The organism is Streptococcus mitis (genome assembly GCF_000722695.1).
Classification (GTDB): domain Bacteria; phylum Bacillota; class Bacilli; order Lactobacillales; family Streptococcaceae; genus Streptococcus; species Streptococcus mitis_O.
The window spans coordinates 1-114,169 of the sequence record NZ_JPFU01000008.1 but is presented as its reverse complement, the minus strand read 5'-3'; the positions used below and the strand labels follow the sequence as shown (position 1 = coordinate 114,169).

Annotated in this window: 109 protein-coding genes, 12 tRNA genes, 13 pseudogenes, 1 riboswitch and 1 other annotated feature; of the genes and pseudogenes, 42 read left to right on the top strand and 92 right to left on the bottom strand. The window is 40.2% G+C overall.

Features of this window, described 5'->3' with window-relative positions:
- Positions 1–97: 97 nt before the first annotated feature.
- A pseudogene (gene tnpA, locus SK629_RS03115) lies at positions 98–561 on the bottom strand (IS200/IS605 family transposase).
- 170 nt (positions 562–731) lie between these two features.
- Entirely contained in the window at positions 732–1,040 is a 309-nt protein-coding gene (locus SK629_RS03110; RefSeq protein ID WP_033683236.1) for a DUF5966 family protein, read from the bottom strand.
- A 54-nt stretch (positions 1,041–1,094) separates the two neighbouring features.
- On the opposite strand from SK629_RS03110, the pseudogene SK629_RS11255 reads away from it, so the two are divergent.
- A pseudogene (locus SK629_RS11255) lies at positions 1,095–1,788 on the top strand (IS630 family transposase); the annotation flags it as partial.
- A gap of 25 nt (positions 1,789–1,813) precedes the next feature.
- On the opposite strand, the gene SK629_RS03100 reads toward SK629_RS11255, so the two are convergent.
- The 19 genes and pseudogenes from SK629_RS03100 to SK629_RS03005 all read right to left on the bottom strand — a co-directional run bounded on the left by SK629_RS03100 (position 1,814) and on the right by SK629_RS03005 (position 27,083).
- Entirely contained in the window at positions 1,814–2,698 is an 885-nt protein-coding gene (locus SK629_RS03100; RefSeq protein ID WP_042900527.1) for an ROK family protein, read from the bottom strand.
- A 17-nt stretch (positions 2,699–2,715) separates the two neighbouring features.
- Positions 2,716–3,633 carry a dihydrodipicolinate synthase family protein gene (locus SK629_RS03095; RefSeq protein ID WP_042900526.1) on the bottom strand — a complete coding sequence of 306 codons (918 nt, stop codon included), beginning with the start codon at positions 3,631–3,633 and terminating at the stop codon, positions 2,716–2,718.
- Positions 3,634–3,806: 173 nt separating this feature from the next.
- Positions 3,807–4,451 carry a YesL family protein gene (locus tag SK629_RS03090; RefSeq protein WP_042900525.1) on the bottom strand — a complete coding sequence of 215 codons (645 nt, stop codon included), beginning with the start codon at positions 4,449–4,451 and terminating at the stop codon, positions 3,807–3,809.
- A 240-nt stretch (positions 4,452–4,691) separates the two neighbouring features.
- Complete coding sequence (locus tag SK629_RS03085) at positions 4,692–5,144, bottom strand: YhcH/YjgK/YiaL family protein (protein ID WP_042900524.1); 453 nt, start codon at positions 5,142–5,144, stop codon at positions 4,692–4,694.
- A 125-nt stretch (positions 5,145–5,269) separates the two neighbouring features.
- Positions 5,270–6,109 carry a carbohydrate ABC transporter permease gene (locus SK629_RS03080; RefSeq protein ID WP_042900523.1) on the bottom strand — a complete coding sequence of 280 codons (840 nt, stop codon included), beginning with the start codon at positions 6,107–6,109 and terminating at the stop codon, positions 5,270–5,272.
- Positions 6,110–6,124: 15 nt separating this feature from the next.
- Positions 6,125–6,991, bottom strand: coding sequence for a carbohydrate ABC transporter permease (locus SK629_RS03075; protein WP_161681757.1), 867 nt, complete (start codon positions 6,989–6,991; stop codon positions 6,125–6,127).
- Positions 6,992–7,146: 155 nt separating this feature from the next.
- Positions 7,147–8,475 (bottom strand): ABC transporter substrate-binding protein, encoded by a 1,329-nt coding sequence (locus SK629_RS03070; RefSeq protein WP_042900522.1) that lies wholly within the window; start codon positions 8,473–8,475, stop codon positions 7,147–7,149.
- Positions 8,476–8,588: 113 nt separating this feature from the next.
- Positions 8,589–9,287 carry an N-acetylmannosamine-6-phosphate 2-epimerase gene (locus tag SK629_RS03065; RefSeq protein ID WP_001135682.1) on the bottom strand — a complete coding sequence of 233 codons (699 nt, stop codon included), beginning with the start codon at positions 9,285–9,287 and terminating at the stop codon, positions 8,589–8,591.
- A gap of 171 nt (positions 9,288–9,458) precedes the next feature.
- Positions 9,459–9,797 (bottom strand): annotated as a pseudogene (locus SK629_RS03060) (Gfo/Idh/MocA family oxidoreductase); the annotation flags it as partial.
- A 99-nt stretch (positions 9,798–9,896) separates the two neighbouring features.
- A complete protein-coding gene (locus SK629_RS12445) occupies positions 9,897–15,869 on the bottom strand; it encodes an SIALI-17 repeat-containing surface protein (RefSeq protein ID WP_080710187.1) in 5,973 nt (1,990 codons plus the stop codon).
- A gap of 565 nt (positions 15,870–16,434) precedes the next feature.
- A complete protein-coding gene (locus SK629_RS03050) occupies positions 16,435–17,415 on the bottom strand; it encodes an acetylxylan esterase (RefSeq protein ID WP_042900519.1) in 981 nt (326 codons plus the stop codon).
- 473 nt (positions 17,416–17,888) lie between these two features.
- Positions 17,889–19,904, bottom strand: a complete 2,016-nt coding sequence (gene recG / locus SK629_RS03040) for an ATP-dependent DNA helicase RecG (RefSeq protein ID WP_042900516.1) — start codon at positions 19,902–19,904, stop codon at positions 17,889–17,891.
- An 18-nt stretch (positions 19,905–19,922) separates the two neighbouring features.
- On the bottom strand, positions 19,923–21,026 hold the full coding sequence (alr, locus tag SK629_RS03035) for an alanine racemase (protein ID WP_042900515.1): 1,104 nt from the start codon (positions 21,024–21,026) through the stop codon (positions 19,923–19,925).
- On the bottom strand, positions 21,016–21,378 hold the full coding sequence (acpS, locus tag SK629_RS03030; protein WP_042900514.1) for a holo-ACP synthase: 363 nt from the start codon (positions 21,376–21,378) through the stop codon (positions 21,016–21,018). Before acpS ends, alr begins: the two co-directional genes overlap by 11 nt.
- Before the next feature lie 44 nt (positions 21,379–21,422).
- A complete protein-coding gene (locus tag SK629_RS03025) occupies positions 21,423–22,454 on the bottom strand; it encodes a 3-deoxy-7-phosphoheptulonate synthase (protein WP_042900513.1) in 1,032 nt (343 codons plus the stop codon).
- Position 22,455: 1 nt separating this feature from the next.
- Positions 22,456–23,487: a 3-deoxy-7-phosphoheptulonate synthase gene (locus tag SK629_RS03020; RefSeq protein ID WP_042900512.1), complete on the bottom strand. Its 1,032-nt coding sequence runs from the start codon at positions 23,485–23,487 to the stop codon at positions 22,456–22,458.
- An 80-nt stretch (positions 23,488–23,567) separates the two neighbouring features.
- Complete coding sequence (gene secA / locus SK629_RS03015; protein WP_042900511.1) at positions 23,568–26,081, bottom strand: preprotein translocase subunit SecA; 2,514 nt, start codon at positions 26,079–26,081, stop codon at positions 23,568–23,570.
- A gap of 145 nt (positions 26,082–26,226) precedes the next feature.
- Positions 26,227–26,514 carry a hypothetical protein gene (locus SK629_RS03010; RefSeq protein ID WP_042900510.1) on the bottom strand — a complete coding sequence of 96 codons (288 nt, stop codon included), beginning with the start codon at positions 26,512–26,514 and terminating at the stop codon, positions 26,227–26,229.
- Entirely contained in the window at positions 26,508–27,083 is a 576-nt protein-coding gene (locus SK629_RS03005; RefSeq protein ID WP_042900509.1) for a phosphlipase A2 SlaA, read from the bottom strand. The genes SK629_RS03010 and SK629_RS03005 overlap by 7 nt, the downstream gene beginning before the upstream one ends.
- 467 nt (positions 27,084–27,550) lie before the next feature.
- Between SK629_RS03005 and rgg1518 the strand changes: the two genes are divergently transcribed.
- Positions 27,551–28,402 carry an Rgg/GadR/MutR family transcriptional regulator Rgg1518 gene (rgg1518, locus tag SK629_RS03000; RefSeq protein WP_042900508.1) on the top strand — a complete coding sequence of 284 codons (852 nt, stop codon included), beginning with the start codon at positions 27,551–27,553 and terminating at the stop codon, positions 28,400–28,402.
- Between the two features lie 221 nt (positions 28,403–28,623).
- Here rgg1518 and SK629_RS12580 read toward each other — a convergent pair whose 3' ends face one another.
- The 7 genes from SK629_RS12580 to nrdR form a co-directional block, all read right to left on the bottom strand.
- On the bottom strand, positions 28,624–28,986 hold the full coding sequence (locus SK629_RS12580; protein ID WP_042900507.1) for a hypothetical protein: 363 nt from the start codon (positions 28,984–28,986) through the stop codon (positions 28,624–28,626).
- A gap of 65 nt (positions 28,987–29,051) precedes the next feature.
- Positions 29,052–29,387, bottom strand: coding sequence for a hypothetical protein (locus tag SK629_RS02990; protein WP_042900506.1), 336 nt, complete (start codon positions 29,385–29,387; stop codon positions 29,052–29,054).
- An 84-nt stretch (positions 29,388–29,471) separates the two neighbouring features.
- Positions 29,472–30,782, bottom strand: a complete 1,311-nt coding sequence (gene der, locus SK629_RS02985; RefSeq protein WP_042900505.1) for a ribosome biogenesis GTPase Der — start codon at positions 30,780–30,782, stop codon at positions 29,472–29,474.
- A 13-nt stretch (positions 30,783–30,795) separates the two neighbouring features.
- On the bottom strand, positions 30,796–31,509 hold the full coding sequence (locus SK629_RS02980; RefSeq protein WP_042900504.1) for an NADPH-dependent oxidoreductase: 714 nt from the start codon (positions 31,507–31,509) through the stop codon (positions 30,796–30,798).
- Positions 31,506–32,402, bottom strand: coding sequence for a primosomal protein DnaI (gene dnaI, locus SK629_RS02975; protein ID WP_042900503.1), 897 nt, complete (start codon positions 32,400–32,402; stop codon positions 31,506–31,508). Before dnaI ends, SK629_RS02980 begins: the two co-directional genes overlap by 4 nt.
- A complete protein-coding gene (locus SK629_RS02970) occupies positions 32,403–33,572 on the bottom strand; it encodes a replication initiation and membrane attachment family protein (RefSeq protein WP_042900502.1) in 1,170 nt (389 codons plus the stop codon). It lies immediately after the preceding gene.
- Complete coding sequence (nrdR, locus tag SK629_RS02965) at positions 33,573–34,046, bottom strand: transcriptional regulator NrdR (protein WP_001203672.1); 474 nt, start codon at positions 34,044–34,046, stop codon at positions 33,573–33,575.
- 139 nt (positions 34,047–34,185) lie between these two features.
- Between nrdR and SK629_RS02960 the strand changes: the two genes are divergently transcribed.
- The 3 genes from SK629_RS02960 to SK629_RS02950 are packed head-to-tail and all read left to right on the top strand — an operon-like array spanning position 34,186 to position 36,035.
- Positions 34,186–34,551 (top strand): GntR family transcriptional regulator, encoded by a 366-nt coding sequence (locus tag SK629_RS02960; RefSeq protein WP_042900501.1) that lies wholly within the window; start codon positions 34,186–34,188, stop codon positions 34,549–34,551.
- Between the two features lie 4 nt (positions 34,552–34,555).
- Positions 34,556–35,251 carry an ABC transporter ATP-binding protein gene (locus SK629_RS02955; RefSeq protein ID WP_000054197.1) on the top strand — a complete coding sequence of 232 codons (696 nt, stop codon included), beginning with the start codon at positions 34,556–34,558 and terminating at the stop codon, positions 35,249–35,251.
- A 16-nt stretch (positions 35,252–35,267) separates the two neighbouring features.
- Positions 35,268–36,035 (top strand): hypothetical protein, encoded by a 768-nt coding sequence (locus SK629_RS02950; RefSeq protein WP_042900500.1) that lies wholly within the window; start codon positions 35,268–35,270, stop codon positions 36,033–36,035.
- 105 nt (positions 36,036–36,140) lie between these two features.
- On the opposite strand, the gene SK629_RS02945 is transcribed toward SK629_RS02950, so the two are convergent.
- Positions 36,141–36,995 (bottom strand): helix-turn-helix domain-containing protein, encoded by an 855-nt coding sequence (locus tag SK629_RS02945; RefSeq protein WP_042900499.1) that lies wholly within the window; start codon positions 36,993–36,995, stop codon positions 36,141–36,143.
- Positions 36,996–37,088: 93 nt separating this feature from the next.
- Between SK629_RS02945 and SK629_RS02940 the strand changes: the two genes are divergently transcribed.
- From SK629_RS02940 to SK629_RS02930, 3 genes are all read left to right on the top strand, one after another.
- On the top strand, positions 37,089–38,267 hold the full coding sequence (locus SK629_RS02940; protein WP_042900497.1) for a caspase family protein: 1,179 nt from the start codon (positions 37,089–37,091) through the stop codon (positions 38,265–38,267).
- 12 nt (positions 38,268–38,279) lie between these two features.
- Entirely contained in the window at positions 38,280–39,362 is a 1,083-nt protein-coding gene (locus SK629_RS02935) for an N-acetylmuramoyl-L-alanine amidase family protein (protein ID WP_042900496.1), read from the top strand.
- A gap of 363 nt (positions 39,363–39,725) precedes the next feature.
- The gene (locus tag SK629_RS02930) at positions 39,726–40,853 is read left to right on the top strand and encodes an aminotransferase class I/II-fold pyridoxal phosphate-dependent enzyme (RefSeq protein WP_042900495.1); all 1,128 of its coding nucleotides are present in this window, start codon (positions 39,726–39,728) and stop codon (positions 40,851–40,853) included.
- 60 nt (positions 40,854–40,913) lie between these two features.
- Here SK629_RS02930 and SK629_RS02925 read toward each other — a convergent pair whose 3' ends face one another.
- Positions 40,914–42,347, bottom strand: a complete 1,434-nt coding sequence (locus tag SK629_RS02925; RefSeq protein WP_042900494.1) for a pentapeptide repeat-containing protein — start codon at positions 42,345–42,347, stop codon at positions 40,914–40,916.
- Positions 42,348–42,436: 89 nt separating this feature from the next.
- On the opposite strand from SK629_RS02925, the gene SK629_RS02920 reads away from it, so the two are divergent.
- Positions 42,437–43,333, top strand: a complete 897-nt coding sequence (locus tag SK629_RS02920) for a tyrosine-type recombinase/integrase (RefSeq protein ID WP_042900493.1) — start codon at positions 42,437–42,439, stop codon at positions 43,331–43,333.
- Between the two features lie 179 nt (positions 43,334–43,512).
- Positions 43,513–45,060: an ATP-binding cassette domain-containing protein gene (locus SK629_RS02915; RefSeq protein WP_042900492.1), complete on the top strand. Its 1,548-nt coding sequence runs from the start codon at positions 43,513–43,515 to the stop codon at positions 45,058–45,060.
- 51 nt (positions 45,061–45,111) lie between these two features.
- Here the strand turns inward: SK629_RS02915 and SK629_RS02910 are convergent, their stop codons facing one another.
- Positions 45,112–45,807: an LrgB family protein gene (locus SK629_RS02910; RefSeq protein ID WP_042900491.1), complete on the bottom strand. Its 696-nt coding sequence runs from the start codon at positions 45,805–45,807 to the stop codon at positions 45,112–45,114.
- Entirely contained in the window at positions 45,804–46,178 is a 375-nt protein-coding gene (locus SK629_RS02905; protein WP_000781322.1) for a CidA/LrgA family protein, read from the bottom strand. The genes SK629_RS02910 and SK629_RS02905 overlap by 4 nt, the downstream gene beginning before the upstream one ends.
- A 280-nt stretch (positions 46,179–46,458) precedes the next feature.
- Between SK629_RS02905 and SK629_RS02900 the strand changes: the two genes are divergently transcribed.
- The 7 genes from SK629_RS02900 (at position 46,459) to queF (ending at position 50,008) form a co-directional block, all read left to right on the top strand.
- Positions 46,459–46,839, top strand: coding sequence for a MarR family winged helix-turn-helix transcriptional regulator (locus tag SK629_RS02900; protein ID WP_042900490.1), 381 nt, complete (start codon positions 46,459–46,461; stop codon positions 46,837–46,839).
- 100 nt (positions 46,840–46,939) lie between these two features.
- Positions 46,940–47,161 carry a DUF4649 family protein gene (locus SK629_RS02895; protein WP_000570255.1) on the top strand — a complete coding sequence of 74 codons (222 nt, stop codon included), beginning with the start codon at positions 46,940–46,942 and terminating at the stop codon, positions 47,159–47,161.
- A gap of 15 nt (positions 47,162–47,176) precedes the next feature.
- Positions 47,177–47,491, top strand: coding sequence for a thioredoxin (gene trxA, locus SK629_RS02890; protein WP_001029581.1), 315 nt, complete (start codon positions 47,177–47,179; stop codon positions 47,489–47,491).
- A 201-nt stretch (positions 47,492–47,692) separates the two neighbouring features.
- Positions 47,693–48,346 carry a 7-cyano-7-deazaguanine synthase QueC gene (gene queC / locus SK629_RS02885; RefSeq protein WP_042900489.1) on the top strand — a complete coding sequence of 218 codons (654 nt, stop codon included), beginning with the start codon at positions 47,693–47,695 and terminating at the stop codon, positions 48,344–48,346.
- On the top strand, positions 48,346–48,789 hold the full coding sequence (gene queD, locus SK629_RS02880) for a 6-carboxytetrahydropterin synthase QueD (protein WP_000464575.1): 444 nt from the start codon (positions 48,346–48,348) through the stop codon (positions 48,787–48,789). The genes queC and queD overlap by 1 nt, the downstream gene beginning before the upstream one ends.
- On the top strand, positions 48,782–49,498 hold the full coding sequence (queE, locus tag SK629_RS12435; RefSeq protein WP_042900488.1) for a 7-carboxy-7-deazaguanine synthase QueE: 717 nt from the start codon (positions 48,782–48,784) through the stop codon (positions 49,496–49,498). Before queD ends, queE begins: the two co-directional genes overlap by 8 nt.
- 18 nt (positions 49,499–49,516) lie before the next feature.
- A complete protein-coding gene (gene queF, locus SK629_RS12430; RefSeq protein ID WP_042900487.1) occupies positions 49,517–50,008 on the top strand; it encodes a preQ(1) synthase in 492 nt (163 codons plus the stop codon).
- Positions 50,009–50,225: 217 nt separating this feature from the next.
- Here the strand turns inward: queF and SK629_RS02865 are convergent, their stop codons facing one another.
- Complete coding sequence (locus SK629_RS02865) at positions 50,226–50,894, bottom strand: MIP/aquaporin family protein (protein ID WP_042900486.1); 669 nt, start codon at positions 50,892–50,894, stop codon at positions 50,226–50,228.
- Positions 50,895–51,041: 147 nt separating this feature from the next.
- Positions 51,042–51,389: a winged helix-turn-helix transcriptional regulator gene (locus SK629_RS02860; protein ID WP_042900485.1), complete on the bottom strand. Its 348-nt coding sequence runs from the start codon at positions 51,387–51,389 to the stop codon at positions 51,042–51,044.
- 150 nt (positions 51,390–51,539) lie between these two features.
- On the opposite strand from SK629_RS02860, the gene SK629_RS02855 reads away from it, so the two are divergent.
- Positions 51,540–51,929: a nuclear transport factor 2 family protein gene (locus SK629_RS02855; RefSeq protein ID WP_042900484.1), complete on the top strand. Its 390-nt coding sequence runs from the start codon at positions 51,540–51,542 to the stop codon at positions 51,927–51,929.
- 167 nt (positions 51,930–52,096) lie between these two features.
- On the opposite strand, the gene pepF is transcribed toward SK629_RS02855, so the two are convergent.
- From pepF to SK629_RS02810, 9 genes are all read right to left on the bottom strand, one after another.
- Positions 52,097–53,893, bottom strand: a complete 1,797-nt coding sequence (pepF, locus tag SK629_RS02850) for an oligoendopeptidase F (RefSeq protein ID WP_042900483.1) — start codon at positions 53,891–53,893, stop codon at positions 52,097–52,099.
- Between the two features lie 10 nt (positions 53,894–53,903).
- Positions 53,904–54,647 carry a 16S rRNA (uracil(1498)-N(3))-methyltransferase gene (locus SK629_RS02845; protein ID WP_042900482.1) on the bottom strand — a complete coding sequence of 248 codons (744 nt, stop codon included), beginning with the start codon at positions 54,645–54,647 and terminating at the stop codon, positions 53,904–53,906.
- Position 54,648: 1 nt separating this feature from the next.
- Positions 54,649–55,599: a 50S ribosomal protein L11 methyltransferase gene (gene prmA, locus SK629_RS02840; protein WP_042900481.1), complete on the bottom strand. Its 951-nt coding sequence runs from the start codon at positions 55,597–55,599 to the stop codon at positions 54,649–54,651.
- Between the two features lie 137 nt (positions 55,600–55,736).
- Entirely contained in the window at positions 55,737–56,210 is a 474-nt protein-coding gene (locus SK629_RS02835; RefSeq protein ID WP_042900480.1) for a GNAT family N-acetyltransferase, read from the bottom strand.
- Positions 56,207–56,635 (bottom strand): NUDIX hydrolase, encoded by a 429-nt coding sequence (locus SK629_RS02830; RefSeq protein ID WP_042900479.1) that lies wholly within the window; start codon positions 56,633–56,635, stop codon positions 56,207–56,209. The genes SK629_RS02835 and SK629_RS02830 overlap by 4 nt, the downstream gene beginning before the upstream one ends.
- Before the next feature lies 1 nt (position 56,636).
- Positions 56,637–57,704, bottom strand: coding sequence for a site-2 protease family protein (locus SK629_RS02825; protein ID WP_042900478.1), 1,068 nt, complete (start codon positions 57,702–57,704; stop codon positions 56,637–56,639).
- A gap of 18 nt (positions 57,705–57,722) precedes the next feature.
- Entirely contained in the window at positions 57,723–58,193 is a 471-nt protein-coding gene (locus SK629_RS02820) for a DUF3013 family protein (protein ID WP_042900477.1), read from the bottom strand.
- 291 nt (positions 58,194–58,484) lie between these two features.
- Positions 58,485–58,937, bottom strand: a complete 453-nt coding sequence (locus tag SK629_RS02815) for a type II toxin-antitoxin system HicB family antitoxin (protein WP_042900476.1) — start codon at positions 58,935–58,937, stop codon at positions 58,485–58,487.
- A 36-nt stretch (positions 58,938–58,973) separates the two neighbouring features.
- Positions 58,974–59,153, bottom strand: coding sequence for a type II toxin-antitoxin system HicA family toxin (locus SK629_RS02810; RefSeq protein WP_001132279.1), 180 nt, complete (start codon positions 59,151–59,153; stop codon positions 58,974–58,976).
- A 397-nt stretch (positions 59,154–59,550) separates the two neighbouring features.
- On the opposite strand from SK629_RS02810, the gene SK629_RS02805 reads away from it, so the two are divergent.
- The 5 genes and pseudogenes from SK629_RS02805 to SK629_RS02780 all read left to right on the top strand — a co-directional run bounded on the left by SK629_RS02805 (position 59,551) and on the right by SK629_RS02780 (position 60,829).
- Positions 59,551–59,766 (top strand): hypothetical protein, encoded by a 216-nt coding sequence (locus SK629_RS02805; RefSeq protein ID WP_042900475.1) that lies wholly within the window; start codon positions 59,551–59,553, stop codon positions 59,764–59,766.
- A gap of 15 nt (positions 59,767–59,781) precedes the next feature.
- Positions 59,782–59,973, top strand: a pseudogene (locus SK629_RS12010) (CPCC family cysteine-rich protein); the annotation flags it as partial.
- Positions 59,959–60,168, top strand: a pseudogene (locus SK629_RS12575) (CPCC family cysteine-rich protein); the annotation flags it as partial. The pseudogenes SK629_RS12010 and SK629_RS12575, both read left to right, overlap by 15 nt.
- A gap of 214 nt (positions 60,169–60,382) precedes the next feature.
- Positions 60,383–60,592, top strand: coding sequence for a CPCC family cysteine-rich protein (locus tag SK629_RS02785; RefSeq protein WP_042900474.1), 210 nt, complete (start codon positions 60,383–60,385; stop codon positions 60,590–60,592).
- A gap of 30 nt (positions 60,593–60,622) precedes the next feature.
- Positions 60,623–60,829, top strand: a complete 207-nt coding sequence (locus SK629_RS02780) for a hypothetical protein (protein ID WP_042900473.1) — start codon at positions 60,623–60,625, stop codon at positions 60,827–60,829.
- A gap of 28 nt (positions 60,830–60,857) precedes the next feature.
- Here SK629_RS02780 and SK629_RS02775 read toward each other — a convergent pair whose 3' ends face one another.
- Together SK629_RS02775 and SK629_RS02770 are read right to left on the bottom strand one after the other, a co-directional pair.
- The gene (locus SK629_RS02775; RefSeq protein WP_042900472.1) at positions 60,858–61,184 is read right to left on the bottom strand and encodes a hypothetical protein; all 327 of its coding nucleotides are present in this window, start codon (positions 61,182–61,184) and stop codon (positions 60,858–60,860) included.
- A 2-nt stretch (positions 61,185–61,186) separates the two neighbouring features.
- Complete coding sequence (locus tag SK629_RS02770; protein ID WP_001098072.1) at positions 61,187–61,384, bottom strand: hypothetical protein; 198 nt, start codon at positions 61,382–61,384, stop codon at positions 61,187–61,189.
- Between the two features lie 392 nt (positions 61,385–61,776).
- On the opposite strand from SK629_RS02770, the gene SK629_RS02765 reads away from it, so the two are divergent.
- From SK629_RS02765 to SK629_RS02750, 4 genes are all read left to right on the top strand, one after another.
- Positions 61,777–63,048 (top strand): replication-associated recombination protein A, encoded by a 1,272-nt coding sequence (locus SK629_RS02765; RefSeq protein ID WP_042900471.1) that lies wholly within the window; start codon positions 61,777–61,779, stop codon positions 63,046–63,048.
- 264 nt (positions 63,049–63,312) lie between these two features.
- Positions 63,313–63,385 (top strand) — tRNA-Lys (locus tag SK629_RS02760).
- 354 nt (positions 63,386–63,739) lie between these two features.
- Complete coding sequence (locus SK629_RS02755) at positions 63,740–64,255, top strand: DUF308 domain-containing protein (protein ID WP_000672738.1); 516 nt, start codon at positions 63,740–63,742, stop codon at positions 64,253–64,255.
- 62 nt (positions 64,256–64,317) lie between these two features.
- Positions 64,318–64,390, top strand: a tRNA-Lys gene (locus tag SK629_RS02750).
- Positions 64,391–64,527: 137 nt separating this feature from the next.
- On the opposite strand, the gene SK629_RS02745 is transcribed toward SK629_RS02750, so the two are convergent.
- The gene (locus SK629_RS02745) at positions 64,528–65,616 is read right to left on the bottom strand and encodes an AI-2E family transporter (RefSeq protein ID WP_042900470.1); all 1,089 of its coding nucleotides are present in this window, start codon (positions 65,614–65,616) and stop codon (positions 64,528–64,530) included.
- Between the two features lie 9 nt (positions 65,617–65,625).
- Positions 65,626–66,915, bottom strand: coding sequence for a membrane protein (locus tag SK629_RS02740; protein WP_001062781.1), 1,290 nt, complete (start codon positions 66,913–66,915; stop codon positions 65,626–65,628).
- Positions 66,916–67,716: 801 nt separating this feature from the next.
- Here SK629_RS02740 and SK629_RS02735 point away from each other — a divergent pair.
- Positions 67,717–68,862 carry a low temperature requirement protein A gene (locus tag SK629_RS02735; protein WP_042900469.1) on the top strand — a complete coding sequence of 382 codons (1,146 nt, stop codon included), beginning with the start codon at positions 67,717–67,719 and terminating at the stop codon, positions 68,860–68,862.
- A 48-nt stretch (positions 68,863–68,910) separates the two neighbouring features.
- On the opposite strand, the gene SK629_RS02730 is transcribed toward SK629_RS02735, so the two are convergent.
- The gene (locus SK629_RS02730; protein WP_042900534.1) at positions 68,911–69,366 is read right to left on the bottom strand and encodes a GNAT family N-acetyltransferase; all 456 of its coding nucleotides are present in this window, start codon (positions 69,364–69,366) and stop codon (positions 68,911–68,913) included.
- 69 nt (positions 69,367–69,435) lie between these two features.
- On the opposite strand from SK629_RS02730, the gene SK629_RS02725 reads away from it, so the two are divergent.
- Positions 69,436–70,095: a prepilin peptidase gene (locus SK629_RS02725; RefSeq protein ID WP_042900468.1), complete on the top strand. Its 660-nt coding sequence runs from the start codon at positions 69,436–69,438 to the stop codon at positions 70,093–70,095.
- Here the strand turns inward: SK629_RS02725 and trpA are convergent.
- The 17 genes and pseudogenes from trpA to SK629_RS02635 all read right to left on the bottom strand — a co-directional run bounded on the left by trpA (position 70,067) and on the right by SK629_RS02635 (position 87,417).
- Positions 70,067–70,843 carry a tryptophan synthase subunit alpha gene (gene trpA, locus SK629_RS02720; RefSeq protein ID WP_042900467.1) on the bottom strand — a complete coding sequence of 259 codons (777 nt, stop codon included), beginning with the start codon at positions 70,841–70,843 and terminating at the stop codon, positions 70,067–70,069. The two genes, SK629_RS02725 and trpA, sit on opposite strands and share 29 nt — an antisense overlap.
- Positions 70,836–72,059, bottom strand: a complete 1,224-nt coding sequence (trpB, locus tag SK629_RS02715) for a tryptophan synthase subunit beta (protein ID WP_042900466.1) — start codon at positions 72,057–72,059, stop codon at positions 70,836–70,838. Before trpB (SK629_RS02715) ends, trpA begins: the two co-directional genes overlap by 8 nt.
- Positions 72,037–72,636 carry a phosphoribosylanthranilate isomerase gene (locus SK629_RS02710; RefSeq protein ID WP_042900465.1) on the bottom strand — a complete coding sequence of 200 codons (600 nt, stop codon included), beginning with the start codon at positions 72,634–72,636 and terminating at the stop codon, positions 72,037–72,039. The genes trpB (SK629_RS02715) and SK629_RS02710 overlap by 23 nt, the downstream gene beginning before the upstream one ends.
- Positions 72,623–73,390, bottom strand: a complete 768-nt coding sequence (gene trpC / locus SK629_RS02705) for an indole-3-glycerol phosphate synthase TrpC (protein WP_042900464.1) — start codon at positions 73,388–73,390, stop codon at positions 72,623–72,625. The genes SK629_RS02710 and trpC overlap by 14 nt, the downstream gene beginning before the upstream one ends.
- The gene (trpD, locus tag SK629_RS02700; protein WP_042900463.1) at positions 73,387–74,391 is read right to left on the bottom strand and encodes an anthranilate phosphoribosyltransferase; all 1,005 of its coding nucleotides are present in this window, start codon (positions 74,389–74,391) and stop codon (positions 73,387–73,389) included. Before trpD ends, trpC begins: the two co-directional genes overlap by 4 nt.
- A 10-nt stretch (positions 74,392–74,401) precedes the next feature.
- Positions 74,402–74,968 carry an aminodeoxychorismate/anthranilate synthase component II gene (locus SK629_RS02695; protein ID WP_042900462.1) on the bottom strand — a complete coding sequence of 189 codons (567 nt, stop codon included), beginning with the start codon at positions 74,966–74,968 and terminating at the stop codon, positions 74,402–74,404.
- Positions 74,965–76,326 carry an anthranilate synthase component I gene (gene trpE / locus SK629_RS02690; RefSeq protein WP_042900461.1) on the bottom strand — a complete coding sequence of 454 codons (1,362 nt, stop codon included), beginning with the start codon at positions 76,324–76,326 and terminating at the stop codon, positions 74,965–74,967. The genes SK629_RS02695 and trpE overlap by 4 nt, the downstream gene beginning before the upstream one ends.
- A 374-nt stretch (positions 76,327–76,700) precedes the next feature.
- Positions 76,701–76,932 (bottom strand) — a binding site (T-box leader).
- Positions 76,923–78,101: a tryptophan synthase subunit beta gene (gene trpB / locus SK629_RS02680; RefSeq protein WP_042900459.1), complete on the bottom strand. Its 1,179-nt coding sequence runs from the start codon at positions 78,099–78,101 to the stop codon at positions 76,923–76,925. (Overlaps the previous feature by 10 nt.)
- 532 nt (positions 78,102–78,633) lie before the next feature.
- On the bottom strand, positions 78,634–79,863 hold the full coding sequence (locus tag SK629_RS02675) for a DegT/DnrJ/EryC1/StrS family aminotransferase (RefSeq protein ID WP_042900458.1): 1,230 nt from the start codon (positions 79,861–79,863) through the stop codon (positions 78,634–78,636).
- 42 nt (positions 79,864–79,905) lie between these two features.
- A complete protein-coding gene (locus SK629_RS02670; protein WP_042900457.1) occupies positions 79,906–80,598 on the bottom strand; it encodes a sugar transferase in 693 nt (230 codons plus the stop codon).
- A gap of 130 nt (positions 80,599–80,728) precedes the next feature.
- The gene (locus tag SK629_RS02665) at positions 80,729–82,471 is read right to left on the bottom strand and encodes an ABC transporter ATP-binding protein (RefSeq protein WP_042900456.1); all 1,743 of its coding nucleotides are present in this window, start codon (positions 82,469–82,471) and stop codon (positions 80,729–80,731) included.
- Positions 82,461–84,206 (bottom strand): ABC transporter ATP-binding protein, encoded by a 1,746-nt coding sequence (locus tag SK629_RS02660; protein WP_042900455.1) that lies wholly within the window; start codon positions 84,204–84,206, stop codon positions 82,461–82,463. Before SK629_RS02660 ends, SK629_RS02665 begins: the two co-directional genes overlap by 11 nt.
- 205 nt (positions 84,207–84,411) lie before the next feature.
- Positions 84,412–85,047 carry a DUF421 domain-containing protein gene (locus tag SK629_RS02655; protein ID WP_042900454.1) on the bottom strand — a complete coding sequence of 212 codons (636 nt, stop codon included), beginning with the start codon at positions 85,045–85,047 and terminating at the stop codon, positions 84,412–84,414.
- Positions 85,044–85,499 (bottom strand): DUF3290 family protein, encoded by a 456-nt coding sequence (locus SK629_RS02650; RefSeq protein ID WP_042900453.1) that lies wholly within the window; start codon positions 85,497–85,499, stop codon positions 85,044–85,046. The genes SK629_RS02655 and SK629_RS02650 overlap by 4 nt, the downstream gene beginning before the upstream one ends.
- A 126-nt stretch (positions 85,500–85,625) precedes the next feature.
- Positions 85,626–86,267, bottom strand: a complete 642-nt coding sequence (locus SK629_RS02645; RefSeq protein ID WP_080710182.1) for an SdpI family protein — start codon at positions 86,265–86,267, stop codon at positions 85,626–85,628.
- Positions 86,248–86,534 (bottom strand): annotated as a pseudogene (locus SK629_RS02640) (autorepressor SdpR family transcription factor). Before SK629_RS02640 ends, SK629_RS02645 begins: the two are co-directional and overlap by 20 nt.
- Positions 86,518–87,417, bottom strand: a complete 900-nt coding sequence (locus tag SK629_RS02635) for a CPBP family intramembrane glutamic endopeptidase (RefSeq protein ID WP_042900452.1) — start codon at positions 87,415–87,417, stop codon at positions 86,518–86,520. Before SK629_RS02635 ends, SK629_RS02640 begins: the two are co-directional and overlap by 17 nt.
- Before the next feature lie 219 nt (positions 87,418–87,636).
- Here SK629_RS02635 and SK629_RS02630 point away from each other — a divergent pair, with 219 nt between their 5' ends.
- From SK629_RS02630 to SK629_RS02615, 4 genes are all read left to right on the top strand, one after another.
- Positions 87,637–88,464 carry an exodeoxyribonuclease III gene (locus SK629_RS02630; RefSeq protein WP_042900451.1) on the top strand — a complete coding sequence of 276 codons (828 nt, stop codon included), beginning with the start codon at positions 87,637–87,639 and terminating at the stop codon, positions 88,462–88,464.
- Between the two features lie 11 nt (positions 88,465–88,475).
- Entirely contained in the window at positions 88,476–88,862 is a 387-nt protein-coding gene (locus SK629_RS02625) for a bleomycin resistance protein (protein ID WP_042900450.1), read from the top strand.
- 224 nt (positions 88,863–89,086) lie between these two features.
- Positions 89,087–89,182, top strand: a riboswitch (purine riboswitch).
- A 326-nt stretch (positions 89,183–89,508) separates the two neighbouring features.
- On the top strand, positions 89,509–90,090 hold the full coding sequence (locus SK629_RS02620) for a xanthine phosphoribosyltransferase (RefSeq protein ID WP_042900449.1): 582 nt from the start codon (positions 89,509–89,511) through the stop codon (positions 90,088–90,090).
- A complete protein-coding gene (locus SK629_RS02615) occupies positions 90,090–91,352 on the top strand; it encodes a nucleobase:cation symporter-2 family protein (protein ID WP_042900448.1) in 1,263 nt (420 codons plus the stop codon). Before SK629_RS02620 ends, SK629_RS02615 begins: the two co-directional genes overlap by 1 nt.
- A gap of 46 nt (positions 91,353–91,398) precedes the next feature.
- On the opposite strand, the pseudogene SK629_RS12570 reads toward SK629_RS02615, so the two are convergent.
- The 5 genes and pseudogenes from SK629_RS12570 to SK629_RS02590 form a co-directional block, all read right to left on the bottom strand.
- A pseudogene (locus SK629_RS12570) lies at positions 91,399–91,859 on the bottom strand (DpnD/PcfM family protein).
- The gene (locus SK629_RS02605) at positions 91,856–92,620 is read right to left on the bottom strand and encodes a DpnI domain-containing protein (RefSeq protein WP_042900447.1); all 765 of its coding nucleotides are present in this window, start codon (positions 92,618–92,620) and stop codon (positions 91,856–91,858) included. Before SK629_RS02605 ends, SK629_RS12570 begins: the two are co-directional and overlap by 4 nt.
- Before the next feature lie 179 nt (positions 92,621–92,799).
- The gene (locus tag SK629_RS02600; RefSeq protein WP_000651223.1) at positions 92,800–93,204 is read right to left on the bottom strand and encodes a PaaI family thioesterase; all 405 of its coding nucleotides are present in this window, start codon (positions 93,202–93,204) and stop codon (positions 92,800–92,802) included.
- A gap of 69 nt (positions 93,205–93,273) precedes the next feature.
- On the bottom strand, positions 93,274–94,755 hold the full coding sequence (locus tag SK629_RS02595) for a UDP-glucose--hexose-1-phosphate uridylyltransferase (RefSeq protein WP_042900446.1): 1,482 nt from the start codon (positions 94,753–94,755) through the stop codon (positions 93,274–93,276).
- Positions 94,756–94,773: 18 nt separating this feature from the next.
- Entirely contained in the window at positions 94,774–95,952 is a 1,179-nt protein-coding gene (locus SK629_RS02590) for a galactokinase (RefSeq protein WP_042900445.1), read from the bottom strand.
- A 163-nt stretch (positions 95,953–96,115) separates the two neighbouring features.
- On the opposite strand from SK629_RS02590, the gene galR reads away from it, so the two are divergent.
- Positions 96,116–97,120 carry a DNA-binding transcriptional regulator GalR gene (gene galR / locus SK629_RS02585; RefSeq protein ID WP_042900444.1) on the top strand — a complete coding sequence of 335 codons (1,005 nt, stop codon included), beginning with the start codon at positions 96,116–96,118 and terminating at the stop codon, positions 97,118–97,120.
- Between the two features lie 106 nt (positions 97,121–97,226).
- Here galR and SK629_RS02580 read toward each other — a convergent pair whose 3' ends face one another.
- Positions 97,227–98,117, bottom strand: a complete 891-nt coding sequence (locus SK629_RS02580; RefSeq protein ID WP_042900443.1) for a cation diffusion facilitator family transporter — start codon at positions 98,115–98,117, stop codon at positions 97,227–97,229.
- A gap of 132 nt (positions 98,118–98,249) precedes the next feature.
- Here SK629_RS02580 and SK629_RS02575 point away from each other — a divergent pair, with 132 nt between their 5' ends.
- Entirely contained in the window at positions 98,250–98,786 is a 537-nt protein-coding gene (locus SK629_RS02575) for a TetR/AcrR family transcriptional regulator (RefSeq protein WP_042900442.1), read from the top strand.
- Between the two features lie 164 nt (positions 98,787–98,950).
- Here SK629_RS02575 and pnuC read toward each other — a convergent pair.
- Positions 98,951–99,472: pseudogene (gene pnuC, locus SK629_RS02570) on the bottom strand (nicotinamide riboside transporter PnuC); the annotation flags it as partial.
- 39 nt (positions 99,473–99,511) lie between these two features.
- Here pnuC and SK629_RS12995 point away from each other — a divergent pair.
- The 5 genes and pseudogenes from SK629_RS12995 to SK629_RS12415 form a co-directional block, all read left to right on the top strand.
- Positions 99,512–99,859: pseudogene (locus tag SK629_RS12995) on the top strand (IS6 family transposase); the annotation flags it as partial.
- Positions 99,860–99,886: 27 nt separating this feature from the next.
- Positions 99,887–100,207 (top strand): annotated as a pseudogene (locus tag SK629_RS12990) (DNA replication protein); the annotation flags it as partial.
- Complete coding sequence (locus tag SK629_RS02560; RefSeq protein WP_042900440.1) at positions 100,200–100,436, top strand: plasmid replication protein; 237 nt, start codon at positions 100,200–100,202, stop codon at positions 100,434–100,436. The pseudogene SK629_RS12990 and the gene SK629_RS02560, both read left to right, overlap by 8 nt.
- Before the next feature lie 12 nt (positions 100,437–100,448).
- The gene (locus SK629_RS02555) at positions 100,449–100,676 is read left to right on the top strand and encodes a hypothetical protein (protein ID WP_042900439.1); all 228 of its coding nucleotides are present in this window, start codon (positions 100,449–100,451) and stop codon (positions 100,674–100,676) included.
- Positions 100,664–100,825: a hypothetical protein gene (locus SK629_RS12415; RefSeq protein WP_001062367.1), complete on the top strand. Its 162-nt coding sequence runs from the start codon at positions 100,664–100,666 to the stop codon at positions 100,823–100,825. Before SK629_RS02555 ends, SK629_RS12415 begins: the two co-directional genes overlap by 13 nt.
- A 224-nt stretch (positions 100,826–101,049) precedes the next feature.
- Here the strand turns inward: SK629_RS12415 and SK629_RS02545 are convergent, their stop codons facing one another.
- The 10 genes and pseudogenes from SK629_RS02545 to SK629_RS02505 all read right to left on the bottom strand — a co-directional run bounded on the left by SK629_RS02545 (position 101,050) and on the right by SK629_RS02505 (position 110,502).
- Positions 101,050–101,850, bottom strand: coding sequence for an energy-coupling factor ABC transporter ATP-binding protein (locus SK629_RS02545; protein WP_042900437.1), 801 nt, complete (start codon positions 101,848–101,850; stop codon positions 101,050–101,052).
- The gene (locus SK629_RS02540) at positions 101,837–102,673 is read right to left on the bottom strand and encodes an ABC transporter ATP-binding protein (RefSeq protein ID WP_042900435.1); all 837 of its coding nucleotides are present in this window, start codon (positions 102,671–102,673) and stop codon (positions 101,837–101,839) included. The genes SK629_RS02545 and SK629_RS02540 overlap by 14 nt, the downstream gene beginning before the upstream one ends.
- Complete coding sequence (locus tag SK629_RS02535) at positions 102,649–103,440, bottom strand: energy-coupling factor transporter transmembrane component T (protein ID WP_200872333.1); 792 nt, start codon at positions 103,438–103,440, stop codon at positions 102,649–102,651. The genes SK629_RS02540 and SK629_RS02535 overlap by 25 nt, the downstream gene beginning before the upstream one ends.
- Positions 103,440–104,042, bottom strand: coding sequence for a hypothetical protein (locus tag SK629_RS02530; RefSeq protein WP_000846130.1), 603 nt, complete (start codon positions 104,040–104,042; stop codon positions 103,440–103,442). Before SK629_RS02530 ends, SK629_RS02535 begins: the two co-directional genes overlap by 1 nt.
- 326 nt (positions 104,043–104,368) lie before the next feature.
- Positions 104,369–105,646 (bottom strand): annotated as a pseudogene (ltrA, locus tag SK629_RS02525) (group II intron reverse transcriptase/maturase).
- Positions 105,647–106,238: 592 nt separating this feature from the next.
- Positions 106,239–107,759: an ABC transporter permease/substrate-binding protein gene (locus tag SK629_RS02520; RefSeq protein WP_033684815.1), complete on the bottom strand. Its 1,521-nt coding sequence runs from the start codon at positions 107,757–107,759 to the stop codon at positions 106,239–106,241.
- Positions 107,752–108,480: an ABC transporter ATP-binding protein gene (locus SK629_RS02515; protein ID WP_042900432.1), complete on the bottom strand. Its 729-nt coding sequence runs from the start codon at positions 108,478–108,480 to the stop codon at positions 107,752–107,754. The genes SK629_RS02520 and SK629_RS02515 overlap by 8 nt, the downstream gene beginning before the upstream one ends.
- A gap of 14 nt (positions 108,481–108,494) precedes the next feature.
- Positions 108,495–108,686, bottom strand: a pseudogene (locus SK629_RS11210) (polyketide cyclase); the annotation flags it as partial.
- Positions 108,687–108,720: 34 nt separating this feature from the next.
- Positions 108,721–109,164 (bottom strand): MarR family winged helix-turn-helix transcriptional regulator, encoded by a 444-nt coding sequence (locus tag SK629_RS02510; protein ID WP_042900431.1) that lies wholly within the window; start codon positions 109,162–109,164, stop codon positions 108,721–108,723.
- A 144-nt stretch (positions 109,165–109,308) separates the two neighbouring features.
- Entirely contained in the window at positions 109,309–110,502 is a 1,194-nt protein-coding gene (locus SK629_RS02505; RefSeq protein WP_042900430.1) for an O-antigen ligase family protein, read from the bottom strand.
- Between the two features lie 283 nt (positions 110,503–110,785).
- Here SK629_RS02505 and birA point away from each other — a divergent pair, with 283 nt between their 5' ends.
- Entirely contained in the window at positions 110,786–111,721 is a 936-nt protein-coding gene (birA, locus tag SK629_RS02500) for a bifunctional biotin--[acetyl-CoA-carboxylase] ligase/biotin operon repressor BirA (protein ID WP_042900429.1), read from the top strand.
- Positions 111,722–111,870: 149 nt separating this feature from the next.
- Positions 111,871–113,146 (top strand): annotated as a pseudogene (locus tag SK629_RS11195) (ISL3 family transposase).
- Between the two features lie 67 nt (positions 113,147–113,213).
- Here SK629_RS11195 and SK629_RS02480 read toward each other — a convergent pair.
- The 10 genes from SK629_RS02480 to SK629_RS02435 all read right to left on the bottom strand — a co-directional run bounded on the left by SK629_RS02480 (position 113,214) and on the right by SK629_RS02435 (position 114,096).
- Positions 113,214–113,301: transfer RNA gene (locus SK629_RS02480), tRNA-Ser, on the bottom strand.
- A gap of 6 nt (positions 113,302–113,307) precedes the next feature.
- Positions 113,308–113,381, bottom strand: a tRNA-Ile gene (locus tag SK629_RS02475).
- Between the two features lie 34 nt (positions 113,382–113,415).
- Positions 113,416–113,486: transfer RNA gene (locus SK629_RS02470), tRNA-Gly, on the bottom strand.
- 20 nt (positions 113,487–113,506) lie between these two features.
- Positions 113,507–113,579: transfer RNA gene (locus tag SK629_RS02465), tRNA-Phe, on the bottom strand.
- 3 nt (positions 113,580–113,582) lie between these two features.
- Positions 113,583–113,656 (bottom strand) — tRNA-Met (locus tag SK629_RS02460).
- Positions 113,657–113,665: 9 nt separating this feature from the next.
- Positions 113,666–113,755, bottom strand: a tRNA-Ser gene (locus tag SK629_RS02455).
- A 12-nt stretch (positions 113,756–113,767) separates the two neighbouring features.
- Positions 113,768–113,841, bottom strand: a tRNA-Ile gene (locus tag SK629_RS02450).
- 13 nt (positions 113,842–113,854) lie between these two features.
- A tRNA-Met gene (locus SK629_RS02445) sits at positions 113,855–113,928 on the bottom strand.
- A 5-nt stretch (positions 113,929–113,933) separates the two neighbouring features.
- Positions 113,934–114,007, bottom strand: a tRNA-Pro gene (locus tag SK629_RS02440).
- Positions 114,008–114,022: 15 nt separating this feature from the next.
- Positions 114,023–114,096 (bottom strand) — tRNA-Arg (locus SK629_RS02435).
- Positions 114,097–114,169 lie beyond the last annotated feature (73 nt).

Sequence of the window (114,169 nt, the reverse complement as noted above, 5' to 3'; positions counted from 1 at the left end):
CCCAAATTACCAGCCAGCGCCTAAAGACGCTGGCTTTCACGTTGTTCAAGCCTTATTGCTCTTGACTCGTCACTTGCCTCTTAAAAAGGCTTTAGTATTACTTACCACTATCCCTAAAGGGATCCTCATATTCTTTTACACTCAATTTATCTAGTGCTATATCATGCTTTTCCTGCTCCTGAATATACTTCTTAATTGTGGCTTCATTGAGTCCAACCGTACTCACATAATAACCTTCCGCCCAGAAATGCTGATTCCCAAACTTGTACTTGAGGTTGGCGTGTTTGTCAAACATCATGAGTGCACTTTTACCTTTTAAATACCCCATGAAACTTGAAACACTTATCCTCGGTGGAATACTGACTAACATATGTACATGGTCTGGCATTAAGTGACCTTCGATAATCTCAACTCCTTTACAACTACACAAGCGATGAAATATTTCGCCTAAACTACTTCGATATTGATTATATATTATTTTTCGTCTATACTTAGGGGTGAACACAATGTGATAGAACAGTGCCACTTTGTGTGCGATAAACTATGAGCCTTTTGTGCCATATTTTTCTCCTTTCGCTTTACAATTGGCTTGAACACCTTTATTGTATCGCGTTCGGAGTTGTTTGGGTATAACCTTCGACGCGCACCCGCATAGCGGGTGGTTTTTTTGTCTCGCACCTAGCGGAGCGAGACGGACTAATAGTCACATAATAAAAAATGGAGAAGAACCATTAGAGTTTTCTCCATTTTTTTAATCTTATCTTCCACTTATATCCTGCCCAGCCTGCCAAGACAAGCAAAGCAAGATTAAAGATGATAAAGAAAGTCGTAAAACCAAATAATCCATTCTGTGCTAAATCTTCCGTGTAAAGTTCAGTTTCTGTAAAGAGAAGATAGAATCCATATACCTCAGTAAAGAGAGTAGCACAGGCTAGTCCAATTAAAAACAATCCACTAGCCAGAACTATGGACATCCAGAGAATCAAGGCAATCATGCCCACGACTATGAGAATAAGAGGAAGAATCAGAAAATCTGTCATAAGGCTCCTCCTAGTCTACCATGCGACGATAAAAGTCTGCGTCCTAGCAGATGTCTCAAAAACCATCTTACTGACAATCCAGACGCTTATTTGACTGAAATAGCTTCTGAATTTGACTGTCATCCAACTACTATCCACTATGCTCTCAAAGCTATGGGCTACACTCGAAAAAAAGAACCACACCTACTATGAACAAGACCCAGAAAAAGTAGCTTTATTTCTTAAAAGTTTTAATAGTTTAAAGCATCTAGCACCTGTTTATATTGATGAAACAGGATTCGATACTTATTTTTATCGAGAATATGGTCACTCTTTAAAAGGTCAGTTAATAAGAGGTAAAGTATCTGGAAGAAGATATCAGAGGATTTCTTTGGTTGCAGGGCTAACAAATGGTGAGTTAATCGCTCCAATGACTTACGAAGAGACGATGACGAGCGACTTTTTTGAAGCTTGGTTTCAGAAGTTTCTCTTACCAACCTTAAACAAACCATCAGTTATCATTATGGATAATGCAAGATTCCATAGAATGGGTAAGCTAGAACTCTTGTGTGAAGAGTTTGGGCATAAACTTTTACCTCTTCCTCCCTACTCACCTGAGTACAATCCTATTGAGAAAACATGGGCTCATATCAAAAAGCACCTCAAAAAGGCATTACCGAGTTGTAGTACTTTTTTCGAGGCTCTTTTGTCTTGTTCTTGTTTCAATTTACTATACAACACAGATGAACTATATGCCCGTCGTACCTAGAAAATCCTAGTTTGGCATTGCCAAACTAGGATTGTTTTGTTTTAAAATGATAATAAGCACCCAACATACCTGCTGTATTTTGATGATGGGCAAATTCTAATCTCGTCTTATCTGCTAGACTTGGTACCAAAGCATCTTTCAAAGCTTTTCGAATTTTAGGCTTGAGAATAGCTTCTTGTCCCATGATACCACCACCTAGAATAACTACTTCTGGATTGGCCACATAACAAATATTAGCTAGACCTTTTCCTAGATAGTCAACCATACGGTCGATACCTTTCATACAAAGCTTGTTTCCCTCAGTAGCTTCCTTAAAAATCCGACGACCATTCCACTGTTCGACTGGGTCACCATGTGCTTCTGCTACATAACGAACCAAAGCTGTGGTTGAGGCTAAGTCTTGGAAAGCTCCATCCTGCATGTGTAGATAGCCAACCTCACAGGCGGAGTTACTAAAACCATGGAAGACTTGACCGTCAATAATTAAACAACCGCCAATACCTGTTCCAATGGTTAAGCAAAGGGTCACGCTTGCTCCCTTACCAGATCCCGAAACTGCTTCTGCAAGACCTGCACAGTTGACATCATTTTCAATTTCACAAGGAATGTCAAAGCTAGTCTCGATTTCCTTCTTGAACTGTGTACCTGCATAGTTTGGAATCTGTGGGCCTGCATAGAAAATCTCACCCTTGTCAGGATCCACCATACCTGCTGAAGAAATGGCAACACCTGCTACAGAATCTTTTTCAAGATAACTAGCTACAATCTGTTTGGTTTTCTCTAAAATATGGGGACCACCTTTATGTGCCTCTGTCGGTATCTCATGAGATTCAAGAAGTTGCCCCTCTTGATCAACCAAACCATACTTGATGTTAGTTCCACCGATATCAATTGCAATGTAGTTAGTCATAAATACCTCCTTATGGATTAGAGGAAGCGCTCCTTAGTTTCACGAATCAAGGCTGCAGCTGCTTCCACAACTGGACGATCTTCTTCAGTCACTGGTGTCAAAGGTGAACGAACAGATCCAATATCAAGTCCTTCATTAATCTTCAAGACTTCTTTAATGACACCATACATATTTCCATGTGCAGAAGTGAGTTTACCAATGATAGCGTTGATAGCGTATTGTAATTCACGCGCTGTTTCTAAATCTTTATCCGCAATCAATTGGTTGAGTTTCAAGAAGAGTTCTGGCATAGCACCGTAAGTTCCACCGATACCAGCCTTAGCACCCATGAGGCGACCTCCTAGGAACTGCTCATCTGGACCGTTAAAGACGATATGGTCTTCTCCACCAAGGCTCACAAATGTTTGGATATCTTGAACTGGCATAGAAGAGTTCTTCACACCGATAACACGAGGATTCTTCAACATTTCAGTATAAAGACTTGGAGTCAAAGCAACACCTGCCAATTGAGGAATGTTGTAGATGACATAGTCTGTGTTTGGAGCTGCAGAGCTGATATCATTCCAGTATTTAGCGACTGAGTATTCTGGCAAGCGGAAGTAAATTGGTGGAATCGTTGCAATGGCATCTACACCCAAGCTTTCTGCATGGCGAGCCAGCTCCATACTATCTTTAGTATTATTGCAAGCAACATGGGCAATAATAGTTAATTTACCTTTGGCAACTGCCATGACTTCTTCCAAAATCAACTTACGATCTTCAACGCTTTGGTAGATACATTCACCAGAAGATCCATTGACATAAAGACCTTGAACACCTTTATCAATGAAGTATTGAACCAAGGCACGTGTGCGCTCTGGACTTACTTCTCCTTGTTCATCGTAACATGCGTAGAAGGCTGGAATGACACCTTCGTATTTTTTTAAATCTGACATAGATTTTCTCCTGTTATTTTTATTTTCTGCTAGAGCAGATTCTTTCTTTACTTCTTTAGTATACACTTTAGAGAAAAGGCTTTCAATATCTTTTAGGCACTTAGATTTTAGTTTCTCGCTTATAGAATAGCTTTGGGAGCGTTTGAAAGTAGTTTCAGAAATAATTGCAACCCTTACTCATACTTAGCAAATAGCTTTTCCATCACTCCTACTTGTAAAAAAGTAAGAAGTCCAAAACCAAAGAGAATAAAAGCTGATCCTCCCAATAGAAGTGTAAAGGCTGATAGATATAGAATCATCAAAATCAAAAAGATAATTACGATCATCAAGATAAACCACGGTGCATTAAAGCTAGCCAAGATCAGTCCTTTTTGAAGAATTTCTTTCCAAGATAGGTCATAACGTGCCGCAATCGGGTAACTAGCCAACATCACAATAGTAAGGAAAATCAGAATCCCTAAACAAATGGCTTTCACCAATTGGAAGGGCAGAGCTGTTTGACCCCAGAAAAGATAGAGATCTGAAAGAGCAAGAAATACAATTCCTAACTCCAACATCCCCAACTGAAAACCTAGTTTCAGATTTTGCCTAAAAACTTTTAGATAGGTTCTAAAAACTGGAACACGTCTACTTTGCTTGATTTCAAACATTGTCTGATAGAGACTAATTTTAGCTACCCCAATCGTTACGATTGGCAAACAAGTTACTACAAAGAGAAGATTGACTGTTACAATATCTAAAACCTTCTCACTAATTCGCATTAGAAAATTATCTGTATCAAATGCAGCCTTGATGAGACTTCTTCCTTTTTGTGACATCTTTTACTCCCCCTATCACTTCATTTCTACCACTATCTAAATCATTCCGATTTATCAAGTGATAAGATTCAACTCTTAAACTCAATTTTCAAAAGTGTTCAATAATACTCAATGAAAATCAAAGAGCAAACTAGGAAGCTAGCCGCAGGCTGTACTTAAGTACGGCAAGGCGAAGCTGACGCGGTTTGAAGAGATTTTCGAAGAGTATAAGATAGTCATCAGCTATCTCTACCTGTTATTCTAATCAATTAAAATTTTAAACAAATACTTGCGAACTTGATCTTCCATACCTGCATAACCATTTGGTTGATGTGGTTCTCCTGGGAAGAAAATTGCAAAATTGTGATAACCTAGTAAAAGTGGATACTGTTCATGACAATGGACAAAACCAATATCACTTGTTTCGTCAAATGCTACTGCTTCATCTTTGATACGTGAACCGTAGCTCGAATATTCATGCCCTTCTACCAATAAATGCAAGTCTGCATAGTTCTTGTGATGTTCAAACTGGTCATTTTCAGCTTTATTTAGGACATTTTCTTGAACAACTAGAAAGACCTTATCACCATCAATATCATATTTTCCTAACTCGAATGAATCTTTACGATGTTCATAAAGATAATCAATTGCCTTGTCAAGATTTGGATGAATCCCTTTATAGAAGCTAATATTTTTCAAATCGTCAAAAATCATTATTTTCTCCTTTAAAAATCGTCATTAAGCGATTAAAACTAACACCTCCAACAGTGTCATTTACTGTCGGAGGCTTTTAGATCATGCTAGCAATAGCCAATTGATACTGTAAAAGAAATCGTTTCTTATCCTTTGACCGCTCCCATAGTAATACCTTGTGTGAAGGATTTTTGGAAGACTAAGAAGACTGTTACGATTGGCACAGCAGCAAGAGCTGCCCCTGCCATGATTAAACCATAGTTGGTTGCCATTTCGGCTTGCATGGTCGCAACACCGAGTGAAATAGTCAAATTGTTACGTGAAGTCAACATAACCAACTGCATGAAGTAGTCGTTCCAAGTATTGATGAAGGTAAAGATTGCAAGAGCCGCAAACCCTGGTTTTACAATTGGGAAGGCTACACTCCAGAAAGTACGAATCTCACCACAACCATCAATTTTAGCTGATTCAAGCAATTCTGTAGGGATGTTTTCACTAAATTGTTTCATAAGGAAGACCCCAAATGGCCATCCAATCAAAGGCAAGATAACTGCCCAGAGAGTATCGTGGATTCCCATGAAGTTGACGATACGTACCAATGGTACAAGGACAACTTGTTTTGGAAGCGCCATAGCAGCGATGAAGACGGCAAAGAGGATACGTTGACCATAGAAACGTTTTTTAGCCAATACATAACCTGCTAGAGATGAAGTCGCACAGACTAAGAACATCGTTACCAATGAGATAAATACTGAGTTCCACATCCATTGCATGGCAGGGTTTTGCACCATGAGTTGTTGGAAGTTTTCCATGGTTGGCATTTTAGGGAACCATTGTGGTGGAATAACGATTGTATCAGGTTGTGATTTGAATGCCCCTGTCAAAATCCAGTAGAATGGAAAGATGAACAGCACAGTCAACAAGAGCAAAATGATTGTTGAAATAACAGTAAAGGCTGTTAATGGTTTTTTTTCTGTAGATTGCATAGCTGTCTCCTTTCTTTAGTATTCTACGTCGTTTCCGAGTACTTTAAATTGAACAAAACTTACGATAGCAATCATAACTGCCAAGAAGACACCAATTGTGTTGGCATAGCCATACTCTGTCAATTGGAAGGCTTTTTCGTATAGGTAGTACATCAAGGTACTTGTAGAGTAGTTTGGACCACCAGATGTCAAAAGCTGAATCAAGGCGAAACATTGGAATGAGTTAATTGTTGTAATAATTGCGATATAGAGAGTTGTTGGAAGAAGGCTTGGCCATTTAATCTTCCAGAAAACTTGAAACTCAGTTGCACCATCGACGCGGGCTGCTTCAACCAATGAATTATCGATATTTCCCATAGCAGCGATGTAGAGGATGATTGGTTGACCAACTGAAGTTGTCAAGAGGATAATCATAATCGCCATCAATGCCCAGTGCTTATCACCAAGCCATGAAATGTTTTGAGAAATAATATGACTTGATTTAAGCACAAAGTTCAAGATACCTGATAGTGGGTCATAAATCCATTTCCATACAACTGTTACGGCAACACTACCTGTAACAACTGGAAGGAAAAATACGAAACGATAGAAGGATCTAGCGATAGCATTTTGATGGTAGGTCTGTGACGCTACAAAGAGCGAGAAGAGAACAACCACAGGAACTGATCCAATAACCAAAATAACTGTATTAATCAGAGATTTTGTAAAGACAGGATCTTTAAACATACGGATATAGTTATCTAAGCCCACAAATTGGAAACTAGTCATAGAATAGTTAAAGAAACTTGTGATGAAGCCCATAATCATTGGTGCTAAAACGAAGACAACGAAGAAGAATAAAACTGGCGCTAGGAAAGCATAAGAAATAATAGTTTCTCTCATACGAATTTTATTAACTTTCACTGTCGGCACCTCTCTTTCCTTTTCTTTTTTATTGATAATCTCCTAAGAGAATGATGATTTACCTTTTAAATAAAAGCCCCCTTTTCTTACACAAGTGTGCAAAGGGAAAAGGGGCTACAAAATCTGTTTAGGGTTTATTGTTTAGTAGCTTTTTTGATAGTTTCGTTTGCTTTTTCAGTAAATGCTTTCAATGCATCAGCTGGTTTTTGATCGCCATTTGAAACTGATTGCAACATTGGGAACCATAGAGTTCTCATTTCTGCAAAACCATCAATTGTATTGTAGTATGGTGAGTAGTACTTAGTCCAAGCACCGATTGTTTCCATACGTTTGTCTTCATAGAGTTTACCAAATGATGTACGAACTGGGAATGCTCCTGTACGAACAACATCTTTTGGACCCCATTCTTTATCATCAGCGATGAATTGAACAAATTTCTTAGAAGCAGCAATTTTCTTGTCATCTTTGTTGTTAAATACTGCAAATCCGTTTACAAGGTATTCAAGAGCTGGTTTACCAGAATCAGATGGGAATGGTACTTCTACCACTTCTACTTTACTTGCTTCCAATAGTTTAGCTTGGATACCATTTTGAGCTGGTGCCCAAAGAGTAGTGTATGATGTTTGGCCGTTAGCAAAGTTTTGGATGTCTGCTCCACCATCAAATTGTGAACCATTGTTCAACAAACCATCTTTAATCCAGCTAGTTGCTTTTTCAAGACCTTTAACGAATTTAGGATCATCAGTTGTATACTTAGTAACATCTTTATCAGTTACAGAAGCACCATAAAGGTTTGAAATGAAGGCACGTGTTCCTTGGTCTCCCCCTTGACCTGAACTGAACAATGAACCTGGTGTATAGCCTTTAGCTTTGAGTGCTTTCAATACTTTTTCAAAGTCGTCTGTTGTCCAACCTTCTTTTACAAGGTTCGCAACTCCAGCTTCTTCCAACATTTTCTTGTTCATAGCCATGTAGAATGGTGCTGAACTGATTGGATACATGTAAGCTTTATCGCCAGCTTTACTTGCTTTTACAATATTTTCATTGTTGACATCTTTAACAAAGTCGTCTGTAAAGAGGTCGTTCAAGTCAGCCAATTTCCCATTTTTACCATATTGGATGATACGTCCTGGTGCGTCAAAGAGGACGTCCGGAGCTGTACCGGCTTCGATAGCTGTAGTGATTTTTTCTGGACCTGACTTAAAGTCGATAGTTTCCAATTTCACTTTTACATCTGGGTTTGCTTTCTCAAAGGCTGCGATGATAGATTTTTCATAAGTTCCAACACCATCACCAGTTTTTTCTTGAGTGAAGACTGGGAATGCCCACCAAGTGATTTCTGTTTTTCCGCTATCGCTACCAGATTTTGCAGCATCTTTACTTCCACCAGAATTTCCACAAGCAGCAAGACCAAGAATCGCAGCACCCGCAAGCACTGTACAAGCTAGTTTTCTAAATTTCATTTGTATTCTCCTATTTATAAGCGTATCCATATTGGATAATGAGCAAGTTTGCATCTGTATACGTTTTCATTTTATCCGACGCTTCCACCACTCTCCTCTGTTTTGAGATTGTGTTATTTAAGACCAGCAACAAAGCGTTCTGTAATCTCTTTTGGTCTAGTAATAGCGCCACCAACAACAATGCCTCTTACTCCGTATCCCAGGATTTGTTTAGCTTGTTCTGGTGTATGAATTTTCCCTTCAGCGATAACATCTACACCCGCATCACAGAGCTTTTTGATTAATTCAAAATCTGGACCGTCCACTTTTGGACTATAAGATGTGTAACCTGATAAGGTTGTTCCTACAAAGTCAATTCCTGCTTCTACAGCTGCTAACCCTTCTTCGAAGGTACTAGTATCTGCCATCAAGAGCTGGTTAGGATATTTTTCCTTGACCTGGCGGATAAACTCCTGAATTTCTAAACCGTCATAGCGTTCTCGCTTCGTACAGTCCAGAGCAATTACCTCAATGTCTAGCTCTGCTAGTTCATCAACTTCTTTCATAGTAGCAGTGATGAAGGGTTCTTGAGGTGGATAATCTCGTTTGATAATCCCGATAATCGGAAGTTTTGTAACCTCTTTGATTTCCTTGATATCACGAACACTGTTGGCTCGGATACCGACTGCTCCACCTTGCTCAGCCGCTTTGACCAGCAAGGGAATGACTCCTCCCGCTTCTGTATAAAGCGGTTCGTGAGGAAGGGCCTGACAAGAAACAATGATTCCATCTTTAATTTGATTAATCAAGGCTTCTTTAGTAATCTGTGGCATCCTTCTTCCTCCTTTTCCTTTTTTCTTATGAGACAATTATATACTATTTTTAAAGCGCTTTCAAGAGTTTGTTCTATGATAGATTGCAGTTTTAAAAAGAAAGCAAGTCAAGCACCCCTTTAAAAGTACTTTCAAAGGGGTGCTTGACTTATTATAAGAGAATACCGATATTTATTTTGCTATCTCAGATAGCTTCACTTTGCGATCTTCAAACATAGACTGGGTACAAGCATTTGCAGTAGCAATTGCTTTTAGAGCAGCTTCATCTGTCAATAGTTTTGTAAATTCTTCTGATACTGGAGCTCTTTGCATAATCTCATGCAGATAGCGCATTTCTTTATCAATGACAGATGACAACCATAATGGAGTAGGTTTACCATAAGCAATTGCACCATCCATCTCTGTACTATGATAGATACGAGTACGATCATCATCATCTTCTTGCGATTCATGAATCAAGAAATAACTTTCTTGCCCATCTAGCTTAAGAGTTCCTTTACAGTTGAATAAGAATCCTAAAAACCAGCCTAAAATCCTAGATAATTTTTAGGATTCTAGACTGGTTTATTTTATATGAACTTAAAAGTTCAACGAACAACTGTAGACAAATTAACTGTCTTTTCGCCTATAAGAAATCATTGCTCCAAGGAACACTCCTACAAAACCAAATAAGATTGTTAGTGATGAGGCAGACTCACCTGTATTTGGTAACATAGTTTGTTCATTGTTACTTATCTTATTCTCTGATTGGTTTGATTCTGAGTATTGATTTGTAGATAACAATTTAGGTGATGGTGAAATCTCCTCCTCTTTTTTAGCTTTTGTAGGATTATCAAGTGCTAGATTATTGACAGATAGTCGGAAAGTCATAGCATAAATACTAAAGTGGTTGGTTTCAAAAATGACCTTTCCATCTTTTTGCGTGAATTCAAGAGGATGGAGATTTCCTTCTGGATCTACATAGTAAACATTTTCGACAGACTGATCTGTATCAAAAGTAACAAGGACTTTTCCTTCAGGTTGAACATATCTGCCATTTGCATCCTTCAATTTGATATCAAATGCTTTATAATTTAATGAATCGAAACCGCTAACTTTTACTTCCTCTATTTGTACAGTTTTAACATTTTTCAAAACTTCATCTGAAGCTTGAACTTGAACACTTCCTGCTTCATTTTTGAAAATACGTTGTGAACGAGCAAGACCTGAGATAACTTGATTAGAGTTTCCTTCATTTTTACTTTCTCCATTCTCTACTTGCTTATCAGTGGATTTCACTACTGAATCTTCTGCTGCTAATGGTTCTATATAATCTTCTATATCATGAACTGCACTAACTACTGCATTTACTCCGCCCCTATAATCCTCTTTTTCCTCAAGAAGAGCAAGTACTGAGTTAACTCCTCCTGTAAACTCAGGGTGCTCTACTATTGGCGCTGATTCTTCACCTACTGTTGATACAAGACCCTTGTATTCTGGAAGTTCTGTAACAAGAGACTCGCCTTTTACTCCGCCTGTGAAGTCAGTGTTCTCTACTCTTGGCGCTACTTCTTCACCTGCTGTAGATACAAGACCCTTGTATTCTGGAAGTTCTGTAACAAGAGACTCGCCTTTTACTCCGCCTGTGAAGTCAGTGTTCTCTACTCTTGGCGCCACTTCTTCACCTACTGTAGATACAAGACCCTTGTATTCTGGAAGTTCTGTAACGAGAGACTCGCCTTTTACTCCGCCTGTGAAGTCAGTGTTCTCTACTCTTGGCACTACTTCTTCACCTGCTGTAGATACAAGACCCTTGTATTCTGGAAGTTCTGTAACAAGAGACTCGCCTTTTACTCCGCCTATAAAGTCAGATACTTCTACTGTCAGCGTCGCTTCTTCACCAGATGTCCCCAAGTCACCTGTATAGTCTTTGATATCATAAATAGCACTCTCTACAGCATTCACTCCACCAGGAATAAATGCTCCATCAAGGTTGACTGTCAAATTGTGCATGCTTTCAATATTACCATCAACTATACCTGTAATTTCCTGACCAGCATCTTTCTTATCTACCGCGAATAAAAGAGTTTTCGAATCATACTGAGTCATAAATACAGCTGTACTTCCATTAGCTAATTGTAAAATAGGTGCTTGGTTTACCAAAACTTCTGAATCAAACTCTAGACCAATAACACCTTTCCTCATTTCAATGATTTGGTTTACCCTTGCTTCTGTTGGAGAAATAAAATCTTTGCTTACAAAATCCCAATTAAATTTCTTATAAGAAAGTGTATAACGATTTTGACCATTCTCGCTATGTTCATATAAAATTCCGTATTCTCCGTTACCCAAGTCTTGTAATGAATTATATGCAAATTCTCCACCTTGAATTAAATGATGTTTTATCCAAGTCAACTCGCCATTCTTTTCAACACGTGCCAAATGAACTAAACCATCTTTTCGTTCGTGGCCTGGTCCAGCAGCATTGCTAAGAAGAATGTACTCTTTCCCATCATGCATCGTATGAATAGCTGACATTTGCACATAGGCATCTTTTACTTCTGGATAACGTTTGATTGTTTTCTCCCAAGTAACTCCCCCATCTTTACTAGTAGCAACCTGAAGATCTCCAGTTAAACCACGCATAAATAGTTTTACATCGCCATTATTCAATTGCAGAACTGTTGCTTCTGTATTTTGTGCACCATTATTATTCATAGTAGATGAATGGATAACTCCATTTCCAACAGGTCTATTATCGTTTGGAGCTTCTCCTGCATGCCAAGTTACACCATGATCATCTGAATAAATAAGACGAGAAGATTGAGAACCCCATAAATGTACAACACTATTTGTTGTATAAGCTGGCACTAAGATACGACCTTTGTGAACTCCAGTACGAAGTACGATTCCTGTTCCTGGACCAGTTCCAAGGAATTTCATCCAGTCTTGACGAATTGCAGGAGTAATATCTTTTGGTGCAGACCATGTTTTACCGTCATCATCACTATAAGACATCCATAAATAACTTGTGTTAGCAACTCTAAATGGATTTTTAGTACTTTGTGCAAAGTAAACATTACCTATTAAAGTCTGCCCTTTATACAAATCACCTTTATCACTATATCCTGGATTTTTAGGATCTACCACAACGTGGTATTCTGTTTTTTGATTTTGTGAATTGTAAACCTCACCATTTTCTCGAATTGTGTAATGACCTTTTTCACCAGATTTATATAAAATTTGATAAGATTTATCTCCTACCTTCTCATACGCTTTTTCTGGTTTATCAGGCATAGCAAACACTGCTTTTCCTTCTGGGAACATATCGTAAACCGAAAAGATTCTCTTAGTTTCTGGATCTTGAACTAATACCATATCAATATTTAAGGGTGACGGAGCAGTTTTATCTCTGGCCTCTGGATTATCACGAAGGTTAGAAATTGTTATTCTATCTCCCCATGTCACTCCTCCATCCTGACTTCGACGAACTACCATACCAATATCTCCCCAGTCAGAGAATTGTAAACGTCTTTCATCAGCTCCGCCAATTAATGTTCCTTTATCCGTTTTCAGCAAGGCTGGGATTCGGTAAGTATTAATCCCATCCTTGTTCAATCCACCATTTACACCACTTACAAAAACTTCCTTCTTCTCTGTGATTTTTGCACTTTCTGGCAATTTCACTTCTAAATCTGCTACTTTAAATAATTGACTGCGTTTTCCTACTTCTTCAGGCGTCAAGGCACGATCATATACGGTTAGATTACGGACCTGAAGATTTGATCCCCACATTGTTTGGTTCGCTCTTCTAGTAGCACCAATCTGAATCTTATTAACATCTGGCATATCTTTAATAAAACGACCAGATTTCGTATTCGTTCTAGATAATACACCATTTACATATAGACGAACTTGTCCATTTGCTTGATCTGCTTTCGGTCTTTCCACCGTGAAAGTAACTGAATTCCATTGTCCAGGTTTTACTTTAAGTGGTGCATCTGAGTAACTTCCGTAAAAATGACTTCCATCAGCTCCTCGTGCTTCGACCATTGCAGTACCTTTATTAACAGACATACTGAAATATTCGTCTCTATTTTTATCACTTGATACAGAGAAAAGATTATAGAATTGCGGAGCATTAGCATCTGGTTTAAACTCCATATGAATAGTCGCATTTTGAAGATGTTTCAACTTATCTAAGGCTTCTGCTAAATCAACTCTTTGCCCATTTTCAGCATTCGTAGCAAGGTCTTCTTTTTCAAATACAGTTTTAACATTCTTCAAATCTCTAGCAAAATAATCACGTGGAGGCATAACATTGCTCTCTTCTGATTCTGCTTCATCAGAAGTATTTGTTTCTTCTGGAGTATCTGTTTCCTTTGGAAGTTTTTCACCTTCTACCTCAGTAGCTGTTCCCTCTTTTGGTTTCTTATCATTAGAACCTGCTACATTACCTGGTGTTGTATCTAATTTCCCAGTTGTATTCTTATCTGCATCATCTTTTGGTGCTTCCGTATCTTTGTCTTTCACATAAACTGGCTCTTTGGGTTGACCTTCAATATAGGAACGAACCCAATCTAATTGTTCTTTTGATAAAACTAAACCACCACTACGATTATCAATAACTCCATTTTGATGAACGCCGATTAAGACACCTTTATCATTGTATAGTCCACCACCAGATGCCCCAGGTTTCGTACCTCCGTAACTAATACCTTCTATTCCAGAACCAAAGTCAGTAGTTCCTACTACTTTACTGTCTAAAACTGGACTTAACTTGTTATCTGGGAAACCATAAACCGAAACTGTATTGCCTTCTGCAACTTTTGCAGATTGCTTCACAACTTCTACAGGAGTTACTCCTTGTACTGCTTCTTTTAATCGAACGAGAGCTAAATCATTTTTAAAGCCAAAAACAGACTCTGCTTTGTTCCAATAAGCAATCTCTTCATCAGAAAAATTGATAGAAGTTCCATTTGGTAACGTAGCCTTATAAACTGTATTCTCTTTCCCTGACTTTGTAACAACCTTAGAGCCATTAACTGTTAAAAAGTTGTGTGCCACAGTTAATAACAAATTAGGAGCAATTAGGGTTGCTGAACCTGTTCCATCAGGTGTTAAGATATGCGTAGTTGCTTGGAAATTTTGTTCACCATTTGGTGCATTTTTTACTATTTCACTTGGTTTTGGTAAGTTTGCAGTTCCACTTAAATCAACTTTCCCAACCTCCGTACGAGCAAAATCAGTTTTTGGAGCTACTGAGTCTAACACAGCTTTAATAACCGTATTTCCTAGAGCTACTTTACTTACATAATCACCAGACCAACTAGTATCCGTAACTAACTTGTTGATAGGAAGATTATTATAAGACACTATCTTAGCATTCGGAGAATCACCTACTAATCGATTAAAGTCTGAATCTTGTCGTAAATTAAATACGATTGGTGAGTCAACTTCTCCTGTTTGCACTACCTTGTCTGCAATCAAGCGATTGCCCTTCACATCTTCCAGACGAAGAAGAACTCGACCTTTTTCAACTCCACTTAATAAGGTTGCTTGGCCTCTATCATTGAAACGGTAGCGCGCACCATCAATTTCTTTTTCAATACTCTTTAGAGCTTTATGATTTTCGTCATAATAGTAACGAGTCGTTCCATCTAGGTACCAGCCTGTGATCGCATATCTATCCACCATCGAACGAATCCACTCTTTATGCTTTTCCGTAAAGATAGTACCACCACCGATACGATTAGCTTCTACTTCACTAGCAGTATTTGTTCCGTGTTGATGGATACCAATCACTTCTCCTTTATCATTAAATAAAGGAGCACCTGAAAAACCACCTAAAGCAGACGTATGGTAAGTAACAGCACCATTTTCTTTATTAAGAGTACTTACTTTCCCTTCCACTTCATAAGGTTTTCCATCTTTTAGTCGATTTCTGTTTTCTTCACTTAGATTAGAGGTTGAAAAATCGTTGGGATAACCAACCATTCGAATCGAATCACCTGTAGCTACCTCAGTCTTACTTAGCTCTCTTGGTGAATCCTCTCCATTGGTCATAGCTTCGACAGTTTTCTTAGTTACAACAACTGCCAGGTCATTACTATAAGACCTTCCAAAATCCTTTTCATTATAAGCATGAATAGCACCTTTATCTACAGCTTCAGTACTACCTGATGTAGGAACTTTATTTACTTTCTCCGTATCTGAATTCATCACGACATAACTTTTAGCAGAATCGCCGCCACGTAAAACCGCAGAGCCATCTTCAGTTTTTTTATCGTAGTAGTTATGAGCAACAGTCACCATCACATTTGGTGCAACAAATACTCCACTGCCTGATGCTGTTTGTTGACCACTATTTCCACTGTCATAGGTGGTATAAGTCATCGCTACACCATTAGTAGCCTCACTATGAACTCCCACATCCTTTATATCGTTACCACCCTGAATAACATCAGCATAAGCAATTCCACCGCCAACAACTGGTAACTCTGGTGCAGCTAAGCCAAGCACTGCTGATAATGTCAAGCAACCAACCAAACCATAAGCTTTGGATTTACGGAATTTTCCTAAACCTTTTAAACGTATAAACATATATTACCTCACTTTAACTTTCAAAGTTGATTTGTGCATTTGAACTCCAAGCAACTTAATGAGTCCTGCAGCTTCATCCTCCTTCCTACTACACGACTCTCAATATATAATCTATTTTTAATATATATTATTTCTTTAAGTTTTAGACTTACTCTTACAGTATAACACAAGCTGGAATTGCTTTCAATTATAGGATATAATCTTCATTCATCAAATTATTTTAAAACATAAAAAGAATAGCATTTTAAAATACAGAAATATATAACTTGATATATATTCTGACTTGTAGCGAAATTAAAATTGAATAACTATTAGTAACCTCACATACAATTCTAGCCATAAAATAAACAATAATTTGTAAATAATACTCTTCGAAAATCAAATTCAAACCATGTCAGCTTCACCTTGCCGTACTCAAGTACAGCCTACGGCTAGCTTCCTAGTTTGCTCTTTGATTTTCATTGAGTATAAGTGAAAACCCCTCCTATAGTTTCTAGTGAATTTTTATTTTTCACTATCTGCTAGAAAGGGAATATATCAGAAAGCTACTGGACTCTCGCATTCATCACTTCACATATTTAAAAGTAATCTCACTACCACAGAGCCAGTTGTAGACTTGGTCGTTGACAAAAACATTCATGGCTTCGTGAGCATACTCAGGCATGATGCGATAGGCCTTATCACAGGTCAGACGATTGTAAATCGCAAACTGGGTAATAGGGTAGCAAACATCGTCGTCCAAGCCCGTAATCATCTTGACCTCACCCTTGATACGATGAGCAAGATTTTTCACATCGATATAGGCAAGGGTCGCCATGATATCTTCCTCAGTTTCATGGAAAGGATCGTGAAACTTGAAATATCGGAAAAGTTCGTCGTAGGCCTCACTGGTATTGCCAATCTCAAGCACTCGTCTGAAGTCTGACAGGAAGGGATAGATGGCAACTGTTTTCTGAATCCGTGGATTGAGCGCTGCCGCTACCAAGGCTAGAGCGCCACCTTGTGAGGCACCATAGCTAGAAAGTCGCTTCTCATCAACCTCAGGTAGACTAGCAACAATTTCAACCAACTGGTAAATATCCAGATAAACATCCTTATAAAAGAGATGATCCCGACCTTCCACAGCACCACGGATAATATGCCCCTTAACTGTATTTCCTAGAGGAGAACGCATTCCGTCTTGCGAGTAGCCCGACTGGCCCCGCACATCCATGGAAACAACACCGTAACCAGCCACAGTATAGGCCAGCATGTCAGTCCAGTCCCAGCCACGTCCCATATAACCATGGAAATGGAAGATTAGAGGAACCTTCTCCTCACTCTTTGGAAGAACGACGCGTGCATATACCTTGCCTGCATTAGTTCCTTCAAAAGTGAGCTCAAAGCACTTGACTTGGGGAATATGGAAATCTCTTTCCTCCAACTGGTAGGCTGGAAGATTGGAAACTTTTTTCACTTCCTCATCCCAGAAAACATCAAAGTCTTCTGGGACCTCATCTCTTCCTTTATAAGTCTTGATTTCTTCTAACAAAGCTGGATTTTTCATAACATGCTCCTTTTGTTTTTTGTAATCGCTATCACAACTGTAGCACATATAAGAAATCAACGCAAGAAAGAAAAGCAAATAGAAAGTGGTTTTAGATTCTTTATTTTTGGGATGATGAACTGAAAGTAGTTTCAAAAACAAAAAAGAGCAGTTACGCTCTTTTTATCCTATTCAATCTTATTTTGTTGCTTCTTTCTTTTGGAAAGTGGTTTGGTAATTTACTTTAATCGTTACTGTCATGTGAGAGTCCTCGTTTCTTTTTGATGACTCTAGTATAAAGGGCAAACCTGAAAGCTAGCTTAATACTCTTCGAAAATCTCTTCAAACCACGTCAGCGTCGCCTTACCGTAGGTATGGTTACTGACTTCGTCAGTTCTATCCACAACCTCAAAACACTGTTTTGAGCAGCCTGTGGCTAGCTTCCTAATTTGCTCTTTGATTTTCATTGAGTATAAGATTTCCTTAGAGAAAGCTTAATCTAGATGTTCTTTCTTTTCCAAATGAAGGGCAATCATGCGCCATTCTGGATCCTCTTGCCAAGCTTCTATCGAACTAATGTAGCTAGCAACCTTTCTGGCTTCTTCTAAAATCGGAAAATCTTCGATAATATCAGCTACTTGGAATTCTGGAAGACCTGACTGTCTGGTTCCAAAAATTTCACCTGAACCACGCATTTTCAAATCTTCCTCCGCAAGGACAAATCCATTGGTCGTTTCTGTCATGATATGCATGCGGTCTTTCCCAGAATCCGTCTTGGGATTAGCAACGAGCACTGCATAAGACTGCTTATCTCCCCGACCCACACGACCTCTAAGCTGGTGAAGCTGGCTGAGACCGAACCGATCGGCATCCATGATAATCATAACGGTCGCATTGGGAACATTGACCCCGACCTCGATAACCGTTGTCGAAACTAGAATATCCGTTTTTCGCTCTTTGAACTCCTGCATAATCTGGTCTTTTTCGTCACTCTTCATCTTACCATGTAGGAGAGCCACTTCTGCCTTGCCTCCAAAATGAGCTGTCAACTCCTCTGATAAGGCAATAGCATTTTTCAGATCCAGAGCTTCTGATTCTTCAATCAAGGGAGAGATAACATAGGCTTGGGAACCTTTTTGGATTTCCCCCTCTAACCAAGTCAAGACCTGTGGTAGTTGCTCATGCTTGATCCAGCGCGTCACAATAGGCTTCCGCCCTGCTGGCATCTGGTCGATAATAGAAACATCCATGTCTCCAAAGGCTGTGATAGCCAAGGTTCGTGGGATGGGAGTAGCTGTCATCATGAGGACATCTGGATTGTCGCCTTTTTCTCTCAAAACACGCCTTTGCCCTACACCAAATCGGTGCTGCTCATCGATGATAATCAAGCCCAGACGAGCATAATCTACCCCATCCTGAATCAGAGCGTGGGTTCCGATAATCAAATCAGCCTCACCCTTGGCAATAGTCTCCAAGACTTCTCTCTTTTCTGCAGCTTTCAAGGAACCTGTCAAAAGAGCCAGTTTCAAGTCTGGAAAGAGGTTCTGTAAACTCTCAAAGTGTTGCTCTGCAAGAATTTCTGTTGGTACCATGAGGGCAGACTGATAGCCAGCTGTCACTGCCGCAAACATGGCCAAGCCAGCGACTACCGTTTTTCCGCTCCCCACATCCCCTTGTAAGAGACGATTCATGTGGTGATCAGATTTCATATCAGTTAAAATTTCCTGCAAACTCTTTTCCTGAGCTTGGATCAGGGAAAAAGGAAGGCTTTCCTTGACTGCTGTCACTTTTTCCTGAGACCAATTCAGGACCAGACCACTTCCCTGAACTCTATTTTCAGACTTGAGCGTCTGCAATTGCATTTGGAAATAAAAGAGTTCCTCAAATTTAATACGGCGAAGGGCTTGCTTGTATTCTGCCAAATCCTTGGGGAAATGCATAGCACGAACTGCCTGACAACGGGACATGAGTTTGTATTTATCGAGCAAAGACTGGGGAAGATTTTCCTCGATCAAGAGGTCCAGTCCCTGATCAAAGGCTGTCTTGATGACCTTGACCAGACTGGCCTGACTGATTCCTTGAGCCAAACGATAGACAGGTTGGAGGTCATCTTCCACCTGAGCTAAGACCTTCATCCCAGTCAAACTAGCCTTGGCACGGTCCCATTTTCCAAAGACAGCCAGGGTTGCTCCCAACTCTATCTTATCAGCTAGATAGGGCTGGTTAAAGAAATTCACCGCAAAAACAACTTCTCCCTGCTTAAGACTAAAGCGCAGGCGATTGCGCTTGAAACCATAATACTGGACACTGGCAGGAGTCACGACTTGACCAGAAAGAACCGCCTTTTCACCGTCTTCTAGTTCCAATACTTGCTTGGTCTTGAAATCTTCATAACGGAAAGGAAAGTAGAGCAAGAGGTCTTGCAAATTTTCAATTCCTAGTTTGGCGTATTTTTCTGCTGACTTTGGTCCCACACCAGGTAAGACATGCAAGGGTTGATGTAGATTCATGCTCTACTCCTTTCTTTTTTAATAATATTCTCTCGGAATGCGGTCACTGAGGAGACAAACCACCTCGTAGTTAATAGTTCCACGGTAGGTCGCTACCTGAGTAGCTGTGATTTCCTTGCCCCCGTTAGAACCAATCAAGGTTACTTTGGTTCCCAGCGGATAAAGCTTAGGTAGACGAATGGTGATTTGGTCCATAGAAACTCGTCCAACAATTGGGCAAGCTTGCCCATCTACCAAGACGGAGAAATTCTGCATGTCTCGTGTCCATCCATCCGCATAGCCGATTGGCACCGTCGCTATGACTTGCTCGCTAGCCGCCTGATAGGTCGCTCCGTAGCCCATGCAAGCTCCAGCTGAAACTGTCTTGACATGGACCAGAGCAGACTCCAAGGTCAAGGCTGGTGTCAAGTCATAAGGCAAGTCCAAGACCTCTCCACTAGGGTTAAGACCATACATAGCATCTCCCATACGGACGGCATTGAAAATAGTCTCTGCATGCCAAAGAGTCGTTGCCGAATTGCTGGCATGAACCAAGTCTGGAAGAGCTTTCATACTTTCCAAAATAGCTTTAAATTGTTCTAACTGAGTATTAAAATAGGAATCTGATTCTTCGTCCGCAGTAGCAAAGTGGGTAAAAATCCCTTCAACACGAGCACCATGTTGTTGGAGCAAGTCTTGAGCCTGCTCAGCCTCACCGGCCTCTCTAAAACCAATTCGTCCCATTCCTGAATCAATCTTAAGGTGGACTGTCAATCCAGTTAGGTCCTCTTCCTTATCTAAGAGTGCTTGAATCCACTCCAATCCAGCCACAGTCAAGGTGATGTCGTATTCTTTAGCAAGAGAAACAGCTTCGATTTCAGAAACTCCTAAAATGAGGATTCGCTTGCTGAGTCCAGCCTGTCTGAGTTCAATGGCTTCATCAATATTGGAAACGCAAAAACCATCAACTTCATCCTGAATCGCCGTTGCAACAGCAACAGCCCCATGCCCATAGGCATTGGCCTTGACTACTGCAAATTTGAGCGTTCCTTGAGGGATATGAGCCCCCATTTGCTGAATATTGTGTCGAATAGCTCCCAGATGAATTAGAGCCTTGGTTGGTCTATGTGGACTAGCTTTCATGATTTTCCTCCAAAATGACACTGGCTGTCACAAACTGATCGGTATGGCTGATAGACAGCCAAATCTTTCCTGAAAATGGTGACTGACTAAAATAAGGCGCCCCGCGTTCATTGTTCACGACTTCTAAATCCTGAAAACCAAGCTTGCCAATACCAGTTCCCATAGCCTTGGAAAAGGCCTCCTTAGCCGACCAGCGACCAGCTAAATATTCTATTTGCCTGCGCCCTTTAAGACTGGTAAACCGTTCCATTTCCTTAGCGGTCAACACGCGCTTGGCAAAGCCTTCATGTCGTGTAACTGCGCTTTCTATCGAAGCCAATTCTTCAATGTCAATTCCGTGTCCAACTATCATTCTCATCAAAAGGAGTTGAGATTCCCCAACTCCATCCTTTTCACTTATTTTGTCAAGGTAGCATAAATCTCTTCTACCAAAGCTTCTGTATTTTCCCAACCTAGGCAAGGATCGGTAATAGAGCAACCAAAGACCTCTGGTTGGTTTTGACGACCATCTGCTAGGTAAGATTCAATCATAAAGCCTCGAACTATCTTTTTAATCTTCTCATTCCAATCACGATTTTGCAAAGTCTTACGAACCACTCGAATCTGCTCCATATATTGCTTGCCTGAGTTATCATGGTTGGTATCAATGAGGATAAAGGGATTTTCAAGTCCCATGGCTTCATAGCGCTCAATGGCATTTAGCAAAGTTTCATAGTAAAAGTTAGGCTCATTTTTCCCATATTCATTAACTGCGCCACGAAGGATGACGTGGGCCAAGGGATTTCCTGAAGTCTCAACTTCTTGACCATGGAAGAGGAAGGTCTGTTTGTTCTGAGCGGCATAGATACCGTTAAACATGACACCAAGATTCCCAGAGGTTGGGTTTTTCATCCCCACTGGTGCATCAATTCCTGAAGCCACAAAGCGGTGCTCTTGGTCTTCCACAGAACGAGCCCCAACAGCATGGTAGCTGACCAAATCATCTACCAAGACCAAATTTGACGGATAAAGCATCTCGTCTGCCGTTGTCAAACCAGTCTCTGTAATCACGCGGTAGTGCAACTGGCGCACAGCCTGCAAACCATTAATCAGACTCGGAGCCTTAGAAGTATCTGGCTGGTGAACCAAGCCTTTATAGCCGTCTCCGTTGGTGCGAGGTTTAGCTGTATAAACACGCATAACCATGAAAATCTTGTCCGCCACCTTCTTTTGCAAAGCTGATAAACGGCGGGCATATTCCAAGACAGCCTCTTCATTGTCAGACGAGCAAGGACCAATCACCAAAAGAATTCTATCATCTTCTCCTGAAATAATGTCTGCCAATTCTCTATCACGACGCTCCTTTAGTCGCAGGGCTTCCGCAGACAATTGGGTTTCTGCCTTGATTGCTTCAATATCAATTTCTTGACCTTTTTCAATAAATGCCATACTATTCTCCTAGCGTTTGGTAGATTTCTCTGACAAGGGCTTCTGTATTTTCCCAGCCCAGGCAAGGGTCTGTGATCGACTTGCCAAATACTTCTGGTTCGTTTTGACGGCCGTCTTCTAGATAAGACTCAATCATAAAGCCACGAACGTACTGCTTGATTTTTTCATTCCAATCACGGTTAATCAAGGTCTGGCGGACAATTCGAATCTGGTCCATGTATTGCTTACCAGAGTTGTCATGATTGGTATCCACGATGATAAAAGGATTTTCCAAGCCCATTTTCTCATACTGGGAAATGGTATCCATCAAATTATCATAGTAGTAGTTGGGAATATTCTTACCATACTCATTGGTCGCTCCACGAAGAATGGCATGCGAAAGCGGATTCCCAGTTGTTTCCACTTCTTTTCCTAGGAAAAGGAAGCTTTGTTTGTTTTGAGCAGCATAAATCCCATTAAACATGACATTGAGATTTCCTGAGGTTGGATTTTTAAAGCCAGTCGCGAAATCTGCCCCACTTGCCACAAAACGGTGTTGCTGGTCTTCAACTGAACGGGCACCAACCGCCATGTAAGAAATCAAATCATCTACAAGCGGGAGATTTTCAGGATAGAGCATCTCATCAGCTGTCGTCATACCTGTTTCTGTGATAACACGATAGTGAAGATGGCGAACAGCTTTGATTCCGTTGATGAGGCTAGGGGCTTCTGCCACATTAGGCTGGTGAATCAAACCCTTATAGCCATCTCCGTTGGTACGGGGTTTGGCAGTATAAACACGCATAACCATAAAGATACGGTCTGCTACTTTTTCTTGTAGAGCTGCCAAACGCTTAGCGTATTCAAGAACAGCTTCTTCATTGTCAGATGAGCATGGACCGATTACCAAGAGAATCCGTTGGTCTTCTCCACGTATAATGGCTTCTAGCTCTTGATCACGCTGTGATTTTCTCTCCAAAGCTTGGCCTTCTAATTTTGATAAGGCACGAACTTCTTCAATATTAATTTTAGGACTTTTTGCTGTAAATACCATAACTCATCTCCTTATAAAGCAAACGGATACCAAGTAAAAATTTACTTTTCACAAGGTATCCGCCTCTAAACTATCTCATTTTATTTTCTTTTACCGTGACAGTTTTTAAACTTCTTACCAGAACCACATGGGCAAAGTTCATTCCGTCCAATCTGGCTCAAATCCAAATCTTCAGGCATATTTGCTTGGTGGGCAGCGATATTGCGAGTCGCTGTTGTACTGATATGGTGTTCTGCTTGTGGTCTTTCTTGTTCATGAATTTGTGCTTTCATCATCAAACGTGTCACATCAAACTCAATCGAACCAATCATATCATTAAACATACGGAAACCTTCTGCCTGATACTCAACAACAGGGTTGTTCTGAGCATAGCCACGAAGTCCAACTGCGTTACGCAATTGATCAAGAGCATCGATATGATCTGTCCACTTGTTATCTACCACTCGTAGAATCAAAACTTTTTGGAATTCTTTGACTGCTTCTTCATCACGTAGTTTTGAAACCTGACTATCGTAAACTTGCAAGGCACGTTGGAAGAGCTCTTCCTTAATAGCCTTATCAGACAAACCTAACAAGTCTTCCATCGTAATAGAATCTTCAGGAAGCAAGTTGTACTTAGCAAAGTTCAAAATTGCTTCTAATTTTTCATCTTGTTTTGAACGCGCATGACCATCAACGACACGACCAATCGTGCGTTTGATCATAGAGTGAATTTCAGGTGCCAAGTCACGATCTGCAGTGATAACGTCGTAACGTTGAGCATAGATAATCTCACGTTGTTCACGCATGACATCGTCGTATTGAAGGACTTGTTTACGGGTATCGTAGTTATTTCCTTCGACACGTTTTTGTGCTGCTTCAACCTGACGTGTCAACATACGAGACTCAATAGCCTCTTCAGACATGTTCAAACGTTCAAAGATTCCTTTCAAGCGTTCAGAACCAAAACGTTTCATCAAATCATCTTCAAGAGATAGGTAGAATTGTGACTCACCTGGGTCTCCTTGACGACCTGAACGTCCACGAAGCTGGTTATCGATACGACGGCTTTCATGGCGTTCTGTACCAATAACACAAAGTCCACCTAATTCGCGAACCCCTTCACCAAGCTTGATGTCGGTACCACGACCGGCCATGTTAGTCGCAATGGTAACAGCACCACGTTGACCAGCATTCATGATGATTTGAGCTTCTTTATAGTGGTTTTTAGCATTCAAGACTTCGTGAGGAACGCCAGCTGCGACCAATTTCTTAGAAATGTAATCACTGGTTTCAACCGCTACTGTACCAACCAAGACAGGCTGACCTTTTTGGTAACGAGCCTTAACGTCTTCGACAACCGCCTTAAACTTAGCCTCGATACTTGCATAAAGAAGGTCTGAGTGGTCAATACGTTGAACAGGACGGTTTGTTGGGATTGGAATAACACGAATGTTGTAAATTTCACGGAATTCTTCTTCCTCAGTCTTACCTGTACCCGTCATACCAGACAATTTCTTATACATACGGAAGAGGTTTTGGTAAGTGATTGAGGCAGATGTCTTAGTTTCATCCTGAATGGGTACACCTTCTTTAGCTTCAATGGCTTGGTGCAATCCATCAGAATAACGACGACCTTCCATGGTACGACCTGTAAATTGGTCAACGATCAAGATTTCTTGCTCTTCGCTCACCACATAGTCAATATCGAGAAGCATGATATAGTTGGCACGAAGGGCATTATCGATAAAGTGAGTCAAAGCCACGTTTTCGATGTCATAGAGATTTTCAAGCTTGAAGTAGCTTTCAGCCTTGTCAATCCCTGAATCTGACAAACCAATAGTTTTAGACTGCACATCGATAATGTAGTCGTCTTTGTCCAAAGATTTCACATAGTGGTCTGCCATGTGGTAGAGCTGACTGGTTTCAACTGCATTAGCACCTGATACGATCAAAGGTGTACGGGCTTCGTCAATCAAGATTGAGTCAACCTCATCGACCAAAGCATAGTTAAGCGGACGTTGTACCATGTTTTCAGCACGAACGACCATGTTATCACGAAGGTAGTCAAACCCGATTTCTGAGTTGGTTGAGTAAGTAATATCACACTCATAGGCTTCTTTTTTCTCCATTGGAGATTTGGCAGCCAAGTTAATTCCTACTGACAAACCAAGCCATGAGTACAATTCACCCATCTCAGTCGCGTCACGCTCTGATAGGTATTCATTGACCGTAACTACGTGAACCCCTTTACCTGAAAGGGCGTTGAGGTATACGGGCATGGTCGCAGTCAAGGTTTTCCCTTCCCCTGTACGCATCTCTGGCACGTCACCATGGTGAAGAACGATTCCCCCCATGACCTGAACCTTATATGGGAAGAGACCTAGGACACGTTTGGCACCCTCACGGACAACCGCAAATGCTTCATAAAGCAATGAATCCAGTGATTCTCCATTTTGATAACGTTCTTTAAATTCAACTGTTTTTGCTTTTAGTTGGTCATCTGTCAAAGCAGCCATTTGGTCTTCGTATTTGAAAACCTTGTCAGCCATCTTTTCCAGACGACGGATTTCTCCTTTATCATTTTCGATAATTGTTTTTAAAATATTAGCCATGTTTTTCCTTACTTTAAATTCCGAATATTTTAGAATGTTCTTTTAATTTTAGCACAATTACTGATTATTTTCAAGGAAGAATCCCCATTTTGAAAAGGAAAAAGAGGCTAGTTTCCAAGCTAACCTCTCTGACTTTTATGATACTTTAATTGCCAAAAATCGGCAAAATAGCAAATAGGATAAATAGATTAATCCAAAGAGAAAAACAGCAGATCAATCCAAAAACAAAGAGACTGACTTTCTTGGACAGCAAGGCCATCAAAATCGACAGAATACCAAAAACTAGCAAGACTTTCTGTATGCTGAAGAGGTCAATCTTTCCCCCCAGAATCGGACTGCCCCAAGGAAGAAAGAAGAAAGCAATCCAGATCAACAGAACTAAACCAATATAGACCTTAGAATAGCGTGTAATAAATGATTTTAGATTCAACATCCTATAGCTCCAATCGTTTCAAAATAAACTCTGATAGCATCCGCAACCCATAAGGTACTTTCTGGTATCCAACGTCTGTTAACTTTTATAAAATCGACTAACTGACGATTACACTCACAATTAGCTCCAATACCAGCTCCCCACTTGTAACATCTATCATGATTTTGGCAACCTTGATCCAAAACGTCTACCACAGGTAAAGTAAATCCTTCCCCGTCGTAACCAGGACCACAGTAATTCCCGTGAACAGGCAATCCTGCCTTAAAATATTTAGCAGGTGTAAACGTATTTGAACTATAGTCTTCGCTTATTGTCTCTACCAATAAACCCATGTCAATTACATCTTTCGCTTGTTTATCTTGAACCGCTTTATCATAATCAAAATAAATCCTATCTTTATCTTTTACAAGATAACTCTTCAACAATTCTCCGTTACGAAAACTTCTATCGCTAACTTCCAAAGAGTTTAAGTTACCATGTGAATTAGAGTCTGCAAAAACATTTTTTCCAGCAAATAGAAGTAAAAAGGCGGATAAAGAAGCTAAACAAATTTTAACGATAGTTTTCATGACTACTCCTCCTAATAAACATAAGTTATAAGCCAAATACACAAACAATATTTTTACCAAAAGAAAGTTGATTTTTGGTAAATATACTAAATACACATAAACTTAAAGCTTGTCAAATCAGTTTAAGAAATACATGTTTTATATTATTCTAACAGATGATATTTCATATATTCTCCTCCTTATCTATAAGCTATAAAATATTTTAGTTTCGCTATAATAAAAATACAAAAAACAAGTATGTCAAAACTCAACTAAATAATACAAATAACATATCAATCAGTCACTCACTCCCAAAACCATATATCAAACCATGGGATTAGAGGTTCCCAGTCATTACAATATATAACAAAATTAAGTGAATCTTCTATTTCCATGACTTTTTCCCTCCTTTTTGATATAATAATACCACATTTTTCTACGTTTTTTATAAATGTAGAAAATATTCACATTTTTCTAGGAGGAACAATATGAGATGGGATTATGGACAAATTTTTAAAGAAATTCGAAAGTCAAAAGGATTGACCCAACAAGATGTATGTGGACAAGTCATACATAGGACAACTCTAACAAATATTGAACACGGTAAAGTTATTCCCAGTTTTGAAAACATGGTATTTCTTCTTGAACAAATTGATATGAGCTTAGCAGAATTCAAGTATATATGCAACGAATACCACCCTAGTGAAAGACGAGATATTATTATAGAGAGCCAAAATCCATCTATTCTTCAGGATACTAGAAAAATGGTTAAACTTACTGAGAAATGTCAAAAATATCTTAAGACACATCACGATGTTCCTATTCAAAACATCTATCGTCATACAAAAATTGTCACAGAGTTACAAACCAAAGGATTCAAAAACAACCACGTCTTGAAAGATTTGTCTGAAGAAGTTTGGGACTATCTTGAACCTATGGATACATGGTACATTAGTGATTTGAAATTGCTAGGAACCATTCTCTTTTTCTTTCCTTCAGAAAATCTTCCCCGTCTTATTGATAGAATTATGAAAACCATCGAGAAATATAAATACTTCCGAGAAACAAAAGTATTTTTATCATCTTTTTTAGCTAATCTCTCCACTGTATATTTTCAACATCATTTATTCAAAGAATGTGAAACAATCACCCTACAACTTTTGGTATTAGCAGAAGAATTAAAAATATACGATATTCTTGGATTTTCTCAAGTACGCTTGGGAATACTACAACATAACTCCGATTTGATTCATAAAGGAATAACTTTATTACAATTAACTAAAGAAGAGGCATTAGTTAAATTACTCGAAAAAGAAATTAATGATTTTTCAAACCTATAATTTGTAATAACTCTCATCATTTTATTATAGTATATTGGAATAGAATGCAAACAAATTGATTAGGGAATTTAAAGCAATTTATACCAGTGATTTAGCACTTGTATTGTATTATTCCAGATTCAATCTACTATACAAGACGAACACTTCTCTCAAGTTTCACGATTAAAATAAAAACGACTGTATCTATAGCTCCATAAACAAATCATAGATACAGTCATTTTTTAGTTCCTACCCCTTTCTTTATTCACACCTTTAGACTTCCCTAACTCCCGTCTCAAGCGAAACATGTTTTTGAAAAAGATATAGGTTAACCAGTCACTGCCTAGAGATAAGACTATCAGAAGCAACCAAACACCCCAAGTACTAGCATCTGATACATAATCTAGAACAAAAGGGAAAAATAAGAATGAAAAAATTGTCATATCCAAGCTAAACAGAGCTAAAAGGGAAATATAAATCCAGTAAAAATAGTATAAGATGGGGAAAATTTTACTGTTTCTGTCAGCATTGTCTATCCAATAGAAAAAATATAAACAAGGAAATAAGAGTATTAAATGAAACCAATTAAAGGACAATCTCGTCATCGACACCTCCTCTTTGAAATTGTTTTCTTTAGTTTCATTCTATTAAATGTTACTACCAATATAAATCAATGTCTCCCCGCTTTAGACTTCCCTAGCTCCCGTCTCAAGCGAAACATTTTTTTGAAACAGATATAGTCTAACCAGTCACTAGCAAAAGCAATAAATAGTAATAATAGCCAAATGCCCCAAAGCTTGATATCTGCCACATTTCTCAAGACGATATTGAAAAACAGAACTGAAATAACTGTCCAAGCAAGGCTAAAAAGAGCATAGAGGGGGATGTAAAACCAGTAAAAATAGTAAAAAATTGGGAAAAATTTACTATTTCTGTTGGCCTTTTCAATCCAGTTATCAAAATAAAAGTAAGGTGCTAAAAATAAGAATTTAAACAAATGTTTCATCACCAGCCCCCTCTATTTGATAGCGTTTTCTTCACCTTTATTCTATCAAAAAAATCTGGAAATGTCATTCCAGATTCTACTTTTTTATTTGCGTTTTCTTGCGATGAGATGGATTGGTGTTCCTTCAAAGACAAAGGCCTTGCGGATTTGATTTTCCAAGAAACGCAAGTAAGAAAAGTGCATGAGTTCTTCTTCGTTGACAAAGATAACAAAGGTCGGTGGTTTAGTTGCCACTTGGGTCGCATAGAAAATCTTAAGACGTTTCCCTTTGTCTGTCGGTGTTGGGTTAATGGCAATAGCATCCATAATCACATCGTTCAAGACAGCTGATGGAATACGTGTGTTTTGACTTTCACTGATTTGCTTAATCATCTCAGGAAGTTTGTGGAGGCGTTGCTTGGTCAAAGCTGATACAAAGATAATCGGTGCGTAAGGCAGGTATTGGAACTGATCACGGATATCTTCTTCCCAGTTTTTCATAGTGTGGTTGTCTTTTTCAAGCGTATCCCACTTGTTGACCACGATAATCATTCCTTTACCAGCTTCATGGGCAAATCCTGCAATACGCTTGTCGTATTCACGGATACCTTCTTCTGCATTGATGACCATCAAGACCACATCTGAACGGTCAATAGCTCGCATGGCACGCATAACAGAGTATTTCTCAGTATTTTCATAGACCTTACCAGACTTACGCATACCAGCCGTATCAATCATGGTAAACTCTTGACCATCTGTATCTGTAAAGTGGGTATCAATGGCGTCACGCGTTGTTCCAGCAACTGGACTGGCAATGACACGGTCTTCTCCCAAGATAGCATTAATCAAGCTTGATTTTCCGACATTAGGACGACCAATCAAGCTAAACTTAATCACATCTGGGTTTTCTTCTTCATATTCATTTGGAAGATTTTCTACGATTGCATCTAGCACATCCCCTGTACCAATACCATGGACAGATGAGATAGGCAATGGTTCACCCAAACCGAGGGCATAAAAATCATAGATATCATTTCGCATCTCAGGGTTGTCCACCTTGTTAACTGCAAGGATAACTGGTTTGTGGGTCTTATAAAGCTTACGGGCTACGTACTCGTCTGCATCGGTAATCCCTTCCTTACCAGACACGACAAAGACGATAACATCGGCTTCTTCCATGGCAATTTCTGCCTGGTGCTTGATTTGTTCCATGAACGGAGCATCGACATCATCGATTCCTCCTGTATCAATCATGCTAAAAGAACGATTGAGCCACTCACCCGTCGCATAGATACGGTCACGTGTCACCCCTTCGACATCTTCTACAATGGAGATTCGCTCACCAGCGATCCGATTAAATAGGGTTGATTTCCCAACATTGGGACGTCCTACAATGGCAATAGTTGGTAGGGCCATAATTTCTCACTTTCTACAATAACTTCTTCAGTTCAAGATTTTTTCTAGTTGAACTTGGTTCTGCTTGACCAAACTGTTCGGCTAGGCGCTGACTCCAGCTTGTGGTCGCACGCGCTCCAGCATAGTCAGCCTGTACACGGTCGTAAGCCTCAATCACATCAACCGTTTGTTCCTGATATTCTTCCTCAAATACCACCTGATTCAATGGCAAGCGAGGTTTGACTTCATGTTCCTCATTTGGCACACCTAGTGCCATCCCAAAGATAGGATAGGTGTAGTCAGGCAGGTTAAAAAGCTCTACCACTTCTTCTGACTTGTATCGAACCAAACCGATAATCACACCACCATAGCCCAAGCTTTCAGCTGCCAGCAGGGCATTTTGACCAGCAAGAGCCGCATCGACTGAACTAATCAAGAGACCTTCTACACCTTGAGGTTGGAAGTTGTCAGTATGAAGCTGGGCTCCCTTTTCCGCTCTGTTCAAATCTCCGACAAAGAGAAGGAAAACAGCAGACTGGCGAATAGCTTCTTGAGGTACCAATTCATACAGAGCATCTTTCTTCTCTTGACTTCGTACCACAATCACAGAGTAGGATTGGAAATTTTTCCAAGACGAGGCCATCTGGGCTGCTGTCAAAATTTCAGTCAAGTCTTCCTGAGGAAGGGCTTGCTCTTTAAACCTGCGTACTGAAGTGTGAGCCTTCATCAATTTGATTGTTTCTGTCATCGACGGTTTACTCCTTCTAAACGAGTCTCCTCAGCCAAATAACGGATGCGTTCCATGACCCGTCTGGCTTCCCAGGTTTCGTCATTTCCATGCTTCCCTTTAGCGAAATGCTGCTCCAATTCTTCAAAGTTGAAGTTGGAGGTGAAAAAGGTCGGTAAATTTTCCTGCATCCGATATTGGAGAATGACTTGCAGGATTTCATCCCGCACCCAAGCTGTTGATTGCTCGGCACCAATATCATCTAAAATCAGGACTTCAGAAAGCTTAATCTCATCTACCAAGGTCTTGACATTGCCATCACCGATAGCATTTTTGACATCAATGACAAAGCTCGGATAGTGGAGGAGAGTTGATGAAACACCACGTTTTTCTGACAAATCATGGGCTAGGGCAGCCACCATGAAACTTTTGCCCACACCAAAATCTCCATATAGGTAAAGACCTTTTCGAATAGCTGGATACTGCTCCACAAAGGCTAGTAGCTTTTCAAAAACTGGCAAGCGCCCCAAATCATCCAAGTCTACTTGAGCTAAACTAGCTTTCTTAAGACTGGCTGGTAGATTGATTAACTTAAGACGGTTCTTAATAGCCGCTTCTTTTTCCGCTGCGATTAGTTCAGGAGTTTCTTCATAAGAAACGTCCGCATAACCATGATTCATAACCAAAATCGGCTTGTAGCCTTTGGCAATATAATCCGTATCACCACGAAGAAACTTGTCTCTCTCGGTGATGTACTGATTAAACTTGGAGATACTGCGATTCAATTCCTCTGGAGTAAGAGATTCTTGCTGGATAAAGGCCGCAACATCAGGGTCCTTCATGATCTTCTGTACCAAATCTTGATAATGAAAACGGCTGGGTTGACGCTTGAGTACGTCTCCGACACTTTCCATCTAATCTCCTCCTTTTTCTAATCGAGCTAATAGTTCTTGTTTCTTACGTTCTAGTTCCAGACGAGTTTCCTCGCTAGTTTCATTCTTATAATCTGGATTGCTCCACTTGGGTACATTGGACTTGGCAGGACTCTGTTTACTGCTTTTTTGAGCCTGATTCTTCTGCCCACGTTCACGAATGCGCAAGACTGCCTCTTCTGCTGAATGAATCTTTTGATAGGCATAGTCATTAGCTACCTTCATGGCATATTTCTCATTGATATTTGCCGAATCCACCTTATTAAAGGTCAACAAGAGAATGATATTGATGACTTCGTCCAGCAAGCCCAAGCCAGCCATCTGTTGCAAGAGTTCTCTTTCTGTTTGGGTAATGGTTCCCTTGCGTGTTTGCTTGATTTCTGCCAAGAACTGCAGGGCAGTCTTGCTTTTAGCCTCTTTGATAATGGTTGCTTCCTTAGAACTAAAGTCAGAGGAAACAGGTTTTTGAGCAATTTTTTCCCGCATACGTTTGGTTGAAATGACTTGGGAAACAGCTGTTGACTTGGCCAATTGATAGGTCTCAAACCAAGTCCACTTCTTATCCTCAGCAATGGCAAACAGGTTCAAGACATCTGACTGCTCATCCGCAAAACGAAGCCCGTCTCGAGCCATGAGCTGACGAAAATGGTCCAAGTCAAAATCATTGGCTACTTTCTTCTTAATACCAAGGTCTTCTTGACTACCTAGTTCTGCCAAGTCTGGAAAGACTTGATTGAGTGAGACAGGTATTTCTTCTCCCTCAGCACTTTCAACTTTCAAATCCTCCACCGCTGCATCGCCAATCTTTTTCTCCAAAAGCCTGCGATAAACAGGATGTTCTAAGAAATCTTGACTTGAAAGAGGAGCATGGAGGGCTAGCTGATAAACGTCCCCCTTTTGATAGAGGGTCAAAAGATTGAAAGCAGATAAGATTTTCAATGATTTTATCAGTCTATCCATCCCAAAGTTGAGATGGTTGAGAATACTTGAAAAGAGGTATTCCTTTCTACCATTATCCCAAAAACTGATGGTATAAAGATAAAGGCTCAGTGCCTCCTGACCGATAATCGGGAGGTAGCACTGTACCAGAGATGAGGTATCTTGCGACACCCGATTATTCTTTAGATAAGAAAAACGGTCAATTGGCTTCATTTATCTTTCCTTTTTCTTTTTAGAAGACTGGGTGATTTGTTGGAGCAAGCTCTCTAACTCACTGACATCCTTAAAACTACGATAGACACTGGCAAAACGCACATAGGTAATCTCATCCAACTCAGCCAACTCCTCCATGACGAGTGAACCAATGTCCTCACTTTGAATTTCATTTTCATTTCGACCACGGAGTTTCTGTTCGATACGATTGACTACCATGTTGATTTCATCACTTGAAACAGGACGTTTCTGGGCTGAGCGGATAATCCCATTAAAGATTTTATCTCTGGAGAATTGTTCCCGTGTGCCATCTTTTTTAACAACCACTAAGGTTCTTTCTTCTACTCGTTCGTAGGTTGTAAAACGGTGCTGGCATTCGTCGCACTCACGTCTTCTACGAATGGTGTTCCCTTCTTCTGCTTGGCGACTATCGATAACACTTGACTTGGTAGCCCCACATTTTGGACAACGCATCCTTTCCCTCCTTATCGTTTTCTTTTCATTATACCATTTTTTAAGCGATTCCCAAAACAATTCTTCTTTTTGCTTGACAAGTTTTTTGTTTTGTTGTATTATTCAATTAAGACAAAAGGATAGGAGAAAGGAGACCGAGATGTCCTGGACATTTGACAACAAAAAACCCATCTATTTACAGATTATGGAGAAAATCAAGCTTCAGATTGTTTCCCATACACTGGAACCCAATCAACAACTTCCAACCGTGAGAGAGCTAGCTAGCGAGGCAGGTGTCAATCCCAACACCATCCAAAGAGCCTTATCAGACCTCGAACGAGAAGGATTTGTCTACAGCAAGCGAACAACTGGACGATTTGTGACTGAAGATAAGGAGCTGATCTCCCAATCGCGCAAACAATTATCAGAAGAAGAATTGGAACACTTCGTTTCCTCCATGACCCATTTTGGCTATGAAAAAGAAGAACTACCAGGCGTAGTCAGTGATTATATTAAAGGAGTTTAAGCCTATGTCATTACTAGCATTTGAAAATGTATCCAAATCTTATGGAGCAACCCCAGCCCTCGAAAATGTTTCCCTTGACATCCCAGCTGGAAAAATTGTTGGTCTCCTTGGGCCAAATGGCTCAGGAAAAACAACCCTGATTAAACTAATCAATGGCCTCTTACAACCAGATCAAGGACGTGTCCTTATCAACGACATGGATCCAAGCCCAGCAACTAAGGCTATCGTAGCTTATTTACCTGATACCACCTATCTCAATGAACAAATGAAGGTCAAAGAAGCCCTAACCTACTTCAAAACCTTCTATAAAGATTTCAATCTTGAACGCGCCCATCATCTACTTGCTGACCTTGGCATTGATGAAAATAGTCGTCTCAAGAAACTATCAAAAGGTAACAAAGAAAAGGTACAATTAATTTTGGTTATGAGCCGTGATGCTCGTCTTTACGTTCTGGACGAACCCATTGGTGGAGTGGATCCAGCAGCCCGTGAGTATATCCTCAATACCATTATCAACAACTACTCCCCAACTTCTACCGTTTTGATTTCTACCCACTTGATTTCTGATATCGAGCCAATCTTGGATGAAATTGTCTTCCTAAAAGACGGAAAAGTCGTCCGTCAAGGAAATGTAGATGATATTCGCTATGAATCAGGTGAATCCATTGACCAGCTCTTCCGTCAGGAATTTAAGGCCTAAGCAAAGGAGATTATTTATGTTTTGGAATTTAGTTCGCTACGAATTTAAAAATGTTAACAAGTGGTATTTAGCTCTCTACGCAGCCGTGCTCATCCTTTCCGTCCCCCTGGGAATGCAAGGACACTACTATAATTACATATCTTTCAAAGATAGCCAACCTTTCCTATTTATCTTTCTGGCTCTCGTCTTTGGCGGCTTGATAATTACACTTTGGATTTCAACCATTTTCTTGATTATCAAACGCTTCAAAGGTAGTGTCTATGACCGCCAAGGCTATCTGACTTTGACCTTGCCAGTTTCTGAGCACTATATCATCACAGCTAAATTAGTCGGAGCCTCTATCTGGTCTATACTTAGCTCGGCTGTACTGGCTCTAAGTGCTTTTCTTATTGTGACTATAACGGTTCCAGATTGGATGTCACATTATGACTGGTTCCCACTTGTAGAAACATACCTTCCTAAACTCTCTCTTGTGGGGTTATCCTTCCTGCTTAGTACAATTTCAGGGATCCTCTGCATTTACTTGGCCATTTCCATTGGACAACTGTTCAATGAATACCGTACAGCACTCGCTGTTGCAGCCTACATTGGTATCCAAATCGTCATAGGATTTATTGGAGTTTTCTTCAATACCAGTACTAACTTCTATGTCAATTCACTTGCAGGATTTAATGATAATTTCTATATGGGAGCAGGTATATCCATTGTGGAAGAACTCATTTTCATAGCTATCTTTTATCTCGGAACCTACTACATCTTGAGAAACAAGGTTAATTTGCAATAGTTTCAGAACTCAAAAAGGATAACATCTCATCGCGGAGAAGCTATCCTTTTTCTTTTATCTCATTGTCTATCTAACTTTATCTTACAGACAAATCCTTCTAACCAATTAAATAACAAAATCTAATTTGAAGGTCTTGTCTAATTTCTCTATTGTGTCACTATCATTATATTCCTTACATATTCTCATAGCTTTAGAACATTCTTTTTTACCTATCTCTACTCGATTAGTTTTAATATGATAAATACCTCTTAAAAAAAGCAAATAATTCTTTTCAAAATAATATCCTTGTCTGGTCAGTAAATTTTCTAAATCATCTATAAAAAATTGAGCGCTATCTAACAAATTATTTTTTAATAATAATTCTAAATTAAATAAATATAAAGGAATTACTCTATGTGTGCCCATATCTGTTTTTAAAAAATGTCGTGTTTTCTTGATTACCACTCTATATAGTAAGCTTATGGTTTTAGTGTTCATAAAAAACACCGAATTATAGAAAATTTTCAGTTCATACTCCATCCAATTATCTACAGAAAGCAAATACTTTATTAGTTCATTACATTTAGATGCATTGTAAGGAAGGTTTGCAAGGCGATTAATCTGTTGTTCAGCAATCAATTTTATGTGACAATTGCATAGACTTTTTTCCTGCTTTTGTTTTAGTTCTATTTTCTTTATTAGTTCTTGTAACAAAATGATATCTGAAGAGTTTACAGCATGTTCTAGTTCTTCAAAAAAACATTCTTTTTTAGAATAATAGCAATGAACTAATTCTTCAAATTCCGAAAATGATGTCCCCAGGCGATTTAACAACATGTAAAAATGATCAATAGATAATTTGGTAATCCCATTTTCGAAACGAGAAATAGTTGATTCACTAATCTTATCACAAGCCAAATCTTTAAGACGAAAATTTTTTGAAATACGAATATCCTTTAAAACTGCTCCAAAATTTTCCATAATATTCCTCTTCCATTTCTGCAAAAAATAAAACCTGGTTTTTTTATTTGTGATATGATTATACAAAAATAAAATAGAAAGGACAATAATATCATGAAAAAAATTTTATTGTCATCAGTTGCTTTATTAAGCCTAGTGTCAACACTAGCAGTAAATAATCCAGTTTCTGCTCAAGAATCATCCTCTCAAACAACTTATAGTAAGTCAAGTGGAAGTTGGATAAAGTCTGGTAGCCGTTGGTGGTATAAACATTCTGATGGTTCTTATACTACAAATGGATGGGAAAAAATAGGTGACACCTGGTACTATTTTGATAGTGAAGGTTGGATGAAGACAGGTTGGATTAAAGAATCTGGGAACTGGTATTATTTAAATACTAGCGGTGTCATGCAAACTGGCCTACAGACTATCGAAGGAAAACAATATTATTTAGCTGATAGCGGTGCTATGCAGACAGGTTGGCACAATATTGGAGATGATACTTATTTCTTTGCCACTAGTGGGGCAAGACAAACGATTAATCGCCGTGCTTTAGTTCTTGGTGAAACATCAACGAGAGCAGTACCTATTGAAGACGTTAATGCTATGGAAAAGGCTTTTAGTAACCAAAACTTTAGCGAAGTTGTTCGTTTCCCTGATAAAACAAAAGCTGAGATTATTGCAAAAATGGAAGAACTTTTCAAATCTTCTAGCGAAAGCGATGTGAACTATCTTTACTTTACTTGCCATGGAGGAAAAGACGGGACGATAGCCATTGGTAGCGATAAAACATCCTTTTCAGGCTGGGAATTGGCATCTATACTGAAACAATATAAAGGTAAGTTTGTGATTATGCTAGATTGTTGCTATTCAGGAACAATTATAGATGTAGGTAAATCAGATGAAAAGGCCGTCTCCAATTCTGAAGAAAGATTTGATGAACAAGCATTTTTGGCAGGATTCTCAACAGGAAATCTAGCAAGTAAGAATGGTGAAATGCTTGACTCTAAATTCCTCGTACTATGTGCCTCTTGGAAAGGTGAAAAATCGTATAGTGCAGTCGGAGTAGGTAGTCTTGCCACCAGATACTGGGCAATGGGTACAGGTTGGGATTCACTTCAAAATAGAATGATTTCGCCTATGGCAGACACCAATACTAACGGAAAAATCACTTTAGAGGAACTGTACCAATACTCTTATCCTCTAGTCCTTGAAGCTGCATCAAGAAGTAATAAGGAGCAACATGTATCAGTTTATCCAGAAAACAGTCAATTTGTTTTATTCCAAAAATAAGGAGTTAAGAAAATGAAAGTATCAAAAAAAATCACATTATTTGGTTTGTCTTTAGCTGGTCTAGCCTTACTGGCTTTCCCTCATTCAGGGCAGGCATTTGAGCTTAAAGAAGAATGGGTTATTAAGGGTGATGTTTGGTATCAAGATGGCAAAATTCTCCGATTTAATAATGGCAATGAAGTAGATATCAAAGTATTGGATTTGCCAAAAACTGAGAAAATCGAGTGGACGGTTAGTCTCAATGGTCAAGATCAGACAGTCAATTTCCTAGGTAAAGAAAAGGACAAATCTATGGTCGGTACAGAGGGGCGTTACCTGAATTTCTACGTTCCTTATGGCTATAGAGGAGATATCAAGGTAGAAGCCAAGAGCGGAAATGAAGTAAAGACCTGGTCCACTAAAGTGGTTGATGATGTATATAATGACAGTGGAAAGAGTGGTTACTACCGTATTGACGAATCAAATGATCAACACACCTACCTTGATGCAAAATGGGATTATAAAACCAAGACTTACACTGCTACCTTACCAGAGACTTTCAATGGTCAAAAAGTATTTGCTTGGGCAGATGACTATGAAGAGTTGAAACTTGAAAAACCAGGAGTTATCAGTCATTCCTACAGGGGGGCAGGAGCCTTCAAAATACTTTATCCGATTGTAAAAGCAGAAAGTTGGCTAAAAAAGAATTACAGTGAAAGCTGGTACTATCAAAAACAAGGTCAATTAGTTAAAAATGCTTGGGTTAAGGACAAGGGAAACTGGTACTTTATGAATGATAAAGGGGTTATGTTTAATCAAACTTGGCTCTATCAAGGTGGCAACTGGTATGCCTTTAAATCATCAGGAGCCATGATTTCAGCTGATTGGTTATATGATAACGGCTCTTGGTATTACCTAAAAGACTCAGGTTCAATGGCAACAGGTTGGATCAAAGATAGTGGCTCTTGGTATTATCTAAACAACTCAGGTGCTATGACGACTGGTTGGGTCAAAGATGGCGGTCAGTGGTACTATCTTGATTCAACTGGTAAGATGCTTCACAATACCTACACACCAGATGGCTACTATGTAGATGCCAGTGGCGCTTGGAAATAATCTAAAGTACACATTTTATTCCATCGGTTATTAGTGTACCTGCTCAGACTAAATGTTATCAGAGGTGCAAGAAAAATCTAGATAATAATTCAAAAAGCGAATCGAAACAACAAATTCTGTTTTGTTCGCTTTTTGTGTTCTATTCGAGAAATTATGGAAAAGAACCTCTCCTACTTATTAGACTTTTATTCAATCTAGATTTATAAAAGATAATCTAGATTGAATATTCTATAGAAAGTTAAATGCGTTATACCAAACAATGTTTCTTTGTTTTTTATCTCTTTATCATCCACTATAAAATTAGTGAAATACTAATTTTTATGATATACTAGCGATAATAAATAGTTATCGGTAGGAGATCTCGTGTTCAGTAAACAAGAAAAAATTAATGATATTTCATATTTAGAAAAGCATATTAATCAAGAAACACTTCTTGTTTCTAGTTGGAATATTGAAGTTTTTGATGTAAAGTATGAAAAAGTAATCGATGAGATTCAAGATTCATTAAAAGTAACAGATTATATTAACTATAGATATCCTGATGAATTATTTGACTTTAAAAAAACTATAAAACAACTGTTAAATAATAGTGTTGACGTGAGTATTTTCCCTAGTGCAACTGTTGGAAGTTTTTTATTAAGTTATGTTTTAAAAAAATTAGGGTTACAAAATGTCCTACTCATTGCACCGTGCTACTATTCATATTTAAATATTTACTTGGAGAATGGATATACTGTTTTTTCTGAACAATTTCTAAATATAAACCAGATAAAGCAAGATTGTAAAAATAAAAGTATTGATATAGTTATTTTTACAGATCCATTATTCTGCGAATCAATCTCAATTGCAGATACTGATTTTTTAGAGTGGTGCAAAATAGAAAAAATTATTGTGATTATTGACAGTGTTTATGGTAATTTAACCTGGAATAATGATTTTATTTCTCCATTTAAGAAACATCAAAAATATAGATCTTTTAGTAATCTAATTATTATTGAATCTATATCAAAAAAAGCATATTTAAATGGTGTCAAATCTGCAATTTTTTTGACAAAAAGAAAAGAGTTGCTGAATGAAATGGAACGAATTTTTAATTATTCTGCAAGTCCGTTTTCCATAGGGTCATTGAATATGCTTAAAGGCTATCTAGATAATAGTGAAGCAATTGATGCACTCGTAAAAACTCATTTACAAACTGCTAGAAGTAATTTTCAAATGTTATCATCTTACTTACAAGGAACGTGTATTCAAATGGAGCCTTGCAATCAAGGATACTGGGGAATTGCACATATAGACATTAAAAATAAAAATTGTTTAGTCGACTCATCAGCCCTTGCTTTAGATATCTTAAAAAACTGTAATGTTTTTACAATTCCAATGAATTCTTATTTCAAAAATTACGAACATAGTTATAGTTTTAGAGTTAATCTATTAAATGATGTTAGCATTCTACATTTGGCTTTTAATAAATTGATAAACTATTATCAATAACTACTTTCTAGGTAAGATAAAATCATAAAGTTCACTCCCTTACTTTATGATTTTATTGTGTTAAGCATTTAATTTAGATATGTCAATATTGGTAATTTTGTCAATCATATCTTCTTTGGTTTCTATTGGAGTTAAGTTAGTATTAAGTATTAGATGTGTCAAACTTTCCAAGTCATGATTTAACGGAACTAATTCTGATGAATTTAGATCAATTGAAAGATTGTGTTCCAACCTCTGAATATAGTCATTTACTACGGATTCAGTGAATCGAATTTGCAAATGATTTTTATAAATTATTTGAGCATTAACAATCATCTGTTGTATTTGTTTTAAAGTATAAACTAGAAAAACAGATGAAGTCATAAATGTAAAAATCCAAGAGCCTTTCTCTTTTTTTATAAGTTTATAAGAAAAATCCAGAGTTGTTTGGGTAGACAATAAAATAGAATGTAATAAGTTTTCAATGTATTCCTCAGCCTCGTTTTCAGAATCAATGGCACATCTAAATTTCATAATAAAATCCTGAGTATTATTATCTTTTAGTTTTATCTTGTCGAACGGGATAGTGACTAGAAGTTGCTCTAAACTATAAATTTTTTCATTAATTGATAAATTGTTAATATCAATATTCCGATTAGAGGTTTTTAAAAGATTTAATAAGGAGCTAGCAGTTTCAAAACTTAACATCCCTTTTTTAAAATAGAAAATAATACACTCTATACATCGAAGTAACTGATATCCCATGGTATCCTTTTTGGAGATAGTAGTAAGCAAAATATTGTATAAATTAGTTTCATTATTTAGAAGTATGCACATATTAAATAACTCAGAATATCTTTGCTCTTCAAGTAAGTTATTAAAATAATTATCTGAAACTTCTTCAGTTAGATATGTTTTACTTCCTCGATACTCAAATACTATATCTCTTAAATTTGTTTTAGAATCAATAAAATATGAAAAGAAGTAATTGATACTCATTGAGACATTTGAAAAAGATGTCGCTTCAAATATTAAATCTTCAGCCGCTAATGTTGAAAAATCTACATTTAAAAAGTTACATTCTAAAAATTTTGAATTATCCACTGTAGATCTTTCAAAATTTAGATTTCCAAACTCTGTTTTATTAAAAGAACACTCGGTAAAGTTGGAATAGATACTTTCCTCATCAAATTTACAATTTAAGAAAGAACATTTGATAAAAACTGTAGCATTATAGCGATTGTTTCTAAATACCACATTTTCAAAAATACAATTTTTAAATTGAGGAGCGCCAAAACTTGTATCAATAAAATTAACACTTTGAAAGCTACATCCCATAAAATCCGCTCTGTCAAAATTTGCACTGATATTTAATTTATAAAATTTTGAACCTCTAAAATCACTACGGTAAAAATCAATTTGCCCATCAATTTCAGGTAAGTCTGTAAATAAAGTATTTTTATAGCTTTGTCTGTCATATTTTCTATGCTCTTTGAAGATAAATTTATTCTGCATAACTTCTCCTACCGATAACTATTTATTATCGCTATACAAAGCATCAAAATAAGTTTATAATAGCATGATTATTGACGAAGGAGATTTTCATGGATTATAAACTTATTTCTGCTTACTTAGATTATTGCAAAACTCATAAGCGTTTGAGTTCACACACGATTCGAGCTTATAAAAATGATCTTATGCAATTTTATAACTCAGACTATGATAATGTCGAATCCTATATAGAACACTTGACACAATCTAACATAAAAACGAATACACTAAGAAGAAAAATTGCTTGTATGAAGGTGTTTTATAACTATCTAAAATACCAGAACATAATTGAAGAGAACCCCTTCAATCAATTGCGTTTTCAATTTAGAACTGAAAAAATATTGCCTAAAACGATTCCGTATGACATTCTGAAAAGTATTTTTTTATATTTAGAGCAGAGAGTAGCTCTATCTAAAACTGATTATCAAAAACAACACGCTGAAAGAAATCTACTAATTATTTCACTTTTACTTTCAACAGGCATCAGAATTTCTGAACTTTGCCACATTCATCTCAAAGATATTAATCTTTCCAATAAGACACTCCATATTATAGGAAAGGGTAAGAAAGAGCGTATCCTATTTTTAGGAGATCAAACAACCTTCAATTTATTAGAAACATATATAAATAAAATAGGGGAGGAATCCAATGATTTTCTATTTCCAGGAAAACATTCGCCAAAACCATTGTCAGAGCAAAGTGTACGTTTAATTTTAAAGAGAATCGTTGAACAAAATAACTTATCTAGGACTATTACACCACATATGTTTAGACATAGTTTTGCAACAATGCTTCTGGATAATGATGTAGATATCCGATACATTCAACAAATTCTTGGACACAGTTCTATATCAATCACACAAATCTATACTCACGTATCTCATTCTAAACAAAAAGAAATACTTAGTTCTTTCAATCCTATGTCAGCGATTCATTCTGATAAAAAATGAACACTCATTAAACACACTTATTTCACATATTTATAATTTTTTTGCTATATCCTAATAAACATTGATAGTATATATCCTCCCCCAAAAAAAATTACATTTTTATATGAAGCATTTAATAAAAAGGAGTATAATAACTTTAAAACTGATTGCATGTATATCGATAAGGAGGTCAACTCTTTATGCTGAAAAGCTTTGTTACTAAAAAGCACCTCGTACTTTACTTCTTTTCTATTGCCATTACTTGGCTGGAAGCAATTATCACGCCAGCCCTTGTTCAGAATATTGTTGCTAGTTTTACCAATCAAGAACTAGGCCTTCTTTGGAAAGTTTTGATTTTAGGAATCCTTGGTAATCTCATCCTCTTACTAGGTTTGGCTGGGAAACGCTATTACTACGCCCGTTTGATTACTGACTTCAAATATGGAATCAAGAGTGCTATTTTCAAGCGATTTTTAAACAGTTATGAGATTGATGAAAAGGATATTTTGTCCGACCTAGAAAACGACGTCAAGCAACTAGAAGAAAGCTATATCGAACCAACGGTCATCATCATTTCTTCTCTTGGCTTCACAACTGTGTCCATCCTCTATGCCCTATGGACCAATTTTTACCTGGGCTTGATTTTCATCCTCTTCTACTCCTTTCCTGTACTCTGCAGTGCTATCGGATCAAAGCGTTTGGATTCACTTTCTGAAAAGCGGTCCACTGTTAACCAGAGCTACTTAGCAAGCTTGACAAATTTTATTGGTGGTAGCCAACAAATTCGCCATTATCAGGGGCAAGACTACTTTTTTGCTCGCTATCAAAAGCAATTACAAACCAGTCTAGATACCGAAATCAACTATGAAAAGCAACGAACTTTAAACAGTCTCTTGATCAATAGCATCGATGCCTTTTGTTCTGTCACACCAATCGTCATCGGTGGCTTTATGACCTATTATAATTATTTAGATGCGGCGAGTTTTGTGGCCATCTATCTAGTTTCCCATAATATCGGCTATCAATTCCAAGAGTTGGCTTACTTTACCAACACCCGAAAAGCTACTCGAACTCTTCTCAACAAATACCAAAAACTTTTGGACCAGTCTGACTCCATCTCGCCTAGAAGCATAGAAAACATTTTCCCTATCCAGCTTAACACCATCTCCCTAGAAAAAGATGGAAATAGCCTCCTGTCTCCGATTTCCATGCACATCAAGCAAGGAGAAAAAATCGCCATTATCGGAGAAAGTGGCTCTGGAAAGACAACCCTGCTCAATATCATTCATGGAGAAGAGACACCAACAAGTGGTCAGATTAGCTTTGCTGGTCAAAACCTGTCACGTCAAGAAATCACAAGTATTAGTTCCTATATTCTCCAAGATAGCCATTACTTTGACACGCTATCTCTGGACGACAATATCCTTCTAGGACTGGATAAAAAGGAGGAACGTTTAACTTACATCCTCAAAAAAACGGGATTAGATCATTTGAAAAATAGAACGCTCAGCAATGATAGTCTGTCTGGTGGCGAGAAACAACGCCTAGAAATCGCTCGCGCCCTCTACCATGATAGTCAACTCATCTTAGCAGATGAGATTAAGGCCAATCTTGACTCGGAAAATAGCAGAAAAATTAGCGACTTGCTCTTCTCCCTACCTCAAACAGTCATTGAAGTCATTCACCACTACACAGAAGAAGACTTAAAACACTATGACCAAGTCATCCACTTAAGCAGAGAAAAGTAATAGTCTATAACATACGATTTTAAAAAGCAAGGAACTCAAATTCCTTGCTTTTTAACTCAATATCAAACTGGCTACGATGGGGCTGACAAAGACATAGAGAATCCCCGTGACACCGATAGCCAAGCCACCCATAGCTCCTGCTACAGAACCGTATCGAAAGGCTGTTCCTGTTCCGACAGCATGGCCTGTTCCTCCAAGGGAAAGTCCGACTGCTACCGGATCATCTATTTTCAACCACTTCAAAAGGGTTGGACCAATCACACTGGTTAAAATCCCAGTCGCCACTACGACGACCAAGGTCACAGTCGTCAAACCTTGCAATTTTTCTGTAATTCCTACTGCCATGGCAGTTGTCACTGACTTGGGAAAGAGAGAAATGGCTAGGAAAAAGTCCATACCAAATATTTTCGCTACTATGGCAGTGAAGCTAGTATTGACAACTACTGCTAACAGACTACCAAAGAGAATACTGCGAGCATGGTGCTTCATCAAATGAAAACTCTTATAAAGCGGAATCCCTAGAGCAACAGTCGATGGGACAATCAAGTTGTTCAAATAAACCCCACCTTGGTAGTAATCTTGGTAAGAAATACCTGTCACTTTTAGAAAAATGATAATGAAAATAGCTGACAAAAGCAAGGGCGTTGTCAATGGATGAGGAAACCGTCTGTAAATCAGCATTCCCACTAGATAAGCTAGGATTGATAGGGCCAGCCCAAATAGGGGATTGGAAACAAATTCACTCATTTGGCATCTCCTTTCTCATAATCTCCCTCAAACCGTCGTTTGATAAACTGAACTACCAAGGCTATGAGGATAATATTGATGACTGCTGCAAAAAAGATAATCAAAACAATGGGCAAAAGATAGGGAGCAATCACATCAAACTTCTCCATGATTCCCACTGCTGGCGGCAAAAAGAGAATGGTCATATTGGCCAGCAAGAAATTCCCCACCATGTTGACATGCCTGGTTCTCAGCCACTTGAATTGTAGGGCGAGAAAGAGAATAATCAAACCGATAATACTGCCTGGGATAGGCAGATGAAAGAAACTGGAAATTCCCTCTCCGATTAGAGAAATCACAAAGAGAATCATTAATTGAACATATAATTTCATCCTAAACTCCACGAAATAGACTTCTTGCATACCAGTTTACTCTTTTTTCAGAAAATTTCAAGGAAATACGCAAAAGTTAATAAAAATAGGGAGAAAAGGGAATACAGACAATTAAAAACTTGTGAAAACAGGCATGATTTAGGATAAAAGATTCAGTGTCTTTCTTGCCAGCTTTCTTGAAAAGTAGTATAATTATTGCATGCGCAATCATCTTGTGATACAAAGACTGTCCGTGAATGGACTTTCTTCTATTTATAACTCTAAAAAGAAAGGAGATACTATGACCTATTTGGAAAAATGGTTTGACTTCAATCGTCGTCAGAAAGAAATTGAAAGTCTCTTGGAAGAGACTGTTGCTAATCAGAGTGAACAAAGGCTGACCTTGAAAGAGTTTTACCTGCTCTACTACCTGGACTTGGCTCAAGAAAAATCTCTACGCCAGATTGACCTGCCAGATAAACTTCATCTGAGCCCGAGCGCTGTTTCTCGAATGGTGGCTCGCTTGGAAGCTAAAAATTGCGGTCTGCTTAGTCGCATGTGTTGTGATCAAGATAGACGCTCTAGCTTTATCTGCCTGACAAGTGATGGGCAAAAAACACTAGCCACACTACAAAAGGCTGTCGAAGAAAGCTTGGAAACTGGTTTGGATTTCTTGATTTAAGATGATTTTTTAAAAAAAGTTGCGTGCGCAATCATTTTTCTTGACATTCTCTTTTACAAGGAGTAAAATAAAGTCATCATTAAACAAAGGAGTTTTTAAAATGATTGAAATTACCTATCTAGATGCCAGCAAGAACGAAAGAACTGTAACGTTCGAATCTTATGAAGACTTTGATCGTTCACAACAAGCTTGCCTTATCGGCGTCGCAGACTACTACCCTGTTCAAAAATTAACTTATAACGGTCATGATTTGGACTACCATGGAACTTACGGAGATATCTTCTTCTATCTCAAGAAACAAGATTTAAGCCAATATAACTAAAAAAGGAGAAATACAATGGCAAAAGCAATTACAGATGCAACATTCGAACAAGAAACAAAAGACGGTTTGGTCTTGGTAGACTTCTGGGCAACTTGGTGTGGTCCATGTCGTATGCAAGGTCCAATCTTGGATAAATTGTCTGAAGAACTTTCAGAAGATGTTTTGAAAATCGTTAAAATGGACGTTGATGAAAATCCAAACACAGCTCGTGCTTTTGGAATCATGTCTATCCCAACCCTTCTCTTCAAAAAAGACGGCCAAGTGGTGAAACAAGTTGCTGGTGTTCACACAGCAGAACAAATCAAGGCCATCGTTGCTGAATTGAGCTAATCATATTAGAGACCAAGTCCTTTCTTTGGTCTCTTTTTTCTTGCCCTTTGCCATTTTTCAAAAAATATGCTAGACTATAGGTAGAATATTACGATGTTTGGGACATGCCATCGCTAAAAAAAACCTTGACTTGGTATTTTTTAGCTCCCTCAAGGGAGCTTTTTGCGTGCTCTGAACATTCCCCACTTTGGAAGGAGTACTATGAAACGTCAATCAGCCTTGGTCGTCTTTAGTGGCGGTCAAGATTCTACAACCTGCCTCTTTTGGGCTAAAGAACACTATGAAACGGTCGAAGCCGTCACCTTTGCCTACGGCCAACGCCATCATCTCGAAATTCAAGTCGCTAGAGAAATCGCCAAGGAACAGGGGATTCGTCATCATATCCTAGATATGTCTCTGCTGGGGCAAATCACTGAAAATGCCTTGACTTCTGATCTGGAGATTGAGCAAAAAGAGGGAGAGGTTCCCAATACCTTTGTTGACGGTCGCAACCACCTCTTTCTATCCTTTGCGGCAGTTCTTGCCAAACAACGGGGCATGAAAGATATCGTGACAGGTGTCTGCGAAACAGACTTCTCAGGCTACCCTGATTGTCGGGATGTCTTTGTCAAATCTCTTAATGTTACCCTCAACCTTGCTATGGATTACGACTTTGTTATCCAAACACCTCTCATGTGGCTAGACAAGGCTGAAACTTGGGAATTAGCCGACCAACTCGGTGCCTTTGACTATGTTCGTGAAAAGACCTTAACCTGCTACAACGGGATTATCGGAAGTGGCTGTGGAGATTGCCCAGCCTGCCATCTACGTCAACATGGTCTAGATGTTTATCTCTCACAGAAAGGAGAGGCCTAATGTTTTTTGCACCCAAAGAAATCAAACAGGAAACTGGGGAGTCTCTTGTCTACAATCCTCACAGAACCTTGGTATCAAAAGAGTTTACCTTCGATGCTGCCCACCACCTCTTTCACTATGAGGGAAAATGTAAATCCCTGCACGGTCACACCTATCATCTGCAGATTGCTGTCAGTGGATTTTTAGATGAACGTGGCATGACCTACGATTTCGGAGACATCAAAGCAATCTACAAGAACTACTTAGAACCCCACTTGGATCATCGCTATCTCAATGAAACTCTTCCCTATATGAACACGACTGCTGAAAATATGGTTTACTGGATTTTCCAAACTATGAGTCAAGAGTTGCCAGACGAACGTGGTCTCCGTTTGGAATACGTTCGCCTCTATGAGACTCCGACTGCCTTTGCGGAGTTTAGACGGGAGTGGTTAGATGACTAGGGAACGTGTCCTCAAACTACCAGTTCTAGAAATTTTTGGGCCAACCTTTCAAGGCGAAGGCCGTGCAATCGGGCAGAAAACCATGTTTGTCCGCACTGCTGGTTGCGACTACCACTGCGACTGGTGCGATTCTGCCTTTACTTGGGACGGCTCTGAAAAACCAACTCGTATGACATCTGACGAGGTCATTGCTGCCTTGGATAAATTGGGGAGCTACGACTATGTCACCCTATCTGGGGGAAATCCTGCTATCCTAGCAGCCAACATGGCCGAATTGGTCACTAAACTCAAGGAACGTGGTGTCACTCTGGCTGTTGAAACTCAAGGCTCTCGCTGGCAAAATTGGTTAAAAGACATCGACCAGGTTACTCTGAGTCCAAAACCTCCTTCATCCAAGATGGAAGTCAACTTTGAAACTTTGGACTTTATCGTTTCCCAATTGGATCCAGACAAGGTCACCTTTAAAATTCCTGTCTTTGACGATGCCGATTTGGCCTTTGCCAGAGGCATACAAGAGCGCTATAAACCAGATGTCCTCTTCTTATCGGCTGGAAATCCTGAGCCCAAGGCCACAGGCAATATTGTCCAAGACCAACTGGACCGCCTCAAAGAACTCTGGGAACGTGTCGCTGCCGACGATAGCTGGGGCAATGTCCGCGTTCTTCCTCAACTGCATACCCTCCTCTACGATAACCAACGTGGTGTTTAAAATTAGAAAGAAAAAATCATGTCACAACAAGAAGAAATGAAAAACCTAAGCCTACTAGGCAACAAAGAAACCAACTACATTTTTGACTATCAACCAGAAGTCCTCGAATCCTTTGACAATCGTCATGTGGAAAATGACTATTTCATCAAATTTAACTGTCCTGAATTTACCTCGCTTTGCCCTATTACCGCTCAGCCAGACTTTGCGACGATTTATATTTCCTACATTCCTGACAAGTTCTGTGTCGAGTCAAAATCCCTCAAACTCTACCTCTTTAGTTACCGAAATCATGGAGATTTCCACGAAAACTGTATCAACACCATCGGGAAAGACTTGGTTAACTTGCTAAACCCTCGCTATTTAGAGGTTTGGGGAAAATTTACACCTCGCGGTGGCATCTCAATTGACCCCTACTACAACTACGGTAAGCCTGGAACTAAGTATGAAGGCTTGGCAGAACAACGCCTCTTCCAACACGACCTTTATCCAGAGAAAATTGACAACCGTTAAACTCATACTCAATGAAAATCAAAGAGCAAACTAGGAAATTAGCCGCAAGTTGCTCAAAACACTGCTTTGAGGTTGTGGATAGAACTGACGAAGTCAGCTCAAAATACTGTTTTGAGGTTGCAGATGGAGGCTGACATGGTTTGAAGAGATTTTCGAAGAGTATAATACGAAAAAGCCCTGTTCCTCAAGATGAGGAGCAAGGCTTTTTGAGTTTCAATTATTCTTCTGTTCCAAGGAAGTTTTTAGCAACGAGGGCTGCAAGAACTCCACCAGCGATTGGGGCAAGGATGAAAATCCATACTTGTTGAAGGGCTGCGCCACCTACCAAGACAGCTGGTGCCAAGCTACGAGCTGGGTTTACTGAAAGTCCAGTAATGTTCAATCCCACAAGAATCATCGCCATCAAGGACAAACCGATTACCAAACCAGCAATCGCGCCATTGCCCTTGCTTGCTGAAGTCACAGTCATGATAACCAAAACAAACAAGAAAGTTGCGATAACCTCAAACAAGAAACCACCAAAGACAGTGACACCGTTTGCCAAGGCATTTTCACCAAGACTAGCAGTTGACATACCTGAATTAGCCAAGAGGAAGAATACCGCAGCTGACGCAAGGAAAGCTCCAACAACTTGTCCAAGGATGTAATTGACAAGGTCTTTTGATGACAAACGTTTGTTTACAAACATAGCAATCGAAACCGCTGGGTTCAAGTGAGCACCTGAAATAGTTCCGATTGAGTAAGCAGCAACCACGATTGCTAAACCAAAGGCAAAGGCGATTCCAAGGTGTCCAAGGCCATCAAGACCATTTCCAAAAACAACAGCTCCTGTCCCAACGAACACAAGCATGAAAGTACCGATTAACTCAGCAACAAATTTTTTCATTTTCTTTCTCCTTTTTTCAAAAACTAGATACTAGTCTATCAAAAGAGGGAAAGGGTTTCAAGAAAATTGATTGGAAAAATACTGGTTTGCCTCACTATCTTTTAATTAAGGAATTAAACAGAAAATACATTTCCTCTATAGAACTTATCAGTTGCTTATCTCACTAGCATTTAGCAACTTGATATAATCTAGACCCCATTTCTCGACAGCATCTAAAACAACTCTGAATTCCTGCCCCATTTCGGTTAAGCTGTACTCAACTCGTGGTGGAACTTCGGCATAGACCTTTCGTTGAACAATCTTATCCTTTTCTAATTGACGGAGATGACGGGTCAAAATAGTTTGAGTAATCCCAGGCAATAATCTCTGCAATTCTTTAAATCGTTTGGTACCCGTACTCAACTGATAAATGATTACCAGTGCCCATTTCCCCGTTAAAACCCTCTGCGTTGTCGCAAATGGACAAATACCATACTCACTCACTTTATTTGTCATAAAATATCTTCTTTCTATTTTTTTTAAAAAAATTATCTTTTAGTATCAATAAAAGTACTACTTTTGATACTAGCTATCAAAAAAGTGTCTACTTGTTTTTTTGTTTGTAACTGTTACAATTATATCATAAAAAAGAAATGGAGAATAGATATGTCAACAAACTTAGAAATTTTCAATGCTTATAACCAAGCTTTAATTGCTGGTGACTTTCCTGGTGTCTTTGAAACGATGGCAGACGATATTGTCTGGCATCAACCTGGTACTCATAGTATATCTGGTACAGTTGTTGGTAAGGACCAGCTAGGACCTCACCTAGCTACATTTGCTGAGAAAACTAATGGAACCTTTAAGGTGATAACAAATTGGGTTTCTGACAATAAGGATTTAATCGCAGCCAATGTTACTTTTCTTGGAACACGTGCTGATGGTACTGAACTCAATATGAATGGGATTGACCTCTTCCGTATTGAAGACGGAAAAATCAAAGAAGTTTGGCTCTTCTCTTCAGATCAAGCTGAAGAAGATAGCTTTTGGGGATAATTTAAGAAGCCAAGACAAAAAATTTTGATTTTAGAATTCTATATTATAAATTTTTAAAATCGATAGATTAGAAAAAAAGCGAACAAGACAGAATTCTGAGTGTCAGATAACTCGTTTTGTTCGCTTTTTATATTTAAGGTTAGACTTTTGTCCCAGACTCTTTTAATTTACTCTCCCAACTGGGCGCTGTAGGCGATGATCTGATCAACTGTATCCGATAAGAACTGGATGGTATCACGGAGTGGTTTATCTGTTGAAATATCCGCACCGATAATCATGGCTGACTCAAGTGGTGTCTTGCTACCACCTGATTTGAGGAGATTGAGCCAGTCTTCAGCTCCAGTTTCTGAATGTTTCAGATGGAGGTAACCTGCAGTCGAGATGACTAGTCCAGCAGAGTAAGTGTAGCTATACAAGCCCATGTAATAGTGAGCTTGACGCATCCAAGTCAAAGCTGCATCATCATCGATTTCAATGGCATCTCCCCAGAAATCGGTCAAAACTTCCTTCATAATGCTGTTGAGTTTGCTTGCTCCGAAAGTTTCTCCTTCTTCAATCAATGTATACACTTTACGCTGGAAGGCTGCTTCCAAAAGGTGAGTGATAAAGTTATGGAAGTAGGTGTCTGTCAAGCGGTGAGCCAGAGCGAAGCGTTTTTGTCGTGGGTCGTCAGATTGGTGCTCCAAGTAATCACTGAGAAGCAATTCATTGAAGGTTGACGGTGCTTCAACATAGTAGGTCGACATGTGGGCATTGAAGTAACTCTGATGATTGTCTGAAAAGATGAATTGACCAGAATGCCCGATTTCATGAATCAAGGTATAAACATCGCTCAAACGGCCTGTCCAGCTCATGAGAACATAAGGATGCACACGATATGGGTCCGCCGCATAACCACCAGAATCCTTGCCACTATTGGCAGCGAAGTCCACCCAGCGCTCTTCTTGATAGCGAGCAACTTCCTGACAATATTCTTGTCCCAAAGGTTCTACGGACTTCATGACCAAATCATAGGCGTCGTCAATAGTCACTTGAGGATTGAGGGCGCTGTCCAAGTCCAATTTCCAGTCTGCAAAGGTCATCTTTTCAAGACCATTCACCTTGGCAACATGCTTGAGGTATCTCTGAGCAACGGGCGCAAAATCCTTCATGATAAGGTCAATCTGACGATCAAACATAGCACGATCTACTTCTTGTTCAGCTAGAAGATAATCAAAAACTGATTCGTAGCCCTTCATATCTGCCAATAGTTTTTCAGACTTGACTTGGGCTAAATAAGCTGCGGCAGCCGTATTTTGGTGCTTACGAAGACCTTCTGAGAAGGAACGGAAGGATTTCTCACGAACCTCAGCATCCTCATGGTTTTGGTAGAAATTTTCATAGGTCACAAAGCTGTTTTTGTAGGTCTTGCCATGGGCTTCAAAGTCAGCCATTTCGAAATCCCCAGCTCGCATCTTAGTGTAAATATCCTGCGGACTGTAGAAAACTTCACCGAGATTGGTCAAGACCTTCTCCACATCAGCCCCTAGATAGTGGGCTTTTTTGATTTTTGCCTGACGAATAGCTGCCGTCAAGTGAGGCAATGCCCCCAAACGGTCCAAAACTTCCTCATCTGCTGCCACCAGGGCGTCGTCAAAAAAGGTCAAGGCTACACTGGCATCTGTTTCAAATTCCATCCCAGCTTGGGCGATATTAGCAAATTCGTCATTGCTATAGTCTGTCGTCTGCGGCATAAAACCATAGTTTCCAATATGGCTCATCTGAATGTAGATTTGTTCCAATTCCGCAAAGGCCTTCTCGAAATCCTCAAAAGTGTGAAGATTGCCCTTGTAATCACGGCTAAACTGATTGATGTCTTCGCGAGTCTTCTCGATCGCACGTAAGAAATCCTCACGGTCTTGGTATAGGGCTGTTAAATCCCAAAGTTCCTTTTCAGGAAATTCTGAACGGTGTTTTTGTTCCATTTTCTTCCTCTTATTTCTCTAATTCTAATAAAACACTAAGGGCTGATAAAGCGTAAAGTGGTGCTGTTTCTGCTCGTAGGATACGAGGGCCAAGTCCTGCCAAGACGGCTCCTTTAGATTCAAAACTTTCGATTTCTGCTGGTGAAAGGCCACCTTCCGGACCAAAGATAAAGAGCAATTTGGCTCCCTTTTCAAGACCAGAGACCGCTTGTAAAAGCACAGCGCTTTCTCCTTCTTTGGCCGACTCTTCATAAGCCACTACGACGCGGTCAAATTGGTCCAATTGAGCTAGAAAGTCTGATTTTTTCTCGAAAAGCTTGATACTTGGAACAACATTACGCTTGCTTTGTTCTGCTGCTCCAAGGGCAATTTTTTCTAGTTTTTCAACCTTTTTACCCAATTTCTTTCCATCCCACTTGGCAACCGACCAGTCGGCAGGAAAGGCCCAGATTTGGCTGGCTCCGAGCTCGGTTACTTTTTGAGTGATAAACTCCAGCTTGTCTCCCTTGGGAAAGCCTGATGCGATGGTCATTTGGACTGGCAGTTCCACATTGTCAGTTAATTCTTGAATCAATTCAAACTGACGATTTTCCACATCCAGCACACGCGCCAAGCGCTTAATGCCATCATCAAAGACCAAAGTAACCTCATCATCTTCTTTCAGGCGCATAACCTGAAACATATGCTTGCTGGTTTCCTTGTCCTCGATGGTGACAGGAGAGATTGCACTGCCTTTGACAAAATACTGCTGCATGCTAGCCTCCAATCACACCTGAAATATCCTTGGTTTTCTTAAAGACACAGGCATTCCATTCCCCTTGAATCATGTGGGTTTCAAGGAAAAATCCAGCTGACTCAGCCGACTGGCGCACCATGTCCCACTTGTCCTTGATAATGCCACTCATGATGAGGTAGCCTTCATCCTTGACCAAGCGATAAGCATCCTCTGTCAGATGGATGAGGATATCCGCCAAGATATTAGCCACGATGACATCTGCCTCAATATCTACACCCTTAAGCAAATCTCCTGCTGCTACATGGATGTTTTCCATGCCAGGGTTGAGTTCAATATTTTCCTGAGCAACTCGAACTGCCACATCATCTAGGTCGTAGGCAAAAATTTCTTTGGCACCAAGCAGCGAGCTAGCAATGGAAAGAACCCCTGATCCAGTCCCCACATCTAGCACCGTTTCCCCACCACGAAGAACCTGCTCCAAGGCAAAGAGACTCATCTTGGTTGTTGGATGTGTTCCAGTCCCAAAAGCCATACCTGGATCCAGCTTGATAATTTTTTCTCCCGCAGTCGCCTCATAGTCTGTCCAAGACGGCACGATAGTCAAATCATGAGTGATACGAGCTGGCTCATAGTATTTCTTCCAGTTGTCTGCCCAGTCTTCCTCAGCCAAGGCAGTTGTCCCCATCTTGACCTCCCCCAAATCCATAAAATCTGTCAATTCTGCTAAGCGAGTCTGCAAGTCCGCCTCAACCACTGCTACATCAACCGTTTCAGGGTAGTAGGCTGTCACTACGATTTCTTCTTGCTGCTCAACCTCTGGGAAAATCTCGCCGAAGCGGTCCACATTTCCCACATAGTCCATACTGTCTTCGATTGCAACACCTTGCGCTCCCAGCTCAATCAAGAGATTGGAAACTAACTCCTCCCCCTCACGCTTGACTGTAACTTTTAACTCTTGCCATGTTTCCATATTTAAGATACCAAGCCCGTAAAACACAAAGCCAAAATAGAAACTTCTCTGAAGACACTTGTGTCTAAGAAAAGTTTATCTTTTTGGCACAGTGTTTAGGGCGGGTTCAGTTTAGAAATGTAACCGAACCATCCTTTCTATTTCTCTATGCATTTTTTCATGTATACCATATCCATGCCTTCTTTTTCAGGTTCAATATGGGTTTGATGGTAGTCGTTCTTCTCATAGAAAGCAACCATACCTTCATCCTGTAATACTGTACACAAATCCCATTGTGTGATGGTTGGAAATTCTTTTTCCAGTAAGCTTAAACCTTTAGATCCATAACCTTTTCCTTGATACTGAGACAAAATCGCTGCCGTTCCCAACCAAGCTTTCGTTAACTCGGCATTGGTCTGAACTCGTAAAAATCCGATTTTATCTTCGTTTTCTTTCACAAAGTAGTAATAGCTATTGGGACGCTCGACTAGTTTCCACTTGATTCGTTCACTGTCCTCCAGATAAGGATCGTATTCATCTTGATATTTGTCATAAACAGCCTTAAAGCTAGCTCTTTGAATCGCAATGATGGTCTCCAAATCCTCTGCTCCTGCTCGTTCAAGTCTTATCATAACCTTTCCTCCAAATAATCCCTCAATCTCCCCTGTAGCTGAGGCACTGCCTGTTTAGACTTCAAAAACTCCTCAATAGGCATCAGTTTATAGGCCTGTCCTTCATCTCCAAAGGTAATATTGTCAAATTGTTCTTGTCTTAGCTGACCAACCATAAAGACCGATTGCTTGCCTTCAAAGATTACGCTAGGATAAATTTTGCCCCAAAGCAAACAATCTTCATTTAAATGAATTCCCAGTTCTTCATAAACTTCACGCGCCGCGCACTCAAAAGGTTTTTCATCGCCTTCACGTCCACCACCGGGAAGTTCCCACATATTGGGCCAGGGAATGTTTGCCTTATCATCGCGTAAGATAGTCAAGAGTTTATCCCCACAAAACAAAGCAATCTTGCAACCTGTGAAATCAGAAATTTCTATTCCCATATTAGACTCCTTCGGCTAATGCCTTTTCCAGCTCTGCTAACCAGTTTTCATAATAGCGTTTCTCGTCCCGTAGCATTCGGCTGCTATTCATTTTCTGTCTAGCAATCTTCATAGCCTTGCGAGTTTGATCTACATCTTTCTTGACCTTAAATTGATACCAAGCTTGAATCACCTGCACATCTGTCATTTTTAGAGATAAGAAGGACTTGAGTCCGCGATTACTTGCATATTTCTCTGCTTTCTCATTATCATCTTCTAGCAAGGCGATTTGAAGAAGGCATAGCTGGCAAGAAGTTTCAGATAGCGAGTGTTCTGTTCTCTCTAGTAAAGATTGAAATAGCTTTTTAGCTGCCTCTAACTGACCATCCAATATGAGAACCACTCCCTCAAGAGTCTGAACACTTTCTGCAAGGCTCCCACTTGCATCCTCAGGAACAGGCATGGTAAAGTCTTTCAAATCATATTCTTGAGGAGCCAGCAAAGTTTGAGCAGAATGCCTCAACACCAAGTAAGCGTATTTGGTATTTTCAGGGTGTTGTAACAATTCCCAGATTTTCGCTCCATCGGTAATGTCGACTGGCAAAGCGTTGTTTAGGAAGAAAGACAAATTAAGAAAAATCAAAGTACCAGCAAAATACCAGCTTCTTGTCAAAAATCCAAACAATATCGCCAATAATATCAAGCTAAGATGAACCAGCAAACCTCCTGAAAGCATCAAGATGATTCTTTGATCGCTTTCATCTTCTTTCAATCCGATGTACTGAGCACCAACATTTTTCAGAATGGCTGTTCGACTAAGATGAAACCTGCCTGACTTTTTTGTCAAAAGAAAATGTCCTAATCCAAAAGCCACCAGCCGATAGCCTGTCAAGTAGCCACAAAAAGCATGACCCAACTCATGAAGAATAAAGATTACATACATGCTTAGAAGAGCGAAGGTATAACCAAAAGTAAAGGCTAAAACTGCGGAATACCCCAACTCTGCAAATGCGATTGTTGCACAAGCAAAAGCCAGCATAATAAAGATAACAGCTAGCACATAAACCAAATAAATCCCAATTTTCTTCATAACACCTCCAACCAAATCCTAGTATCTTGGATAAGGATAAAACTCTCCCTCTTCCAATCCAACTTTTCCTTCTTCAAAGACTTCTTGGTTCCATTCCATGACAAATTCTTCTGCTTCTGGGTCTTCCAAAAAGTCCATGAGGGCATCCAGCCCAACCTCGGCAGTATCTTTAAGGAATAGCGCAAAATAAGCTAAAAATTCACGAGAAAAACCTTTTTTAGGCAGGTAAGGGATAACCGTCAAATAGTCTTCCTCATTGACTGTTGACTTGGCAGGATTGTAAAAAAGCACTGCTTCTTCAAAGAGGATATCTTCTGATGAAACCTCTCCATCTTCATCCACCATCTCCACGCCTGCAGAGTTTTGCGCTTCTAACAAAAAACTCACTTCAACCGCGTGGTTGCGCTTGTCCCAACTAATCTCAAAGTCAAAGGGAAAATTCTTCTCCAACTCTTCCTCTAAAACATCTAAAAATCCGTATGTTGCCATTTTGTCCTCTTTCTATGCGACTCTTTAATCGCCCCGATTGCTCGGAAATATGCTAAAATAGATACTACCATCTTACCACAAAATTATTTTATGTCCTAATTATACCATATCGCCTCATTTAAACCCTTGGTATTAGTGATTTTCTTAACAGTCTGATTTCTTCATTTCTCCTAAAAGTCAACATAAAAAGCCCTCGAAAGGGCTAGAAAATCTATAGAATCAATAGACAAGTAACCAGCACAATTAGGAGTGCTTTTTTTATTGACTATTCCCACGATGTCACACTTAATCTTATGCTTGAATTTTCTTATCTGCAATAGCGTCTGTCAAAGTCTGAGAAAAGTTAAGTCCCATTTCTCGTCCCAACTTATCTGCCCATCTTGGTATGGTCAAGGTCTTTTTAATTGGTTCCTGACTTCCTAGGTATTCTGATACATCAACAGATACCATAGAAATAAAAGATTTATCAAGGTCATAGGTTGACACGAAATCTTCATCATCTTTAAAAGGATCATTATCAATTAAAGACAAGCTATTGATATCTGATGGCTGAGGTAATTCTCCATCACTCTCTATTAAATCTGCGACAGTAATTCCTAACCACTCCGAACCCATAGCCAAAGCCTCAGAAATCCCCTCGCCTTGTGTAGCTGAGTATTCAAAATCTGGGAAATGGACAAAATAAGTCGCTTTTACCCCATCTGTATCATCATAATAAAACAAAGCTGGATATGTCACTAACATTTCACTACCTCCATATCAAAAAGCAGGGGCTGAATTTTACAACCCAGCTTGCTTTCTTATCCCTCTTTCAGTGTACTTATTCAGCTCACCATGAGGGATTGTGATAGGTCTTTCCCCTTGCTTCTCCATTTTAATATGGGAACCTTTACCGCCTTTGGTCTTTATCCAACCATGAGCCGTAAGGAGTTTGACCATCTCTTTTTGTGTCATAGGCATAGCGCTTTTACCTCCTGACAGCACCATTATAACACGTGTTACACGTATTGTAAAGAAGTAATACTTATTATTCTCTTATACATAAAAGCCCCTAGATGTGGTTCTAAGGGAAGCCTTATATAAACGGATAGGCAGAACTATCAGAGTTCCTGCTTCTATCGACCCACTAGAAGTGGCGCGATTGAATCTTAACATTACTTCTCCTCTCTTCATTAAAAAATGATTATCACCCAAAATTATATTAAAAATTTTCTAAACGACTACCAAAAACTAGTAAATCAATACGTTCGGCAGACGAAAACTAGCACTGTCAAATAAACTGTTTTATCATTTACCATACTTTATTCATTAGCAATATCACTTGATTTGAAGTATAATATTGGAAAGGAAATCAGTAATGAATTTAGAACAATATTTAGGAAAAGAAATTAGAGTTGTTTTTGTTGACGGGCAAATTTTAGAGGGTCATTGTAATAGCTTTACAGGGAAACTTGATACGGAAGATGAACTCTATGATGAAATTACAATAAGAACAGATAAATATCCATATATTGGATTTAATGAATCTGAAATCGCATCAATAGAGTTAACTCAAGACGGTATTACAAAATAACAGGAGTTACTTATCATGAATAAAACTAAAAAAGAGAATTTAATTTTCATTGATGGTTGGGAGCATGTGCATTGCCCTGTATGTGGAACTTTAGTAGAAACTTACGATATTTGCGATGTTTGTCATTGGCAAAATACGGGAGCATTTAATATCGATGGCGGTCCTAATAAAATGACGCTTGCAGAAGCGAAAATGGCTTATAAAAGGAAAAACGACATAAATGAATCACAAAAGACTTGGGTAATTAATGGGGAGACCTGGCTACATTGTCCTGTTTGTGGGAATGACGTAATAGACTATGATATCTGTGACGTTTGTCGTTGGCAAAATACGGGTATTATAAATATTGACGGCGGCCCTAACAGGATTACTCTCGCCGAAGCTAAAGAAGCTTACGCAAGGAGAAAAATCGTAAAAATTAGAGAATTTGATACAGTGTTGTTAAAAAACGGTCAAACGGCGACAATTGTCGAAAAGTTAAGTGAAGATACTTTTATTGCCGACATAGGAGATTCCCCGAAAGACTGGGATACCATAACAATTACAATCAATGATATTGAAAAAGTAGTGTATAGAAATAGCTAATATATTTGTATAGTGTTGGGAGTAACCTTAAATGAATAAGACTGGAAAAGAGAATTTAATCATTATTAACGGTAGCGAATATGTCCATTGTCCAGTATGTGGTACTGTTACAGCAGTGTATGATATTTGCGATGTTTGTCATTGGCAAAATACGGGAGCATTTAATATCGATGGCGGTCCTAATGAAATGACACTTGCAGAAGCCAAAGAAGCTTATGTTAAAGGAATTCCAATAATATAACAGACTATAATAGCACGAAAGGAGAGACTGATGGAACTTATAGAATTTAATAACAAGGTTGTCAGAATCACCGATATTGATGGCCGAATATTTGAAGGTGTAGCTCTTTACGAAGACAAAGATGTCCACGATGAAGAATTTGATGGGTTATCCGTTAATTCTGGAACCAGGTGGACTAAACTCTTTGAAAATGAAATCAAGGAAATTGAAATTATTAACCAAGATCAAATGGAGTAAAAACTCCTTCGAATAGATATCCACTATTTCACTTTTCAACCATGTTTATAATTTCTTTTAAGCTTGGTTTTGTTTTTCTAATTCTATCCCATGCCCTCATTTTTAAAAAAGTCCCTAAATAGATACCATTTATCTTTGGTAATTCGTTAGATAGATTGTATTTCTCTCTAATCTCATCTTTATGACTTTCTACAAATTTGCTACGAGGTAAACAATAAAAAATACCTTCCCCAAAATAACTTAAATCTTCATCAGATAGTTCAATAAGCTCTTCAGATTTTACAAAAATCGCTCTATTAACTCTATCTTTGCCACTGGTAAAGGCTTTCTCCACAAATCTTTTATCTAGTCCCATCTTTATTTAACTCTCTCAAATTGTTTTAGTTCCAGAACAGTCAGTTCTTTAAATTCTTTTCCTGTTTCGTTTAAATATTTGTTAATTTTTCCAAGATTGTATTTCATAGGTGCTGGTTTCACTCCATTTGGTAAACCAACTAGTCCGTCAAGTTCCATAAATGACTTATTTTCAAGTAGCTTTGAATTTGAAGTATTCATCTAGTTCCATTTTCCCCTTTTCAAATATTGCTATCTAAATTTATATCTACTATGTACTTTATCAAGAAAACTTCCTAACTTGGTAATTCCATTATTTCCATTCCTTATCACCTCTCTTTTCATTATAGTTCACGCAATAACATTTAGCAATGTTATTTCTCAAATCAGTAATTCCACTTCTTTAGACTCAACTATCCTATTTTGAGCTTTAAGGAAAATCAATTCTCTCATGCTGATACCTCTCCTCATTAAATTAAATAGTCAAAAAGATTCTATCTCACACCCTGAATATTACAAAACCATTGAAATATCACAACCAATAGGCTAGAATGGACATAGTAAGATATATTAGATGAGTCATTCTACTCAAATCCACGTTAGAAAGGACTGCTATGCCAGACAATCTCGCGCTTCGCATGCGCCCTAAAACCATCGATCAGGTCATCGGTCAGGAACATCTGGTCGGACCTGGAAAAATCATCCGCCGCATGGTGGAAGCCAACCGCCTGTCCTCCATGATTCTCTATGGTCCTCCGGGAATCGGCAAGACCAGTATTGCCTCTGCCATCGCAGGAACGACCAAGTATGCCTTTCGAACTTTCAATGCGACAGTTGATAGTAAAAAACGACTGCAAGAAATCGCCGAAGAGGCTAAATTTTCTGGTGGTCTCGTCCTATTACTAGACGAGATTCATAGACTAGATAAAACCAAGCAAGATTTCCTCTTACCTCTCTTGGAAAGTGGTCTGGTCATCATGATTGGCGCTACGACTGAAAATCCTTTCTTTTCTGTCACTCCTGCCATTCGTAGCCGTGTTCAGATTTTTGAGTTGGAACCTCTGTCTAACCAAGACGTCAAAGAGGCCCTTCAGATAGCTCTAAGTAATCCTGAGCGTGGTTTTGATTTCCCAGTAGAACTAGATGAGGATGCGCTGGATTTCATCGCAACCTCTACAAACGGAGACCTGCGTTCTGCCTTTAACTCGCTGGACTTGGCTATTCTCTCTACCTCTGAGAATGATGAGGGTATCCGCCATATCACTCTAGACATCATGGAAAATAGCCTGCAGAGGAGCTACATTACCATGGATAAGGATGGAGATGGTCACTATGATGTTCTCTCAGCCCTGCAAAAGTCTATCCGTGGCTCAGATGTGGATGCCAGTCTCCACTATGCTGCCCGATTGATTGATGCTGGTGATTTGCCAAGTCTCGCTCGTCGCTTGACTGTTATCGCCTATGAAGATATCGGCTTAGCCAATCCTGAAGCCCAGATTCACACCGTGACTGCTCTGGATGCTGCCCAGAAGATTGGGTTCCCAGAAGCCCGCATTCTCATTGCCAATGTCGTGATTGATTTGGCCCTTTCTCCAAAATCCAACTCAGCCTATGTAGCTATGGATAAGGCGCTTGCCTATCTCAAAACATCAGGGCACTTGCCCATTCCGCGACACTTGCGTGATGGCCACTACAGCGGAAGCAAGAAACTGGGGAATGCCCAAGACTATCTCTATCCACACAACTATCCTGGAAATTGGATTAAACAAGACTATCTGCCAGAAAAAATCCGCAATCATCACTATTTCCAAGCAGAAGATACTGGTAAATATGAACGGGCTTTGGCTCAAAGAAAGGAAGCTATCGACCGTTTGCGAAAAATCTGAAATCCTTTTCAAAAAATTGCACTTTCCTCTTGATTTTTTTTGAAAAAGTGGTATTATATAAACATAGAAACGCTGTGGTGTACGACTTCACACTTAAGTGTTGACCGACTATTTTTTGTATTATTAGGGAAACAAAAGTCTTCTAACAGCATGTAGGCCGTCTCACACGGAAACAGCTTCAGTTAGAGCGAGTTGCCCACCTGCTTAATTGCGCGGGTTCAATACAAACCGTGAAGTTTCGGCACCAATACAGCTTTTTTCTTTGCCTCCTTAGCTCAGCTGGCAGAGCAGCGGACTCTTAATCCGTGGGTCACAGGTTCGATCCCTGTAGGGGGCATCTAAATACAACAGGAAAAAGCCTTGTAAATCAAGGCTTTTTTTGCTTGTCTATAACTGATTTACCCCATCATTTGTCCCACATTTTAAATCTATCTTTTCTTTTTGAATCAAATTACATCTTTACAAATAGTGTAAAGCCAGTTACTTTTGCTTTGATTCCATACAATATTTTCATGTAGAGAAGACAAATTTTATCTTCTCTTTTTATTTTCAAAATAATAAAAACTGATTTTCTTTTCATAAATCAGACTGAAACTTCCAAATTTTCCATTTTGTTTATTGATATTTCCTCTAAAAAGGTGTATAATATTTTTATTATCAAACTATACTATACTATATAGGGGGTATTGAAATGAAATTTTCTAATCGTTTACTGCTATTCCTTGCAGGAGTTGTTTTTGTCCTTTTAGGACTTTTCCTATTTACACACCCAGTAGCTAATCTTGTTGCTTACAGCTGGTGGATTGCATTTGATTTACTGGTTTCTTCTATAGCAGCTCTTTTAGGCTATTTCTCTGCACCAAAAGAGCTTCGCTCACCTGTTTATCTTTTCCAAGGGTTTGTTAGTCTTCTCTTAGCTCTTTACCTCGTTGCTTATGGCTTTGTGACCCTGCCGGTCGTCATTCCAACTATTTTAGGAATTTGGTTAATTGTAGAAGCCATTATAGTTTTCTTTAAAGGCAATCGTCTGGGATTGATTTTCCCTATTATTGGCAACCATATCATGTGGGTAGCCTTGCTTGTATTTTTACTAGGTCTAGTGATTCTGTTCAATCCAGTGGCTACAGGTGTCTTTGTCGTTTATGTCATTGCCTTTTCATTTTTAGTTACTGGCTTCACCTACATTATTGAGGCCTTTCGTAAATAATCTAGTTGCCATTTTGGGCATATTAAAATAGCTGGGAAGTTACATTCTCAGCTTTTTCTGTTGCCTCCTTAGCTCAGTTGGTAGAGCAGTAGACTCTTAATCTATGGGGCGCAGGTTCGAGCCCTGCAGGGGGCATCTAAATCAACAGGAATAAGCCTTGAAACCAAGACTTTTTTGACGTCCAATAGCTTTTTGTAGAAAAGTATTTAAAAATAAAAGAGAAGAGAATCTCTCACTCTCTTCTCAGTATATCTTATTAAATTTAGTTTTTCTTAATCTACCTGATTTTCCTTTGCAACGACAAATTCTTTAACCAGTCGATAGATAACAGCAAATACGGGGGTAAAGAATATCATTCCAAGTAGTCCGAAAAGATTCCCTCCGATACTAGCAGCCGCAAGCGTGAAAAGGGCTGGTAAGCCAATAGACTGACCTACAACTCTAGGATAAATAAGGTTTCCTTCAATCAGCTGTATAACTTGATATAGAAGAAGAGAAAGTAAGGCTTGAGTAGGACTCACTGTGAAGATAAAAATCGCTCCCACAACACAAGCAATCATAGGCCCTACATAAGGAATGAACGATAGCACTCCTGCAAAGATACCTGTCATTACTCCATAGGGTATCCCAAACACGCTGTAACCAACCGCTATCATAACTCCTATGATAACTGCTTCAATCAGCTGACTCATCAAAAATTGGTCATAAGTCTCTAGTGCTACTTGTCCAATGTAAGTCAACTTTATCACCACCTTCTCTGGAAGAAAAACTTTTAGAAGTCGACTCGTCATCGCTGCCAGATGTTCCTTACTGGATAAAAATAAAAAGGTAAATACTATAATCAGAAAGGCATTCATTATACTTGAAAAAATATTGCCGATATTACTAGTCAGACCTGATAAAAAACCTATCAAAGCTTGGCTAATAGAACTAGATTGTCCCTGTATGCCTGATACGATAGTTGACAACATGTCTTTGGTTACAAATTCCGAGCTGCCTAGCAATTTCCCAAGTTGAGTAAGGACTGTTGAAAGGACTGTTCCCAGCTGACTAATAGTCTGGGCTAGGGTTGGCAGCACCAAAACCAAAAGAGCAATCACGATTAAGATAAGAGCTAGGAAAACAAGTACCATGGCAATCGGACGACGCAACTCTGCCTTTACCTTCAATTTAACTAAGTACTGTTCAATTTTTTTCATAGGAACATTAAGCACAAAAGCAATAACAGCACCATAAATCAAGGTTGATATTACATCAAAGAGAGATACTGCCCCTGATATAAAGCTTGATGCATTCAGAATTACAAGAGTAACCAGCCCTATAAAAAGTATTAATGGGGTGTATTTTTTTACTAAATTCATAAATTCTCCTTAATAAACATGTTTAGATACGACTATACTATTTGGTTTTTCAAACTCTCGGTCAAGGTAAGCTTGGTAAGTTCCTGGTGCGATAAATCCTTTGGGTGAGAGGATATCGGTGCCAGCCTGACCGACTATGGTATCAGCCAAGAGCACACAGTTTGTAGATAAGACAAAGTAGGATTTAAACTTAGATTTGATAAATTTATAAAGTTCCCCATCTGTCTCATGTCTGATTTTATAAGCGTAGGTGTAGTCTTCCTTACCATCACCTGTCATGATTTTATCTGCACTTGGCTCCCATGGAATCGTCAGTTGTTTCAATTCAGCCAACTTTTTCTGAACTGCTTTTTCCATTTCAGGCGTCAAATCTATCCCATAACCAAAAAGCGTTTTTTGACTCTCACGTTTACATAGGTCAATGTACTTGTCACGATCACAGAAATATAAGACACCATCTCCTACCATGCCAAATAAGGTCTCAGAAGACGGATCATAGTTGCCATAAGAAATAACACGGCCTTGATAGCAGATATCCACATGACCAATTGCCGAAAACAGAGAGGTCTCAGCTGTATGAACAAAAATTTCAAGCTCCGCTGTCTTACCAGACTTCACCATTCCAAGATGGATATCCTCTCTCTCATCAGCATTTTCCTGCATGAATTTGTTGATTTTTGCTAAAGTTCTTGCAGGGATGAGAGCGGCTAGGACAATAGGTAAGCTAATTCTAATACGACGTTTGAGATGGTTTTTCCCAATTTCCCCTTCAAATAAGAAACCGTCACGGATATTGGACAGACCATAAAGGAAAAAATAAGCCCCTAATACAAAGAGTTGAAAGACAGAATTTCCTGTAGAGGACAAAAGACTAGTCCCACCAAGAAAAACTAGTACGAGTCCATCTAGTAAGAGACGAAAACGAGGTCGAATTTTGTTTTTGCGGTAGAGAACATAGGTGACAAGGTTAATACTAGCATGAAAAATCTGATAAACTCCAATCACAAGAGCCAAAATATAAATCGGCACATCCGTCGCAAGATTGGAGCCAAGCAAATATCCCAGCACTAACAATTTAACCAGTGCAACTCCCAAGGTGTCCGTTGACTGACTTTTTTTGAAAATACGTAATACTAAATCTAAGACCGTTGCTATCCAAGCTAAAAACAGAACCAGTCGAATAACCTTTACTGGCAACCAAGTCCCCGTGACCATCAAGATGAGACCTAGCAGAACAAACAAGAACCCCTGAGCAAGTAATTTCTTACCTGTCAGACCTAAAGATAGAATTTTCGCCATATAAAAACCTTTCAACAATAAAAATTAAACACTCCGATTAAACTGACTAGTAAATAGCCAACACTACAAACAGCCTGTGCCAGCAACATATGGTGACTAGAAATGACTGTAGTAATGTCACCATCTTGTCTTATGCACTTCTAAAATTTGTTATATTGATTAGAAGCCAGAGCTTATAAAAACTAGCTAAACTCGAGAGATAGACACAATTGCGACGAAAAAATGTATAACCAATTCAACTTGTTAAGGTAAGAAAGCATTATTTCCAATCTATTAATTATTCATCTATTACCTATTATGACACAATATTCCCTATAGTTCAACTTTTTACTTGTTTTTATATTACACGGACTAAAAAGTTTTCAACAGTTGATTGCATTTGTTTTAATAAGTTTTAACCTTTCTTGGTTAGATAAAAAAAGAACCATACAGTTTAGAATCTGTATGGTTTTTGCCCCACTTTTGTCCCATTTTTAAATCATGACATTGAAAATACCTAAAATCACTTATATTTCAATATTTTTAATTGCTCTCAATATGAAAGTCCTTTCCAAATCCCTGTAGGGGGCATCTAAATCAACAGGAAAAACCTTGAAATTCAAGGCTTTTTTGTGTAGTCTTAGCACTAAAAACGATAGAAAAAGCGGCCCTTCTGTACTGACCTCAAAAGTTGGACAGAAAAAACCTAACTTTTGTGGCGCAGTTCATTAGCGCCACATAAAGTTATTTAAGCATATCCTTTTCTCTCATTACCATTTTCTGTTATAATAAATTGTACTTCTAAAATAGAAAGGTCTTAAGATGACAACTCTTATTAAACATAAACGTGTAGAATTTTCAGAACTTTTTTATGACTTAGTTTTTGTTTTTGCAATTTCAAAAGTAACTACTTTAATTGACCATCTTCATAACGGTATTTTGACTTGGAATTCTTTCCTTGATTTTTTCATTGCTACTTTGTTTCTCATCGATTCCTGGATGATTCAAACCGATTATACCAATCGCTATGGAAAGAACTCTTTATTTAACATAGTAATCATGTTTATCAAAATGGGAATTTTACTCTTTATAGCCAATATGATTGGACCTGATTGGCAACAATATTTTCATTATCTCTGTTGGGCTATTGGTACATTAACCCTTACCTTATTTTTTCAATATTTGGTTGAATTTTTTAGAAAATCAACCGATGATGTTAATCGGGAAAGTATCAAAGGTTTTCTATGGATAACCAGTCTAGGAAGTTTAGGAGTCTACCTAGCAGCTCTTCTTCCTATTTACGTTGGAGTCTCTGTCTTATTTGCTAGTATTCTGCTAACATTTATTATGCCAATTATCTTGCTTAGTAAAGATAAGCATTACCAGGTAAATCTCCCCCATTTAATCGAGCGCATCTCCCTTCTTGTCATTATTACGTTTGGAGAGATGATTATGGAGCTAGCTAACTTCTTTACAATCGAGAATTTCTCGATTTATTCGGTTCTTTATTTCATTATTATGCTTTCTCTGTTCTTGTTTTATTTTGGTCAATTCGACCATGCTATTGATGAAAAATCTAATCAAAAGGGACTATTTCTAATTTACAGTCACTATCCTATTTTCATTGGACTTATGATGATGACCGTTTCGATGAGTTTTCTTCTGAATCCTGAAGCTAATCTTCTCTTTGCAACCAGCTTCTCTTATATCGGATTTGGCTTCTTTCAAGCTGCTGTCCTAGTAAATGGGCCCTATAACAAACATTATCTTCGCTATTCGAAAAGTTACTACTGTGTCCAAGCGACACTCTATCTGACTGCCTTGATTCTCTCTTTAATCTTTGCTTCTAATCCTATAATAGTAGTGAGTATAACAACCATTTTAGCTCTAGCTATAGCCATTCATTTTATTTATTTTTATGTGACACAGAATAAAAAATATTCCAAATCTAACTGGGGGTTCTTTTAATGAGTTTATAACATAAAAAAGCTTTGGGAACCAAGGCTTTTTTGCTTTCTACCTAAACTTTTTCATAAGGTATTTTCGTACAGGTGCTTCAATGGTTTGAACAATTTCAAATCCTTCTTTTTGATAGAGGTGCTTGGCTACTTGATTTGCCTCATAGACATTTAGAGAGACACTATCTATGTCTCCATTTTCAAAGGCCAAACTAACAAATTTCCTGAAAGCCTGACTACCTAAGCCTTGCCCCTGTTTCTGGGGGTTGATAAAAAATCTCCCGATATGAAGATTGCTGTTTTCTTGCCTGATTTTCTGGATAAGCCCCACAAACTCTTGTCCTTCAAAGATTGAAAAGATCCCTTCCAACTCTTGCAAAACTTGAATGGTCAAGGGAAAAGGAATCATTGTTCCCATCCATTGTTCTTGAAAGGATTTGCCAAGGGAGTTGGACCATTGGCATACGAGCTGAGCGTTTTCTGTGCTCACCTTTTCTTCAAAACGAATTATCATCTTGCCCTCACTATCTTGTCTATGTTTCTCCATTATACTACTTCTCCAATTTTTTCCGAATAGATAAGTATGATTGATATTTATTTTTTTCTAGTCGGGAGCATTCTCGCTTCCTTTCTTGGTTTGGTTATTGACCGTTTCCCAGAGCAATCCATTATCCGCCCGGCTAGTCACTGCGATTCCTGTCAGACTCCCTTGCGTCCCTTAGATTTGATTCCGATTCTCTCGCAGGTGCTCAATCGCTTTCGCTGTCGCTACTGCAAGGCTCCTTATCCTGTCTGGTATGCCCTCTTTGAACTAGGCTTAGGACTCCTCTTTCTGGCTTGGTCTTGGGAATTGCTTTCCTTGGGGCAAGTCATCCTAATCACTGCTGGTTTGACCTTGAGCATCTACGACTTTCGCCATCAGGAATATCCCCTACTGGTCTGGATGACTTTCCACCTAATCCTAATGGCCGGCTCTAGCTGGAATCTGGTCATGGTCTTTTTCCTTGCTCTTGGCTTTTTGGCTCATTTTATCGATATCCGCATGGGCGCAGGGGATTTTCTCTTTTTAGCTTCTTGTGCTCTCATCTTTAGCGCAACAGAATTACTCATCTTGATTCAGTTTGCTTCTGCGATGGGAATTCTAGCCTTTCTCCTGCAAAAGAAAAAGGAAAGACTTCCTTTCGTGCCTTTCCTCTTACTTGCTGCTTGCATGATTATTTTTGGTAATCTACTGCTTGTTTGATAAAGTCCTGAATCGGCTCTCCTTGGTGGAGAGCTTTTACGATTTTTGAACCGACGATAACGCCATCTGACACTGCATTGAAGCGTTCTACATCGGCTTGACTAGATACGCCAAAACCTGTCAAGACTGGGATATCGGCCACTTGATGCAATTGTGCCAAGTGCTTGTCCAAGTCTGCGCGGTAATTGCCAGATTTCCCTGTCACCCCATTGATGGCAACCGCATAGACAAATCCTTCTGCCCCTTTAATTAATTCTTTCTGGCGCTCAATCCCTGTCGTCAAACTAACTAGGGGAATCAAGGCGATATCTGTATCTGCCAAAAATGGTTCTACAAAGTTGGCATGCTCATGAGGCAAGTCTGGAATAATCAAGCCCTTAACCGCTGTATCTGCCAAATCTTTGACAAAGTTCTCAACACCGTACTGAAAGAGGGGGTTGAAGTAGGTCATGATGACCAGCGGAATCTCTGTTTCAATGGTTTTCAAGGTTTCAACCAAAGCCTGTGTAGAGGTCCCGTGGGCTAAACTGCGCAAGCCAGCTTCTTCGATAACAGGTCCATCTGCAACAGGGTCTGAAAAGGGAATGCCCACTTCAATTGCAGAGGCACCCAAATCTTCTAAAAAGTGGATTGTTTCCCCAAGTCCATCCAAACCTTTTTCGTGGTCACCAGCCATGATATAAGGAACGAAAATTCCTTTTCCAGCTGCTTTAATAGCGTTCAATTTTTCTGTTAGTGTCTTAGGCATGTGCTTCTCCCTTCTTTGCTGCATCTGCTTCCAAGCGGTCCTTGACTTGAACCACATCCTTGTCCCCACGACCTGATAGGCAGACAATCATGGACTTGTTTGGACCGAGTTCTTTGGCCAATTTCACCGCAAAGGCGATAGCATGGCTAGATTCCAAGGCTGGGATAATCCCTTCCACGCGAGACAAGAGTTGGAATCCCTCCAAGGCTTCTTCGTCTGTCACAGGGACATAGCTGGCACGTTTAATATCGTGGTAGTGAGAATGTTCTGGACCGATACCAGGATAGTCCAAGCCTGCTGAAATAGAGAAGGCTTCAAGAATTTGACCATGGGCATCTTGGAGCACATCCATGAGAGAACCGTGAAGAACACCAGGACGACCCTTAGTCAAGGTAGCTGCATGGTGCTCCGTATCCACACCAAGTCCTGCTGCTTCAGCTCCATACATAGCTACTGATTCATCTTCTACAAATGGATGGAAGAGACCGATGGCATTAGAACCACCACCAACACAGGCTACTAAGGCATCTGGTAGATTTTTACCTGTCAAGTCACGGTACTGTTGTTTAGCTTCTCGACCAATAACACTTTGGAAGTCACGAACGATTTCTGGGAATGGATGAGGCCCCAAGGCAGAACCAAGGATATAGTGGGTATCATCAATATTAGCTACCCATGAACGAAGGGCTGCATTGACCGCATCCTTGAGCACGCGCGAACCGTCTGTCACTGCCTCAACCTTAGCTCCCAAAAGCTCCATACGGAACACATTGAGGGCTTGGCGTTTGACATCTTCCTCACCCATGTAGATAGTACATTCCATGTTAAAGAGGGCTGCAGCAGTTGCAGTTGCCACACCGTGCTGACCAGCACCTGTTTCAGCGATAATTTTCTTTTTACCCATGCGTTTGGCAAGCAAAACTTGTCCTAAGGCATTGTTAATCTTGTGAGCCCCTGTATGGTTGAGGTCTTCACGTTTAAGATAAATCTTGGCTCCGCCGATATGCTGGGTCAAGTTTTTTGCGTAGTAAAGGGGAGTTTCGCGTCCCACGTACTGACGCAAGAGTTGGTTTAATTCCTCTTGGAAACTTGGGTCTGCCTGACTTTCACGATAGGCCTTCTCCAACTCCAAAACTGCTGTCATTAATGTTTCTGGGACAAAACGTCCGCCGAATTTTCCGTAAAATCCATCTTTATTTGGTTCTTGATATGCCATGCTTTACCCTCTCTATAAATCTTCTAATCTTTTCATGATCTTTTTGTCCATCTGTCTCCACTCCGCTCGATACATCTACTGCATAGGGAGTAAAGTGTTGAATTGCTTTTACTACATTGTCTTCATTAAGCCCACCTGCGATAAAGAAAGGCTGAGTTAATCCTGTCGTATCCAGTTGACCCCAGTCAAAGGTCTGGCCACTCCCAGCCACAGGGGCATCAAAGAGTAGATAGTCTGCCTGAGAATTGGGCACATGACCCTCTCCATCCACCTGCACCGCCTGAATGCTGGCACAAGGCAAATTCTCAAATAAATCATCTGCCATCTGACCGTGAACTTGAACCAAGTCCAAGCCAACCTTGTCAATCGCTTCTAGCAGTTCTGCCCGACTCGGTGAAACAAATACACCAACCTTTTTGACATCTGCAGGAATAAGCTTTGCCAGCTCAGCAGCCTGATCCAAGCTCACCTGTCTTTTACTAGGTGCGAAGACAAAACCGATGTAGTCTGCTCCTGCTGATACGACTGTTTCCACCGCTTCTTTGGTCGATAGTCCACAAATCTTAACCTTTGTCAATCTGCAACTCCTTGATTCTCTGGGCCACATCTTCTGCCTGCATAAGAGCTGTCCCTACCAAAATTCCGTTAAAGTATGGGGCTACTCGTTCCGCATCCTGTCCTGTAAAAATAGCAGATTCAGAAATGTACAAGCAATCATCTTTGAAATGTTTAGCCAAATCTACACTGGTCTGCAAGTCAACTTCAAAGGTGGTCAAGTTGCGATTATTGACCCCAATAATCTGGGCACCAAGTCTGTGAGCCACTTCTAGTTCAGCTAGATTGTGAGTCTCCACTAAAACTTCCAGACCAAGCTCTGTCGCGTAGTCATACAGTTCCTTGAGACGTTCTTCTGACAAGGCGACCACAATGAGTAGGATGACCGTTGCACCAGCATTACGAGCTCGGATGATTTGCTTTTCATCAATGATAAAGTCCTTATTGAGCGTCGGAATGTTTACCTGACTGGAAATCTCCCGCAGATAATCCAAATGCCCTTTAAAGAAAACTTCATCTGTCAAAACAGAAATCATCATTGCGCCGTTCGCTTCATAAGTCTGGGCCTGTTGCACAATATCCACATCGAGATTGATATCTCCCAGACTAGGGCTAGCTTTCTTGACTTCAGCGATTACCTGTAAACGGTCTTGGTGATTCTTCAAAAATTCAGCCAAGCGATAGGTCTGGCGTAGGGGCTGGATCTCCTCCAGCTCCATCTGCTCTACCTCACGCGCCTTCTGCTCCAAAATTCGTGCTAAAAATTCCTGACTCATTTTTGGTACTCCTGTAACAGTCTGAGTTTTTCAAGGGCCTTGCCACTAACAATCACTTGACGAGCCAAGGCAATTCCTTCCTTGATACTAGCTACCTTACCATTAGCATAGAAACCAAGACCAGCATTTAAAACTGTCGTTTCCAAGAATGGACTTGGTTCGTTTTGAAGAACACTAAGCAAAATTTCTGCATTTTCCTGAGCATTTCCTCCACGAATATCTTCGATAGCGTAGCGCTCCATTCCCAAATCCTCTGGAGTAAAGCTCGACAAGGTAATTTCACCATTTTCAAGAAGAGCAATCGTGGTTGTTCCATTCAAACCAGCTTCATCCAAACCTTCTGGTCCAGCAACCACGATGGCACGTTTGCGACCCATATTTTTCAAAACCTGAGCTGTACTTTCTAGAAGTTCTGGACGGCTAATTCCAAGAAGCTGTGTTTCTAAAGCCATTGGATGAATCAGGGGACCAGTCAAGTTCATAATCGTTGGAATTCCCAATTCCAAACGAGCTGGCATGATATATTTCATAGCTGGGTGCATATTTTTAGCAAAGAGAAAGACGATTCCAGTTTTATCAAAGACCTTACCTAGTTCAGCTGGTTTAAGGTCTAGGTTGATGCCCAAGGCTTCAAGGACATCTGCAGATCCAGATTTAGAAGAAATCGAGCGGTTACCGTGTTTTGCCATATGAACACCGCCACCAGCCAAGACAAAGGCTGCAGTTGTGGAAATATTAAAGCTGAAAGACTTGTCGCCTCCTGTACCACAGTTGTCCATAGCATCATGGATTTCAGTTGGAATATGTTGAGCATGCCCTCTCATGACTTGAGCAATGGCTGTGCGTTCTTCAGGTGTTTCCCCCTTCATCTTAAGAGCCAAAAGGAGAGAAGCAATCTGCGCCTCCGTTACACGCCCAGTTACGATACGCTCAATGACATCCGTCATTTCCACACCTGATAAATTTTCAAATTTTGCTAGTTTTTCAATAATCTCTTTCATCCTAGTTTCCTCACTTTACAACCTTCTCGATAAAATTCCGAATAGAAGACAAGCCATCTGGCGTTCCAATGCTCTCTGGATGGTACTGGAAGCCATAAATCGGTAGGTTTTTGTGTTGAATCCCCATGATGGCTTGGTCATCAGTCGAACGAGCTGTCACTTCAAATTCTTCTGGCATTTCTTCAATTAAAATACTGTGGTAACGCATGACCGCACGGCCATCCTCGATACCTTGATACAAAACAGATGGCGCTTCAAAGCTGATATTGCTCTGTTTCCCATGCATGACTTTTGGAGCCAAACCTAACTTGCCACCAAAGACTTCTGCGATGGCTTGGTGACCCAAACAAATCCCAAGAATCGGCTTCTTGCCAGCAAAATCACGAATCATGTCTTCCATCTTTCCAGCATCAACTGGCCAACCAGGACCAGGAGAAAAGACCAGACCATCTGCTTTTTCAGCCTCTTCATACAGCTTAGGATCATCATTTCTCAAGACCTGTACTTCTGCAAAATTCCCAATGTATTGGGCCAAGTTATAGGTAAAAGAATCATAGTTGTCAATCAATAAAATCATGGTCTTAGTTCTCCAATTCTAGTCATAGATTTAGCCTTATTAATGGTTTCTTGGTATTCGTTTTGGGCGATAGAATCGTAGACAATCCCTGCCCCAGCCTGCACATAGGCTGTTTGATTTTTGAGAATCATAGTTCGGATGGCAATGGCAAAATCCATATCACCCGTCGCAGACAAGTAGCCGATTGCTCCTGCGTATACGCCCCGTTTTTCTGTTTCCAGTTCATAGATGCGTCTCATCGCTCGAATCTTAGGTGCTCCTGACACTGTTCCAGCTGGAAGTGTTGCTTTCAAGGCATCCATGGCAGTGAGTTCTGGAAGCAAACGCCCCTTGACCACACTGGTCAAATGCATGACATAACGGAAGAGCTCCACTTCCATATACTTAGTGACTTGGACACTGGCCGTTTCAGAAATGCGGCCAATATCGTTACGTCCCAAGTCTACCAACATCCTATGTTCTGCTGTTTCCTTCTCATCCGAAAGTAGGTCTGTCGCCAAAGCCTTGTCTTCTTCATCCGTAGCTCCTCTTGGTCGTGTCCCTGCAATCGGATTGGTTGTCACGATGCCATTTTTGACAGAAACCAAACTTTCTGGACTGGCACCGATGATTTGATAATCCCCAAAGTCATAGAAATAAAGGTAATTAGAAGGATTAGTCACGCGGAGATTTCTGTAGAAGTCAAATGGATTTCCAGTAACTTCTGCTGAGAAGCGCTGACTGAGCACGCATTGGAACATATCGCCATTACGAATCAAGTCACGAGCTGTTTCCACCATTTCCTCAAACTTCTGAGGAGCGATATGGGGTTTGAAGTCTAACGGAGATAGATCCAAGTCTTCAAATTCATTTGGAGCAGGAATGCGTAATTCCTCAAGCACTTGGTTCAAGGCTTTTTCCAAGTCTTCTTGACTTCGCTCACTATAGAGAGTATCCTCGATGACATGGATTTTCTCCTTCTTGTGGTCAAAGACCATGTAACTCTCATAAACGAAGAAATGCATGTCTGGCGTTCCAATTGTATCCTCAGGGATTTGACCAATTTCTTCATAAAGCGAAATCATATCGTAACCAACAAAACCAATTGCCCCACCACCAAAAGGTAGATCTGAATGGTGCTGGCTCTTATGAGTCACTTCATAAAGGAAATCTAAGGGATCCTGATCAATCACTTGACCATTTTGATAAAGAACTCCATTTTCAAACTTAATCTCAAAAACTGGATTATAGGCTAAGATAGAAAAACGAGCTGTTTCCTTGTCTCTCGGAATACTTTCTAAAATAACCTTGTGTTGCCCCTGTAGGCGCATATAAGCCAAGATTGGTGATAAGACATCTCCATGAATGATTCGTTCCATTGTATTTCCCTTTCAGTTCCTTATTTTTAATTTTTTATCTTTTTTCTATTTCCCTTAAACAGTGCGGACGGGAGGTAAAATTATCCAGTGGATGATTTTAGAAATCCATGAAATGAAAGACCTAATTTTTGAGCTCCTCGCTCATTCATTTCTAGGCTCAGGCTAAAATAGTTCCCCGAACTATTTTACTCTCAAAAATTCCATCCTATAGAAGTATATTTGCTTCTATTAGGATACCACTATGGCGGGAAACATCTTTTAGAAACTCACTTCGTTCGTAAATATTCTATAACGACCTATTTATTGAAAATATTTAAAAAATTAATCGCAATATCTGCGGTAAATATATAAAAATCCCCACGCAAAATAACTTGCGTGAGGACGAAATTCGCGGTGCCACCTCAATTATAGGATTTCTCCTATCTCTCATTCCTGTCTCAGATACCTCCTGTAACAGGCTGTGCGATAAAGGGCACTCCCTTGAGAATTATGTTTTCTTCTCTTATTTCAGATGGACCCAACCTTACAGTTTTCTCTGCTTGTTTCCAGCAACCACAAGCTCTCTGTGAGAGAAAGGACTGTAATTTTTCCATCTATTATTTTTTAGCTTCTAGGTAGTCTGCAATCGCAGCTACGTCCTTGTCTCCACGACCAGAGACATTGATGATGATAATGTCGTCTTTACTTAGTTTCGGTGCGCGTTTAACTGCTTCTGCTATAGCGTGTGAGCTTTCAATGGCTGGGATAATCCCTTCAGTCTTGCTTAGAAGGAGCAGGGCTTGAACAGCTTCTTCATCTGTCGCAGCGACATATTCCACGCGACCTGAATCTTTGAAGTAGGCGTGTTCTGGGCCAACCCCTGGATAGTCCAATCCAGCTGAGATAGAGTAAACTGGAGCTAGCTCTCCGTCTTCCTTAAAGACTGCATAGGTCTTCATACCGTCAACAATTCCGATACTACCTTTTGTCATAGTTGATGCGTGTTTGTCTGTGTCAAGTCCGTGACCAGCAGCTTCAACCCCAACCAATTTAACTTCTTCATCAGCCACATACTGAGAAAATGCACCAATAGCATTAGAACCACCACCTACACAGGCAATAACGTAGTCTGGTAAACGACCTTCTTTTTCTAAGATTTGACGACGAGATTCTTCACTGATGACCTTTTGGAACTCATGAACAATGGTAGGATATGGGTGAGGTCCCACAGCAGATCCCAGAACATAAAAGGCTTCCAAATCATTCATCCATGCTCCAAAGGCTGCATCAACAGCATCTTTGAGGGTACGAGTCCCTGTTTCAACTGCGTGAACAGTTGCTCCCATCATCTCCATTCGGAAGACATTGAGACGTTGACGTTCCACATCCTCTGCCCCCATGTAGACATCACAGGCCATACCAAACTTAGCTGCAGCCGCTGCTGTCGCAACACCGTGCTGACCAGCTCCTGTTTCTGCGATTACTCGTTTTTTGCCCATACGTTTGGCAAGAAGGATTTGCCCTAAAACGTTGTTAAGCTTGTGAGAACCAAGGTGGTTAAGGTCTTCGCGCTTGAGATAAATCTTAGCTCCACCTAGGTGCTCTGTCAAACTTTCTGCAAAATAGAGCGGTGTTTCGCGACCTGAATAGTCCTTTAAGTAATGGCGAAATTCTGCCAAAAATTCTGGATCATCCTTGTACTTGTCAAATGTCACTTCCAACTCATCCAACAAAGCCTGAATCGGCTCCGGTACAAAACTACCACCAAATTGTCCAAAATAACCTTTAGTTGTCATAAAATTTTTCCTCTTTCTGTATGAATCCGGCCTTTTTGTTTGCTTTTAGTAGTAGGCAAGGAGCTGCAGATAGAACTCAATACTCTTCGAAAATCAAATTCAAACCACGTCAACGTCGCCTTGCCGTACTCAAGTACAGCCTGCGGCTAGTTTCCTAGTTTGCTCTTTGATTTTCATTGAGTATAAGTTCATCAAAGCGACTTAACGCCCTAATAAAAAATAAACAAAACGACGGATAGAAAAAAGCCCACACACAGAATATGCTTCCATGTGAGGGCGTTGGTAACGCGGTGCCACCTCAATTATAAAGGGACTATTCCTTTACATCTCTGCCTTGTCTAACAACAAGTTGCACTGTAAGGTGTGCGCACCGAATTTTCATTGTTTCAAATTCATTTTTAAAATCAGCCCACTTTCACTAATTCCAACCACCTGTTCACAATCACCACAGGCTCCCTGAAGATCAAAAATAGTTACTTTTCTGATTTGTTGAACTTATTTTAATACTTTGTTTTTCTTTGTCAAGACTTTTTTACGATTTTTTTGATAAAGTTAGCACTTTTTCAGAAACTGTTTTGAAAGTCTCAATGATATAGTCTACTTCTTCATCGCTTAGTTTAGTATGAAGTGGAAGCGTAATTTCATTTTCAAAGAAGGCATAGGCCTTGGGATAGTTGGCCATATCAAAGCCAAGATTCTTATAGGCTGTCAAGAGCGGAAGTGGTTTGTAGTGGACGTTACTTGCAATTCCTGCTTTGGCCAATTCTTGGATGATGAGATTGCGTTCTTCTAGGCTAGCACCTTCTACATGGGTGATGTAGAGGTGGCGTGAAGATTCGACACTATCAGTCTTGTGTGCCAATGGACGGATACGAGAACCTGCAAAACCACGATCATAGCGGTCCACGATGTCCTTACGACGTTGTAGCAAACTTGGGTAACGGTCCAATTGTACCAAACCAAGCGAAGCCATGATATCGGTCATGTTGCACTTGTAGGCTGGTGTGACGATATCGTATTCCCATGAACCCAGCTGCATCTTAGCAAGAGCATCTTTAGTTTGACCGTGAAGGGAAAGAATTTGGAATTCTTTGTACATATCCTCATCATCAATCGCTGGATTGGATTTCCAAGTGGCACTTCCACCCTCTGCCGTTGTAAAGTTCTTAACGGCATGGAAAGAGAAAGAGGTAAAGTCAGCGATAGAACCAGCTGGTTGTCCTTTATAAGTTGATCCCAAAGCATGGGCACTATCAGAAACAATCACAATACGGTTAAAGGCCTTTTGCCACTTGCTTGAAGCGGTAAAGAGATCCCGTTTCTTCTCCACAACTTGGAACAAACGGTCATAGTCGCAAACAATCCCCGCAAGCTCAACCGGAATAATCACTTTAGTCTTTTCAGTAATGACTTGCTCAAGCAAGTCATAGTCCATCTCAAAAGTATCTGCTTGGATATCCACCATGACAGGGGTTGCTCCCACGTGAGTGATGACACTACATGAAGCTGTATAGGTCATGGCTGGAACAATGACTTCATCACCAGGTCCCACTTCCAAGACACGCAAAATCAACTCAAGAGCGGCAGTCGCAGAGTTGAGACAGACAGTCTTAGGCGTCTGTGTGTATTGAGACAAGCGACGCTCTAGTTCTTTTGTCTTAGGACCTGTTGTGATCCAACCAGAACGCAGGGTATCCGCTACTTCAGCAATTTCTGCTTCCGTAATATCGGGTGGTGAAAATGGAATATTGTAATTTGGCATTGATTTGCTCCTTTTATCTGTACTCATTTTCTCATGACTACTTTATTTTAGCACTTCAAACACGGTTTGAAACATGATTTTGATGTCTCCAAGGAAACTAAATTCTCGGAGATAGTCGAGGTTATAGCGCATCTTTTCAGGAAGGACGTGTTCGACATAGACTTGGTCAACCGACAGACCTTTCTCCGTCATTTGACTGATGATGGTGTCCTCATCCTTGTAGTTGATGCTAGCTGGAGAAGTAATCCCTGCTGGCAAGAGCAAGGTCGCCATCATTTCAGGGCTGTACTGTTCCGTGTAGCGTGGCACTTCAGGACGCGTCCCTACAAAGGACATCTCGCCTTTAAGAACATTGACCAGTTGAGGCAGTTCGTCCAAACGCACACGGCGGATAAAATTGCCAACCTTGGTAATGCGGCTATCGTTAGCAGAAGTCACCAGACTGCCTTTTTTATCCGCATCCGTTACCATAGTACGAAACTTCCAAATCTTGAAAGATCGATTGTACTGGGTCACGCGCTCTTGTTTGTAAATCACTGGCCCCTTGCTATCCAACTTGATCCAAATGCTCAAGATGAGAAAGATGGGTGAGGCCAGAACCAGTAAGACCAAGGCTAGAACCCAGTCCAAACAACGCTTGAAAATCAGCGAACCCTTCCTTTTAGAGACAAGCTGGTAGTAAGACTCAACCTCGCTTGATTGCATTTCCACGGGCAAGTCTTCCCATTTCAGCATGCTGTTTCTCCTTTGTTTTTATTATACTATTTGTCAACATTTTTCATTATACCACAAAATGGAAAAGGCGGTGAAAGAAATCTGTAATTTGAATGATTTCCTTCTTACACTTAATGAAAATCAAAGAGTATTAGGACATGGCTCCTGCTTGCAAACTATACATCTTGTGATAGGTTCCTCCCAGAGCCAAGAGTTCCTCATGAGTGCCACTCTCGATAATGCGCCCCTTGTCCAAGACATAGATGCAGTTGGCATCTTGGATAGTAGAAAGGCGGTGAGCGATGGCAATGGTTGTCCGCCCCTGTCTCATCTTAGCCAGAGAAGCTTGAACTAAGCTTTCTGTTTCAGAGTCAATATTGGCTGTCGCTTCATCCAAAATCAAGATTTTAGGCTGACTAGCTACTGTTCTGGCAAAGGCAAGAAGCTGGCGTTGACCAGTTGAAAAACTCGAACCACGCTCAGACACAGGGGAGTCGTAACCCTGCGGAAGTTCTTGGATAAAGGAATCTGCATCGACAAAGGCAGCTGCAGCCTGAACCTGATCATCACTAATGTCTTGGTACATGGCGATATTGGACTTGATAGTCCCGTGATAGAGGAAGGGATCTTGCAAGACCAGCCCAATGTTCTTTCTCAACTCTTCCTGACTGTAGTCTCTAATATCCACACCATCCAAGAGAACTCGCCCTGACTGGAATTCATAAAAGCGCATAAGGACATTGATAATAGACGATTTCCCAGAACCTGTATGACCTACAAAGGCAATGGTTTCTCCCCTGTTAACTGAAAAGGAAATATCATCCAGAATCGGATGTTTCCCGTCATATGAAAAACACACATGTTCAAAACGAATATTGCCTTCTTGGACTTTGGCTTGCCCATCTTTTTGAAGGGGCTCATAGGTCCTCTCATCAATCAAGGCAAAGACACGGCCTGCAGACACCATGGACGTTTGCAAGGTTGAAAAGTTTTGCGTTACTTCAATCAAGGGGTCAAAAAGGCGGTTGATGTACTGGATAAAGGCATACATGGTTCCTGCTGTTATTCCCAGATAAAGTCCACGATAGCCAAAGTAGGCCATCAAGACAGCATAGCCTAGGAGTTTCAGCAAACTCATGGCAGGACGTAAAAAGAGGGCATCCAAGGCCACAGAACGGTTGGCATAGACCAAGTGTTCTTGGTTAATTTCATCAAATTCTGCCTGCAGGCGCTTCTCTTGATTAAAGGCCTGGATTATTCTGATTCCCTCGATGTTTTCAGCCAGCTTGCTATTGATATCTGACAAGAGACTTCTGGTTTTCTCAATGATTTTCACTGATTTTTTCCGATAGAGATTGACCAAAAGGAAAATCAAGGGGAGAAAGAGCAATACTAATGCTGTCAAACGAAAATCCAGCACCAACATGGTATAAAGGGTTGTCAGAAAGATGAAAACTGCTGAGATAAAACTGGATAAAATCCCTGAAAACATATCACTGATAGTCTCGGTGTCATTTGTCAAACGAGAGACGATAGAGCCTGCTGGCGTCTTGTCAAAATAAGACATGCCCAGCTTCTCCATATTGGCAAAGGCATCTCGACGAATATCCCTAACAATACTGTAAGACACCCGCGCAAAGAGAAGATTGCCGACATACTGGACCAGCGTTTGTAGGATATAAAGGCCATAGTAGGCCAGCAAAACGGTAACGGCAAGTTGATTGAGATTGCTGAGATACTGGTCGATAAAGTGGGAAGCCACAAGGGGAATGACACTTTTAATGACCGTCGTCGCTAGGAGAAAACCGAGTGCCAAAAAGGTCAGGAGGCCGTAAGGCTTGAGATAGGACATCAAGCGCTTCAATACAGTCCATTGTTCTTTCTTATTCTGCATCTTCTTCTCCCTTCATTTCCAGCTGCTGAGACTGGTAGGTTTGGGCATACCAGCCATCCAAGGCTAGCAGGTCATCGTGCCTGCCTCGTTCGATAATCTGTCCATTTTGCAGGACTAAAATCAAATCTGCATGGACAACTGCACTGAGGCGATGAGCTGTAATAATGGTTGTCTTGTCCTTACGCGTCTCCTTGAGATTGTCGATAATCGCATACTCTGTCTTGGCATCCACGGCGGACAAGGAATCATCTAAAATCAAGATATCAGGGTCTAAAATCATAGCCCGACTCATAGCCAGACGTTGCTTTTGACCACCAGAAAGACTAACTCCCTTTTCACCAATCAACGTATCAAATCCCTGAGGCATGGCTACAATATCTTGGTAAACTTGAGCTAGCTTGGTCGCTTCCTCGACCGCTGAAAGGGACAAGTTAGGATTGCCAAAGCGGATATTGTCTAAAATCGAAGTCGCAAAGAGAAACTGGTCCTGAGGAACATAGCCCATAAGACTACGAAGATCTGTCAGACGATAGTCCCGAATATCGTGGTCATTCAGATAAATAGCTCCCTTATCCACATCGTATTCACGCAAGAGGAGTTTGATCAAGGACGTTTTCCCAGAGCCTGTTTGCCCGACCAAGCCCAGTGTTTGCCCTTTTTCCAAACTAAAGTGAACATTTGTCAGCGTTTCCTCATTTTCAAAGGCAAAGCTATCAATGGCATACTGCAAGCGCCCATTTTCAATACCATCTAAAAGAAACTCAGGGTCTTGTACAGGTGATTCCTGAGACAAGAGTTCCTCAATCCGCTGGTAAGAAACCTTCCCTCGCTGGGTAATATTAAAGAGGAAGCCGATGGCCATGAGAGGCCAAACCAGCATATCCAAGTAGCTTATAAAGGTAACTAGATTCCCAACCGTAATCTGCCCTTTCTGAACCATCAAAGAGCCTACCAAGAGCGTTAAAACATAGGAGGAACCAACAAATAAGAGAACCATGGGGTCAAAGAGACTATCGTATTTCATGGTTTGTAGGTTCTTTTGGAAGGTCAATTCATTGACTGCCTGAAAGGACTTTAGCTCGTTCGCCTGGTAACCGAAAGACTTGGTCACTTTGATACCTGATACGGACTCCTGTACCTTGTTATTAAGTTCGGAAAAGGCAGCTTGGGATTCGCCAAAGGCCTTGTGGGTCTTTCTCCCTAAACGACTGGTCGCATAAGCCATGAAAGGCAGGGGAAGAATGGCAACCAAGGTCATCTGCCATGAAATGCTAAAGAGCATGGTCAACAAGGTCACCAAAGCTGTGATAGAGGCATCCACCGCTGACATGACCCCTCCCCCTGCCAAACGAGTTAAGGCATTGATATCATTGGTGGCATGCGCCATCAGGTCCCCCGTCCGATAGGTTTGATAAAAGGTTGGAGACATTTTTGTGAAATGCTCAAATAAGCGAGAGCGCATAATCTGCCCCAGACGATAGGAAGTCCCAAGGATATACATGCGCCAAACATAGCGTAGATAGTACATACCCAAAGCTGCAAGAAGCAGATAAAGGAGGTTCAAAAGCAAGTCCTGCTGGCTTAATTGCCCCGAAGTGATGGCATCAATGACCCGCCCCATAACCATTGGGGGAATTAGATTGAGGACGGAAACCAAGACCAGGGCCACAATCCCGACTAGATAACGGCGTTTTTCTAACTTGAAAAACCACCAAAGTTTTTGAATAATGGACATAAAATCCCTCTCTGATTGCAAATGGAAACCTGAGGCCAATACTCAATGAAAATCAAAGAGCAAACTAGGAAACTAGCCGCAGGTTGCTCAAAGCACTGCTTTGAGGTTGTAGATAGAACTGACGAAGTCAGTAACCTACATACGGCAAGGCGACGTTGACGCAGTTTGAAGAGATTTTTGAAGAGTACAAGACCCCAGGTTTTTCTTATTCATAGGTTACGACTGTAACAGCACCCTTGTCATACTCAGCGATAAAGATATTGGCTACATTGTCATGCCCTTGCTTGCTAAGATTATCAAGCAGCCACTCTTCGCTACGACCAATCGACTCCAAAACATCAACTTGAATCACACCGTCAGTCACAACTGGATACTTAGGATTTTCATCTCCCATTTGGACCACGATAAGTTGGCCATTTTGCTCCTGCACAGCTCGTTTGACTTGTTTCATCTGGAAAATCCCTTGACTACGAAGTTTGAGGGCTACATCCGATGCAGACAAACCAACTGAACGGCAGGCTTCTGGGTCAATCTTCCCATTTTTGATGAGGAGAGTTGGCTTGCCATCAATCAAGCGTTTGACAAAACGAACATTGTTATTGAGCCATTTGAGGGTCAAGACCAAAATCGTCCACATCATCAAAATCACTGCATACTGGAGAATGCTGATTGAACTATTGTAAATTACCCCACCGATGATTCCACCGAGAACATAGTTCTGAATTTGGTCTGTCGCAGAGTTAGGCGCCAGGTTCCCCTTTCCTGTCACATTAATAACAAAAACAAGCGAAAAGAGACCCAATGCTAGTTTGATTAAAATTTCCATATAGTTGAGCGTCATTTGTTTACCTCCACCAATTCAATAGCGTCTGTTTGATGCAATTCTAATTTCTCTAAAAGATACTTGTCTGGTTCGCTCCCGTTCATAGCACGGTAGACATTTGTACCTACCTTGACAAGCGCTCCATCAGTGGCAGCTGAAGTATTGACATAAACTTCTGATTTATCCACTCCCAAGTCTTTGGAAACAACCTCTATGAAATGAAGGGAAGTTTGAAATTGATTGTTAGAGGCTTGATTGGTCTGATATTTTGAAATCGTCACCAAAAGCATGGCTACCAAAGTCAAAGCCAAAATCATGACCAATTCCCGAAATTTAGTTCCCTTTTTATCACGATAAGCCTTAAAAGCAAAAAATCCTGTGATAGCTAGGAGCACAATCCCAAAGCCAATCATAATTCCATTTTGCTGACTGATTTGACTAAGCACATAGTCATATGAGTAAAATTTCATTTATTTTCACACCTTTTCATAAAATCATTCTTCATTATAAATGAAAGAGGGTGATTTTTCAAACCATACGTTGGGGAAATAGACATATCAGACCAACTTCTCAAACTAATGACTCCAGTAGCTATTTCAAGATTCTGATTTTGATAATTGATAAGAATAGACACTAGGAATTATCACTACAAAGAAAAGTGTCAAGAAGAATACCCAGTAAACATATAGTTGCACAAAGGAATTTAGAAACAATAACAATCCTCCTAATACCCAAATTTTTCCAGCTAGGCGATTCGTTTTTCTCCAGTTTTCATCATTCTCCAAGGTCCACGGTAGTCGAATACCGATTATATAATTTCGGTGTGTTTTTGGTAGATAATTTCCAATTACGATCATCACGACTCCCATAAAAATCTGAGCTAGTAGCCCACTCATCATGGAATAACCCAAAGATTCTCCGAAGATAGAAATCATTAATAGACAAGATACAAAAGGAATAATCCAGTAAATCAAAAGTTGTATTTTTGAACTGATATTGCTAGATTTAGGATCCTTAATCATTATAAATAGAAGCAACCAATGCATCAAAAGCATGAGAGTAGGTAATCCAAAGATAGCAAACATTTTATGATTGTAGCCATCTGCTTGACCCAGTAGATTAAAATGAGTGGGTATCTCCTCTGGTAATTGATTCCAGAAAACACAACCTACAAGGGAAGGTAGTAGGATGAGAATGCTCGTAAATAATACCAATTTCTTATTGATTTTTATCTTCATCAAAATGATCTCCTTTCAGATCTGCTAACCAAACCATTATATCCTCTAAAACCGATGTATTTAACTCATAATAAATAAAATTTTTTCTTTCATTTCATGAATTAAATCCGCTGCTTTCAAAATCGTGAGATGGTGTGAAATCGTTGCACCTGTCAACTCGAAATAACTGGCAATTTCTCCTGCAGATAATCTACCTGTTTTGAGTAAATTCAAAATCTCTCTCCTAACTGGATGAGATAAGGCTTTAAAACTATTTGCAAAACTCATAATGACTCCTTTCCCTTTGTAATATTAGTAGGGCTAGGACTAAGCAAGGTAGAACTGATAGCATCCCTGTCGGTGATGGGCCTAAAATCAAGAGGCTTGAAATTTTTTCTCCTGGTAATTGGAAGAGTAAACCAAGACCTGCAGTTGCATTGATTGCCCCATGAAATAGGGCAGAAGCCCAGATAGAACCTGTCTTTTCCAACAACCAGCTTAACAATATTCCTAGGCTAAAACAAAATAGAAACATGGCGACAACTCCCAAAACAGGATAAGCAAAATAAGATAGTCCATAATTATAGCCTTGCAAATTGATTGGTAAATGCCAAAGACTCCAAATGAGACCAAGCAAGACATGAGTCTGGACTCTTGAAAAGCGTCCTCTTAGAGCTGGGTAAAGATAGCCACGCCAACCAATTTCCTCTCCCAATGCAAAGAAACTATTAAGAAAAGGAGCGTAGGTCAAACTAGATAGGATTTGAATCAAGGCCAAGAAAGATAAGGGAATGGTTGATTGAGAGACACCTTTTTCTTGTAAAATAGCTTGAATAGATTCAAAACCAAGGCTGAAATTGCTAGAAAATACAAGAAAATAAAGTCCCGCTCCTAAAAAACTGATGACTGCTGGTAACCAGATAGCTAGTAAGTAAAAGCGCCAGTTGCTCTTGAGATTCACAACTAATTTAGATTTGATTCCACTAGGTTGATTCGTGATTTTCCCTAAAATAAAGACTGCAAGTGCAGGCATCCACATGGCTACAATACTAGCAAGTTGACTCCATGGAGAATTTAGACCAACACCACTTAGCCATAGTGCCAACCATATTATCCAAGCAAGGGCATAAGCCAAGACCACAAAAAGAAGGATTGTTCTCTTATTTGACATATATGTAACTTCACTTTCTATTTAGATGTTTTTCTAAATAACATTATACTCCTTTCTATTCTAAACACAAGAGCTATTTAGAGTTTTTTCTAAATAGTTTAGGGAATTTTTATTTTCTCAGGATAAAGTCTAAAGAGTAATTTTTCAAACCATACGTTGGGGAAATAAACCTTTTTTTGGTATAATAAAATCTATAATCTGAATGAAAAAGGTAACTTTATGAAACTTATCTCATGGAATATTGATTCCCTCAATGCTGCCCTAACAAGTGACTCAGCTCGTGCCAAATTGTCCCAAGAAGTCCTACAAACCTTGGTCGCTGAAAATGCTGATATCATTGCTATCCAAGAAACCAAGCTTTCTGCTAAGGGTCCTACAAAGAAACACTTGGAAATTTTAGAAGAACTCTTCCCAGGCTACGAAAATACGTGGCGCTCTTCCCAAGAACCTGCCCGCAAAGGCTATGCTGGAACCATGTTCCTCTATAAGAAAGAACTTACACCAACTATCAGCTTCCCAGAAATCGGTGCCCCTTCTACCATGGACTTGGAAGGTCGCATCATCACCTTGGAATTTGATGAATTTTTCGTGACCCAAGTTTACACTCCAAACGCTGGCGATGGTCTCAAACGCTTGGAAGAACGCCAAGTCTGGGATGTCAAATATGCTGAGTACTTGGCTGAACTAGACAAAGAAAAACCAGTCCTTGCGACTGGTGACTATAACGTAGCCCATAATGAAATCGACCTTGCAAATCCTGCTAGCAACCGCCGTTCACCTGGATTTACCGACGAAGAACGTGCTGGATTTACCAACCTTTTGGCAACTGGATTTACCGACACCTTCCGTCATGTTCATGGCGATGTACCAGAACGCTACACTTGGTGGGCACAACGTAGCAAAACTTCTAAAATCAACAATACAGGCTGGAGAATCGACTACTGGCTGACAAGCAACCGCGTGGCTGACAAGGTGACCAAGTCTGATATGATTGACTCAGGTGCTCGCCAAGACCACACACCCATTGTCATGGAGATTGAGCTCTAAGGAGAAAGCTAATGGACTATCAAGCTGTCATTCCTGAATTTGTAGTATCTGACCTCGAAAAATCAAGCCACTTCTACTGCGACTTGCTGGGATTTTCTGTCGAATACGAGCGTCCAGAGGAGAAATTTCTCTTCCTCTCGCTTGAAGACTGCCAACTTATGCTAGAAGAAGGAAGCGCAGAAGAATTAGCTCAGCTGACCTATCCTTTCGGGCGCGGTGTCAATATTTCCTTTGGCATTGCAGATGTTCCTCAGCTCCACCAAAAACTGCTGGAAGCTGACTATCCTATCCATCGTCCCCTGACAAAAAGAGAATTTCGAGTGGGAGAGAGCTTTATTTACCCTCATGAATTTGCAGTCTTGGATCCAGATGGCTATTTTTTAAGATTTAGTGAGTAGAGACTAGAAGAAATCTTTCAAATCAGAAAAAGGCATATTGTCAGATCTTGAAAAATCTTGATAATATGCCTTTTATGATGGAAAAACCTTCTAAATGTTAGCTAATAAGTTATTTTTTGCCCATTTTTATTATATTTGTTCGTTTTTTAAACCAAAACACTCACAAAACATTTGATTTCTAAAGTTATTTAGTGTAAAATAGAAACATTAGCTCAAGCCTATTTAAAATTGAATATCGTTTTACTTGTTTATGTCGTGAATTGGCACGACGTTTCTACAAGGTGCCGGAACACCTAACAATAAGTAAGTCAGAAGTGAGGTATGGTCGTTTTTGCCATGCCTATTTTGGGGACTTACTTAGAGATTAAGTAGGTCCTTTTTGAATATTTTTAATATTTCCCTTAATTAGTGCGGACGGGAGCAACTTCCTTCGGAATTTCATCCCTAATTTTTGAGCCAAAAGTCTCAAAAATCCCGTCATAGACAATAACAAGATTATTGTCTATGATACCACTACAACGGGAAATATTTGATAAGACTCGCTTCGCTCGTACTAGTTTTATCAAATATATAGTACTAGCAAACTGGATCACTATAGAAATATTTAACCAACAAGTAAACTGGCTTTTAGACTTTAGGAGGTCTTATGAAATTATTAGAAGAGCGCATCCTCAAGGATGGGCATATCTTGGGTGATAACATCCTCAAGGTAGATTCCTTTTTAACCCACCAAGTTGACTTTAGCTTGATGCGAGAGATTGGTAAGGTTTTTGCGGAAAAATTTACTGCTGCTGGCATTACCAAGGTCGTAACCATTGAAGCGTCGGGTATTGCCCCAGCCGTTTTTACAGCGGAAGCCTTAAACGTTCCCATGATTTTCGCTAAAAAAGCTAAAAACATCACTATGAACGAAGGAATCTTAACTGCCGAAGTTTACTCCTTTACCAAGCAGGTAACCAGCACCGTTTCTATCGCTGGAAAATTCCTCTCACCAGAGGACAAGGTCTTGATTATCGACGACTTCCTTGCTAATGGCCAAGCTGCCAAAGGCTTGATTCAAATCATCGAACAAGCTGGTGCCACAGTCGAAGCTATCGGTATTGTGATTGAAAAATCTTTCCAAGATGGCCGTGATTTGCTTGAAAAAGCAGGCTATCCTGTCCTATCACTCGCTCGTTTGGATTGTTTTGAAAATGGTCAAGTTATTTTTAAGGAGGCAGATCTCTAATGCAAACTCAAGAAAAACATTCGCAAGCAGCCGTTCTTGGCTTGCAACACTTACTAGCTATGTACTCAGGATCTATCCTGGTTCCCATCATGATTGCGACAGCTCTTGGCTATTCAACTGAGCAATTGACCTACCTGATTTCTACAGATATCTTCATGTGTGGGGTGGCAACCTTCCTCCAACTCCAACTCAACAAATACTTTGGGATTGGACTCCCAGTCGTTCTCGGCGTTGCCTTCCAATCCGTCGCTCCCTTGATTATGATTGGACAAAGCCATGGTAGTGGCGCTATGTTTGGTGCCCTTATCGCATCTGGGATTTACGTGGTTCTTGTTTCAGGCATCTTCTCAAAAGTGGCCAATCTCTTCCCATCTATCGTAACAGGTTCTGTAATTACCACGATTGGTTTAACCTTGATCCCTGTCGCTATTGGAAATATGGGAAATAACGTTCCAGAGCCAACTGGTCAAAGTCTCTTGCTTGCAGCTATTACCGTTGTGATTATCCTCTTGATTAACATCTTTACCAAAGGATTTATCAAGTCTATCTCTATTTTGATTGGTCTGGTTGTTGGAACTGCCATTGCTGCTAGCATGGGTTTGGTGGACTTCTCTCCTGTTGCGGCAGCGCCGCTCGTCCATGTCCCAACTCCCCTCTACTTTGGGATGCCAACCTTTGAAATCTCATCTATTGTCATGATGTGTATCATCGCAACGGTGTCTATGGTTGAGTCAACTGGTGTTTACCTAGCCTTGTCTGATATCACGAAAGACCCAATCGACAGCACGCGCCTTCGCAACGGTTACCGCGCAGAAGGCTTGGCAGTACTTCTCGGAGGAATCTTTAACACCTTCCCTTACACAGGATTTTCACAAAACGTTGGTTTGGTTAAATTGTCAGGTATCAAGAAACGCCTGCCAATCTACTACGCAGCTGGGTTCCTTATTCTCCTTGGACTCCTTCCTAAGTTTGGCGCCCTTGCCCAAATCATTCCGAGCCCTGTCCTCGGTGGTGCCATGCTGGTGATGTTTGGTTTTGTATCAATTCAAGGGATGCAAATCCTCGCCCGTGTTGACTTTGCTAACAATGAACACAACTTCCTTATCGCAGCAGTCTCCATCGCTGCAGGTGTCGGACTTAACAACAGTAATCTCTTTGTCAGCATGCCGACAGCATTCCAAATGTTCTTCTCAAACGGAATCGTCGTAGCCAGCCTACTTGCTATTGTCCTCAATGCCGTATTAAATCATAAAAAGAAATAAGAAAAAGAGGTGTAAGCCTCTTTTTTGTGTGACAAAATAAAAACATCTACTCATATATACTAGTCTCATAGTCCTGAAAATCATCTGCATCAAGAACAATTTCACAACTCTTATACTTTTCTCTTACAAGTCGTTCGGCTTCATCTGGATTTTCAGCCTCTATGCTTACTAAACGGGTTAGAGTTTCTGTAATTTCTACTGTATACTGTTTCATCTTAAGTTTCTCTCCAATAACTCACTTATTAGCAATAATCTATGTTTTGGGCTTTCCAACCACTCTGGTAATTCATCTCCATATTCCCAGCTATATTTTTTATTCAATAAAGAAAGTTGTTTCTCATCACCAAACTCCATATTTTCAGATAACCACCTCACACAATCAGGGTCTGATAAAGTATAAACCATTACACATAAGTTTTCATAATTACTCTCTGTTTCATAATCAGGCCAGATGACTTTTAAGAAATCATACACCTCTTCTGATGCAACAAATTGTTTCGTTTTCATAATTTCCGATACTTTCCTCTACCTTTAAATTCTATTATTTCTTTGTCCCTTAATATTTGAAGCTGTTGCCTAATCTTTTCTTTGATATGATTGTTCTTAACAAAGATATTTTTTAGGTCACTTTCAAAACGATACATATCTTCAAGGGTAAATTCTGAACCCTCTATCTTATCAATACAATTTAGAATTTCTATTGTCCAACCTCTTACTGAAAGAGAGTTCTTCCTTAAAAATAAACTTTGCTTAAATTCTTTTGTAACTTTTTCTGGATCCCTAACTTGCCCATTTTGCACGAGAAATATTCTTCCTTTGGAAGGTACTTGCGATAAATCTATGTTACAACCAATCCAACCAGCACGTCTTGCAGTCGGTGCAAGTGGTTTTCTTTGAATAATCGATTTCGGTGTGACAAATTGCTTCGGAAGGACAAGAAAGTTATTTACCTCAAAATTTTTTATGTAAGTTAAAAAAAAGAAATTAGGATTATTATCTGCCTGCACACGCTCCATCATCGTTGCATAAGCACCATCATTGATTGTTGATGAAAAATTTCCTTTTTTACTCTTTAGTTCAAACTCCTCACTACAATGATTACAGTAAAAATCTGCTACAGGCCGATTATTTTCAAAATGATTTAAGGGATTTTTCCCACAATTAGGGCAATAAGAGTGACGATAAACCCAATTCTCCGTTAAGATACGGGCCTTTTGGCTATTACTTTTATAAGTTTCTACTAATTCTAAATTAAAGTGTAATTCCATTTAAAAATTCCTCACTAATATGAGAATTCACTCGATATAAGCAATTAAAATCTACTATAACTAGTATACCACAATATGTACCTATTATATTTGTATTTCATCACTCTCTTTTATATTTCCTTCTAACATATCTCATAAATTAAAAATAAGTGAGATAAATTTATCCCACTCACCTTTCTTTATATCCTTACCTGTCTATCTTCTGACCGCTGGCCTGTGACAAACATGGTAAAGGTTGCTTTGCAGACATTTCTGCCTTCTTGATTGGTAATATCCACATCCACTACACAAGTGGTGCGACCTTGATGGACACATTCTCCTTTAATGGTCAGCACGTCGTCGAGTTTTCCTGCTTTGAGGTAGTTGATAGAGGATTGGAGTGTCACTCCGTCTAGTCCTAGCGAGATAACCACCAAACCACTGATCTGGTCGCAAAGGGTAAAGAGATAGCCACCATGAGCATTGCCATAGTAGTTGAGCGACGAGTCCACTACTTTGGTCGTCACCACAACGTGACCATCTCTCATTTGTTCAATTTCGTAATTTTCAAAGGCAGATATAGCGTCAAAATGAAAATCTTTCATCGTTTCCTCCTGATATTTCAAACGACACTATGATACTACTTTTTATAGGACTGTGCAAGGAGAAAGCTCCTAGTCTGGCAAAATTCCGACCTGCTCCACAAAACGCATAAAGGCTGCCTGTCCTTGTTCTGTCTGCTTGTAGACTCCTGCATATTCAAGTACACGCGCAAAGATTGCACCCACAGAGTCCTTGACGATTTCAAGGGCTTTTTCTTTATCTGCTAGGTCTGGATATTGGGCTCTAAGTTGGTCTGCCCATTCCTGATGATAATCGACAACTGTATCAGCTTCTCCTACAAGATAGCTAGCGACTTGCTCCACTTCTTCTTTCAGACGTGGTGGCAAGATTGCCAAGCCCATGACCTCAATCAAGCCGATATTTTCCTTCTTGATATGTTGGACATCCTTGTGAGGATGATAGAGACCATCAGGATGTTCTGCAGAAGTCTGATTGTCCCGCAAGACCAAGTCCAACTCAAACTGTCCATCACGCTTACGTGCAATCGGAGTGATGGTGTGATGTGGTGTCCCATCAGTCTCTGCCAAAACCTGCACTGCAGGGTCTGAATACTGGCGCCATTTCTGCAAAATCTTATCAGCTAAATTGATCAAATCTTCTTTGGAATCCGAGGTCAATCGAATCACTGACATAGGCCACTTGACAATTCCAGCCTTGACCTGCTCAAAACCAGCAAATCGGAAGGTCTTTTGCAAGGGAGCCAATTCCATAGGAAATATGTGACGGCCTCCCTGATAGTGGTCATGAGTTAGAATAGAGCCTCCCACAATCGGCAGGTCGGCATTAGAGCCAGCAAAATAGCCTGGAAACTGCTCTACAATAGCCAGTAGACGCTCAAAACTCTGACGGCTAATCGTCATGGGACGATGCTGCCCATCTAAGAAAATACAGTGCTCATTAAAGTAAGCATAGGGCGAATACTGGAAGCCCCACTCCTGACCAGCCATTTCAAAGCGGATAATACGGTGATTGCTGCGAGCTGGGTGGTTGACCCGACCATGGTAACCTTCATTCTCTAGACAAAGCTGACACTGAGGATAATTACTAGCTTGCACCAACTTGGCTGCCGCAATCTCTTTGGGATCCTTTTCAGGCTTAGAGAGATTGATGGTAATTTCAATCTCTCCGTAGTCAGATGGAACACGATAAGCAATATTTTTAGCAATGGCCTTGAGTTTGATGTAGTCATTTTTCTGGCTAAGTTGGTAAAAGTCCGCAATCGCTTGCTCAGGAGATTGGCCATAGGTTGTCCAGAAGTCACGATTGACCTGACTCGGACAAGGAGTCACCAAGTCCATCAGTTCAGCACCAAGGATTTCACGCGCAGTCTGACTATCTTCAATTGTCTCTAATCGAACGGCTTCCTCAACCAGCTGGTCCTTGAGGTCAATCAACTCATCCAGATCCGTCTCAACTTCCAAAACACCGTCTCCCACTCGTGCCAAGACATGATTGGTCAGGTAGATTCGATCCATTTCCTCATATGAACTTTCAGAAATGACATGTGTTACAAATTTATCTACTAAGGTCACTATAGAGCCTCCTTTTGACTAGCCAAGGACGCGAGTGCCACCTGCAACTTCAGCGATATAGAAGCTTGGAGCGTAGCCAACTACTTCCTCGTAGTGTTTGCCTACAGCTTCCTTAAAGGGCTCAACAGCATCTTTTTGCACCAAGGCAATGGCACAGCCACCAAAACCTGCCCCTGTCATACGAGCACCGAGAACACCTTCTTGTGCCCAAGCTGTGTGAACAAGAGTATCCAATTCCAAACCAGTTACTTCATAATCATGCTCAAGAGAAACGTGTGACGCATTCATCAAACGACCAAAGGTTTCCAAATCTCCTGCTTGAAGGGCTACTTGAGCTTTGAGGGTACGTTGGTTTTCAAGCACAGCATGACGAGCACGTTTCAAACGATTTTCATCTTTGATTAGGTAGCTATATTGGTCAAAGGCCCACTCGTCCAATTCACCCAAGGTCTGAATATCCAAGGCAACTTGCAACTCTTCCACGGCTTTTTCACACTCAGCACGGCGTTCATTGTATTTAGAGTCAGCTAGTTCACGACGCTTGTTGGTGTTCATGATAACAACGACATTGTCCTTCAAATCAAGCGGCACCAAATCATACTCTAAGGTGTTGGTATCAAGGTAAATAGCACGTTGGTCTGCACCCATACCGATAGCAAACTGGTCCATGATACCAGAGTTGACTCCGATAAAGTTGTTTTCTGTTTGTTTTCCGATTTTAACCAAATCCAAACGCTCTAGTTTTAAATCAAAGAGATACTCTGCCACGACCCCTGTCAAGAGTTCCAAGGATGCTGAAGAAGACAAGCCAGCACCATTTGGGATATTCCCATAAACATAAAAATCAAAACCTTTATCAATCACATGCCCAGCTTCTTGCAAGAAATGAAGAACCCCTTTTGGATAGTTGGTCCAGTTGTGCTCTTTTTCAAACTTGAGGTTAGTAAGAGGCACTTCGATGATACCCTTGTCTTCAAAGTTAGCTGAGTAGAAACGCAAGACTTGATCGTCACGCTTGCGAGCTGCACCATAAGTTCCCAAGGAAATAGCAGCTGGAAAAACGTGCCCACCGTTGTAGTCCGTGTGTTCACCAATCAAATTGATACGACCTGGTGAAAAGAAAGTTTGGTCTGCTTCTTGACCAAAAACAGCAAGAAAGTCTTTACGAAGAGCTTCAGCAGTAAGATGTTGTGTCATATGATTTCTCCTTTTACTGTCCGTTAAGTTACCTTAACGTGTAATCGTTTTCTTCTATTGTATCCAAGGGATTTCCCAAGGTCAATCCTTTTTACTAAAATTTTACTAAACTATCAGTAAAATACAGAAAAATATGATATACTAATCTAATCAAGGAGGATTTATGGCTACCTTAAAAGACATTGCACAGCTAGCCTCTGTCTCTATCGCGACCGTATCCCGTGTCCTCAACCGCGACCAGAGCCTATCTGTTACAGAAGAAACCAGACACCGTATTTTAACCGTGGCTGAAGAGCTGGGCTACACCAAGCACCTCAAGACAGGCGAGTCCCACAAGCCCAAGCAAAAGATTGCCATTATCCAATGGGTCAGCGAACAAGGGGAGCTGGACGACCTCTACTACTACCAGATTCGCCTAGGCATAGAAAAAAGAGCCCAAGAGTTGGACTATGATATCTTGCGCTATTTTAATGACCATCCTTTTACGTTAAGCGAGGAAGTGATTGGGATTCTCTGCATCGGAAAGTTTAGCCGTGCACAGATTTCTACCTTTGAAGAATACCAAAAGCCTCTTGTATTTTTAGACAGCGATACCCTCTCGCTGGGACATACCTGCATTATCACGGACTTTTACACTGCCATGAAACAGGTTGTCGATTATTTCCTCAGCCAAGGACTGGATCGTATCGGGATTCTAACAGGGCTTGAGGAAACAACTGACCAAGAAGAAATCATTGAGGATAAGCGGCTGGAAAACTTCAGAAACTACAGTCAAGCGAAGGGAATCTATCATGATGAACTAGTCTTTCAAGGAAGTTTTACTGCCCAGTCTGGCTATGACTTGATGAAGGAGGCCATTCAAAGCTTAGGAGACCAACTCCCACCAGCCTTTTTCGCTGCCAGTGATAGTTTAGCCATCGGTGCCCTCCGTGCGCTCCAAGAAGCTGGAATCAGCCTGCCAGACCGTGTCAGCCTCATTTCCTTTAACGACACTAGTCTGACCAAGCAAGTCTATCCTCCCCTATCCAGCATCACCGTCTATACCGAAGAAATGGGGCGAGCAGGTATGGATATTCTTAACAAGGAAGTCCTCCACGGTCGCAAAATTCCTAGCCTGACCATGCTGGGAACCAGACTGACTCTGAGAGAAAGTACAAGGAATGACTAAAAGGAGACTGGGAAAAAAATCTTTAAAATCAAAAAACGCATAATGTCAAGGCTGTTCTGCTCGTTTTTGTGATAGTTAGAAATCAGTTTTTGCCCAGCCTCTTTTTCTAATGTTGATGCTCATGGTGCTGCTCTAAAGCTGTTACCTTTCGCTTATGTTGCGCATGATTGCTTTGACTGGTGTCCACTTCGATAGTAATATTCTGCACACCTCTTTCTTCTAAGAGCTGACGTACTTGATTCTTTGTTTCCGTCATCTGCTCCCAATCTTCTAAACAGAGATGGACAATGGCATTTTTTTCCAAACCATCCATAGTCCAGAGATTAAGCTGATTAAGACTGGCCACATTGTCCAATCGCTCCAGGCCATTCTTTACTTGCTCAATATCAAGACCTTCTGGCACAGCATCCAAGAAAATCTTGAGCGTAGACCAAAAACGTGGAAGGGCTTTTGAAAGAATAAAGAAAGAAATGACAAGGGACAAAAGTGGGTCTAGGATATACCAGTTCGTGAACCGAAGAACAATCGCCATCAGAATCACAGCCAGCCACCCTAGGGTATCTTCCAGAAAATGCAGACTCAGAATAGACTCATTCTTTGTCTTTCCCTTACCAACCACTAGACTCGCTAACACATTAATAGTAATCGCAATAATTCCTAACCAGAGAATCCCCTCATCATTGACTGGTTGCGGATTTAAAATCTTCGTGACATTTTCCAAAATGACTAGAACTGATCCTGTCATGAGTATTATCGCTGTTACCAAGGCTCCTAGCAGACTAAACCGCTTATAGCCCAAGGTGTACTGATTATCTTCTTCACGATTAGAGATGGTTTCTAGAAAAGCTGATATTCCAATTGCAATCGCATCTCCCAAGTCATGCACAGAGTCAGCAAGAACAGCGCTAGAACCAAATATTCCACCTGCAATAAACTCGACAATGGCATAAGTCAAATTTAAGAAAAAGGCCACCCAAACAGCATATTTTGTCTTCATATTTCTCATTCCTTTGTTATAATAGATTCATGAACATCTTGTTCATTATCATTATCCACTAAAACTCAAAGAAAGGATAGAAGCAAAGCGTCAGCTTTATTCAGTTCTGAACAATTTGCCTCAAGTGTCCATATGACTAAGATTGACCGCCGTATCAGTAAAACAAAAAAAGCTATCTATCAAGCTTTTCTACAACTTTTGAATGCTAAGGGCTACGAGGCCACTACTGTTCAGGATATCATTGATCTCGCAGATGTGGGACGTTCCACCTTTTACTGTCACTATGAAAGCAAAGAGCTACTTCTAGATGAGCTCTGTCGTTACCTCTTCCATCATCTCTTTGAAAGAGAGCAAGCCATTTCAACCGAAGATTACCTTGCCCACCTCTTTCTACATTTTCAGAAAAATCAAGACCATATCACTAGTTTACTATTCTCCAAAAATGACTACTTCCTCCGTCAACTCCAGAGAGAGCTGGAGCACCACGTCTATCCCATGCTGGCTGAGGATTTGAAAAAAGCTCACCCAAGTCTGCCTGCTTCTTATCTCCAACACTTAGTTGTAACCAACTTTATCGAGACATTAACCTGGTGGCTCAAAAAAGGGCAAGACTTCACAGAACAGGAAGTTGTCCAGTTTTATCTAGACCTTCTCATTCCTAAAAATTGAATATAGAGTAGAGCTCAGTTGCCTGATGCACAGGCTACTGAGTTTTTATCTTTTCAACAACAAAAGAGGACCAACTGATCCTCTTTCCATCATATCAAATCCTTGATTTTCAACTCTATCTGTTTTAACCGAAAACTTAAAACAGCATTTTCAAACATCTCTTCTTAGTTAGGTAAGTCAGTATTCTGCTTAGCTGCCTTGCTCCATTGATACCAACCAACTAGACTGTTGATGAGATAAATCAGATATTTCCCTTGAATTTGCAGGCTTTCTCCCCACCAGAGATAGATTGAAAAGACATTGGTAGCTGCCCAGAATATCCATTGTTCACGGTAAACAGCTGTCATGAGGATTTGCCCTACCCCATTGGTCGCATCTGTGATGGAATCGCGATAGGGACGATTGGCACCAATAGACTGATAAATGAATCCAAAGGCCAACCACCAAAGAACACTGATGGAAAGATACTTGGTCCAACCCTTACCATCTAGTTTACGCGCGACAAACTCCTGCTTTTCTTTCTTGAACTGAGCTTGATAAATCCAAACTAGGAGCCCAATCGATTGCATAATTGTAAAATAGAGAGTTGTTAAAACCTCACCATAGAAGCCTTTTTGAAGGGCAAGCACCAGATAAATGATGGAATTAATCAAACCAAATAGGTAGTTACTAGCACGACCTTCAGCTTCTCAAAGAGCAGAAAAAAGGTTAGTAAGGCTTGAGGGATGAATCATTTTAAAGGCAAACAATTCCAACAAGACGTCATCATTGTCGCTGTTGGTTATTACCTACGTTACAATCTGAGCTATCGTGAAGTTCAGGAATTGCTTTATGACCGTGGAATAAATGTTTGTCACACTACGATTTATCGGTGGGTTCAAGAATACAGTAAAATCCTCTATCATCTCTGGAAAAAGAAAAATAAACAGTCCTTCTATTCGTGGAAAATGGATGAAACCTATATCAAAATTAAGGGACGTTGGCATTATCTCTATCGAGCGATTGATGCGGACGGTTTAACATTGGATATCTGGTTACGAAAAAAACGTCTAGCAGACGATAACAGCTATAAGTTAGAAGATACCGCCTATCAAGAAGATAAAGCACGCAAAGCAGAAACCGAAGATAAGCTAGCTATTGAAGCAATGAAAAGCAAGTACACCACGCTATTGCTAGAAAATATGTTGCTAAGTCCGTTTGAAATGCAAGATACAAAAATCATGGCAGGATTGCAAGTCCATGTTTACCCCCTCTATGACGAACTGAAAGAATTAAGAGGGCTAAATAGTGTTAAAGATCACTTGTCTTATGTTGCCAGCAGACGTTAAGAATATTCTAAGCATAATATTGCACGCTACCTCAAAAAAGCCATTGAACAATATCTACCAACGGTTAAAAGGCAGGACTTAAACCATGAGTGAAGACTTAAAAACGATCAAAGAGCTGGCGGATGAGTTGAGTGTTACAAAACAAAATATTCAATATCACTACCAAAGGTTACCAAAAGAATTACAGCTTAAAAGTTCCAATGGGTCTAATCTAGTAAATTCTAAAGCAGAAAAAATAATTTTAGGTAAAGTAGAAGGTAGTAGCAAATCAAATACCAAAGACCAACAAATGGAAAAACTAACTAATTTGTTAGACCAGTAACAACGATTAGCCTTGCAAGATAAAAAGTTGCTAGAAGAATACAAGGCGGAAAATGATAACTTAAAAGCCCTCAAAATGCCCTCAAAGGAAACAGAATTCAAACACTTAGACAATCAATATAAAGATGAAGTGAACGCTCTTAAAGAGAAGTTGGAAAATTTGCAGGAACAAATCAAAGATCAAAAAAGGATAGAAGAACAAGAAAAACCAATAAAATGGTGGGGACTATGGCGAAAATAGATGATTCAGTTAAAAAGAAAGTTCCAGAATTGCGATTTAAAGGATTCACAGATGAATGGGAACAGCGTAAGTTGGGAGACGAAGTTCGAATAGTGATGGGACAGTCTCCTAATTCAGAAAATTATACTGATGATCCTAATGGGCGCTAAAAATGCGAAGACCTATGAAGACCTATTTTGTATTAGTCAAACAAAAAATCCAAAAGAAATGGTATATGATTATGACCATGAAACAAAGTAAAATCAAACCGAGTGATCTGAGGAAGTACCCGATGATCATGAAACGTTATTAAACACAAAAGTCACCCATGTGAGTTCTTGCCAGAAGCTGAAGTTAATCCTTCAACCTGGAAAACCCGCAGAGGTGATTTTTTCTATACATCTCGATTTTTCTGGCAATAATCATTAACCGATAAATATGTCTGTGAATCACCCAGCGACTCCGCTATGTCCATAATCCGCGGTGGTAGTAATCCCACTCGCTGGACAAGTTCGTGATTGCTGAACAATTCCCGTGGACTGCCGGCGAAGCCAAACTTCCCGTGTTCCATAACATACACCGACTCAAACTCGGCGGCGACCCAATCCATGTCATGGGTGATGGTCACAACTTGGTGGCCCGAATCAGCCAACTGATGGAAAATTGCGGTCAACTTGCGCCGGCTTTCCCAATCAAGCGACATCATCGGCTCATCAAATAAATAAATCGCCGGATCCACTGCCAAAACTGTGGCAACGCTCAACAGCTTGCGTTCCGACAATGACAGGTCATATGGACTTTCAGCTGTTTTATCATCCAAGCCAACTCTTTTTAGAGCCGCTAAAGCCCGCCTCGTAATCGTGTCGTGGTCATCCATGACCTGCGCGACATTCCACTCCACCTCTCGTTGAACGGTCGGGTTGAAAAGCTGATCGTCAGGATTCTGAAAAGTAATCCCAACCTTCAGTAACCTTTCGACTGGTTTAAGATCATTAAAATTTTCTCCATCGATCTTAATCACACCGGTTTGTGGTGTCAGCAAACCCGTCAACAATTTGAAGAGCGTTGATTTGCCGGCACCATTTTGGCCGACAATCGCCACCATCGGATCGGCGAAGTGTTGGTATTCAACATCCAAGCTAAAGGACCGTTCCGGATAAGTGAACGTCAGGTGGCTCAGTTCAATTGTGGACATAACGAACCTCCTTCAGATCAGCGTAATTCACCGGATACCGGCCATCAGCCAAGTGCCAATCCATTTTTTGAGCAAGTTGCTGGATTGTCGAGGCTGGAATCTGCCATTCCGCTGCCAAATGATTAAACACCTCACCCGGCCTGCCCTGGGCTACCATTTGACCCTCGTGCAGCACCCACACAACGTCGGCGACTTCGCACAAATCGTCAATTTCACTGGTGACAATGAAGACAGTCGTCTCTTTGACTTGGGCCAGCCATTGGAAAAATTGCCGGCGGCCAAGGGGATCCATCTCACTGGTCGGATCATCCATAATCAAAACAGCCGGATTAGCCACAATCGCCGTGGCAATTGCCAACCGCTGGATCTGACCACCGGAAAGGCTCTCGGGACGCAAATTCAGCTGTTCAATCAGCCCCATTTGCGTGGCAACTTCTTCAACCCGTTTTTGAATCAGTCCTTCAGCCATTCCCTGATTAATCAAGTCAAAGGCGATTTCATCGGCAACCGTCTCTGCCAACCCGCTTAGTTGGCCAGCTGGATTTTGCAGTACAACTCCATTCATGGCATTATAAACGGGCCAATTGTCGGACACTCGCTGGCCAAACATGTGCCAATCGCCCTCAATCTCAGCAGACACAATTTTGGGAATGACCCCTGCCAGCACACGGCACAAAGTCGATTTGCCGGAGTGGCTATTCCCGATAATCCCAACCACCTGGCCAGTATGAACCTCCGCGTTAATCTGACGCAGTTGTGGTTGCTCAGTACCCGGATAACGGGTGGTCAAATTTTCAATTACAATCCGTTTATCTTCGTCCATATCTTCCACCCAATCAATAAAATTGCCAATCCAGTCAGACCAATGTGCAGCGTCCGCGACAGGCGATACACGCGCTGGGAGGTTCTGACAGTCCGGTTGAGATTATCAAAACCTCTCAGTTGGAGAGAAATCGACCGCGTCATCGATTGATCCAAGGTCTTAATCACCAATGGAATTAGCACCGGCAGGACTGACTTTAATTTCTGAATCAACGTTTTTTGCGGATTGGTTCCGCGAACTTTTTGTGCCTGCTGGATTTTCCGCATATTGCGCATCATTTCCGGCAAAATATAACACACCGATATCAGAACGTAGACGGTTTTATAAGACAATCCAGACAGTTCCAAATAGGCCGCGTTTTCTGAAATACTCGTGGTCACCATAAAAAAGCCACTGGTCAAAATAATCACCAATACTCGACAACCCAGAGTGGTGGCGTAAATCAGGCCTTCTTTGTAGAACGACACCCCAAGCACAGAAAACAGCACAGTTTGATTCCGACTGTAAAATAACCCTTGGATGATCAGCATGGTGCAAATCAGAAACAGGCTGAATCCCAGTGCCTTAAAGGTGGTAGAACTCAATTTGGAAAATAACAATAGCAGTGTTGCGACAAGAATTAATCCGGCCTGAAGCAATAAATTCATACTGGCAAAGCTCAACAACGTCATGTCCAAGATGAACAAGAGCTTAGTAATCGGATCGATCACCTGGTACCACTTGAGCTTGACCCGTGGCGCTTCAGAAATCAATGTTTTATCAGTCATCATTTATCATCGCTAAAGAAGTGCACCATCCGCTTCGGCAGCTGACGATAGATGAAGAATGCCAGGTAGGCCACGCAGACTTTATCCAAAATATCCAAGACAAACTCATCGGTAAATGAGGCCAGCCACACTGGTGCATGATTGGCGACCATTACCGCAAACAATGAGTCACCCCAAGCGATACCGGTCTGACCACCCCAAAAGATGACGTTGAGTGGCGTTGAAATGACAGCTGAAACGATGGCAATAATAATAGCAGAAACAAATACTCGTCGCGCTGACGAGAACCACCCATTGGCGTGCAAAACTCCGACAGCAATCCCAATTCCGATGCTGGTAATCGCATACACGGTTGAAATTGGCGATAAGGTCAGCCCATAGATCACGTTGTTGATGAAACCACTAATGGCACCGGCAACCGGCCCAGCCAACATGCTGGTAAGAAAGGTTCCCAAAGACCCCAGCCAAACGGGCAACTTTAATCCCTCCGCCAAGGCTTTGGCAACATAGTTAATCCCCACGGCAGCGGGAATCAAAGTCATGGTGGCAGCACTTAACTTAAATTTCCACATACTGGTACGATGAATCGGTTCTGTTTTCATAATCTTCTCCTTTTGTTTTTAAAGAGCCGTGTCTGGATAGACTTTCGGACGCAACGCTCTATTATATATCTACTGAACTGTCTATACACAAGATTTCCATCCTTAGTCGACATGAGCTGGAAATCTTTATTTGTTAAGTAGTTCACAACACATTATACACCTATTTTGTGAATAGTCAAGTGTATTTACAGTAAAATTTTAGAAAATCCTAAAAATTTCCTCTTATTTTCCATTTAAAAATGAAAATCATTAGTTCTGACAATCGAGTAGGGGATAATCTCTAGCCCCTCTCACACCACCGTACGTGCCGTTCGGCATACGGCGGTTCAACTAACTTTTAACACATGTCGTTCAAGGTAATAATCCAAACACGAAACCAGTCCACGTTTCTCAAGGACTGGTTTTGATATAGCACGTTTAAGTACCGACTTCTGAGCTACTAATTGATAATGGTCGCCCCAGCCAGATACCTTATCTGCTATCCATTTAGGAACTCCTAACTTAAGCAATCCCCATAATCGTCTAGATTTCTTCTTCCATTGCTTTCAGATAATCACTCGTAGGCGAGTGCGCAAGCGCTCATCTATGCTGGTGACTATACTTTTCATATTTCCCAATGAGAAATAGTTTATCCATCCTCGAATAGACAAATTCAGTTGCTCAATACGTCCTGTTAAGTCTATACTCCATTTCCTCTGTGTTAGTTTCTTCAATTTAAGCTTAAATCTCCGAACACTATCTTGATGGGGGCGACTTTTCCAACCAGCTGATGATTTCCAGAACCCGAAACCTAAATATTTCAACTCTCTTGGTCTAGTAATCTTAGTCTTGGTTATGTTTACTTTCAAACCTAGCCGTTTCTCAATAAAACGACTGACTGAATACATCACACGCTTAGCGGCAGCCTCGCTTCCGACCGTAATCACACAATCATCTGCGTAGCGCACAAATCGAAGTCCCCTCTTTTCTAATTCCTTATCCAATTCATTAAGCATGATATTGGATAAGAGAGGAGATAAATTTCCTCCCTGTGGTGTGCCAACTAGCGTTTTATGACGCTGACCGTTAATGATAACACCTGAATGAAGATATTTACGAATCAAGGATTCCGTATCTCCGTCTTCGATAATGTTATGTACTAAGGACATCAATCTATCTTGAGGAACTGTATCGAAGAATTTCTCTAGGTCTATATCCACTATCCACTCATAGCCGTCATTTAAGTACTCTAAGAGCTTCATGATGGCTTTTTCACATGACCGATTTGGTCTGAATCCATAGCTCGTATCTGAGAAATGGGGTTCACAAATGGGGGTAAGGACTTGAATAATGGCCTGTTGAATCATTCTATCCATAACTGTTGGAATTCCTAGTTGACGGATGCCTCCGTTTGGTTTGGGAATCTCAACTCTGAGAACTGGTTGAGGCTTATATTTTCTTTGTTTTATCCGTTCCTTAGTCAGGCGCCAGTTTTGTCTGAGATAATTATCCATCTCTTCGATAGTAATTCCATCAATCCCAGCTGAGCCCTTATTGGATTTTACTTGATTGTAGGCTTCCAGCATATTTTCGCGTGATAATATCTTATCTAGCAATTTTGACATGTGCGTATTCCTTTCTTGTTTTGGTGCCTGAGGGACATCTTATATTGGTGAACCTTCATCTAGTCAATACGTGATAGAGTCCAGTTCTATCAGACCGTTCGTTTTACAGACACAAGTGAAGTAGGATTACTTCAATTAGTTGTTCACCCCTTCGCTCCACTTCCATTACAGAAGTTTCCTCACTACTATGGGCTCGGCTGACTTCTCATGATTCGTTGTTACTACGCTTTCAGCGCTCATGAGACCTCACGGGATAAGTTGTACATCTTTCCTCGTTTACTCTCGTGATTTACGCATATAGGTTACGACTACCTTTTTGGACTTTAGAGTTTTAGGCCCCCTTATCCGCTATATACGCCTTACTATCACGTTCCTGTTCGTAGAGCCACGATTTCGCTATCCCTTCCTCTCCCCGCTACCTCACGATAGTCAGGCTTGGGAATCGCTATTGGGTTCACCGGTAGCGGGTGCCCACGGAGGACTTACACCTCAGATGTACGACATGCCCGTCGTACCCAAAAAAGCCCAGACAACATTGTCTGAGCAGTTTTCTATATGGTCGTTTAACAAAGTTGAGTTTGACATTTTCAAACTATTTCTTCAACAAACCTTGTTCTTGTAGAAACTCTTTGGCTACTTGTTCTGCTGACTTGCCTTCAACACCGACTTGATAGTTAAGCTGGCTCATCTGGCTTTCAGTAATTTTACCAGCCAATTTATTGAGAACTGTTTCCAACTCTGGATGTTTCTTGAGAAGAGCTTCTTTCATCAGTGGAGCCCCTTGATAAGGTGGAAAGAGTTGCTTGTCATCTTCCAAGACCTGCAAATCATAACGCGCCAATTCCGCATCAGTCGAATAGGCGTCCGTGATTTGAATGTCACCTGACTGAATTGCCTGATAGCGAAGAGCTGGTTCCATGGTCGCCACATTGAGATTGAGACCATACATTGACTGCAAGCCCTTATTGCCATCTTCACGGTCATTAAATTCGAGTGTAAAACCTGCCTTCAGCTGCCCTTCCACTTTTTTCAAGTCCGAAATGGTCTTCAAGCCATATTCTTGAGCAATTTTTTTCGGAACAGCTACAGCGTAGGTATTTTGATAAGACATGGGTTTGAGATAGGCTAGATGATCCTGTTTGGCAATACCATCACGCGCCACCTGATAAACCTGCTCTGGCTCATGACTCACTTTAGGTGATGGTTGTAGCAAACTTTCAGTCACCGTACCAGTAAATTCAGGATAAATGTCAATATCGCCTTTTTTCAGAGCTTCATAGAGAAAGCTTGTTTTCCCAAAATTTGGTTTAACAGTCGCAGTCATGCTGGTATTTTCTTCAATCAGCAACTTATACATATTGGCCAAAATTTCTGGTTCTGGACCCAATTTACCAGCAATAACCAAGTTTTCCTTCTCTTTTTGAGCTAAGAGGGCTGGGCTATAAGACAGACCGAGCAATATGGTCACCAAGGCAAAACCAGAAAAAATCGTCCGCAATTTTGCCTTTTCCATCACTTTTAATAGGAAGTTAAAGGCAATAGCAAGCACTGCAGAAGAAAGTGCCCCAATCAAAATCAGACTGGCATTATTACGGTCAATTCCCAAAAGGATAAAGGAACCTAGCCCCCCTGCACCAATCAAAGCAGCCAAGGTTGCCGTACCGATAATCAAGACCGCTGCCGTCCGAATCCCAGACATCATAACCGGCATAGCAAGTGGAATTTCGAATTTCTTGAGACGTTCCCATCTGGTCATCCCAAAGGCAATCCCAGCCTCTTGCAGACTCGGATCAATTCCCTTTAGCCCAGTGATGGTATTTTGCAAAATCGGAAAAATCGCATAAATCACTAGAGCTGTCAATGCTGGTAAAGTCCCAATTCCCATCAAAGGAATAAAGAGCCCCAGCAAGGCCAGAGACGGGATGGTCTGGAAAATCCCTGCAATCTGCAAAACCCAATCCGCCAACTTCTCATGATAGCGAAGATAAACAGCCAAGGGAATCGCGATAAAAATAGCTAGTAACAAGGTTAAAAGTGACAACTGCAAATGTTGAGATAGAGCTGTCAACCAATCACTAAAACGATCCTGAAAAGTTGCAATTAAATTAGTCATGAACACTACCTCCAAACAAGTCTGCTACAAAGTCTGTTGCAGGCGCTTTTAAAATCGTCTCAGGGTTCGCCACCTGACGAATCTCTCCATCCTGCAAAACAGCAATACGGTCCGCCAATTTCAAAGCTTCATCCGTATCATGGGTCACAAAAATCGTTGTCATCCCAAACTCTTTATGCAATTCTTTAGTCAGAACCTGCAACTGTTTGCGAGAAATAGCATCCAAGGCTGAAAAAGGTTCATCCATGAGGAGAATCTTAGGCTGACCAATCATAGCACGAACAATACCGACCCGTTGCTGTTCTCCACCAGATAATTCACTAGGCAAACGATGCCCATACTCAGCTACTGGCAAGCCAACCTTAGCCAAAAGCTCTTCAGTTTTCTTAGCAATTTCTTCCTTAGTCCAGCCCTTCATTTCAGGAATCAGGGCAATATTTTCCGAAACCGTTAGATTGGGAAAGAGAGCAATGGCCTGTAAAACATAACCAGTAGAAAGACGAAGTTCACGCTCATCATAGTCTTTGATGCGCTTGCCATCCATAAAAATATTTCCATCAGTCGGTTCCAAAAGACGGTTAACCATCTTTATCATGGTCGTCTTACCGGACCCTGAAGGTCCAACTAAAACCATAAATTCCCCATTCTCAATCCGTAAATTGACATCTCTCAAAACATCTTTTTCTGTGTAATGTAAAGCTACATTTTTGTATTCAATCATTCTGTATCCTCAATTTAAAACTTGCCTCGATTGGTCAAGTCTTCTACCTTAGGCATAATTTCCTTATTATCCCAATGCTCCACAATTTTACCGTTTTCTAGTCGGAAGATATCATACTGAGCATAAGCAAGGCCATCAATCTGAGTTTGACCATAGCTAACCACTTAGTTTCCTTGTCCTAAGAGTTGGAAAACAAAGTCGAAAGTGCCCTTTACTTAAAAGTAGCTAATTTGCTCCATTTTAATCCTCATTTTCCTCCTCTTTTAGATTAGCCAAAATTCTTTCTTGAAAGGCTTCAAACTGCCGAATTTCTTCCTCTGAAAATCCTTTGTAAAAAATCGTATCCAATTTCTGACTGACACGATGTCCCACTTCTTTCTGAGATTGCCCCAACTCTGTTAAAACTAAATACTTCTTACGCTTATCTTCTCCACATGGACTAACGGTTACAAGCTTTTGTTCCTCTAGCTTTTTTATCATAGTCGTTAGCGTATTATTAGCAAGCCCAGTCGACAGAGCAATATCTGTTGCAGTTGCGCAGCCAGTTTCACTATTCCATAAAACCGCTAAAATCTTCCCCTGTTCACTCCGATAAAGAGCTTCAGGATCTTGGCTCAGTAACTTTTGAAAAATCCGCCCATTCAACAAACGAATATGATGGGCTACCAAATGACTATCTTTCATAACACCTCCTATTTACTTCGATATCGAAATGAATAAAACTATTGTAACACTTGTTATTCCAACTGTCAACTATTTCGATTTAGAAATAATTTTTCCTAGTAAAAAAATCTCCTACACAAGATAGAAGATTTTACTCTTATAAACTTAATCAGTCATGTCCGATACCAAAGTTCTATGCTCCAATGGAATACTGCACATAACTAGCAAGAAAATAAATCCTGACTGAATCCAGAAGAGGGCCAAGTCAAAAATTCCGTGCACAGCAACCACTGTAAGGAAAGATAGGTAAAGACCGATAATCGGACGTTTCCCCGACTCCTGACTCATATCCATCATCAAGCGAACAGGAGCAATAGAAGACAAAACTAATAAAATAGTTCCCACAACTCCGTAACTCAGAATCGTATCAATATAAAGACTATGAGCATGTTCATGATAAGGAGCATGTATTCTAGGATAAGAGTGCATATAAGTCAATGGCCCTTCACCCCAGAAAGGATTTTGCTTAAATAAGGCCATCCCAGCATCCCAGATAGAAATGCGTTCTTCCATAGAAGAGTCTAAAGTCCCCATCCGAACTCCTAAATCACTGGAAAATAGGAAACTCAAGCCAATCGCAAAGACTCCAGTACTAAGCCAAAAGGCCTTCCAGTTTTTAATGGTCGTAAAGAGATAAATAATGGCTCCAGCGATAATAGCAGGAAAGGCAGTTCGATTTTGCGTAAAGTTCAAACCAAAGAGATTCACAAAGCCTGCAATCACACAGAATACTTTCAACCAATTCAACTTGGTCGTTGTAAACAGATAGAAGGCAATCATGATACAGAAACAACAAATAATTCCATAATAATTAGGATTAAAGAAGGTCACTTCTGCCCGATTCTGATGCCACACCTGCATATTGGGTGAAAGAAAAGCATAGTTAAATTTCTTCACAATTTGGAAATGTTCTAAACTCGCAAAAGCAGCTGACAAGACGCTACCAAACAAGACGAGCTGCAAAATCAATCGAAAGAATTTATGTGATAAAATCGACTGATAGTGCAAAAAGAAAACAGTAAATAGAAACATTCCTACTGAAGCCACAAGACCCATCCAATTTTGTGCAAAAATGGATATTACAGTACTATAGCCAAGAAAAAGAAGCAGCATCGGATGCTCCCCCATTTTCTGAAGAATACTTTTCATGTCTCCTGTAAAAATCAAACTGATAATATATAAACAGAATACAACTACAAAAAGATAAAAGGGTAAAAAGATACTCAGGATAATTCCCAATAAAATAAGTTCTTTACTAGACAACCCTTTCAGCTTTTCAATAAAGCCTATTGATTTCAAAATGAATCCTTTCTCTCCAAATCAGCTGATTCAGATAATAGTAAGCTACCCTTTATTGTACCACTTTTTTAGCAATTTGAAAACAAAGGAAACGATTCCTAGGTAAAAAAGGGAGCAAAAATACTGAGATTTCAAAACTCAATATTAATGATTGCATTTTCTCTAAGAAAATCATGCCGTAAATAGTAGGCATATGTTAAAATAGTAGTAATAAAATATAGATTAGGCGCAACTATCCAAACTAGATTCAAATCATATACTACTCTTAAAGAAAGGCAACACTATGAAATCCTACCAAGCTGTCTACCAAATCCTATCTAAAGAAACCGACTATATCAGCGGAGAAAAAATTGCAGAAGAACTATCCCTAAGCCGAACATCAATTTGGAAAGCCATCAAGCGACTAGAACAAGAAGGCATTGAAATTGATAGCATCAAAAACAAAGGATATAAACTAATGAATGGTGACCTTATTCTTCCAGAGATTCTAGAAGAAAATCTTCCAATTAAAGTCAGTTTTAAACCCGAAACAAAATCAACACAACTGGATGCAAAAGAAGCAATTGATTTAGGAAATGAAGCAAACACCCTCTATATAGCTTCCTATCAAACAGCAGGGCGAGGCCGTTTTCAACGTTCCTTCTACTCACCACAAGGTGGTATTTATATGACACTCCATCTTAAACCAAATCTCGCCTATGACAAGTTACCATCCTACACACTACTTGTAGCTGGAGCTGTCTACAAAGCCATTAAGAACCTAACTTTAATAGATGTCGACATAAAATGGGTCAATGATATCTACCTAAACAATCATAAAATCGGAGGAATCCTTACTGAGGCAATGACGTCTGTAGAAACAGGCCTAGTCACAGATATCATTATTGGAGTAGGAATCAACTTTACTATCAAAGACTTCCCCCAGGAATTAAAAGAAAAAGCTGCTAGTCTATTTAAAGCACCAGCACCTATAACCAGAAATGAATTAATCATAGAAATCTGGCGTGTTTTCTTCGAAACACCAGCAGAAGAGCTATTATACCTATATAAAAAACAGTCATTCGTCCTAGGAAAAGAAGTTACTTTTATACTAGATCAAAAAGACTACAAGGGACTTGCTAAAGATATCTCTGAAAGTGGTAAACTTTTAGTTCAATGTGATAACGGAAAAGAAATCTGGCTAAATAGCGGAGAAATTTCACTAAAAACTTGGAAGTAATAGTAAGTTTATACAACAAAAAATAAGGCTCTATAATATTTGTAGTGGGTAAATCCCCTATGGATATTATGGAGCCTATTTTGTTGTAGAAAAAAAGTCCCATAAGATCTATAATGAAAAGCAACCAAACCATCATTAGAAAGAATCCTATGGAACAATTACATTTTATCACAAAACTACTCGATATCAAAGACCCTAATATCCAAATTATGGATATCGTTAATAGGGATAACCACAAAGAAATTATCTCTAAACTGGATTATGAGGCTCCACCTTGTCCTAATTGCAGAAGTCAAATGAAGAAATATGACTTTCAAAAACCGTCTAAGATTCCTTACCTTGAAACAACTGGTATGGCTACTAGAATTCTCCTTAGAAAGCGTCGTTTTAAGTGCTATCACTGCTTAAAAATGGCGGTCGCTGAGACTCCTCTAGTAAAGAAAAATCACCAAATCCCTCGTATCATCAACCAAAAGATTGCCCAGAAGCTAATTGAAAAGACTTCTATGACTGACATTGCCCATCAGCTGTCTATTTCAACTTCAACTGTCATTCGCAAACTCAATGACTTCCGTTTTAAGCATGATTTTTCTCGTCTGCCTGAGATTATGTCCTGGGACGTTGAAACAGTCAGGGGAGTGACTGTTTCAATCGGGAGTTGAAGATGAGTTTCATTGCGCAAGATTTTGAAAAGCTCAATATCATCACTGTTCTTGAGGGCAGAACACAAGCTATCATAAGAAATCATTTTTTGCGCTACAATCGAGCTGTTCGTTGTCAGGTAAAAATCATTACTTTGGATATGTTTAGTCCCTACTATGACTTAGCTAGACAACTTTTCCAAACGCTAAAATCGTTCTAGATCGCTTCCACATTGTACAACATCTAAGCCGTGCTATGAGTCGTGTGCGTGTCCAAATCATGAATCAGTATCATCGAAAATCCCATGAATACAAGGCTATCAAGCGTTACTGGAAACTTATCCAACAAGATAGTCGGAAACTCAGTGATAAGGGTTTTTATCGCCCTACTTTTCGTATGCACTTAACCAATAAAGAAATCCTAGACAAGCTTTTGAGCTATTCAGAAGACTTGAAACACCACTATCAGCTCTATCAGCTCTTGCTTTTTCACTTTTAGAATAAGGAATCAGAGAAATTTTTCGGTCTCATTGAAGACAATATAAAGAAGGTTCATCCTCTTTTTCAGACTGTCTTTAAAACCTTTCTAAAGAACAAAGAGAAAATCGTCAACGCCTTTCAGTTACCTTATTCCAACGCAAAATTAGAAGCGACCAATAATCTTATCAAACTTGTCAAGCGCAATGCATTTGGATTTCGAAACTTTGAAAACTTCAAAAAACGGATTTTTATCGCTCTGAATATCAAAAAAGAAAGGACGAAATTTGTCCTTTCTCGTTCTTAACTTTTCTTCAACCCAGTACAGTTGACAAAGAAGCAAGAAAAAAGAGAGTTATAAACTCTCAATAAAACGGAGAATAAGGGATTCGAACCCTTGCGCCAGTTACCCGACCTAACGATTTAGCAAACCGTCCTCTTCAGCCTCTTGAGTAATTCTCCAATTAATGGGCACGAGTGGACTCGAACCACCGACCTCACGCTTATCAGGCGTGCGCTCTAACCACCTGAGCTACGCGCCCAAGTTAAAAACTTGGTAATTTGAACAAAGTTCAAAGCGGGTGACGAGAATCGAACTCGCGACAACAGCTTGGAAGGCTGTAGTTTTACCACTAAACTACACCCGCATACATACTATAAGTAAAAATGGCGCGAGACGGAATCGAACCGCCGACACATGGAGCTTCAATCCATTGCTCTACCAACTGAGCTACCGAGCCTTATTGCGGGAGCAGGATTTGAACCTACGACCTTCGGGTTATGAGCCCGACGAGCTACCGAGCTGCTCCATCCCGCGTTAATGAAAAGGAGGATGTGGGATTCGAACCCACGCACGCTTTTACACGCCTGACGGTTTTCAAGACCGTTCCCTTCAGCCGGACTTGGGTAATCCTCCATACTATTCAAATGGACCTTGTAGGACTTGAACCTACGACCACTCGGTTATGAGCCGAGAGCTCTAACCAGCTGAGCTAAAGGTCCAACAAGATCTTTATAGCGGCGAAGGGGATCGAACCCCCGACCTCCCGGGTATGAACCGGACGCTCTAGCCAGCTGAGCTACACCGCCATATATCGGGAAGACAGGATTCGAACCTGCGACACCTTGGTCCCAAACCAAGTACTCTACCAAGCTGAGCTACTTCCCGAGTTAAAAAGAAAAATGCACCCTAGAGGAGTCGAACCTCTAACCGCCTGATTCGTAGTCAGGTACTCTATCCAGTTGAGCTAAGGGTGCTCATTAGTTTATGCCGAGGACCGGAATCGAACCGGTACGATCGTTACCAATCGCAGGATTTTAAGTCCTGTGC

Excerpts from the sequence above, each read along its gene's own strand:
- SK629_RS02590 (WP_042900445.1), bottom strand. The coding sequence starts at position 95,952 with ATGACACAACATCTTACTGCTGAAGCTCTTCGTAAAGACTTTCTTGCT.
- SK629_RS02895 (WP_000570255.1), top strand. The coding sequence starts at position 46,940 with ATGATTGAAATTACCTATCTAGATGCCAGCAAGAACGAAAGAACTGTA.
- SK629_RS02670 (WP_042900457.1), bottom strand. The coding sequence starts at position 80,598 with ATGCTGAAATGGGAAGACTTGCCCGTGGAAATGCAATCAAGCGAGGTT.
- SK629_RS03080 (WP_042900523.1), bottom strand. The coding sequence starts at position 6,109 with ATGCAATCTACAGAAAAAAAACCATTAACAGCCTTTACTGTTATTTCA.
- SK629_RS02520 (WP_033684815.1), bottom strand. The coding sequence starts at position 107,759 with ATGACTAATTTAATTGCAACTTTTCAGGATCGTTTTAGTGATTGGTTG.
- SK629_RS02605 (WP_042900447.1), bottom strand. The coding sequence starts at position 92,620 with ATGGAATTACACTTTAATTTAGAATTAGTAGAAACTTATAAAAGTAAT.
- queC (WP_042900489.1), top strand. The coding sequence starts at position 47,693 with ATGAAACGTCAATCAGCCTTGGTCGTCTTTAGTGGCGGTCAAGATTCT.
- prmA (WP_042900481.1), bottom strand. The coding sequence starts at position 55,599 with ATGGAAACATGGCAAGAGTTAAAAGTTACAGTCAAGCGTGAGGGGGAG.
- SK629_RS02900 (WP_042900490.1), top strand. The coding sequence starts at position 46,459 with ATGACCTATTTGGAAAAATGGTTTGACTTCAATCGTCGTCAGAAAGAA.
- galR (WP_042900444.1), top strand. The coding sequence starts at position 96,116 with ATGGCTACCTTAAAAGACATTGCACAGCTAGCCTCTGTCTCTATCGCG.
- SK629_RS03050 (WP_042900519.1), bottom strand. The coding sequence starts at position 17,415 with ATGAAAAATCCAGCTTTGTTAGAAGAAATCAAGACTTATAAAGGAAGA.
- pepF (WP_042900483.1), bottom strand. The coding sequence starts at position 53,893 with ATGGAACAAAAACACCGTTCAGAATTTCCTGAAAAGGAACTTTGGGAT.
- SK629_RS12445 (WP_080710187.1), bottom strand. The coding sequence starts at position 15,869 with ATGTTTATACGTTTAAAAGGTTTAGGAAAATTCCGTAAATCCAAAGCT.
- trpD (WP_042900463.1), bottom strand. The coding sequence starts at position 74,391 with ATGAAAGAGATTATTGAAAAACTAGCAAAATTTGAAAATTTATCAGGT.
- SK629_RS02615 (WP_042900448.1), top strand. The coding sequence starts at position 90,090 with ATGCAAACTCAAGAAAAACATTCGCAAGCAGCCGTTCTTGGCTTGCAA.
- SK629_RS02665 (WP_042900456.1), bottom strand. The coding sequence starts at position 82,471 with ATGCAGAATAAGAAAGAACAATGGACTGTATTGAAGCGCTTGATGTCC.
- SK629_RS03005 (WP_042900509.1), bottom strand. The coding sequence starts at position 27,083 with ATGAAAACTATCGTTAAAATTTGTTTAGCTTCTTTATCCGCCTTTTTA.
- birA (WP_042900429.1), top strand. The coding sequence starts at position 110,786 with ATGAAATCCTACCAAGCTGTCTACCAAATCCTATCTAAAGAAACCGAC.
- SK629_RS02815 (WP_042900476.1), bottom strand. The coding sequence starts at position 58,937 with ATGTTAGTGACATATCCAGCTTTGTTTTATTATGATGATACAGATGGG.
- SK629_RS02575 (WP_042900442.1), top strand. The coding sequence starts at position 98,250 with ATGACTAAGATTGACCGCCGTATCAGTAAAACAAAAAAAGCTATCTAT.
- SK629_RS02955 (WP_000054197.1), top strand. The coding sequence starts at position 34,556 with ATGTCATTACTAGCATTTGAAAATGTATCCAAATCTTATGGAGCAACC.
- SK629_RS02630 (WP_042900451.1), top strand. The coding sequence starts at position 87,637 with ATGAAACTTATCTCATGGAATATTGATTCCCTCAATGCTGCCCTAACA.
- secA (WP_042900511.1), bottom strand. The coding sequence starts at position 26,081 with ATGGCTAATATTTTAAAAACAATTATCGAAAATGATAAAGGAGAAATC.
- SK629_RS02545 (WP_042900437.1), bottom strand. The coding sequence starts at position 101,850 with ATGTCCACAATTGAACTGAGCCACCTGACGTTCACTTATCCGGAACGG.
- SK629_RS02775 (WP_042900472.1), bottom strand. The coding sequence starts at position 61,184 with ATGGGACTAGATAAAAGATTTGTGGAGAAAGCCTTTACCAGTGGCAAA.
- recG (WP_042900516.1), bottom strand. The coding sequence starts at position 19,904 with ATGAATCTACATCAACCCTTGCATGTCTTACCTGGTGTGGGACCAAAG.
- SK629_RS02825 (WP_042900478.1), bottom strand. The coding sequence starts at position 57,704 with ATGAAGAAAATTGGGATTTATTTGGTTTATGTGCTAGCTGTTATCTTT.
- rgg1518 (WP_042900508.1), top strand. The coding sequence starts at position 27,551 with ATGAGATGGGATTATGGACAAATTTTTAAAGAAATTCGAAAGTCAAAA.
- SK629_RS02860 (WP_042900485.1), bottom strand. The coding sequence starts at position 51,389 with ATGACAAATAAAGTGAGTGAGTATGGTATTTGTCCATTTGCGACAACG.
- SK629_RS02785 (WP_042900474.1), top strand. The coding sequence starts at position 60,383 with ATGAATAAGACTGGAAAAGAGAATTTAATCATTATTAACGGTAGCGAA.
- SK629_RS02730 (WP_042900534.1), bottom strand. The coding sequence starts at position 69,366 with ATGATAATTCGTTTTGAAGAAAAGGTGAGCACAGAAAACGCTCAGCTC.
- SK629_RS02755 (WP_000672738.1), top strand. The coding sequence starts at position 63,740 with ATGAAATTTTCTAATCGTTTACTGCTATTCCTTGCAGGAGTTGTTTTT.
- SK629_RS02620 (WP_042900449.1), top strand. The coding sequence starts at position 89,509 with ATGAAATTATTAGAAGAGCGCATCCTCAAGGATGGGCATATCTTGGGT.
- SK629_RS02625 (WP_042900450.1), top strand. The coding sequence starts at position 88,476 with ATGGACTATCAAGCTGTCATTCCTGAATTTGTAGTATCTGACCTCGAA.
- SK629_RS03010 (WP_042900510.1), bottom strand. The coding sequence starts at position 26,514 with ATGTTGAATCTAAAATCATTTATTACACGCTATTCTAAGGTCTATATT.
- SK629_RS02660 (WP_042900455.1), bottom strand. The coding sequence starts at position 84,206 with ATGTCCATTATTCAAAAACTTTGGTGGTTTTTCAAGTTAGAAAAACGC.
- SK629_RS02810 (WP_001132279.1), bottom strand. The coding sequence starts at position 59,153 with ATGCCTATGACACAAAAAGAGATGGTCAAACTCCTTACGGCTCATGGT.
- SK629_RS03100 (WP_042900527.1), bottom strand. The coding sequence starts at position 2,698 with ATGACTAACTACATTGCAATTGATATCGGTGGAACTAACATCAAGTAT.
- SK629_RS02855 (WP_042900484.1), top strand. The coding sequence starts at position 51,540 with ATGTCAACAAACTTAGAAATTTTCAATGCTTATAACCAAGCTTTAATT.
- SK629_RS02740 (WP_001062781.1), bottom strand. The coding sequence starts at position 66,915 with ATGGCGAAAATTCTATCTTTAGGTCTGACAGGTAAGAAATTACTTGCT.
- SK629_RS02735 (WP_042900469.1), top strand. The coding sequence starts at position 67,717 with ATGACAACTCTTATTAAACATAAACGTGTAGAATTTTCAGAACTTTTT.
- SK629_RS02820 (WP_042900477.1), bottom strand. The coding sequence starts at position 58,193 with ATGGCAACATACGGATTTTTAGATGTTTTAGAGGAAGAGTTGGAGAAG.
- SK629_RS02835 (WP_042900480.1), bottom strand. The coding sequence starts at position 56,210 with ATGATAAGACTTGAACGAGCAGGAGCAGAGGATTTGGAGACCATCATT.
- SK629_RS02655 (WP_042900454.1), bottom strand. The coding sequence starts at position 85,047 with ATGACGCTCAACTATATGGAAATTTTAATCAAACTAGCATTGGGTCTC.
- SK629_RS02650 (WP_042900453.1), bottom strand. The coding sequence starts at position 85,499 with ATGAAATTTTACTCATATGACTATGTGCTTAGTCAAATCAGTCAGCAA.
- SK629_RS02925 (WP_042900494.1), bottom strand. The coding sequence starts at position 42,347 with ATGCAGAATAAATTTATCTTCAAAGAGCATAGAAAATATGACAGACAA.
- SK629_RS02910 (WP_042900491.1), bottom strand. The coding sequence starts at position 45,807 with ATGAGTGAATTTGTTTCCAATCCCCTATTTGGGCTGGCCCTATCAATC.
- trpA (WP_042900467.1), bottom strand. The coding sequence starts at position 70,843 with ATGCCTAAGACACTAACAGAAAAATTGAACGCTATTAAAGCAGCTGGA.
- SK629_RS03085 (WP_042900524.1), bottom strand. The coding sequence starts at position 5,144 with ATGATTTTTGACGATTTGAAAAATATTAGCTTCTATAAAGGGATTCAT.
- SK629_RS02915 (WP_042900492.1), top strand. The coding sequence starts at position 43,513 with ATGCTGAAAAGCTTTGTTACTAAAAAGCACCTCGTACTTTACTTCTTT.
- SK629_RS02970 (WP_042900502.1), bottom strand. The coding sequence starts at position 33,572 with ATGAAGCCAATTGACCGTTTTTCTTATCTAAAGAATAATCGGGTGTCG.
- SK629_RS02945 (WP_042900499.1), bottom strand. The coding sequence starts at position 36,995 with ATGGAAAATTTTGGAGCAGTTTTAAAGGATATTCGTATTTCAAAAAAT.
- SK629_RS02535 (WP_200872333.1), bottom strand. The coding sequence starts at position 103,440 with ATGACTGATAAAACATTGATTTCTGAAGCGCCACGGGTCAAGCTCAAG.
- SK629_RS02580 (WP_042900443.1), bottom strand. The coding sequence starts at position 98,117 with ATGAAGACAAAATATGCTGTTTGGGTGGCCTTTTTCTTAAATTTGACT.
- dnaI (WP_042900503.1), bottom strand. The coding sequence starts at position 32,402 with ATGGAAAGTGTCGGAGACGTACTCAAGCGTCAACCCAGCCGTTTTCAT.
- SK629_RS02935 (WP_042900496.1), top strand. The coding sequence starts at position 38,280 with ATGAAAGTATCAAAAAAAATCACATTATTTGGTTTGTCTTTAGCTGGT.
- SK629_RS03090 (WP_042900525.1), bottom strand. The coding sequence starts at position 4,451 with ATGTCACAAAAAGGAAGAAGTCTCATCAAGGCTGCATTTGATACAGAT.
- trpE (WP_042900461.1), bottom strand. The coding sequence starts at position 76,326 with ATGGAACGAATCATTCATGGAGATGTCTTATCACCAATCTTGGCTTAT.
- queE (WP_042900488.1), top strand. The coding sequence starts at position 48,782 with ATGACTAGGGAACGTGTCCTCAAACTACCAGTTCTAGAAATTTTTGGG.
- SK629_RS03025 (WP_042900513.1), bottom strand. The coding sequence starts at position 22,454 with ATGGCATTTATTGAAAAAGGTCAAGAAATTGATATTGAAGCAATCAAG.
- SK629_RS02830 (WP_042900479.1), bottom strand. The coding sequence starts at position 56,635 with ATGGGAATAGAAATTTCTGATTTCACAGGTTGCAAGATTGCTTTGTTT.
- SK629_RS02515 (WP_042900432.1), bottom strand. The coding sequence starts at position 108,480 with ATGATTGAATACAAAAATGTAGCTTTACATTACACAGAAAAAGATGTT.
- SK629_RS02960 (WP_042900501.1), top strand. The coding sequence starts at position 34,186 with ATGTCCTGGACATTTGACAACAAAAAACCCATCTATTTACAGATTATG.
- SK629_RS02770 (WP_001098072.1), bottom strand. The coding sequence starts at position 61,384 with ATGAATACTTCAAATTCAAAGCTACTTGAAAATAAGTCATTTATGGAA.
- SK629_RS02560 (WP_042900440.1), top strand. The coding sequence starts at position 100,200 with ATGAGTGAAGACTTAAAAACGATCAAAGAGCTGGCGGATGAGTTGAGT.
- SK629_RS02645 (WP_080710182.1), bottom strand. The coding sequence starts at position 86,267 with ATGAAGATAAAAATCAATAAGAAATTGGTATTATTTACGAGCATTCTC.
- SK629_RS02635 (WP_042900452.1), bottom strand. The coding sequence starts at position 87,417 with ATGTCAAATAAGAGAACAATCCTTCTTTTTGTGGTCTTGGCTTATGCC.
- SK629_RS03095 (WP_042900526.1), bottom strand. The coding sequence starts at position 3,633 with ATGTCAGATTTAAAAAAATACGAAGGTGTCATTCCAGCCTTCTACGCA.
- SK629_RS02540 (WP_042900435.1), bottom strand. The coding sequence starts at position 102,673 with ATGGACGAAGATAAACGGATTGTAATTGAAAATTTGACCACCCGTTAT.
- SK629_RS12580 (WP_042900507.1), bottom strand. The coding sequence starts at position 28,986 with ATGACGAGATTGTCCTTTAATTGGTTTCATTTAATACTCTTATTTCCT.
- SK629_RS02905 (WP_000781322.1), bottom strand. The coding sequence starts at position 46,178 with ATGAAATTATATGTTCAATTAATGATTCTCTTTGTGATTTCTCTAATC.
- SK629_RS02765 (WP_042900471.1), top strand. The coding sequence starts at position 61,777 with ATGCCAGACAATCTCGCGCTTCGCATGCGCCCTAAAACCATCGATCAG.
- SK629_RS03020 (WP_042900512.1), bottom strand. The coding sequence starts at position 23,487 with ATGGTATTTACAGCAAAAAGTCCTAAAATTAATATTGAAGAAGTTCGT.
- SK629_RS03075 (WP_161681757.1), bottom strand. The coding sequence starts at position 6,991 with ATGAGAGAAACTATTATTTCTTATGCTTTCCTAGCGCCAGTTTTATTC.
- nrdR (WP_001203672.1), bottom strand. The coding sequence starts at position 34,046 with ATGCGTTGTCCAAAATGTGGGGCTACCAAGTCAAGTGTTATCGATAGT.
- SK629_RS02805 (WP_042900475.1), top strand. The coding sequence starts at position 59,551 with ATGAATTTAGAACAATATTTAGGAAAAGAAATTAGAGTTGTTTTTGTT.
- SK629_RS03070 (WP_042900522.1), bottom strand. The coding sequence starts at position 8,475 with ATGAAATTTAGAAAACTAGCTTGTACAGTGCTTGCGGGTGCTGCGATT.
- SK629_RS03065 (WP_001135682.1), bottom strand. The coding sequence starts at position 9,287 with ATGCCACAGATTACTAAAGAAGCCTTGATTAATCAAATTAAAGATGGA.
- SK629_RS02695 (WP_042900462.1), bottom strand. The coding sequence starts at position 74,968 with ATGATTTTATTGATTGACAACTATGATTCTTTTACCTATAACTTGGCC.
- SK629_RS02920 (WP_042900493.1), top strand. The coding sequence starts at position 42,437 with ATGGATTATAAACTTATTTCTGCTTACTTAGATTATTGCAAAACTCAT.
- acpS (WP_042900514.1), bottom strand. The coding sequence starts at position 21,378 with ATGATAGTTGGACACGGAATTGACATTGAAGAATTGGCTTCGATAGAA.
- SK629_RS02745 (WP_042900470.1), bottom strand. The coding sequence starts at position 65,616 with ATGAATTTAGTAAAAAAATACACCCCATTAATACTTTTTATAGGGCTG.
- SK629_RS02675 (WP_042900458.1), bottom strand. The coding sequence starts at position 79,863 with ATGCCAAATTACAATATTCCATTTTCACCACCCGATATTACGGAAGCA.
- SK629_RS02725 (WP_042900468.1), top strand. The coding sequence starts at position 69,436 with ATGATTGATATTTATTTTTTTCTAGTCGGGAGCATTCTCGCTTCCTTT.
- SK629_RS03110 (WP_033683236.1), bottom strand. The coding sequence starts at position 1,040 with ATGACAGATTTTCTGATTCTTCCTCTTATTCTCATAGTCGTGGGCATG.
- trpC (WP_042900464.1), bottom strand. The coding sequence starts at position 73,390 with ATGAGTCAGGAATTTTTAGCACGAATTTTGGAGCAGAAGGCGCGTGAG.
- SK629_RS02845 (WP_042900482.1), bottom strand. The coding sequence starts at position 54,647 with ATGCAGCAGTATTTTGTCAAAGGCAGTGCAATCTCTCCTGTCACCATC.
- trxA (WP_001029581.1), top strand. The coding sequence starts at position 47,177 with ATGGCAAAAGCAATTACAGATGCAACATTCGAACAAGAAACAAAAGAC.
- queF (WP_042900487.1), top strand. The coding sequence starts at position 49,517 with ATGTCACAACAAGAAGAAATGAAAAACCTAAGCCTACTAGGCAACAAA.
- SK629_RS02980 (WP_042900504.1), bottom strand. The coding sequence starts at position 31,509 with ATGACAGAAACAATCAAATTGATGAAGGCTCACACTTCAGTACGCAGG.
- SK629_RS02530 (WP_000846130.1), bottom strand. The coding sequence starts at position 104,042 with ATGAAAACAGAACCGATTCATCGTACCAGTATGTGGAAATTTAAGTTA.
- der (WP_042900505.1), bottom strand. The coding sequence starts at position 30,782 with ATGGCCCTACCAACTATTGCCATTGTAGGACGTCCCAATGTTGGGAAA.
- SK629_RS02990 (WP_042900506.1), bottom strand. The coding sequence starts at position 29,387 with ATGAAACATTTGTTTAAATTCTTATTTTTAGCACCTTACTTTTATTTT.
- SK629_RS02950 (WP_042900500.1), top strand. The coding sequence starts at position 35,268 with ATGTTTTGGAATTTAGTTCGCTACGAATTTAAAAATGTTAACAAGTGG.
- trpB (WP_042900466.1), bottom strand. The coding sequence starts at position 72,059 with ATGGCATATCAAGAACCAAATAAAGATGGATTTTACGGAAAATTCGGC.
- trpB (WP_042900459.1), bottom strand. The coding sequence starts at position 78,101 with ATGACAACTAAAGGTTATTTTGGACAATTTGGTGGTAGTTTTGTACCG.
- SK629_RS12415 (WP_001062367.1), top strand. The coding sequence starts at position 100,664 with ATGGCGAAAATAGATGATTCAGTTAAAAAGAAAGTTCCAGAATTGCGA.
- SK629_RS02780 (WP_042900473.1), top strand. The coding sequence starts at position 60,623 with ATGGAACTTATAGAATTTAATAACAAGGTTGTCAGAATCACCGATATT.
- queD (WP_000464575.1), top strand. The coding sequence starts at position 48,346 with ATGTTTTTTGCACCCAAAGAAATCAAACAGGAAACTGGGGAGTCTCTT.
- SK629_RS02865 (WP_042900486.1), bottom strand. The coding sequence starts at position 50,894 with ATGAAAAAATTTGTTGCTGAGTTAATCGGTACTTTCATGCTTGTGTTC.
- alr (WP_042900515.1), bottom strand. The coding sequence starts at position 21,026 with ATGAAAGCTAGTCCACATAGACCAACCAAGGCTCTAATTCATCTGGGA.
- SK629_RS02600 (WP_000651223.1), bottom strand. The coding sequence starts at position 93,204 with ATGAAAGATTTTCATTTTGACGCTATATCTGCCTTTGAAAATTACGAA.
- SK629_RS02940 (WP_042900497.1), top strand. The coding sequence starts at position 37,089 with ATGAAAAAAATTTTATTGTCATCAGTTGCTTTATTAAGCCTAGTGTCA.
- SK629_RS02510 (WP_042900431.1), bottom strand. The coding sequence starts at position 109,164 with ATGAAAGATAGTCATTTGGTAGCCCATCATATTCGTTTGTTGAATGGG.